Annotated in this window: 97 protein-coding genes and 5 tRNA genes (1 of these 102 only partly in view); 46 read left to right on the top strand and 56 right to left on the bottom strand. The window is 35.8% G+C overall.

Annotated features, from left to right (window positions below):
- Positions 1-84: 84 nt before the first annotated feature.
- The 16 genes from CFE53_RS00765 to CFE53_RS00690 all read right to left on the bottom strand — a co-directional run bounded on the left by CFE53_RS00765 (position 85) and on the right by CFE53_RS00690 (position 11,541).
- Positions 85-1,047, bottom strand: a complete 963-nt coding sequence (locus CFE53_RS00765) for a hypothetical protein (RefSeq protein WP_148119994.1) — start codon at positions 1,045-1,047, stop codon at positions 85-87.
- A gap of 38 nt (positions 1,048-1,085) precedes the next feature.
- Positions 1,086-1,259, bottom strand: a complete 174-nt coding sequence (locus tag CFE53_RS00760) for a DNA-directed RNA polymerase subunit K (protein WP_148119993.1) — start codon at positions 1,257-1,259, stop codon at positions 1,086-1,088.
- A 45-nt stretch (positions 1,260-1,304) separates the two neighbouring features.
- A tRNA-Pro gene (locus tag CFE53_RS00755) sits at positions 1,305-1,382 on the bottom strand.
- Positions 1,383-1,392: 10 nt separating this feature from the next.
- Positions 1,393-1,608, bottom strand: coding sequence for a DNA-directed RNA polymerase subunit N (locus CFE53_RS00750; protein WP_148121106.1), 216 nt, complete (start codon positions 1,606-1,608; stop codon positions 1,393-1,395).
- Between the two features lie 32 nt (positions 1,609-1,640).
- Positions 1,641-2,045, bottom strand: coding sequence for a 30S ribosomal protein S9 (locus CFE53_RS00745; protein ID WP_148119992.1), 405 nt, complete (start codon positions 2,043-2,045; stop codon positions 1,641-1,643).
- 13 nt (positions 2,046-2,058) lie between these two features.
- Entirely contained in the window at positions 2,059-2,472 is a 414-nt protein-coding gene (locus tag CFE53_RS00740) for a 50S ribosomal protein L13 (protein ID WP_148119991.1), read from the bottom strand.
- 20 nt (positions 2,473-2,492) lie between these two features.
- Positions 2,493-2,855, bottom strand: a complete 363-nt coding sequence (locus CFE53_RS00735) for a 50S ribosomal protein L18e (protein WP_148119990.1) — start codon at positions 2,853-2,855, stop codon at positions 2,493-2,495.
- Between the two features lie 10 nt (positions 2,856-2,865).
- Positions 2,866-3,441: a DNA-directed RNA polymerase subunit D gene (locus CFE53_RS00730; RefSeq protein WP_148119989.1), complete on the bottom strand. Its 576-nt coding sequence runs from the start codon at positions 3,439-3,441 to the stop codon at positions 2,866-2,868.
- Between the two features lie 21 nt (positions 3,442-3,462).
- Complete coding sequence (locus tag CFE53_RS00725) at positions 3,463-3,837, bottom strand: 30S ribosomal protein S11 (RefSeq protein ID WP_148119988.1); 375 nt, start codon at positions 3,835-3,837, stop codon at positions 3,463-3,465.
- A gap of 22 nt (positions 3,838-3,859) precedes the next feature.
- Positions 3,860-4,399: a 30S ribosomal protein S4 gene (locus tag CFE53_RS00720; protein WP_148119987.1), complete on the bottom strand. Its 540-nt coding sequence runs from the start codon at positions 4,397-4,399 to the stop codon at positions 3,860-3,862.
- A gap of 15 nt (positions 4,400-4,414) precedes the next feature.
- On the bottom strand, positions 4,415-4,870 hold the full coding sequence (locus CFE53_RS00715; RefSeq protein ID WP_148119986.1) for a 30S ribosomal protein S13: 456 nt from the start codon (positions 4,868-4,870) through the stop codon (positions 4,415-4,417).
- A gap of 58 nt (positions 4,871-4,928) precedes the next feature.
- Positions 4,929-5,016 (bottom strand) — tRNA-Ser (locus tag CFE53_RS00710).
- A 118-nt stretch (positions 5,017-5,134) separates the two neighbouring features.
- Positions 5,135-6,757, bottom strand: coding sequence for a DUF128 domain-containing protein (locus CFE53_RS00705; RefSeq protein WP_148119985.1), 1,623 nt, complete (start codon positions 6,755-6,757; stop codon positions 5,135-5,137).
- Positions 6,758-7,119: 362 nt separating this feature from the next.
- Complete coding sequence (locus tag CFE53_RS00700) at positions 7,120-8,358, bottom strand: FIST signal transduction protein (RefSeq protein ID WP_172456335.1); 1,239 nt, start codon at positions 8,356-8,358, stop codon at positions 7,120-7,122.
- 76 nt (positions 8,359-8,434) lie between these two features.
- Positions 8,435-9,352, bottom strand: a complete 918-nt coding sequence (locus tag CFE53_RS00695; RefSeq protein WP_148119984.1) for a TIGR00269 family protein — start codon at positions 9,350-9,352, stop codon at positions 8,435-8,437.
- Positions 9,353-9,573: 221 nt separating this feature from the next.
- Complete coding sequence (locus CFE53_RS00690) at positions 9,574-11,541, bottom strand: IGHMBP2 family helicase (protein WP_148119983.1); 1,968 nt, start codon at positions 11,539-11,541, stop codon at positions 9,574-9,576.
- Between the two features lie 809 nt (positions 11,542-12,350).
- Between CFE53_RS00690 and CFE53_RS00685 the strand changes: the two genes are divergently transcribed.
- Positions 12,351-13,184 (top strand): TIM barrel protein, encoded by an 834-nt coding sequence (locus CFE53_RS00685; protein WP_148119982.1) that lies wholly within the window; start codon positions 12,351-12,353, stop codon positions 13,182-13,184.
- Positions 13,185-13,949: 765 nt separating this feature from the next.
- Here the strand turns inward: CFE53_RS00685 and glmS are convergent.
- Entirely contained in the window at positions 13,950-15,773 is a 1,824-nt protein-coding gene (gene glmS, locus CFE53_RS00680; RefSeq protein WP_148119981.1) for a glutamine--fructose-6-phosphate transaminase (isomerizing), read from the bottom strand.
- A gap of 88 nt (positions 15,774-15,861) precedes the next feature.
- On the opposite strand from glmS, the gene CFE53_RS00675 reads away from it, so the two are divergent.
- A tRNA-Arg gene (locus tag CFE53_RS00675) sits at positions 15,862-15,939 on the top strand.
- Here CFE53_RS00675 and CFE53_RS00670 read toward each other — a convergent pair.
- On the bottom strand, positions 15,918-16,505 hold the full coding sequence (locus CFE53_RS00670) for an AAA family ATPase (protein ID WP_148119980.1): 588 nt from the start codon (positions 16,503-16,505) through the stop codon (positions 15,918-15,920). The two genes, CFE53_RS00675 and CFE53_RS00670, sit on opposite strands and share 22 nt — an antisense overlap.
- Positions 16,506-16,513: 8 nt before the next feature.
- The gene (locus tag CFE53_RS00665; RefSeq protein ID WP_148119979.1) at positions 16,514-16,714 is read right to left on the bottom strand and encodes a class III signal peptide-containing protein; all 201 of its coding nucleotides are present in this window, start codon (positions 16,712-16,714) and stop codon (positions 16,514-16,516) included.
- Between the two features lie 101 nt (positions 16,715-16,815).
- Here CFE53_RS00665 and rnhB point away from each other — a divergent pair, with 101 nt between their 5' ends.
- The 11 genes from rnhB to CFE53_RS00615 all read left to right on the top strand — a co-directional run bounded on the left by rnhB (position 16,816) and on the right by CFE53_RS00615 (position 29,159).
- Positions 16,816-17,571, top strand: a complete 756-nt coding sequence (gene rnhB, locus CFE53_RS00660; RefSeq protein WP_148119978.1) for a ribonuclease HII — start codon at positions 16,816-16,818, stop codon at positions 17,569-17,571.
- Between the two features lie 296 nt (positions 17,572-17,867).
- Positions 17,868-18,728: a tRNA (adenine-N1)-methyltransferase gene (locus CFE53_RS00655; RefSeq protein WP_148119977.1), complete on the top strand. Its 861-nt coding sequence runs from the start codon at positions 17,868-17,870 to the stop codon at positions 18,726-18,728.
- Positions 18,729-18,960: 232 nt separating this feature from the next.
- Entirely contained in the window at positions 18,961-19,116 is a 156-nt protein-coding gene (locus CFE53_RS06850; protein ID WP_172456334.1) for a hypothetical protein, read from the top strand.
- Between the two features lie 4 nt (positions 19,117-19,120).
- Entirely contained in the window at positions 19,121-19,630 is a 510-nt protein-coding gene (locus CFE53_RS00650; RefSeq protein ID WP_148119976.1) for a nicotinamide-nucleotide adenylyltransferase, read from the top strand.
- Between the two features lie 9 nt (positions 19,631-19,639).
- Complete coding sequence (gene pheT / locus CFE53_RS00645) at positions 19,640-21,322, top strand: phenylalanine--tRNA ligase subunit beta (protein WP_148119975.1); 1,683 nt, start codon at positions 19,640-19,642, stop codon at positions 21,320-21,322.
- A 346-nt stretch (positions 21,323-21,668) separates the two neighbouring features.
- Positions 21,669-24,680: an AAA family ATPase gene (locus tag CFE53_RS00640; RefSeq protein WP_148119974.1), complete on the top strand. Its 3,012-nt coding sequence runs from the start codon at positions 21,669-21,671 to the stop codon at positions 24,678-24,680.
- 49 nt (positions 24,681-24,729) lie between these two features.
- The gene (locus CFE53_RS00635; protein WP_148119973.1) at positions 24,730-25,134 is read left to right on the top strand and encodes a PIN domain-containing protein; all 405 of its coding nucleotides are present in this window, start codon (positions 24,730-24,732) and stop codon (positions 25,132-25,134) included.
- A 9-nt stretch (positions 25,135-25,143) separates the two neighbouring features.
- The gene (locus tag CFE53_RS00630; protein ID WP_148119972.1) at positions 25,144-26,199 is read left to right on the top strand and encodes a M42 family metallopeptidase; all 1,056 of its coding nucleotides are present in this window, start codon (positions 25,144-25,146) and stop codon (positions 26,197-26,199) included.
- A gap of 548 nt (positions 26,200-26,747) precedes the next feature.
- The gene (spcS, locus tag CFE53_RS00625) at positions 26,748-28,067 is read left to right on the top strand and encodes an O-phosphoseryl-tRNA(Sec) selenium transferase (RefSeq protein WP_148119971.1); all 1,320 of its coding nucleotides are present in this window, start codon (positions 26,748-26,750) and stop codon (positions 28,065-28,067) included.
- Positions 28,068-28,075: 8 nt separating this feature from the next.
- Positions 28,076-28,744, top strand: a complete 669-nt coding sequence (gene minD / locus CFE53_RS00620) for a cell division ATPase MinD (protein ID WP_148119970.1) — start codon at positions 28,076-28,078, stop codon at positions 28,742-28,744.
- A 229-nt stretch (positions 28,745-28,973) separates the two neighbouring features.
- Positions 28,974-29,159 carry a hypothetical protein gene (locus CFE53_RS00615; RefSeq protein WP_148119969.1) on the top strand — a complete coding sequence of 62 codons (186 nt, stop codon included), beginning with the start codon at positions 28,974-28,976 and terminating at the stop codon, positions 29,157-29,159.
- A gap of 7 nt (positions 29,160-29,166) precedes the next feature.
- On the opposite strand, the gene dph5 is transcribed toward CFE53_RS00615, so the two are convergent.
- Positions 29,167-29,937, bottom strand: a complete 771-nt coding sequence (gene dph5 / locus CFE53_RS00610; RefSeq protein WP_148119968.1) for a diphthine synthase — start codon at positions 29,935-29,937, stop codon at positions 29,167-29,169.
- 975 nt (positions 29,938-30,912) lie between these two features.
- Positions 30,913-30,989: transfer RNA gene (locus tag CFE53_RS00605), tRNA-Thr, on the bottom strand.
- A 453-nt stretch (positions 30,990-31,442) separates the two neighbouring features.
- Between CFE53_RS00605 and CFE53_RS00600 the strand changes: the two genes are divergently transcribed.
- From CFE53_RS00600 to hypD, 3 genes are all read left to right on the top strand, one after another.
- The gene (locus tag CFE53_RS00600) at positions 31,443-32,822 is read left to right on the top strand and encodes an HD domain-containing protein (RefSeq protein WP_148119967.1); all 1,380 of its coding nucleotides are present in this window, start codon (positions 31,443-31,445) and stop codon (positions 32,820-32,822) included.
- Between the two features lie 9 nt (positions 32,823-32,831).
- Entirely contained in the window at positions 32,832-34,592 is a 1,761-nt protein-coding gene (locus tag CFE53_RS00595; protein ID WP_148119966.1) for a bifunctional N(6)-L-threonylcarbamoyladenine synthase/serine/threonine protein kinase, read from the top strand.
- Between the two features lie 198 nt (positions 34,593-34,790).
- Complete coding sequence (gene hypD / locus CFE53_RS00590) at positions 34,791-35,867, top strand: hydrogenase formation protein HypD (protein ID WP_148119965.1); 1,077 nt, start codon at positions 34,791-34,793, stop codon at positions 35,865-35,867.
- A 506-nt stretch (positions 35,868-36,373) separates the two neighbouring features.
- Here the strand turns inward: hypD and CFE53_RS00585 are convergent.
- The 5 genes from CFE53_RS00585 to CFE53_RS00565 all read right to left on the bottom strand — a co-directional run bounded on the left by CFE53_RS00585 (position 36,374) and on the right by CFE53_RS00565 (position 47,891).
- Positions 36,374-37,672: an amidohydrolase gene (locus CFE53_RS00585; RefSeq protein WP_148119964.1), complete on the bottom strand. Its 1,299-nt coding sequence runs from the start codon at positions 37,670-37,672 to the stop codon at positions 36,374-36,376.
- Between the two features lie 8 nt (positions 37,673-37,680).
- On the bottom strand, positions 37,681-39,051 hold the full coding sequence (locus tag CFE53_RS00580; RefSeq protein WP_148119963.1) for a TldD/PmbA family protein: 1,371 nt from the start codon (positions 39,049-39,051) through the stop codon (positions 37,681-37,683).
- Between the two features lie 223 nt (positions 39,052-39,274).
- Positions 39,275-41,833: an ATP-binding protein gene (locus CFE53_RS00575; RefSeq protein ID WP_148119962.1), complete on the bottom strand. Its 2,559-nt coding sequence runs from the start codon at positions 41,831-41,833 to the stop codon at positions 39,275-39,277.
- 12 nt (positions 41,834-41,845) lie between these two features.
- Entirely contained in the window at positions 41,846-44,548 is a 2,703-nt protein-coding gene (locus tag CFE53_RS00570; protein WP_148119961.1) for a DUF1156 domain-containing protein, read from the bottom strand.
- Between the two features lie 40 nt (positions 44,549-44,588).
- Complete coding sequence (locus CFE53_RS00565) at positions 44,589-47,891, bottom strand: helicase-related protein (RefSeq protein ID WP_148119960.1); 3,303 nt, start codon at positions 47,889-47,891, stop codon at positions 44,589-44,591.
- Between the two features lie 853 nt (positions 47,892-48,744).
- On the opposite strand from CFE53_RS00565, the gene CFE53_RS00560 reads away from it, so the two are divergent.
- A complete protein-coding gene (locus CFE53_RS00560; protein ID WP_148119959.1) occupies positions 48,745-49,116 on the top strand; it encodes a nascent polypeptide-associated complex protein in 372 nt (123 codons plus the stop codon).
- A 3-nt stretch (positions 49,117-49,119) separates the two neighbouring features.
- Here the strand turns inward: CFE53_RS00560 and CFE53_RS00555 are convergent, their stop codons facing one another.
- The gene (locus tag CFE53_RS00555; RefSeq protein WP_148119958.1) at positions 49,120-49,641 is read right to left on the bottom strand and encodes a hypothetical protein; all 522 of its coding nucleotides are present in this window, start codon (positions 49,639-49,641) and stop codon (positions 49,120-49,122) included.
- Positions 49,642-49,940: 299 nt separating this feature from the next.
- Between CFE53_RS00555 and guaB the strand changes: the two genes are divergently transcribed.
- From guaB to CFE53_RS00535, 4 genes are all read left to right on the top strand, one after another.
- A complete protein-coding gene (guaB, locus tag CFE53_RS00550) occupies positions 49,941-51,434 on the top strand; it encodes an IMP dehydrogenase (RefSeq protein WP_148119957.1) in 1,494 nt (497 codons plus the stop codon).
- Between the two features lie 87 nt (positions 51,435-51,521).
- Positions 51,522-51,767 (top strand): PRC-barrel domain-containing protein, encoded by a 246-nt coding sequence (locus tag CFE53_RS00545; RefSeq protein WP_148119956.1) that lies wholly within the window; start codon positions 51,522-51,524, stop codon positions 51,765-51,767.
- Between the two features lie 114 nt (positions 51,768-51,881).
- The gene (locus CFE53_RS00540; RefSeq protein ID WP_148119955.1) at positions 51,882-53,336 is read left to right on the top strand and encodes an N-6 DNA methylase; all 1,455 of its coding nucleotides are present in this window, start codon (positions 51,882-51,884) and stop codon (positions 53,334-53,336) included.
- Between the two features lie 249 nt (positions 53,337-53,585).
- Complete coding sequence (locus CFE53_RS00535) at positions 53,586-54,386, top strand: aspartate dehydrogenase (RefSeq protein ID WP_148119954.1); 801 nt, start codon at positions 53,586-53,588, stop codon at positions 54,384-54,386.
- A 1,150-nt stretch (positions 54,387-55,536) separates the two neighbouring features.
- Here the strand turns inward: CFE53_RS00535 and CFE53_RS00530 are convergent.
- Entirely contained in the window at positions 55,537-56,301 is a 765-nt protein-coding gene (locus tag CFE53_RS00530; RefSeq protein ID WP_256386815.1) for a RimK family alpha-L-glutamate ligase, read from the bottom strand.
- Between the two features lie 982 nt (positions 56,302-57,283).
- Between CFE53_RS00530 and CFE53_RS00525 the strand changes: the two genes are divergently transcribed.
- From CFE53_RS00525 to CFE53_RS00515, 3 genes are all read left to right on the top strand, one after another.
- On the top strand, positions 57,284-58,069 hold the full coding sequence (locus CFE53_RS00525) for a 50S ribosomal protein L11 methyltransferase (protein ID WP_148119952.1): 786 nt from the start codon (positions 57,284-57,286) through the stop codon (positions 58,067-58,069).
- A 197-nt stretch (positions 58,070-58,266) separates the two neighbouring features.
- A complete protein-coding gene (locus CFE53_RS00520) occupies positions 58,267-59,475 on the top strand; it encodes a bis-aminopropyl spermidine synthase family protein (RefSeq protein ID WP_148119951.1) in 1,209 nt (402 codons plus the stop codon).
- Between the two features lie 107 nt (positions 59,476-59,582).
- Positions 59,583-60,551 (top strand): calcium/sodium antiporter, encoded by a 969-nt coding sequence (locus CFE53_RS00515; protein ID WP_253254753.1) that lies wholly within the window; start codon positions 59,583-59,585, stop codon positions 60,549-60,551.
- Positions 60,552-60,560: 9 nt separating this feature from the next.
- Here the strand turns inward: CFE53_RS00515 and CFE53_RS00510 are convergent, their stop codons facing one another.
- The gene (locus CFE53_RS00510; protein ID WP_148119950.1) at positions 60,561-61,343 is read right to left on the bottom strand and encodes a winged helix-turn-helix transcriptional regulator; all 783 of its coding nucleotides are present in this window, start codon (positions 61,341-61,343) and stop codon (positions 60,561-60,563) included.
- Between the two features lie 202 nt (positions 61,344-61,545).
- On the opposite strand from CFE53_RS00510, the gene surE reads away from it, so the two are divergent.
- The 3 genes from surE to flaK all read left to right on the top strand — a co-directional run bounded on the left by surE (position 61,546) and on the right by flaK (position 63,777).
- Positions 61,546-62,343: a 5'/3'-nucleotidase SurE gene (surE, locus tag CFE53_RS00505; RefSeq protein WP_148119949.1), complete on the top strand. Its 798-nt coding sequence runs from the start codon at positions 61,546-61,548 to the stop codon at positions 62,341-62,343.
- Between the two features lie 64 nt (positions 62,344-62,407).
- A complete protein-coding gene (locus CFE53_RS00500) occupies positions 62,408-63,040 on the top strand; it encodes a TIGR00288 family NYN domain-containing protein (protein WP_148119948.1) in 633 nt (210 codons plus the stop codon).
- Between the two features lie 14 nt (positions 63,041-63,054).
- A complete protein-coding gene (flaK, locus tag CFE53_RS00495; RefSeq protein WP_148119947.1) occupies positions 63,055-63,777 on the top strand; it encodes a preflagellin peptidase FlaK in 723 nt (240 codons plus the stop codon).
- On the opposite strand, the gene CFE53_RS00490 is transcribed toward flaK, so the two are convergent.
- The 7 genes from CFE53_RS00490 to CFE53_RS00460 form a co-directional block, all read right to left on the bottom strand.
- Positions 63,745-64,311, bottom strand: a complete 567-nt coding sequence (locus CFE53_RS00490; protein ID WP_148119946.1) for a DUF2096 family protein — start codon at positions 64,309-64,311, stop codon at positions 63,745-63,747. The genes flaK and CFE53_RS00490 overlap by 33 nt on opposite strands.
- 9 nt (positions 64,312-64,320) lie before the next feature.
- Entirely contained in the window at positions 64,321-64,617 is a 297-nt protein-coding gene (locus CFE53_RS00485; RefSeq protein ID WP_148119945.1) for a DUF749 family protein, read from the bottom strand.
- A gap of 1,223 nt (positions 64,618-65,840) precedes the next feature.
- Entirely contained in the window at positions 65,841-66,839 is a 999-nt protein-coding gene (gene trpD / locus CFE53_RS00480) for an anthranilate phosphoribosyltransferase (RefSeq protein ID WP_148119944.1), read from the bottom strand.
- Between the two features lie 106 nt (positions 66,840-66,945).
- On the bottom strand, positions 66,946-67,383 hold the full coding sequence (locus tag CFE53_RS00475; protein ID WP_148119943.1) for a hypothetical protein: 438 nt from the start codon (positions 67,381-67,383) through the stop codon (positions 66,946-66,948).
- A 272-nt stretch (positions 67,384-67,655) separates the two neighbouring features.
- A complete protein-coding gene (gene trpC / locus CFE53_RS00470) occupies positions 67,656-68,348 on the bottom strand; it encodes an indole-3-glycerol phosphate synthase TrpC (RefSeq protein WP_148119942.1) in 693 nt (230 codons plus the stop codon).
- Positions 68,349-68,366: 18 nt separating this feature from the next.
- Positions 68,367-69,140, bottom strand: coding sequence for a methyl-accepting chemotaxis protein (locus CFE53_RS06925; RefSeq protein ID WP_148119941.1), 774 nt, complete (start codon positions 69,138-69,140; stop codon positions 68,367-68,369).
- 4 nt (positions 69,141-69,144) lie between these two features.
- On the bottom strand, positions 69,145-69,915 hold the full coding sequence (locus CFE53_RS00460) for an MBL fold metallo-hydrolase (protein WP_148119940.1): 771 nt from the start codon (positions 69,913-69,915) through the stop codon (positions 69,145-69,147).
- Positions 69,916-70,442: 527 nt separating this feature from the next.
- On the opposite strand from CFE53_RS00460, the gene CFE53_RS00455 reads away from it, so the two are divergent.
- From CFE53_RS00455 to CFE53_RS00440, 4 genes are all read left to right on the top strand, one after another.
- Positions 70,443-71,081, top strand: coding sequence for a DDE-type integrase/transposase/recombinase (locus tag CFE53_RS00455; protein WP_148119920.1), 639 nt, complete (start codon positions 70,443-70,445; stop codon positions 71,079-71,081).
- A gap of 72 nt (positions 71,082-71,153) precedes the next feature.
- Positions 71,154-71,243: transfer RNA gene (locus CFE53_RS00450), tRNA-Ser, on the top strand.
- Positions 71,244-71,404: 161 nt separating this feature from the next.
- Positions 71,405-73,363, top strand: coding sequence for a ferrous iron transport protein B (gene feoB, locus CFE53_RS00445; RefSeq protein WP_148119939.1), 1,959 nt, complete (start codon positions 71,405-71,407; stop codon positions 73,361-73,363).
- 24 nt (positions 73,364-73,387) lie between these two features.
- Entirely contained in the window at positions 73,388-73,591 is a 204-nt protein-coding gene (locus tag CFE53_RS00440; RefSeq protein WP_148119938.1) for a FeoA family protein, read from the top strand.
- A gap of 83 nt (positions 73,592-73,674) precedes the next feature.
- Here the strand turns inward: CFE53_RS00440 and CFE53_RS00435 are convergent, their stop codons facing one another.
- Positions 73,675-74,826, bottom strand: coding sequence for an inositol-3-phosphate synthase (locus tag CFE53_RS00435; RefSeq protein WP_148119937.1), 1,152 nt, complete (start codon positions 74,824-74,826; stop codon positions 73,675-73,677).
- A 145-nt stretch (positions 74,827-74,971) separates the two neighbouring features.
- Here CFE53_RS00435 and CFE53_RS00430 point away from each other — a divergent pair, with 145 nt between their 5' ends.
- Positions 74,972-75,610 (top strand): DDE-type integrase/transposase/recombinase, encoded by a 639-nt coding sequence (locus CFE53_RS00430; protein ID WP_148119920.1) that lies wholly within the window; start codon positions 74,972-74,974, stop codon positions 75,608-75,610.
- A gap of 192 nt (positions 75,611-75,802) precedes the next feature.
- Here CFE53_RS00430 and CFE53_RS00425 read toward each other — a convergent pair whose 3' ends face one another.
- From CFE53_RS00425 to CFE53_RS00365, 10 genes are all read right to left on the bottom strand, one after another.
- The gene (locus CFE53_RS00425; RefSeq protein ID WP_148119936.1) at positions 75,803-77,089 is read right to left on the bottom strand and encodes a bifunctional L-myo-inositol-1-phosphate cytidylyltransferase/CDP-L-myo-inositol myo-inositolphosphotransferase; all 1,287 of its coding nucleotides are present in this window, start codon (positions 77,087-77,089) and stop codon (positions 75,803-75,805) included.
- A gap of 838 nt (positions 77,090-77,927) precedes the next feature.
- Complete coding sequence (locus tag CFE53_RS00420; RefSeq protein ID WP_148119935.1) at positions 77,928-78,977, bottom strand: bis-aminopropyl spermidine synthase family protein; 1,050 nt, start codon at positions 78,975-78,977, stop codon at positions 77,928-77,930.
- Between the two features lie 268 nt (positions 78,978-79,245).
- The gene (locus CFE53_RS00415) at positions 79,246-80,127 is read right to left on the bottom strand and encodes a Stp1/IreP family PP2C-type Ser/Thr phosphatase (RefSeq protein WP_253254775.1); all 882 of its coding nucleotides are present in this window, start codon (positions 80,125-80,127) and stop codon (positions 79,246-79,248) included.
- 10 nt (positions 80,128-80,137) lie between these two features.
- The gene (locus CFE53_RS06885; protein WP_216360698.1) at positions 80,138-82,807 is read right to left on the bottom strand and encodes a PEGA domain-containing protein; all 2,670 of its coding nucleotides are present in this window, start codon (positions 82,805-82,807) and stop codon (positions 80,138-80,140) included.
- A 38-nt stretch (positions 82,808-82,845) separates the two neighbouring features.
- Positions 82,846-84,099: a hypothetical protein gene (locus CFE53_RS00390; protein WP_148119934.1), complete on the bottom strand. Its 1,254-nt coding sequence runs from the start codon at positions 84,097-84,099 to the stop codon at positions 82,846-82,848.
- A gap of 116 nt (positions 84,100-84,215) precedes the next feature.
- Positions 84,216-85,427 (bottom strand): 26S protease regulatory subunit, encoded by a 1,212-nt coding sequence (locus CFE53_RS00385; protein WP_148119933.1) that lies wholly within the window; start codon positions 85,425-85,427, stop codon positions 84,216-84,218.
- A gap of 39 nt (positions 85,428-85,466) precedes the next feature.
- On the bottom strand, positions 85,467-86,108 hold the full coding sequence (locus tag CFE53_RS00380; protein ID WP_148119932.1) for a hypothetical protein: 642 nt from the start codon (positions 86,106-86,108) through the stop codon (positions 85,467-85,469).
- A gap of 55 nt (positions 86,109-86,163) precedes the next feature.
- Positions 86,164-86,799 (bottom strand): chromosome assembly protein, encoded by a 636-nt coding sequence (locus tag CFE53_RS00375; protein WP_148119931.1) that lies wholly within the window; start codon positions 86,797-86,799, stop codon positions 86,164-86,166.
- Positions 86,800-86,811: 12 nt separating this feature from the next.
- Positions 86,812-88,527, bottom strand: coding sequence for a hypothetical protein (locus tag CFE53_RS00370; protein ID WP_148119930.1), 1,716 nt, complete (start codon positions 88,525-88,527; stop codon positions 86,812-86,814).
- Positions 88,524-89,033 (bottom strand): hypothetical protein, encoded by a 510-nt coding sequence (locus CFE53_RS00365; protein WP_148119929.1) that lies wholly within the window; start codon positions 89,031-89,033, stop codon positions 88,524-88,526. Before CFE53_RS00365 ends, CFE53_RS00370 begins: the two co-directional genes overlap by 4 nt.
- Before the next feature lie 1,050 nt (positions 89,034-90,083).
- Between CFE53_RS00365 and CFE53_RS00360 the strand changes: the two genes are divergently transcribed.
- The 5 genes from CFE53_RS00360 (at position 90,084) to CFE53_RS00340 (ending at position 94,060) form a co-directional block, all read left to right on the top strand.
- A complete protein-coding gene (locus tag CFE53_RS00360; protein WP_148119928.1) occupies positions 90,084-90,803 on the top strand; it encodes a hypothetical protein in 720 nt (239 codons plus the stop codon).
- A gap of 12 nt (positions 90,804-90,815) precedes the next feature.
- Positions 90,816-91,610 (top strand): hypothetical protein, encoded by a 795-nt coding sequence (locus tag CFE53_RS00355; protein WP_148119927.1) that lies wholly within the window; start codon positions 90,816-90,818, stop codon positions 91,608-91,610.
- A 101-nt stretch (positions 91,611-91,711) separates the two neighbouring features.
- Positions 91,712-92,500: a 2-oxoacid:ferredoxin oxidoreductase subunit beta gene (locus tag CFE53_RS00350; RefSeq protein WP_148121101.1), complete on the top strand. Its 789-nt coding sequence runs from the start codon at positions 91,712-91,714 to the stop codon at positions 92,498-92,500.
- A gap of 11 nt (positions 92,501-92,511) precedes the next feature.
- A complete protein-coding gene (locus CFE53_RS00345) occupies positions 92,512-93,051 on the top strand; it encodes a 2-oxoacid:ferredoxin oxidoreductase subunit gamma (protein ID WP_148119926.1) in 540 nt (179 codons plus the stop codon).
- A 361-nt stretch (positions 93,052-93,412) separates the two neighbouring features.
- The gene (locus CFE53_RS00340) at positions 93,413-94,060 is read left to right on the top strand and encodes a DUF2258 domain-containing protein (RefSeq protein WP_148119925.1); all 648 of its coding nucleotides are present in this window, start codon (positions 93,413-93,415) and stop codon (positions 94,058-94,060) included.
- Between the two features lie 374 nt (positions 94,061-94,434).
- On the opposite strand, the gene lysS is transcribed toward CFE53_RS00340, so the two are convergent.
- Together lysS and CFE53_RS00330 are read right to left on the bottom strand one after the other, a co-directional pair.
- Positions 94,435-96,042 carry a lysine--tRNA ligase gene (lysS, locus tag CFE53_RS00335; RefSeq protein WP_148119924.1) on the bottom strand — a complete coding sequence of 536 codons (1,608 nt, stop codon included), beginning with the start codon at positions 96,040-96,042 and terminating at the stop codon, positions 94,435-94,437.
- Positions 96,043-96,061: 19 nt separating this feature from the next.
- Entirely contained in the window at positions 96,062-97,075 is a 1,014-nt protein-coding gene (locus CFE53_RS00330) for an adenylosuccinate synthetase (protein WP_148119923.1), read from the bottom strand.
- A 713-nt stretch (positions 97,076-97,788) separates the two neighbouring features.
- Here CFE53_RS00330 and CFE53_RS00325 point away from each other — a divergent pair.
- The 3 genes from CFE53_RS00325 (at position 97,789) to CFE53_RS00315 (ending at position 100,235) form a co-directional block, all read left to right on the top strand.
- The gene (locus CFE53_RS00325) at positions 97,789-97,953 is read left to right on the top strand and encodes a 4Fe-4S binding protein (protein WP_148119922.1); all 165 of its coding nucleotides are present in this window, start codon (positions 97,789-97,791) and stop codon (positions 97,951-97,953) included.
- Position 97,954: 1 nt separating this feature from the next.
- The gene (locus tag CFE53_RS00320; RefSeq protein ID WP_148119921.1) at positions 97,955-99,133 is read left to right on the top strand and encodes an NAD(P)/FAD-dependent oxidoreductase; all 1,179 of its coding nucleotides are present in this window, start codon (positions 97,955-97,957) and stop codon (positions 99,131-99,133) included.
- Positions 99,134-99,596: 463 nt separating this feature from the next.
- Positions 99,597-100,235, top strand: a complete 639-nt coding sequence (locus CFE53_RS00315; RefSeq protein WP_148119920.1) for a DDE-type integrase/transposase/recombinase — start codon at positions 99,597-99,599, stop codon at positions 100,233-100,235.
- 111 nt (positions 100,236-100,346) lie between these two features.
- On the opposite strand, the gene CFE53_RS00310 is transcribed toward CFE53_RS00315, so the two are convergent.
- The 5 genes from CFE53_RS00310 to CFE53_RS00290 form a co-directional block, all read right to left on the bottom strand.
- Complete coding sequence (locus CFE53_RS00310) at positions 100,347-100,913, bottom strand: XTP/dITP diphosphatase (RefSeq protein ID WP_148121100.1); 567 nt, start codon at positions 100,911-100,913, stop codon at positions 100,347-100,349.
- 36 nt (positions 100,914-100,949) lie between these two features.
- A complete protein-coding gene (locus tag CFE53_RS00305; RefSeq protein WP_371678044.1) occupies positions 100,950-102,104 on the bottom strand; it encodes a DUF2117 domain-containing protein in 1,155 nt (384 codons plus the stop codon).
- 27 nt (positions 102,105-102,131) lie between these two features.
- Positions 102,132-103,352, bottom strand: a complete 1,221-nt coding sequence (locus tag CFE53_RS00300; RefSeq protein ID WP_148119919.1) for a SufD family Fe-S cluster assembly protein — start codon at positions 103,350-103,352, stop codon at positions 102,132-102,134.
- Positions 103,322-104,068 (bottom strand): ABC transporter ATP-binding protein, encoded by a 747-nt coding sequence (locus tag CFE53_RS00295; RefSeq protein ID WP_148119918.1) that lies wholly within the window; start codon positions 104,066-104,068, stop codon positions 103,322-103,324. The genes CFE53_RS00300 and CFE53_RS00295 overlap by 31 nt, the downstream gene beginning before the upstream one ends.
- Before the next feature lie 477 nt (positions 104,069-104,545).
- Positions 104,546-105,148 carry a stage II sporulation protein M gene (locus CFE53_RS00290; RefSeq protein WP_148119917.1) on the bottom strand — a complete coding sequence of 201 codons (603 nt, stop codon included), beginning with the start codon at positions 105,146-105,148 and terminating at the stop codon, positions 104,546-104,548.
- Positions 105,149-105,316: 168 nt separating this feature from the next.
- Between CFE53_RS00290 and cdhC the strand changes: the two genes are divergently transcribed.
- The 4 genes from cdhC to CFE53_RS00270 all read left to right on the top strand — a co-directional run bounded on the left by cdhC (position 105,317) and on the right by CFE53_RS00270 (position 111,584).
- Positions 105,317-106,792: a CO dehydrogenase/CO-methylating acetyl-CoA synthase complex subunit beta gene (cdhC, locus tag CFE53_RS00285; protein WP_148119916.1), complete on the top strand. Its 1,476-nt coding sequence runs from the start codon at positions 105,317-105,319 to the stop codon at positions 106,790-106,792.
- A 335-nt stretch (positions 106,793-107,127) separates the two neighbouring features.
- The gene (glyS, locus tag CFE53_RS00280) at positions 107,128-108,867 is read left to right on the top strand and encodes a glycine--tRNA ligase (protein ID WP_148119915.1); all 1,740 of its coding nucleotides are present in this window, start codon (positions 107,128-107,130) and stop codon (positions 108,865-108,867) included.
- A gap of 517 nt (positions 108,868-109,384) precedes the next feature.
- Positions 109,385-110,509, top strand: a complete 1,125-nt coding sequence (gene wecB, locus CFE53_RS00275) for a non-hydrolyzing UDP-N-acetylglucosamine 2-epimerase (RefSeq protein ID WP_148119914.1) — start codon at positions 109,385-109,387, stop codon at positions 110,507-110,509.
- 256 nt (positions 110,510-110,765) lie between these two features.
- Positions 110,766-111,584: a LysR family transcriptional regulator gene (locus CFE53_RS00270; protein WP_148119913.1), complete on the top strand. Its 819-nt coding sequence runs from the start codon at positions 110,766-110,768 to the stop codon at positions 111,582-111,584.
- 1 nt (position 111,585) lies between these two features.
- Here CFE53_RS00270 and nikR read toward each other — a convergent pair whose 3' ends face one another.
- Both nikR and CFE53_RS00260 read right to left on the bottom strand, forming a co-directional pair.
- The gene (nikR, locus tag CFE53_RS00265; protein ID WP_148119912.1) at positions 111,586-112,011 is read right to left on the bottom strand and encodes a nickel-responsive transcriptional regulator NikR; all 426 of its coding nucleotides are present in this window, start codon (positions 112,009-112,011) and stop codon (positions 111,586-111,588) included.
- A 1,131-nt stretch (positions 112,012-113,142) separates the two neighbouring features.
- A complete protein-coding gene (locus tag CFE53_RS00260; protein WP_148119911.1) occupies positions 113,143-114,345 on the bottom strand; it encodes a CBS domain-containing protein in 1,203 nt (400 codons plus the stop codon).
- Positions 114,346-114,453: 108 nt separating this feature from the next.
- Between CFE53_RS00260 and cofC the strand changes: the two genes are divergently transcribed.
- Both cofC and CFE53_RS00250 read left to right on the top strand, forming a co-directional pair.
- Entirely contained in the window at positions 114,454-115,125 is a 672-nt protein-coding gene (gene cofC / locus CFE53_RS00255; RefSeq protein WP_148119910.1) for a 2-phospho-L-lactate guanylyltransferase, read from the top strand.
- 140 nt (positions 115,126-115,265) lie between these two features.
- Positions 115,266-115,343, top strand: partial view of an MBL fold metallo-hydrolase gene (locus tag CFE53_RS00250; protein ID WP_148119909.1) — the start only. 549 nt of this gene lie beyond the right edge of the window; 78 of the gene's 627 nt are visible here — the first part of the coding sequence; its start codon is at positions 115,266-115,268; the stop codon falls past the right edge of the window.

Here is a 115,343-nt window from a genome sequence, read left to right as displayed (position 1 = left end):
TTATAAGTTTTAAAATGTTAATATTACGGCCAGATAAAAAAATAAAATCAAAACAGAGCATGACCCTTTATAGAAAATTTACTACTACAATAGTTTATTTATATAGGGATTATTAAGTATTCTCTCTATATCCCATAGTTCATTTAAAATATTGGAGTTTATACTGCATCTTATAAGGGGTGTCTTTAAACCTACTGCAATATGTGAAAAGGTGGGATTATTACCTGCTATTAGAGGATTTAAACCTCTCTCAAGTATATACTCTATATAGTAGTACAACTCACTTAATGTACTAACTGTATAGGGTTCTACCTTTGAGAAGTCTGCTACATCATCTATATCCTCTGTAGTTAAAATACCGTCAAATTCTACAGTTTTAGGACTTTCTAAATAATCTAGGTCGGATATTTTTTCAAATATCTCATTATCATCTATATTCTCCCTTAGTGAGGTACCTACCAGTATTTTAATATCTTCCTCCTCAGATACTTCAGATACTATCCCTTTAAATCTATCTAACTCCTGAAAGATGTTTTTACACCTATATCTTCCCTCTATATCTACAACTGTATCTTTATATGTAATGGAGAGACTCTCCAATAGTTTTTTGTAGAGGTATACCATCTCCTCTATCGATTCAGTTATAGGTATTACTATAAGATCTCCCTCACCGTCAGAGAGTAGAGGACAGGCTACACTTGGTAACTGAGTGGAGAGGGCACCTCCAATATACTTAAATAAAGGTATCTCTAAGGCATTGGCTGCCGCCTGGGAGACACTTAGAGAGACTCCCATGGTTGTAACTGTATCCTCTATTGGAGTACTACATATTATAGAATCTATTAGGTCCTGATCCGATACAGGGTGTCCAACAAGTTCTGGCGCTATTATATTCTCGATGTCGGATATAACATAGTCAGGGTTTTTCACTGGAATGATGTGATAACCTATTCCTACTGGTGTTAAAGTTGTTATTTTAATACCTATTTTTGAGTTTTTAAAAACCTTTTTTGCAGTTATTCTCTCTATTATAATCTCCCCATCCACAGAGATCTACCTCTAAGAATTTATAATAAAAAAAAGAGTTAGTATCTTTTTTTAGGTTTTGCTATTAGAGGTATTTTTCCCCTCTCAAACTCCTCCCTGGCAATATCTAAGGAGGATTCTTTTTCTGTTTCAACAGTTAAATAGGCTCCATCTGAGATCTGTAAAGATCTCGCTCCAATGAGTCTGGCCTTTTCAAACCTAGTGTATCTCATAAAAAACACCAAGATACTGGTTTAAACATAAATAAAAAATAAAAATGGTGGGACTGCCGAGATTTGAACTCGGGTCGCGCGCCCCCCAGACGCGCAGGATAGACCAGGCTACCCCACAGTCCCACATAAAAACTTAGTAGGAATCATGTTCCATCATATCGTCAAATATTTCTCTACCATCTTCATCTATCCTGTGGGATATAAACATCCTCCTGCAGCAGTACTTTTTAATTCCTAAGTCGTCTAGTATTTCTTTGGGATCCTCCCCCTTCATCAACCGGGAGCGATACTCCTCATATACCTCAGATATTACAGCTCCACAAGAGAAACATCTAATAGGAAACATCACCACAGTTACCACCAAAAAAATAATAGGGAAATTTATCTGTAAGACTTCTGTCTCTTGGCCCTTGGTCCCTTGGTGGACCTACTTGGTTTATGGGGCTCAGTTCTTCTTGCATCACTAACTAACAACGTCCTATCGTACTCTAAGAACTTCTTCTTTATCTCCATACTTCCAGTGAATTCAACGATGGCCTTACCTAAGGCTGTTCTTACTGCATCTATTTGTCCTGAAACCCCTCCCCCTTTAACTGTAATATCAATATCCATGGTGTTTATTACATCTCCAGCCAGTATTATAGGTTCCATCAACCTCATATTTAAATATTTCGGTCCGAAAAGTTCAATAGGCACCTTATTTATCCTAATTCTACCCTTTCCCTCCCTTGCAGTAGCCCTTGCAATGGAGGTTTTCCTTTTACCGACAGTATGTACTACCTTCACCTAACCACCCCTTTTAAAATTTAGCTCCTAGATGTCTACTGATTTCTCCAATAGTTACAAACTTGTGGGTATTTGGCATCTTGTTGTAGGTGATATCTGGAGTTACGCCCTCTGGAGTTCCTACTGTAACCTTAACTCTCTTAAATGCTTCCCTTCCCTTTGCCTTCTTGTATGGTAGCATGCCTCTTATCATTCTTCTAAGAATATCATCGGGCCTTCTTGGATACTTTGGACCCATTCTTCTTGGGTTAGTTATACTTTTTCTATGTCTTTTCTGGAGAAACTGCTTGAAGATATATTCTCTGTTTCCAGTTATTATTGCCTTCTCTGCATTTATTATCAATACCTCTTCTCCTGAGAGGGCTAATTTGGCAGCATAAGATGCCAACCTTCCAGCAACTGCATTTTTAGCGTCTATAACTACCATACCTTTCACCTGTGTTTCAATTATGCCATAATCCTTATTTGGACACCTTTAGGATTTTCCTTAATTAACTCCTCGATAGTTATACACCTTCCCCCTACTTCTTCAATAGCCCTCCTTGCACCTTCGGAGAAGGAGAGTGCAGCAACAGTTACCTTGTGATTCAACTTTCCAGCACCTAACACCTTACCTGGAACAACTACTATCTCCCCTTCTTTTGTATATCTATTTATTTTACTTATATTTACCTCTGCCCTCCTTCTAGCAGGTTTCGATAATCTCCTTGCTAAATCCTTCCAGATCTTTCTCTGAGTTCTGTAGGATTCAAATTTAAGTGTTTCTATCAACTTTAAGATTCTTGGATTAGTTGCCTTAGGTTCTCTCATAGATCCCACCTTATTCCTCTAGTGTTTCCAACTCCTTTAGAAGTTTTTCCCCTTTACCCTTTAATATCTCAATAGATGAAACTAGTATTTCCTCAGGTTCCATATTACCATGAGACTCCACTAAAAATTCAACTTCATTCTCATCAATCTGTTTGTATGTACAATTACAAGGTTGCCACTTTGCATGTACCTTTCCTATACCTACTACAGCCTCACATTCTAACTTTAACTTCTGTCCTTCTTTCAACTTAACAATAGGAATATTTTTAAATGCAACTTCTCCTGTTTCAGATCTTAGATCCCCCGAGTATACAGTACAGGGGCCTTCCTTGTTGAGAACAAATGTTATAACCTCCTCTTTACTAAGGGGCATTCCCTTTATTGGGATAAGGCCTAGTCTATGGGCTATCAACTCATCATACATGGAGGATGTGTTTTCATAGATATAAACGTATTCAATAGCGTATGTAGGTACCTCTGATATCATTATCCTCCTTAGGGCATTGGAAAAGGAAAGGGGTCCCTTTAATTTAAACCTGAGGATATCCCCTATTCGTGTTTTTTCCTTCTGAATATCAGATATCAAGATACCACCAAATTAGATAATTTACCTGTACTTCTTCTTTGGAGTAGTTCCATCATGAGGTATTGGAGTTACATCTTCTATTCTACCGATCTGTATTCCTGCTCTTGCCAAAGCCCTAATTGCAGCCTGGGCTCCAGGTCCTGGGTTTTTTGGCCCACTACCTCCAGGGGCTCTTACCTTTATATGGACCTTATCAATACCTTTTTCTCTTATCATTTCAGCTATTTTAAATGCCCCCTGCATAGCTGCATATGGAGAGGACTCATCTTTCTGGTTCTTTACAATCATACCTCCAGAGATCCTAGCAATAGTCTCTGCTCCTGTTATGTCTGTAACATGTATTATAGTGTTGTTGTAGGAGGCATAGATGTGGACAACCCCCCATCTTCCACCCATCTTATCACCTTACTCAAAATTTTTAATTGCCCTCCTCAGTAGTTACCACTTTCACCCTCTCAGGGTGATCCTTGGAGGCCAATGGAGAGGTTGGAGCATAGGTTATATGATCCTCTTCGTCAACTGGTACTAAATAACTAGGTGCAGTAACTCTCCTACCTTTAATAGCGATATGCCCATGGACTATAAATTGCCTAGCCTGTTTTATAGTTCTTGCCAGCCCTTTTCTAAATACTATAGTCTGTAATCTTCTCTCCAGTATATCCTCTACAGTAAGGGAGAGGACGTCATCCAAAGTTGGATCTTCTTTAACCAATATTCCATATCTTCTTAGGATGCTAAACAACTGCTTAGCCTCCTTTGCTCCCTGTTTGGAGGTATCACTTATCAACTTCCTAGCCTGTCTTCTGAACTTTCTCAATCTAGTCTCCATCTTCCAAAGTTCTCTCTTGTTTACAAGACCGTATTTATTTAAAAGTTCTTTCTCTCTTTTAATTCTCTCCCCAATCCAGGGATGGTTAGGAGTATCGTACTTCTTTTTCAATCGCCTAGGATCTCCCATTACTCTCACCTTATATTACTTTTTCTTCTTCCTACTAACACCAACTGTAGGACCTCTTCTAAATGTACTTCTAGTTCTCTGACCTCTACATGGTAGTCCTAACTCATGCCTAATTCCTCTATAACACCTGATCCTCTTCATAGTTGCTATGTCTTGTTGGACTGCAAGTATCCAGTCACTCTCTATCAGGTGTCTATCTTCTCCTGAGTAAGGATCCCTCTTTCTGTTAAACATCCACGATGGGATTCCGTGTTTCGCAGGATCTCTTAATATATCCTCTATCTTTTTAACATCCTCATCAGTTAGGTAACCTGCAGGTCTTTGTCCATCTAATTTTGCAACTCTAACTATGGCTTTAGCCATGGCTTTACCTATACCTTTAATATCCTGTAGGGCAAACTCTAATGGAGCATTTCCATCTATATCTGTTTTAGAGATCCTCAATCTATGCCTAAATTCCCCCTGACTCAATATAAGCACCTCCAAAAAATAGTCGTGTTTATAAAAAAAAGAAAAATAAATAAAAAAATGGCGCAGAGGGGGGGATTTGAACCCCCGCGGGGCAAAGCCCCATGGGATTTCCAGTCCCACGCCTTACCAGGCTAGACTACCTCTGCACATACCATCTACTTGGCAGTATTTATAATATACAGTTGTGATATATATAACTTTCGATTCTAATTTAATATATTTAAATATTTTTATAATGATTATTTTTTAAATAAATTTTTTAATCTATATTAACTCTTCTATAGGAGTCAACTTACTGTAATCTACAACCCCATGAAGTGCAGAAACCTCTACAGGCACACCTCTACTTTTAAGTACAGCGAAGGGATTCATACCTCCAAAACTTATATATCCAAACATACTCTTATCAACTTTAACACCACATATATCGTTATTAGGTTTCCCTACCTTGTGTATACCTTTCCAGTTTAGAGATTTCAATAACTGGATTAACCTATCCCTTGCAACCATTGGGGCCTTTCTAACTCCAGATAGGACTGTACTTTTACCGTCTATTCTGTTGAGGAATATCTCATGGGGATCCAATGAGGTGCCGTCGTAGGAGATGATCTCTATAAACCTATCCTTTGAAAGTTCCAATATACCCCCGCAGTATGGAATCAGGGGAACGCCGTACCTTATAAGTATTCCATCCACTGTAGAGGAACATATGGTAGTTACCACTAAGTTGTTTCCTTTATATTCAAAACCTACCCTGTCAGATACCATAATTCCCATTTTATAACATCTATTAAGTGCCTCCAACACCTCCTCCTCATATTTTTTATCTATGCAACATCTATTTACTAAGACCTTACCCTCTCCATCTTCGATACAGTAATCTACCTTATGTATCATGGAGAGCATCTTGGAGAATACAGATACTATCTTAACCTTCCCCTTCCTCTTCACAGGCTTTAAATACCTTTTACTTACACTCACTGTTTTTATATTGGAGATATCTACAACATCAGTTGCCGCACTGATCTTAACTGAATACCCCTTTTCCACCAAGGGACATATAGGAGATAATCCACCTACAAGCACTATCCCCACCTCACCCTCATTTAAACTTAGCCCTAATACATTCTCCTCGCCGTAACTTAGTATCCCATTGAGTATATCCTGTTTTATAATGTTTTCAAATCTATCCAACGCTATATTGGGAATAACCCTGAAGTTTGCAGGTAGGTACCCCTCGCCGTTTTCTATAATTCCAAGTACATCAGTTTTTCCCCGAGTAATAAATGCCTCTAAGGGATCTATAGATGACTTACTGAAGTCTATAACACCTTCAAATGCCACAGGTTCGTAATCTTCAAATTTAACTATACCTCCATACTTTATCATAGGATATACGCCCTTCTTCATAAGGTAACTGTCAAAGGTTATGGAACATAGAGTCTCAACTGTGATAAAATCTCCATCCCTCCTTATATTTATAAAATCTCCTATGGAAAAACCACTATCTATAACCTTCAATACCAACTTCTTAACTTCCCTATAATCCCCCTCTACTATCGACCTGTTGATTATAACACTCCTTGGAAAGTCTGATAGATACATCTTTTCCAATATCTTAGAGAATACAAATCCCACCCTGTAGGATATGTTCGCCTTATTTAACTCCTCTAACCCCTTTTCAGTTATAACTCTACCGTGGTATCCTACCTTCTCAGTTAAGCCTTTCTCATCTAGTAGTTGAAGATGATACCTAACTGCCCTCTCCCCTAACTCATAACCCCGTTTCTTAAGTTCATCTGCTATTATCTTGGCACCTACAGGTCTGTCGTACTTGGTTAATATACTTAGTATCTCTATAAGTTTCTCATCTAAATCGTTTTCCAAGGTATCACCGTTGTAATGAATAAAAAACTTGTGAATTACTACCTAGTACAAATAGTTATATACGCTTTTTAAATGCAAAACTTTTTGAACAGATTTTTGAACAAATACTACAATCGAGAACCTCTAAAATAAAAAAATATTAAGAAATTAAAATAAAAATTAAAAATTATTAAAATTAAAGTGGATATATCTCTTATTTCCTGGACTATATCATTATACTCGAGAGGAAAGAAAGATAAAATTTTTAATCTTTTTTCTTAGAGAATTTTTTTAATTTTTTTATTTATTAATTTTTTACTCTAATTATTGTTATTATTTAATTATTATAGTTATTATACAGTTGACTAAAAAGTGTAAAAATCCTACCTAGAGATTACCTCATTACTCAGCAATAACACAGTAGAGGTTTGATTGTAATGGCCTATAGATCCCCCTAAAGTACTCCCCTGCTCTCCATAGGTGTTAAATCCAATTACTGGAACATCACCTACCAACTCCTTTATTATCTTAAGATCGTTTATTCCTTCTCTTTCTGTAAGTAAGTGTCTCAATATACAGTTAAATATGACAATTGCACCTATCTCCTCTGGATCTCCTGCATCTTCTATAGCATTAAGTATAGTTCTTTTAAAAGATTCGATGATGTGTTCTTTATCAGTATCCATGATAGTTAAATAACATCCAGTAGGAACTTCAGAATAGAAAGTTATACTACCATCTGGCTTCACATTTGCAGGGCTTTTTATAATATACTCCCCATAAACATCTGAAGATTTAACACCTACAGGTGTCTGAGAGAATATTTCAGGGGTTAGTTCATCCACTTCAAGTAAATCCCTCATAACTTCAGAGGCAGGTCTACCATCTAACTCATAGACTACTCTTCCCTTAGACTTGGTAATAACAGCACCTGCATCTGTAGGATAGAAGGGATGGCCATATCCAGTACCTATCTTTAGGGCACTGCTCAAGGTAGCCACTACACCTGCATCTGTATATACACCGTTACCAAACTGATAGGTTCTTTTAAATTTTAAGTCATCTCCAGTGGATCCACCTATGATACACTGATTACATCCAACAGCCGATACAATTCCCTTTATAAATTCCTCCTCAACCCCTGCCAAACCATCTGGAAGAATGATATTAACGAAAGGTTTCATCTTCAAGAGATCTAGCCCCTTTTTCTTCATAAAGGCGATGGATATTACTGCAGATGCTGTAGGGTTGTCCTTTAAAGAGGCATAGGCTTTGCTAATTGCCTCCTTTCCACATTCAAAGGGATTCTTGGATATTCCCTCACCTACACCAACACCAACTTTAAGGTAGGGGCTTTTCAGCGTCATCACTGCTACAGTGCCTTTCTGCGGTTTCTCAACTGCACTGGAAAACTCCCCTGCAGTAGTACCTCCTATTATATGGGAATTTCCAACTTTTTCCTTTATCTCCCTGTAAACTTCGTTAGGATCTAAGTCGGAGGATGCAAATACTATGGTTAAATCTGGTTTTCTACAACCCTCTAGAGCCTCCTCAATAGCTTCAGTAGGATCTGTAGATTGTCCTATACCAACCTCCAGTATTTTTCTTCCATCTGTTATCATGTTCAAAACCTTATTTTTTTATTTGCGTAATTTTTATTAATAGTATTTATAAATTCACATTTATTTATCTCTATATTTAAATTATGTTCAACTTCTTTAAAATCTCACATACCTTACATACATCAGATGCAGAAGGATTACCACAGTACTTACATACACCTCTCTCCTTTTCGACAGGTAGATACTTTACCAACCTCTCAAAACCTGCAACAATGGAATACTTCCTCCCTGGATGCCTCTCCTCTAAAAGATCTAAGATATCCGAGATTTCACTCCTGTAGGATAGGGAGGAATATGGACAGGGTTCACTGTGGTATTTAATGCCCAAGAGATCTGCAAAGAGTTTTACTTCATCCTCAGGAATATACTTTAAAGGTTTGATCCTCTTGACAAACTTAGGATGTTCAATATTCCTTCCCAGTATAGCCAATTTCTTAATATCTCCTTCTATGTAATTCATCATTACTGCCTGGGCAACATCATCTAAGTTATGACCTATTGCCAGGTAATTACACCTCCTCTCTAAAGCCATGTTGTTCAATATCCTCCTTCTAATTACGCCACAGAAGGTACAGGGGTTGGCTGTTATATTTTTCTCCTTAGCCCTCTCTACTATGCTATCTAAGGTACATCCTATGTATTCCTCAAAGGTAGCTATATAGTAAGGTATATCGTACTTTTCACAGAACTCTATCGCTATCTCTATTCCCTTTTTTCTAAATCCCTCTATTCCCTCATCCACTATTAGCCCAATAACCTCTGAGTTAGGTATTGGAGCGTAGTACTCCCTCAATAGATAGGCCATTACTAAACTGTCCTTACCTCCACTTATTCCCATTCCAATTTTAACATTCTGTCTTATTATCTTTTTACCTAGTGTTTTCCTAACCTTCTTTTTTATATACTTTATAAAACATTCCCTACAGAACCTTAAACCTGAGTGGCGCTGATAGTAGATAGACTTCTTTTCCTTACAAACGCTACATACTTCCATATATATCCCTACATACACTTCTTTAGTGTTTAGAAGTATCGGAAGAAGAATATAGATAGGAATTCCTTCCCTTTTTATTTTTAACCAATACTAAATTACAACTGTTAAGAATCGCGATAAAAATAATAGTTATAAGTTATAATAAATATTAAAAAAGAAATAATTAAATGGAACAAGATTAGGAATTTTTTACTTTTTTATTATTCTTATTTTTAAAATTTTTATATCTTTTTATTTAAATGTACCAACATACCTCTACTTTTAACGTACTCAATAAACCTCCTGTAAGTTGGATGTAATTTAAGGGTTTCACTATCTCCAACAACTATTAACTTCCTCTTTGCCCTTGTAAGGGAAACGTTCAACCTCCTCATATCTGTTAAGAATCCCAGTTCTCCCTCCCTATTTGAACGGACAAGGGAAAGAATTATCACCTCCTTCTCCCTCCCCTGATATCCATCTACAGTTTTCACCTCCACCCTGTAATTCCCTATTAACGTATCTATCAGATCCCTCTGATCCTCGTAAGGTGTTATAACACCGATAGACTCTGGTGATACACCTATCTCTATAAGTCTCTCCAGGATCTTCTTAACAACCTCTGCCTCTAAGAGGTTCTCCCTTGAGGTGGAACCTCTTCTCTGTCTCTCCCACTTCTCGGGGTGGTTAGATGTGTCAACAAAAATTAAGGGCTCCTTAGGATCTAAGATATACCTCCAGGGCTCTTCAAAGGAGGTCTCCTTAACACCTAGATCTAGGAGGGTTATATCTTTAACTCCTTCATACGCCTTGATCTTTCCATCGTAGAACTCCCTACTTGGAAACTCCATAAGTTTCTCGTTCATCCTGTACTGTATCTCCAGGATCCTACTCTTTGAGGGGTACAACTGGATAAGTTTTTCAAAGAGAGTCTCACTTAGTTCCTGTGCCTCCTCACTTAGGATCGTCGGAGGTAGTTGTTTATGATCTCCCGCTAAGATGAACTTATCACACCTCCCTATAGGAATTAAGACACTTGGAATAGTTGTCTGGGAAGCCTCATCTATAACTGCAACGTCAAATTTAACACCTTCCAAGTACTCAAGTGCCACCGAGGAGTTTGTACTTAGGACAACCTCCGCCTTATCTATCACCTCCCTAATTATCTCCTCCTCAATACCTCTGGCCTCCTCGTACAACCTCTGGATCTCCATATTAACTGTGATCCACTGGGCCATGGATCTTATATTCTTGGAAGATATTCCCCTTACACCGATCCCTCTCTCTGCAAACTTCAGGATCTCCTCATCTGAGAGACCTCTTCGCCACTGAGGTGTGGGTTTCAGATGTTTATCCCTATGTGCTATTAACTTCTCTACTCTCTCCCTCAACCTCTTAACCTCCCTGTACCTCTCATGGGTTTCAACCTGGTAGTATAAGGTAGATTCCTTCAGGTGTTTCGATACCTTGGAGGGATGTCCCACTCGAACCAGTTTAACCTTTCCCCAGAGACGTTCAACTAAGTTATCAACTGCTATATTGCTCTCTGCAGTTGCAAGTACCTTTTTTCCCCTCTTCACCTCCTGGATTATAACCTCTGTGACAGTTCTAGTTTTTCCTGTACCAAAGGGCCCATGGATCAGAAAGAAATCCTCACTCCCAAGGGATAGACACACAGCCTCTCTCTGACTCTCATTTAAATTCCCATCCTCTGGTTCAAATTCAGTTTCCTTACTCTCCTTAGGTTCCTCCAGTTTCAGTATGTATTTTAACACTTTCTTTCCACTTTCACTGAGTTTATCCAAATTCTCTATCTGTCTCCTAAAGGTTATATCGTTGGCGTAGAGATCGATCCTCACGTTCTTTAGAGCCCAGGTAGGAACATTTTCCAAGGCTACTACGATGTAGTGTTTTCCCTTCTCAGTTACAGTACCAACTAGATCACTTCTTAGAGGATTGCCCTTACTTATTACTACGAGATCTCCAACACATATTTCAGTTTTTATCTCTCTATTTCTACCGTATTTCACCAGTTTATATTTAAACTCTTCACCGATAACTTTCCCATTTAATCCCAAGATAGCCCTACCTACCTTCTCCCTCTCCTGACCACTTAATTTTTTCATCTCCTCTTTCATGGCTTCTATCTCTGCCTTCCTTTCAAGTTCCACTAATTTTTTCAGATGGTTGATATACTCCTTAACCTCCATCTTTCCACCATTGTATGAATGAATTGTTGTCTCTAATTCCTTAGGATATGTTAAAATTAAGAAAAAGAGGTTGTAAAACAAAAAAACAATATTCAAATATAATTACTTTCCTTAAAATGTTTCTAAATATTGAGAGAAAGGGATCACCAACTAATAGGAAAATAATACCTATCTTTAACTACCTTCTCACATAATATTAAGAATTTAATAATAATCATATAATCTTTAAGGAACTAACCATTTTTTTTCTTTTATATTGTATTAGGGTATCTAAAACAGTTAAAAAAACGATATATTTAACAAAGCTGGGAAATATCATATATTCAAATATGTTGTTATAGTGTATCATTAACAGGATGGTTGCTAATCAGAATAGAGGATCTCCTATGTAGAAAAATAAAAGATAAATAGAGTATATATTTTTTGAGCATACGGCTCAATGATAATAGAAAGTTTAGTAATATGCGGTTATTTATCTAGAATTTCAGAGATACGAATAAGATTGAAGAAGGAAATTGAAATAGTGTTTATGGGATTTTACTATTGTTGTTAAGGATAGTGATTAAGCAGAAACTTTTAAGAGCAGGGTTAAAATTTTTAAATATTACCATAATTCTGTTATTTATTTTTTTATTTAAATCTTAATTCTTATTATTATTTCAGAAATTTAAGTCTATAAAATAAAAATAATACTTTTTTATACTATCCACTCCAAATGGTAATGTAATGTAAAAAGTCGTTACTTTTATAGATAATATTGTATGATTTACCACCTCAGTACTAATTTAAAATAATTGTTCAGGGATAGTATGTTAAACTTTGGAACTGCAGGTATACCTCTAAATACAAAACCGAGGACTACCAAAAACGCCTTTTACCTCTTAAGGAAAATAAATTTAAATGCCATGGAGTTGGAGTTTGTCCATGGAGTTAATATAAAAGAGAAGGGTGCTAAAGACCTAGTGGAGCATTCAAACAAGATTGTAGTAAGTGCTCATGCACCTTACTACATAAATCTAAATGCCAAAGAGAAAGAGAAAATTGAGAGAAGTATAAACCATATTATAAATACAGGAAAGATAATAAACATCTTCAATAGATACTCTGATGCCAATAAAAACATTGTATTTCATCCAGGATACTACCTTAAGAAAGATAAAAAAGAGGTATATAATACTATAGCAAAGAACATAGGAAAGATACTAGATTACCTAAAGGAGAACAAGATAAATGTAATGTTGAGACCAGAGACCACTGGAAGAACTACCCAGTTTGGAGATTTAGATGAAACCCTCTCCCTCTCCCAGGAACTTGGAATATTGCCCTGTATAGATTTTGCCCATATTTATGCAAGGAGTATGGGAAAGATAAACGACTACAACGCCTTCTACAAGATACTGGAAAAGGTAGAGGATACTCTTGGAAAAAAGGGAATATACGATATGCATATCCATATATCAGGGATTGACTATGGAAAGGGAGGGGAGAAGAATCACTTACCCCTTAAGGAGTCAAAATTTAACTATAGAGATCTTCTAAAGGCGTTGAAGGACTACGGTGTAAGGGGCACTGTTATCTGTGAGAGTCCAAGGTTGGAGTACGATGCTCTTATATTGAAGAGGGAGTACGAGGAGTTAGAGTAATGGCCAATTTCCTATTTTAAAGTTAGTAAATCAATAATAATATTAGGATTATAATATTTATATTATAAAAATAAAAATTTAAAAAAATACAAAATAACAAAAAGAAAAAAGAATTCAACAAGAGTACTATCCTACTTTTCCAGTATTTATAAGATAAAGATTCCTTAAACAGAAGATTTTCCTTTATTTCTTAAAATTAAGAGATAAATAATTTTCTTCTAATATTTTGTTGACACCTAAAATTACCATCATCAAGGACCTCAAATAGAAAAATAATAATGAATAGAATAATTAAAAAAATTAAAAATTCTTTTTTATAAGATTATTCTACTACTTTTTATTAATTTTTTATTATTTTCCCACTAATTATTATTTTTTAAATTATTTTTAATGATTATATTCCAATAATCACAATAAAATTACAATAATAAAAAATTATAATAAACTCTACTTCCCATCAAAAGGATAATTTAAAGAATAATGAAAATAATTATAAAAAATAAAAGTATAAGAAGAAGTATTAAAATCAAAATAAGAGATAATCTTTCTGGGACGCTCTAAGATACCAAATGGAATTGGAGTAGATCCTTTATAACAGGTTGCTATTATTAATTTTTATCATTATAAGTATTATATTTTAATATTTTTCCAGTCTTTTTTATTATTCTTATTTTTATTATTTAAATTATTATTTAGAATGGAAATTAAGGTAATAATAAACCTTGATAGAAAACCAATTTTTTAATAAAATACTTAGAAGGTAAATTATTCCACAGTAACACTCTTAGCAAGCCCCCTTGGTTTGTCTACATCCCTACCAAGTTCCACAGCCTTATAGTATGCCAACAACTGACAAACTGGTGCATAGAGGAAGGGGCTCACCTCCTCCAATACATCAGGTATCTCTATAAGGTGATCCACCACCTCTATCTCCACAGGTGATATGGCAACTACCTTACCGCCTCTGGCCTTTATCTCCTCTATGTTAGATACTACAGATCTGAAGAGATTACTACTGGAGGGTGGCACAAGGGCTACAGTGTCCATATTTTCGTCAATAAGGGATATGGTACCATGTTTTAAAAATCCACTACTCATACCCTCTGCATGGAGGTAGGTGATCTCCTTGAACTTCAGAGCACCCTCTAAGGCATTTGGTAGGTTTATACCTTTGGAGATAAATAGGTAGTTTTTAGCCTTTAAACTCTCTGATACCTTCTTTATAGTATCTCTATTATTTAATATCTCTTTGATATAGCCAGGGATCCTCTCTATCTCCCTCTCAAATACCTCCATATCTTTACCGATTATTTTACCATACTCTATAAAGAGTCTATACAGTATCATAAGTTGTGATAGATAGGTTTTTGTTGCACATACTGCGATCTCGATACCTGCCCCCATCATAACTGTGATATCACTTATCCTCGTTGCAGTGGATCCCAGTACATTCACTATTGTGGCAGTTTTTGCTCCTTTACTCTTTGCATACCTTATAGCCCTTATGGTGTCGTAGGTTTCTCCACTTTGGGTGATCCCTATAACTAAGGTATCTTCATCTACTATCCCCTTTACTAAAAATTCAGAGGCATCACAGGGAATTACTAACTTATTCAACTTGGAAAACCAGTACTCGCCAACCATCCCTGCATGGAGGGAGGTACCCATGGCGACGATATACACCCTACTGTAATCCCTTATACACCTTGCCAACTCCTCAATCTCCTCCTTTGATACCTTTGCAGAGTTCTTTATAACTTCGGGCTCCTCCATAATCTCCTTGAGCATGAAGTGTTCATAACCTCCCTTTTCAGCAGTCTCTATATCCCACTCTATAGTAATCTTCTTTCTGTTGCTACTAACATCTCTATTCTCCCTTAAGTTGTATATACTGTAGGATACTTTATCTCCCTCCCTCTTAAGAACAACCATATCCCCTTCCTCTAGGGGAACAACCTCCTTAGTCCATTCCAAAAAGGCAGATATATCACTACCTAGGAAGCACTCATCTTCCTTTACACCTAAAAGTAGAGGGTTCTCATTCCTCACTCCAAGGAGTAGATCTGGGAAGTTCTTATTCAGTACAAGTAGTGCATAGGTGCCCTCTAACCTCTTTATAGCCCTCTTTACAGCGTTTATGTAATCCTCCTGGGAGATTTGAGGCTTATCCAGTTTTCTTATCTCATTCTCAATTAGATGGGGTATTACCTCAGTATCTGTCTGGGACTTAAAAGTATGTTCCTCTTTGATCAGTTCTTCCTTTAACTCCCTATAATTGGAAATTATCCCATTATGGACAACTGCTATCTCCCCTTTACAGTCTGTATGGGGGTGGGCGTTCTCCTTTGTTATACTTCCATGGGTTGCCCATCTAGAGTGTCCAATACCTACCTTTCCCTCTACTTCGAGGAAGTTCTCCCTTTTGGAAACCTCATCTACCTTACCAGCACCTTTTTTTATTATTAATTTATCTCCATCAACAACTCCGATACCACAACTGTCGTATCCTCTGTATTCCAACCTTTTTAATCCCTTTAATAGGATTTCTGAAACTTTTCTATTTCCAAGATATCCTATTATTCCACACATGATTACACCGTATTAAAAAAATAACAATAATTACTATTACCATAAAAAATATATATAAAATGACCTAAACAATATATCCCTAGAGTATGGGCCCGTAGTTTAGCCTGGATAGAATGCGGGGCTTCGGACCCCGTGGTCGAGGGTTCAAATCCCTCCGGGCCCGCCACTGTTCTCTTTTTCCCAGGAACTGATTATCTTTTTTAACACATTCTCCAAGTTCTTTAGGTAGGTGTTATAATCCTCCTCGTTGACGATCATATAATCGGCTAAGGCTATAACATTACCAAGTGTAAAGCCCAACTCCCTCATATCCCTCTCAACAAAGGCTTCCCATTCCGAGGTATCGTCCTCTCTCTTTCTCTTTTTTAACCTTTTAAATCTAGTTTTAGGGGAGGAGTGGATTGCTACAATAGTAAGAGGGTAGTGTTTTCTAAAGTAATCTACCTCGTACATACTCCTTATACCTTCTATAATAACTATATCCTCATCTTTATACTTCTCCTCTATATACTTAAGACAGAAAACTGCTATGGCCTCTTTTCCATATTTTTTTCTTAACTCTACAGCGGTATTTCCAACATTTTCAGGTGTTAATTCCAATCCTCTCTTTAACGTCTCATGGCGGACAACATCTCCCATAGAGACTACTGGAATGTTGAACTTAGGGGCTATCTCGAATACTGCACTCTTACCAGACCCTGGCATTCCTGTAATACCTATCAACTTTTTCATGTTTTCCCTTATTCCACAGTACTCAATGCATGAAGCACTGCATTAGATGTCCTATTTATAGTGTCTATAGAGGTATTTCTAATATCCATAGCAGCCTCGATCATATAATACCCTGCTACCACTGCTGCAAGGACAACGGTCATCATTAAGATACTGAACTCCAAACTTATCTGTCCCTTTTTAGAGAACAACTTTTTCAGTGATAACATTAGAACCACCAATTTTATAAATAATTATTTTTATAATAATCAGTATTAAAAATATAAAAAAATTACTTTCTTATAAAAAACAAGGAAGTGAGAGGTTTAGAATGGAGGAGAACGACACAATAATACTTGGATTAGATGAGGCTGGAAGGGGACCTGTCTTAGGTCCTATGGTGATTGCACTTGTAAAGGCCAGGGAAAGGGATCTGGAGGAGTTCAATAAGTGGGGCTTGAAAGATAGTAAAAAATTGAATAAAAACAAGAGGAATGAACTCTACAATTTAATAATAAATAAATACGAGGTTAAAACCATCGTCCTTGAGGCTAAGGATATAGATAAGATGATAAAGAGAAGTAATTTAGACAACATAGAAATTGGGATGTTCTCAAAACTGATAAATAAGGTACTTAGAGAGGAGTACAAGATAGAGAATTGGAACGACATTTACACTCACTACGATAAGAAGTTTAAGATATATATAGACGCCTGTAGCAATAACAAAAAGGTGTTCTCAAATAAGATAAAGTCTAAGTTGATAGTCTATAACAGTAATATCGAGATAATCGCTGAACATAAGGCTGATGATAAGTACAAGATCGTTTCTGCAGCATCTATTGTAGCAAAGGTTACCAGGGATAGAATAATAGACAATTACAAGAAGATATACGGAGAAATTGGAAGTGGGTACCCAAGTGATAGGGTTACTATAAACTATCTGAGAAATTACATTAAAGAACATGGAGAATTACCAGAGATAGCCAGAAAATGTTGGAAAACGTCTCAAAACATGTTGAGAAGTGTACTGAAAGATAGGGATGTATCTAAGGAGAAGAGGTATATTCAGAAGAGGTTGGTATAAGGATTTTTTACATGTTTTAGATTGGTTCTAGTTTTTATGTAAAAATTCTTCATGAAAATAATTATTACAAATAAAATAATAATAATTATAATTCATAAATATAAAAATTAAAAGTTTAATTAAAAAGTTTTATAAGGTATGCTCTATACTAAGTACTAGAATTCTGCTAGAGAATAGAATCTCGAGATTTTTAAAATGAGAGGGATACAAAGAATTTTTTATTTATTTTTATTTTTACATTTTTATAATATTATTTTTACCACATTTGTAATAATTATTTTAATAAAAACACCAACATGGTGAAAACCTTGAGGAAGAAACTTCTTGTAGATGAGAGGGGGAAAAAATATCTGCTTAAAAAGGAGGTTGAAAGGTTCGGTAACGATTTGGGAGTAGTTGATCTAAAGGATGTAAAGGAGGGAAGTGCGTTAAAGTCTCATAAGGGCCATACCTTTTACCTATTAGAACCTACTATATACGATATAGTTAAAAAGATGAAGAGGAGAGTAACTACACTATTGCCCAAGGATATAGGTATTATCATCACCTACTGCGGAATTGCAGATGGGGAGACTGTAGTAGAAGCAGGTACTGGATCTGGAGCCCTAACTATCTATCTTGCAAATGCAGTTGGGAAGAGGGGTAAGGTTATAACCTACGAGAAGAGACCTGAATTTGCCAAGGTGGCAAGGGAGAACTTGGCATCTGTTGGGTTGGTAAGAAAAGGGCAGAAGATAATAGGTCTAGATGAAGATGTTGATACCTTAAATGAAGAAGATGAAGACGAAGATGGGTTGTACAACGTTATTCAAAAGATAGGGGATGTTACACAGGGTATAGAGGAGAGGAATGTAGATGTTGTGGTGTTGGATCTGCCAGATCCCTGGAACGTTGTAGAACATGCAAAAAAGGCCCTGAATAAGGCTAAGGGTAGGATTGCCATATACGTGCCCTATATTGAACAGGCTAAGAAGAGTGTAGAATCTTTAAAAGAGCATGGTTTTATGGAGATAAGGACTGTCGAATGTTTAGTAAGGGATATAGAGATATCAGAAAAAGGTGCCAGGCCCTCTCCAAGGATGATAGGTCATACTGGGTATATAGTAATTGCCAGGGTAAAGCCTGAGGATGTTGATGGGGAATGTGAAAAGGAGTAAAATTTTCTTAGTAATAAAAATTTAGAGATACGGTGGTGTTTTTTAATTAATTTTTTTATTTTTTTGTATTATTATTTAAAAATTTGAAATAAATTTTTTATAAAAAAGAGATAAAATAGGTATTCCATACTGTGAAACATTCTAACAATAAATAGATCCCTATAACATGTTTTTAATATTATTTCAACTAGGGTTTTATTTTCCACATAAATAGTAAGGTAGAGGCGTCCCAATGGCATTGAATATAGAGGATATAAATAAATACGTAGTCATCAATTTAAAGGATTTAAAGGTCAAAGACACTAAGTGTGAATGTGGATACAGAATCTACTATGTAGGATCAAAGGTGATCTGTCCAAGGTGTAAAAGGATATTCACTCCAAGGTGAAATTTTGAGAGGGTTTTTAATAGGGAGGTGGCAACCTTTCCACAAGGGACATCTATCTATTATAGAGGAGATATCGAAGGAGGTGGATGAACTTATTATAGGGATAGGGAGTGCCCAGAAGAGTCATACACTTAACGATCCCTTTACAGCGGGAGAGAGGATAATGATGATAACTAAAACCCTTAAGAAGTACCACTTTCCATACTACGTAATCCCTATAAAGGACATAGAGTTTAACGCCATCTGGGTATCGTACGTAGAGGCTCTAACTCCTCCCTTTGATGTGGTGTACTCAGGTAATCCCTTAGTAAGGGAACTATTTATGGAGAGGGGATATACAGTTAAAAGACCTAAGTTGTACAACCGAAGTGAGTACTCTGGCAGGGAGATAAGGAGGAGGATGTTAGAGGGGGAGAGGTGGGAGCACTTAGTACCTGAGGAGGTTGTAGAGGTAATTAGGGAGATAGACGGAGTAAATAGGATAAGGAGGTTAATGGAATCTGACTACTACTAAGGTGATGTTATGCCAACTGTGAAGGTTGTAAAGAGGGATTTAGAGAAGTTAGTTAATATAAGTCTCTCAGATAGGACTGTAGAGGAGAAGTTTCCAATGATGGGCGTAGAGGTTGAAGGAATATTCGAGGAGGTTAAAGATGGTAGAAGAGAGAAGGTAATTCAATTCTCTGTAAATCCCAACAGGCCTGACTATTTAAGTGTTGAGGGACTTGCAAGGGGTTTCAGGGGCTTTATAGGTATTGAGGTAGGTATGCCAAGGTATCAGGTTTATCCATCAGATGTGGAGGTATTTGTTGAAGGTGTAAGTAGTAGGCCCTACTGTGCCTTTGCCATCGTAAAAAACCTCAATATTGACAGTTATCTCTTGGAGAGTTTAATAGATCTCCAGGAGAAACTCCACTGGACAATAGGGAGAGATAGGAAGAAGGTTGCAATAGGTATCCACGATTTAGATAAAGTATCTCCTCCCTTCTACTATAAGGAGGTATCTGGAGACGAGGTGAAGTTTGAGCCCTTGGGATGGGATAGGGAGATGACACCAAGGGAGATCTTGGAGAAACATGAGAAGGGGATAAAATACAGACATCTTATCTCTGGGGATAGGTATCCTCTAATTGTGGATAGGGATGGAAACGTCCTCTCCATGCCACCTATAATAAATGGAAACCTTACAAAGGTAACAACTGAGACGAGGAATCTACTGATAGACGTCACAGGAACTGAGATCCACAGTGTTGAAAGTACTTTAAATATTATTTTATGTGCCCTTGCAGACAGAGGAGGTAATATACACTCGGTTAAACTGAATATAAAGGGAGAGGATGGAAAATATCACTCTAAGGTGTATCCAGATCTTACTCCTCAAACCTACGAGGTTTCTGTAGATCTTGTAAATAAAAGGTTAGGATTGAACCTGAACCCGGGGGAGATAATAAACGCCTTAAGAAAAGGTAGGATGGAGGGAGAGTACAACTACGAGAGGAACAGTATAGCAGTCCAGGTACCTCCCTACAGGGTAGATATACTCCAGGAGGTGGATCTCATAGAGGAGGTTGCAATAAACTACGGATACGACAGATTCACAGGAACACTCCCAGAGGTACTTACAGTGGGAGAGAAACATCCTTTGGAGAAGAAGTTGGAGTATATTAGAAGTATCATGATAGGCCATGGTTTCTACGAGGTTGTTAATCTAACACTCTCAAATGAGGAGGTACTCTTCAAAAGGATGAATATTGAGGTAGGTGAGAGGGATTACGTGGAGGTGTTAAAACCTGCATCTATAGAGCACAGGGTTGTTAGAACCTGGATACTACCACTCCTCTTAGAAACCCTGTATATAAATAAGATAAATGAGTTGCCCCAGAGGATATTTGAGGTAGGGGATGTTGTTGTAGTAGATGGAGAGGGAAGTTGTAGAAACATTACAAAGTTAGCCTTTGTCATAACCCATCCAAGTGCAAACTTCAACGAGGTAAAGAGTTATGGGGAGAGTGTATTGAGGGAGTTAAATATTGAGTATAAACTGGAGAACTACAACCATCCATCATTTATCCCTGGGAGGTGTGCTAAGATAGTGGATTTAAGGGATAATAGAGTTATTGGATACTTTGGGGAGATACATCCTCAGGTGATACTTAACTTCCAGTTGGAGTATCCAGTTGTAGGGTTCGAGATGGAGGTTAGATAGGGGTTTAATTGGGTAATAAAAACCTCTGTTAATCCTTTTTTATTATTTTTATATTAATTTTTATAATTATCATTACAAAAAGTAAAAATTCTTTCAATTCCTCTTTTATATAATCCATAAGTATCGCCCGTTTCCCTTTAGATATCTATAAATAATGTTTACAAAATTAATTGCCAATTTCATCAACTTATATTTATTTTATCTCTCTTATTACACTCTTAATAACGTTTCTAGATATTATCCTTTTTTACATCTCTATATTAATAAGATAAAAATTATTAATAATGATTATTAAAATACTAATTATAATAAAGAGACAAACACCTATTATCTTTGGTGAAAACATATGATGTTAAAGAGTTTAACTTTGGAGAATTTCAGAAGTCATAAATACACACATTTATCTTTTAACAAAGGCATCACAACGATAATAGGTCCTAATGGGAGTGGAAAGTCCTCTATATTCGAGGCTATAAGTTTTGCACTCTATGGAACCTCAAGTTATAAAATAGAGGAGTTGATAAGGAGGGGAGCAGGGAAATTTAGAGTGGAACTTACATTTGAGTTGGATGGTACTATCTATAAGGTAGTTAGAAGTAGGAGTAAGAGGTTCTCTGGAGAGAATATAAACAAGTTATATATAAATGGTAGCCCTGATGCAAGGACTAGTAGGGAAGTTAATAAGAAAATAGAGGAGATCTTAGGTATAGATCATGACGTATTCCTAAATGCCATCTATATAAAACAGGGAGAGATTGACAGTCTTATAAACATCACACCTGCTGAGAGAAAGAAGATTGTTGGGGAGATCTTAGGTATAGATAGGTATGAGAAGGTTTGGAAGGAGATGAGAAATGCTATAAGTAAGTTTGAAAATAAGTTAGAGTATATAAAGGGGCAACTTTTGAGGAGGGAGGGTGTAGAAAAGGATATTGAGGAGATAAAAGAGGAAATAAGTAATAGAGAGATAGAATTGAGAAGGTTAGAAGATGAGCATAGGGAGATAGAGGTTATCTATCTAGAGAAGAGAAAGATCTTAGAGGAGTACAATAAAAAGGAGGAGATTTATAGGGAATTAAACGATAGGATTAGAGATATTGAGAATAATATAGCAACACTTGAAAATGAGAGGGATATCTTAAAGGGAGATCTTAGGAGCATCAGGGATCTTATGGAGGTACTTAGAGATAGAGGGGAAAACTACAGGAGATACTGTGAAATTGAGGAAGAGTTGAGAAAAGTATCTTCTGAGATAGATAGATACAGGGAGTACTATCACCGCTACAATACACTTCTGGGAGTAAAGAGGGAGTTAGAAAAGAACATAGAGGATATTAGTAGGAAAATAGAGGAGGAAGGAGTTGAAGGTATCCTGGTAGAGGATGTAGAGAAGAAGATTGAAAATATAGAGAGGAGATTGAGAGAGTTGGAGGAAATATGGGAAAAACTCTCTGAGTTGGAAAGTTTGAACAGTAGGTTAGAGGAGATAGAGAGATATAGAGAGGAGTTGGAGAGGTGTAGAGAGGGGTATTTGGAGTATAAGGAGATCGAGAAAAAATTAGAGGAGTTGGGAGTTAAAGTTGTAGAACTTGAGAAGTTGAGGGTGAAGAGAAAAAATATAGAAAGTACGATAAAGAAATTGGAAAGGGAAATCCCAGAGTTAGAGAGGGAGTTATTACCTTTAAAGGAGATAGAAGAGAAGATAAAAGAAGAAGAGGAGTTGAGAGGGAAATTAAATGAATACAGAGAAAAGTTCCAACTGTTAAATAGTGATATAACAGAGAGGAAAACTAAGATAAAGGAGTTAAAGGAGGTTATAGAGAAACTTAGTAAGGTAGGTAATAAATGTCCTCTCTGTCAGTCCGATATCGACGACTCTAAGAAGGAGAGTCTTTTAAGTAGATATAGGGAAGATCTTAAAAGGATAGAGAAAGAGTTGGAGGGACTTTACAGGGAACAGGGGAACTGTAGGAAGGAGATTAAGAATTTAGAGAGGTTATTAGAGGAGATAAGTAGTTTAAAGAACAAATACGGAAGGTTGAAGGAGAAGGAGAGAAACCTCCAGGAAAAATACCAGGAATTGGATAGGTACAGTAAGGAACTTCAGAGTGTAAATAGTGAGATAGAGAAGTATATAGATGTAGAAGAGGAAATGAAAAGGTTAATTGAAAAGAAAGAAAGGTTAGAGAAGACATATAGGAGGTATCTATCCTCCGAGGACTATCTGAAAAAAGTAAATAGGGAGGAACTACTAAGGAGGAAAGAGGAACTTTTAAAGATTGTAGGAGATTACAGTAAAGAGAGGGTAAATAAGGAGAGGGAGATTCTTAAAGGTGAGTTAAATAGATGGAGGGATATTAAGGGATGGATAGTAGATAAGGAGGAAAAGGAGAGGAGGTTAAATGAAGTTCTTAACGAGATAGAAAATATAAGAAAATACGTTGATTATTATGAGGATTTAGAGAGAAAGAAAACATCCTTAGAGAGGGAGATAGAAAGGTACAGAGAGGACTATGAGAAATATAAGAATGCCCTTGCAGTGTTGGAGAACTACTCAAAGAGGTATAACGTAGATGTCTCCAAACTGATAGAAACATTGGAGAAGAAGATTAAAGAGATAGAAGAGGAATTATCAACTCTGAGGGATAAAAGGGAGGAGTATATAAGAGAGATAGAATCTCTAAGATACGATAAGGAGCATCACTATAGAATAAAGGAAGAAGTTGAAAAGATATATAACAATTTAGTCTCGATAGAGAAGAAAATAGGGGAATGTAACGCCCGCTTAGAGGCCCTCAGGGAGAATCTACAAAATCTCCTAAAAGAGTTAGAAGATTTAAAGGAAAAGGAGAAGGAAAAAGAGAAGTTAGAGAGGTATATAAAATATCTGGAAGATATCAGAGAGAATGTATTCTCTAAGGACGGATTTCAACAGTATCTTAGAAAGAGATACATACCGCTTATACAGAGGTACACAAACGAGATATTCAGTGAGTTTGAACTACCTTACCATCACATCCAGATAAAGGATGATTACGATATCCTAGTAGACGATTTCTCTGTAAAGAGTTTAAGTGGAGGGGAACAGATAGCAGTCTCATTGGCACTACGTTTAGGTATTGCAAAGGCTCTCTGTGGCAATTTGCAGTTTATCGTATTAGATGAGCCCACCGCCTTCTTAGACGAGGATAGACGTAAGAAACTGTTAAATATATTCAAAAGTATAAAAACTATCTCCCAGATATTTATAATATCTCACCACCAGGAGTTGGAGCAGATAGCAGACAACATTATCTACGTCACTAAGATAGGAGGTATCTCTAAGGTCAAACTTCCAGATAATAGTGGAGAGTATTAGCTACGTCAAATAAGATAAGATGCATCTCTCAGATGTCCCAGGGGATAACGTGATCCTAGTGGTGCCTGACACCAACTTCTTAATATACAGTGCCAAGCATGGTATAAACATAGACTACGAGTTAGAGAGGTTGTTTAACATCTATAAGGTGGTAATACTAAGGTGTGTAAGGGAGGAGTTGGAGAAACTTAGGGATAGGTTAAGGGGTAAGGAGAGGTACTCTGTATCACTTCTCTTGTCTCTTATCAGGAGATATGATGAGGAAAATGAGGATATTCCTGGGAGATACACCGACGAGATAATAGTGAACTACGCCTTAAGATGTAGGGATGAAGGAAAAAAGGTTGTGGTATGTACAAACGACAAGGAGTTGAAGGGAAAACTCCTTGATATAGGTATCCCTGTGGTAGTTGTTAAACAGAAGAAGTACTTTGAACTACAAGGGTATATATAAGGTGATAGGATGGGAGTGTTGGAATATCTTAAAGAGTTATCCATGGCAGATGGTATCTCCGGTAGGGAGGATAATATAAGGAGTATAATGGAGAGGGAACTTAAAAAGTACTGTGAGGAGGTATTCACAGATAGATTTGGAAACCTCATAGGTAGGATGGGAAATAAAGGACCTAAACTTATGTTAGCCGCCCATATGGATGAGATCGGTTTAATGGTAAAGTACATAGATGATAAGGGATTCCTGAAGTTTGTAAAAATTGGAGGTATTAACGATCAGATGCTTCTAAATCAGAAGGTTGTAGTCCATACAAGGGATGGTAAAAGGATTATTGGAGTCTTAGGTTCAAAGCCACCTCACAAGATGAAGGAGGAGGAAAGAAACAAGATGATAAAATCTGAAGATATGTTCATAGACATTGGGGCAAAGGATAGAGAGGATGCGAAGAAGATGGGGGTGGATATTGGAGACTGGATAACCTTAAAATCAGAGTTTGACATCCTTGGAAACAATAGGGTAACATGTAAAGCTTTCGACGACAGGGTTGGTTGTGCTATCCTTTTAGAGGTTGCCAGGAGGTTAAAAGAAGAGGATCTAAAGTGTCAGGTGTACTTCGTAGGTACAGTTCAGGAGGAGGTAGGATTAAAGGGTGCTAGAACCTCTGCCTTCAAGATAAACCCAGATGTGGCAATTGCATTAGATGTAACCATCTGTGGAGATCACCCAGGGATCAGGATGGAGGATGCTCCTGTAGAGTTAGGAAAGGGCCCTGTTGCCTGTATAGTAGATGGTGCTGGAAGGGGGCTTATTGCTCACAGAGATGTATTAAGGATGATAGAGGATATCTCTAAAAGGTACAACATTCCAGTACAGTACGAGGTTGGAGAGGGAGGTACAACAGATGGGACTGCAATACACCTTACAAGGGAGGGAGTACCTACAGGAGTGATCTCTGTACCTGCTAGATATATCCATACTCCAGTTGAGGTTATAGATCTATCTGATTTAGAGAATACTGTTAATTTGATAGTTAAGTGTATTGGGGAGATTGATAAGTACTTCTAAGGGGATACTATTTTTTTCTTTTTTATTCTAAGATATTTAGAGCCAGGTTCATAATATCAAAAATAATTAAATGACTTCAGTGTATATTTGCCTTTATAAAATGCCCATAGATTATTTAAAAAAGGACGAGTTTCTTTGTTAATAAAGATTCTATATTATAAATTTAGAATCCAAAAACGTTTTGAAAGTATCTAGATTTTTTTATAATGATTTTAAAATTTTAAAATAATAATAAAAAACTTAAATTAACAAAGATAGTAAAAAAAGGTTTATAATAATTAACACATCTAATTTATTAGAATCCTATAAGCATATCCATCAGATTATTGTGAGAAATATTAACATCAATCCAATTAGATAAAGTTAGTCTAATAATAACAACCCTCATTAGAGTGGGATTTACTTTACACTCTTTTTAGTATTTAGTAGTATTTAAAAAAGACATTATCTATTTTTTGATTTTAGTAATTTTTTACCTTCTTTTTTATATTTTAATTTTATAAATTTTATAATAATTCTCTAAATCCATACCTCCAAAGAGTGAAACTATGTTCCGAATGAATGTAAGTGGACTAATCCCTAAGAATATGGAAGATAGAGGATTGTTAATATTGAAGGACAACCTTAAGTATATCGAGGACATCTTAGATCATCGAAAGATCCCAAAAGAAGGACTACCTGAAGACCAGATAAGATTACTTTTAAAATTTCTCTCACTTATGGACACCGACAAGGATCCAAAGGTTATAAGGGTTGGGGAGAGGGAAGGTAGATGCGCCTCGAAGATCCAGGAGGAGTTGGTCTCTGGATTCTGCCATGGAATAGGTAGAAGTGGTAATCTTATAGATCCTCAGCCTAAGGCACCAGGTGCAAGTGCAATGTACAACTTAACTAACAGTATATTAACAAGTTTCCTAAGGAATCTTGGTTTAAAGGTTCATGGAATAGGGCTACCAGTGGCGACGGGACTCTCCCTCTCCCTCTGTCTAAATGCTGTAAGAAGGATGTATAACTCCAACGTGGTAATATATCCCTACGCCGCCCATAAGAGCCCAATAAAGGGGATTTACCTTGCAGGGTTTAGGATGAGGTTGGTGGAGACTAAACTTTACGGGGATGCCCTTAAGGTGGATGTAGAAGATATCGAGGATGCTATAGTACATGAGATAGAGGCAGGCAACAATCCCTGTGTATTGAGTACCTTAACATTTTTTCCACCGAGAGAGGGTGACGATATAGAAGAGATAGGAAAGATCTGTGAGGAGTACAACATACCTCATATTGTAAACGGCGCCTATGCACTTCAGAGTAGGTACTACATAGAGAGATTAAGAAAGGCATTTAAGTATCGTGTAGATGCTGTAGTAAGTTCATCAGATAAGAACCTACTAACTCCTATAGGTGGAGGTATTGTATATTCAAAGGATAGGGATTTTTTAAGGGAGATATCTCTCAGTTATCCAGGTAGGGCCTGTGCAACTCCTGTTGTAAATATACTCATCTCTCTACTATCCTTAGGAATGAGAAGGTATCTAGACTTGATGGAGGAGCAGAGAAAATGTAGAGATCTCCTAGAAGAACTCTTAAATAGACTAGTTGAAAAAACAGGGGGTAAAGTTTTAAATATCAATAACCCCATATCCCTCTCTGTAACCGTCGATTCAGATCCTGTTGAGATTGCAGGAAAACTTTACAATTTAAGAGTCACTGGTCCAAGGGGTGTAAGATCCACAGACAAGTTTGGTACCTGTTATTTGAATAAATATCCCTACGATTACATTGTTATAAATGCCGCTATTGGTGTGAAATCTGAGGATATAATCACCGTAGTTGAAAAATTAGAAGACCTCTTATTGAAAGGACAGTAGGTGGAAAGATGGCAATATCTATTGCTATAGCGTCAGGTAAAGGTGGTACAGGTAAAACTACTATTGCAGCAAATTTAGCTGTGGCATTAGCTAAATTTAGAAAGGATGTTATAGTGTTAGATGCAGACATTGCAATGGCTAATTTAGAGTTGGTATTGGGAGTTGAGGGAAAGGGTAAAACATTAAATGACGTTCTTGCAGGAAGGGCCAGTATAGAGGAGGCAATATATGAAGGACCAGCAGGGGTAAAGGTTGTACCTGCAGGTATATCTTTAGATGCATTTAGAAAGGCACGACCAGAGAAATTAGAGGAGGTACTAAGGAAACTACATGAAATGGCTGAGATTATTATCATAGATTGTCCTGCGGGGATTGGAAAGGAGGCGTTAACGGCGATATCTGCTGCAGAACATCTAATACTGGTAGTTAATCCAGAGATATCCTCTATCTCCGATGCATTGAAGGTTATAGCCATTGCCAGAAAATTAGATACGAATGTATTGGGCGCTATAATAAACAGAACTATGAAAGAAGATTCAGAACTAAGTTCAAAGGCTATAGCAACTATTTTAGAGGTCCCAGTATTGGGAGTAGTTCCTGAAGATCCCAACGTAAGGAAATGTGCTGCATGTAATATTATTTATAAAAGTGATTCAATTAAAGATAGAGTTAGATAACGTTAAGCAATCTACCAGGTTAACTAGAGAGGAGTTGGAGAAGATCAATGAGAGGTTGAGGAGACTTAAAACATTGCAGTAATGGATTATAATAGTTATAACAATTATTATAATATTTACATTTAGTATTTTCTTATATATCTATCTCATACTATATTTGTAATAACTTTTCAATTAAAAAGGAGTTGGATCAACTTAAACAGTCTTTAAAATTTTAAATGGGGAGAAAATGACATCCTACAATATGCTAGCTATAGTAATAGCTACTGTCAGTCTTCTCCTAAATGTCATACTATTTATAAAAGTAATCCAGTTAAAGAAAGAGTTAGATCATGTTAAACAATCTACCAGACTAACTAGAGAGGAATTAGAGAAGATCAATGAGAGGTTGAGGAGACTTAAAACGTTGCAATAAATAGGGATTATGGGATATTTTCACATAGATACTTTAAGGCCTCCTCCTCCATAAAGTGCAACTTTCCAGGTATGATAATAGAGTGAAGGGGAGGTCCAAAGTCGTAATCAATAAGATCCCCGATCTTACCGTATACAATTTTTGGTTTTAAACTCCCTGCCCTGGCAAGTACTACAACCTTAGTATCCCTACTTAAAATATTCTCCCTTTTTCTATCCTCTAACTCAAGTAGGATCTTAAGGCCCTCGTTGGCACTCATAAATCTATTTTTATCAGTTTGAATATCTAGGAGACAGAGTGTATGTAATCCCATCTTCAGGTTGTCCCTTATTATGTTGTAAGGAGTCTCTGGAAAGTAGTTAGGTTCAGGGAAAACTATTGAGGCAGTTCTTCCAAATTTGTATATCTGTAATCCTGTAATTCCTACTGCAGAGTATATAGAAGGGGCGTTAATAACCCTTACATCTATACCTCTCTTTTTAGCCTCTATAACAAGATCTATATGGGTCGTAGCCACCATAGGATCTCCCGCTGTTAGGAACATAACTACTTTATCCCTACTCTCCTCAATTAGTTTATTTCCTCTATACTCTACATCCTCTCTACTTAGGAGTATTATCTTTTTTCCAAGGACTTCCTCTATTTTATCTAAAGTTGTACCAGTTAAAACAGCAGTGTAAAACTCTGCATATATCTTATCTGCCTTCTTGGCGTATTCTAGGGTTTTTAGAGTCATATCTTTCTCGTCGTAAAGTCCCAAACCTGCAAGTATCAGCATAATATAATCCCTCTTTATTGTTTTAACATTAAAAATAATAAATAAGGTTTGGTTAGTTTGTTCCCTGGTATGTATTTATTTTTAAGTAAAATATGGGTTATGTATATATTTTGAACTTATAGAGAAGGATAAAAATAAAGATAAAATAATCTTTAATCCCCTATTAAAAATTTCGATAAAAATAATAATTATTAAAATATAAAGATATAAAAAGAAGATTGTTGTAAAGATAAAAAATTCCTTATTTATATTAAAAATAATATTTTTATTTTGAATAAATGTAATGTTGAAATTATAAACAAAAAGATATTTTCTACCTACTTTCGGACATTGAAAGAAATATCCTAAGAGGTTAAATATTATTTAATAGTTTTACCTTTTTTATTTTAATATATTAACCTTAGTTCCCATCTAAGTAGTGATTAAAAGAACAGTGAAAAAATGAAAAATAATAATAATTGTTATAATAAAAATCATGATTAAAATAATCAGTATAAAACTATATAAAAACTATTGAATATCCTAAGTTCTTTCTGAACTCATAGGTAAGATAGGAGATCTTACTCTGAATCCCTGTATTAGAGAGCATTCAGAGGATCATTCTTCTTCAATCTTCTTTTTAAATTTTTTGTATCTAGGATAATAGAAGTTTTATTTTAAAATCTTTTCTTATTTTTTATTTTTATAATTATCCTTATTATTTTTTTAAAATTATTTTTTTAAACTATATTCTTTTGATGGGAATTAGGGTAAATATTATTATTTTTTATCCAGGATTTTTATTAGTTTTTTAATTATTATTTTAATAGGAATTAAGGGATATTAAAAATTAAAAAAGTTAAAAACAAATTAAAAAGGCTAATAAAATTCTAATTTAGACTAAAAATAAAAACAAAGTTTTACTTTTTACGATTTATTTTTTAATCAACACAACCATATATTTAAATAACTCAATATTACAAAATAAATAAAAAATGGAGCCTTGGGCGGGATTTGAACCCGCGACCTTCTGCTTACCAAGCAGACGCTCTGCCAGGCTGAGCCACCAAGGCACGATACCGATATCTATAGATTCACAATCAGGTATATATACTTTTCGGTTATGTAGGATCCAACAAAAGATCATCAACCCAATACACTAAGGTTTTATACTAAACAAAATTTTTTAAACTAACAACAACCATGGAAAACATCAATAAAATAATAATTAGAATTAGAGTAATTAGAGTAAAAAATAGTAAAAGAGCAATAAACTCTTAAAAAGAAGAATTATCAGAGATCCTACCTTACTCCCTCAGTACCCACTGTTAATCTAGGATAATAACCCATTTTATTTTTTTATTTTCATTTTTTTGATTTTAATTATTCTTATTATAATTATTATTTTTTATTGTAGTGCTCTATCGTTGCTATTTAGTAATTATTTTTTCATGACTATAAAAAGTGATAGTTGTTAGACACATCCCAGTTATGTATTTATATATTAAAATATCAAACTACTTAATATGAGTGGAGACAAAATTATTCGGGATCCTATTTACTACGATATACATATCAGAGATAGCGAAATATCTATAATAGACACTCCAGAGTTTCAAAGACTGAGGAATATAAAGCAGACAGGCCTTACCTATATGGTTTATCCCAGTGCAACCCATACCCGTTTTGAACACTCCATAGGTGCCATGCATATTGCTGGAGAGGTATCGAAAGGCTTAGAAGGGGTGGATTGTAATCTCATAAGGATAGCAGCATTACTTCACGATATAGGTCATCCTCCCTTTTCCCACTCTCTAGAGATTAGGGGCTACAACCATGAATATTATACCAGGAAGATAGTAAAGAAAATGGAGATCGAAAATTACTCTCCAAAGGAGGTTATAGATGTACTACAGTATAAGGGACCTGAGGGATCCTTAATAGGTGGGGATATAGATATAGATAGAATAGACTACCTCCTAAGGGATAGTTATCACACTGGAGTGGCGTACGGGTCTATAGACTACAATAGATTAATAAGGTGCATTGTACTATTTGAGGACAACAAACCTAAGTTAGGTATATTAGAGAAGGGAGTAGTTGCAGGTGAATCCCTTCTTATCGCTAGATATCAGATGTACTCCTCTGTATATATGCATCCAACTTCCAGGATCTCTGAAACTATGTTAAAGAATGCTGTCATCCACGGGATAGAAGAGGGACTATTTGATGTGAAAGATCTCTCAAGGATGGACGATATAGACTTAATAAGTACACTGAGAAACTCCGAGGGGGAGGGTAATAAACTAATTAAAATGCTTGACAGAAGGAAGTTATTTAAGAATGTGCTTACAGTTAAATACAGCGAACTGTCTCCCTATGAGAAGTGGATACTGATAAACCTAAGGGAAGAGGAGATCAGATATATAGAGGAAGAACTCTCAGAAAAATTTGGTACAACTGTATTTCTAGATATACCTCCTTATCCCAAGATAAGTGAGCACCGTATTACAGTACTTGCAGGTGAGAGAAGATACAGATTAGATGAGATATCGCCCCTTGCAAAGAATTTAAAATGGGCCTATATGAAATCCTGGGATGTTAGGTTGTACGGTCCTCCAGATAGATATAAGGAGTTGAGGGAAAAGATAGATAGTACCCAGTTGAAAGAAATACTCCTACAATTCAGAGATAGGTATATGGAGAGTCCCATCTTAGATATTCTGAGGAAAGAGGATAGAATAAGAGGTAGAGGAAAACTGTTAAGTATTGTAAAGGGGAGGGGTTTATCAGAGTCGGAGATTTTAAATGAACTACAAAAGTTGATATTCTCAGGTTTAATAAGGGAAGAAGTTGTAAAGGTTAGGGGAATATATAGGTATGACTACTCTGCATTGGAGGGCTAAGGTGATAGGATGATAGTTCTAGGACTGGAGGGTACCGCTGAAAAAACTGGAGTGGGGGTTATAGATTCAGAGGGTAATATACTCTTCAACAAAACTGTAATGTATAAGCCACCTGTACAGGGCATAAATCCAAGGGAAGCTGCAGATCACCATGCAGAAACCTTTCCAAAGTTGATTAAGGAGGCATTTGAGCATGTACCTAAGGAGGAGATAGATCTAGTGGCATTCTCCCAGGGACCAGGATTAGGCCCAAGTCTAAGGGTTACTGCAACTGCTGCAAGGACCTTGGCACTTTCACTGAAGAAACCTATAATAGGTGTCAACCACTGTATAGCACATGTTGAGATTGGAAAGTTGGTGACAGATGCTGAAGATCCCTTAACACTCTATGTAAGTGGTGGAAATACCCAGATACTGGCATACGTTGGAGGTAGGTATAGGATATTTGGGGAAACCTTGGATATTGCCATAGGTAACTGTCTCGATCAGTTTGCAAGGAATTGTGATCTTCCACATCCAGGGGGACCCTACGTGGAGAAACTTGCCAAGGAAGGTAGTAAGTTGTTGGATCTGCCCTATACTATCAAAGGGATGGATATAACATTTTCAGGGCTACTAACTGCGGCTATAAAGAGATATGAACAGGGGGAGAGACTGGAAGATGTATGTTTCTCCCTTCAGGAGGTGGCATTTTCCATGCTAACGGAGATCACAGAGAGGGCGCTGGCACATACAGATAAGGGGGAGGTAATGCTAGTAGGAGGGGTGGCAGTAAATAACAGACTTAGAGAGATGTTAAGGGATATGTGTGAGGAGCAGGGGGTGGATTTCTACGTACCTAGGAGGGATCTCTGTGGTGATAACGGGGTAATGATAGCCTACCTGGGACTGTTGATGTACCTCAGTGGTAGGAGGATGTCCATAGAGGAGACAAAACCTATTCCTAACTACAGAAGTGATACTGTAGAGGTAACCTGGATAGATGAGGAGGAGTACAGTAGGGGGGGAAAGAGAAGAAGAATACCAGAGCATCTCATAGGAAAAGGGGCAGAGGCTGATATAAGGAGGACCTCCTATCTAGGTTGGGAGTGTGTTGTAAAGGAGAGGATTAAAAAGAGATATAGGTTGGAGGAGTTAGATAGAACTATAAGGTTGAGGAGGACTGTAAGGGAGGGGAGATTCTTATATCTCATTAAAGATTACGGTATATTATCTCCCTATATATTTGATGTAGATAAGAAGAATTATACCTTAACTATGAGTTATATCCCTGGAAACCTTGCAAAGGATGAGATAGAGAGGGGCAATTGGGACTGTTGCTATAACATTGGTATTATAGTTGGAAAACTTCACGAGAGAGATATAGTACATAACGACCTTACAACCTCTAACTTTATAGTTGTAAAGGAGGGTGATATAGATGACAGTAGGGAAGTTGTTGAGAGTTATAAAGACGATAGGGTTTATAGTAGTTGTACTCAAGGGACTCTGGAAGGTGTTAAGGACAGTGAGAACGATCTTAAAATTGATAGGGAACTTCTCGAAAAGAATAAGGTCTATATTATAGACTTTGGGTTGGGCAAGTTTTCAAGTATGTTGGAGGATAAGGCTATCGATCTTATAGTTTTGAAGAAGTCTATTATGAGTACTCATTACAGGGTGTTTAATGAGGTGTGGAATAGGATATTAGAGGGTTATAAGGTGTATAGGGAGTGGAAGAGGGTAGTTGATTATATGGGCGAGGTAGAGAAGAGAAGGAGATATTGTTAAAGATAGAAGAGCTAATTCATATCTCTTTTCAGTACTCAGAAATATTTTAAAGGAGAATTTTTCTTTTTCATCCATATTTAATTATTTATTATTATAATAATAATTATAATAATTTTTATCAGAATTTTTAATAGGTTAAGATTAATTTATATAAAAACACTTCAGAACTAACTATATAAAAGTATTTCCAGTGAAAGGATGATAAATATCAACGATAGAAGAGTCATAAAAAGATCCATTGAAGTAATAAAAAAACTTTCCAGTAAATTAGATAGTATTAAAATAATGCACCTCTGTGGATCCCATGAGCATGTTATATGTAGATACGGGATAAGGGAAGTCCTACCTGAAAATATAACTGTTATCCCAGGTCCAGGATGTCCAGTGTGTGTAACTACTCAAAAAGAGATAGACACCGCCATATATCTTGCTGAAGAGGGCTATACAGTGGCAACATTGGGGGATATGTACAGGGTGCCAGGGAGCAAAAAATCCCTTATGGAACTACAATCTGAGGGTGCAGATATAAGGATAGTCTATGGGATAGGGGATGCAGTGAAGATTGCAGAGAAGGAGGGAGAGAAGGTAGTATTCATAGCAATTGGATTTGAAACCACTGCACCAACTACTGCCGCCGAAGTTGTCAGTGTTAGATCGAGGGGGATAGACAACTTCTACATATTAAACTGTCATAGGCAGATACCTCCAGTTGTAGAGTTCCTACTGGAGGAGGGGAGTAATATTCAAGGTTTCATATGTCCAGGTCATGTATCTACCATTACAGGGCTAAAACCTTATCATGAACTCTGTAGGAGATATAAAGTCCCTATGGTGGTGGCAGGTTTTGAGCCTGTGGATGTTTTAGTATCTATAGTGATGATATTGAGGCAGATACTGAACAACAGTTATAAAGTGGAAAACGAATACAGAAGGGCTGTTAGGGAGGAGGGAAACCCCATCGCCCAGAGGTTGATAAATGAGGTATTTGAGCCTTCAGATGTGCCCTGGAGGGGCTTTCCAGTAATAAAAAATGGGGGGTTAAAACTTAGGGAGAAGTACAGGGATCTCGATATATACTGCCATGAGGATATACCTGAGATGGAGGAGGTAGTAAACAGTAACTGCATATGTGGGGAGATACTTAGAGGTGAGAAGTTACCTACTGATTGTAAGTTGTTTGGGAAGTACTGTACTCCCCTTAATCCTGTTGGAAGTTGTATGGTCTCCGAGGAGGGCACCTGTTATATATTTTATAAGTATAGAGGGTTTATTTAAGGTTGAAGTGTATCATAAAAAAATAATATTATAAACCATAGTTTCCCATCAAAAAGGATAGTTTAAAAAAATAATGAAAATAATTATAAAAAATAATAAAATAAAGAAAAGATTTTAAAAAACAGAAAATTCTACTATCCTAGATACAAAAAATTTTAAAAATAATATTGAAGGAGAATGATCCTCTGTATATTTTTTAATACAGGGATTCAGAGTAGGATTTTCTATCTTAACTAAGTGATCAGAAAGATCCTAGAATGTTTAATAGTTTTTATTTTTATATAGATTTTATATTGATTATTTTTTATTATTCTTTTAATCACTACTGATGGGAACTAAGGTTATTATAATAAAAATAAAATTAAAAAGAGAGTAAAAATCCTAAAAAAATCAATAATATCTCTTATGTAGTTCCATAAATAAAAAAGAGATAAAAATAAGAATTTACTTTTTTATATATTTTTTCATTATTTATTTTATAATTTTAATTATTCTTTTTATAAAAATTATTTTTTAATATCTACGTTCTCAACCAACTTACTATAGGCCCTCTCTGCCATCTCATAAACCTTATACTCATCAATATTAACCATCCTCCTATCCCTTAGAACCACATTTCCATCTATTAAAACAGTATCTACAACTCCGTTGAAGGCATAGACTAGATGGGACTTTAAGTTTTCATTTGGTATCAGGTAGGGTTTCTTGAGATCTACAAGTACTATATCTGCCAAGTATCCCTCCTTCAGTACCCCAACCTCTAAGTTTAAAGCCTTACCTCCATTTAACGTGGCGAAGTTAAAGGAAACCTCTCCAGGTACTGATGTGGGATCCAAGGACACTCCCTTATGGATAAGAGATGCCATCTTTATCTCTTCAAAGAGGTTTAAGTTGTTATTACTACCACAGCCGTCTGTTCCCAGGGTTATAAGGATATTCCTCTCCAGGAGTTTTGGAATAGGTGCAATACCTGAACCTAACTTCAAATTACTTATAGGGTTGTGGGATACTACAACACCTTTTTTCTCTATAATATCTATCTCCCTATCTGATAGATGGACACAGTGGGCTGCAACTACCCTAACCCCCTCAAAGAACCCTATGGAGTTAAGGTATTCAAAGGGCCTCATTCCAGTTTTTTCCTTTACTATTTTTATCTCATCTAAGGTCTCATTCATGTGTATATGTACAGGGATATTGTACTCCCTTGCCATCTCATGTGATAATGTTAAAAGTTCCTTGGAGCATGTGTATGGTGCATGGGGTCCTATGGCAGGTTTTATCCTCGGGTTGTCCATCTTTATTATCTTTTTCACTGTTTTTTCACAGTTCTTTATCTCCTTCTCCCTCTTCTCCTCGTCGAATAGATCTATCATCCCGTAAGAGAGGACAGCCCTTATACCACTTTCAAGTACTCCCTTTACTATACCATCTAAGTAGAAGTACATGTCGTTGAATGTAGTTGTACCACTCTTTATCATCTCTACAGTTCCAAGGAGGGTACCTATATAGACTAACTCCTCATTTAACTTAGATTCCATCTTCCAGATGTAGTTGTTCAACCACTCCATAAGGGGAATATCGTCTGCAACTCCTCGGAAGAGTGTCATAGGTATGTGGGTGTGAGTATTTACAAGTCCAGGAATTGCCACCATATTTCTTCCATCTATTATCTCTACATCTCTTTTATCTATACCCTCTTTCTCCAGTAGGTTTCTTCCTATTCTCTTTATCCTGTTTCCCTCTACAAGTATATCCCAGTTGCCATTACCCTCCAGTAGTCTTACATCCCTTATAAGTATCATCCTATCCCTCAACTGATTATCGTTTTAGTTCTTATACTACCTCCTCCATCTCCCACTGGCACACTCTGTCCATTTTTACCACAGTATCCTACACTTAGTTTAAACTCCTCTGTAACACCATCTACGTTGTGAAGTATCTCCATTATCTCTCCACTGAGGCCTGCATCCCTTAATGGTGTTGTAAGTTCTCCCTTTTCAATTAAAAATGCCTCAACTGCGTTGAATTGGAAGAGTCCTTTACCTGTATCTACCTGTCCTCCACGGGAGCCCCTTAGGAAGATGCCGTTTTTTGTATCCTCTATCAACTCCTGGAAGTCCCAATCCCCCGGTTTAATATATGTATTACTCATTCTAACTAAGGGTTTATTTAAGCCCTCTGCCCTCCCATTCCCTGTCACCTCCATATCCAACCGCCCTGCAGTCTCCCTGGTATGGAGATAACTTTTTAATATACCTTCCTCTATTATAACAGTCTCCCTACCTTTAACACCTTCACTGTCGTATTTATAGTATCCAAAGGCGTTCTCTATAAGGGGGTTGTCTATGACAGTCACGTAATCACTACCGACTCTCTCACCTATCTTATCCTTGAATACACTGTCGTTCTGTAGTACTAAGTCGGCCTCTGAGGCATGGCCCACAGCCTCGTGGATAAAGACTCCTGCAAGTTCAGGATCTAACACTACTTTAAACTCTCCCTTAGGACAAGGTTTCGCCCTAAGTAATCTTATAGCCCTCTCTCTGGTACTTTTGGATAACTCCTCTACATCACCCTCCTTTACAACCTCGAAACCGTAACCTCCAATACGTTCTGAGGCGTACTGTATATTGGAGTTATCCTTTGCAACTGCAGTTATCCTCATAAGTACCCTACTAACCTCCTTCCTTATTAAGGCACCTTCACTACTTATAAATAGGGAGTTTCCCAGGACATCAGAGTAAAGTACCGAGGTACTTACTATCTTTCCCTCTTTATCTAACATATTTTTATGAGCCTCTATAATATACTCCTTCTTCTCCTCTATATCTACATCCTTAGGGTTTATCTTTCCTACAGATTCCACATGATCCCTATAAACCTTCACATCCTTAAGTATTACAGTCTTCTTGGAGTTCTCGTTGGAGAGTTTAGCCATCTTGTAGGCTCGCTCTAAAAGTGTTTTAATCTCTTCAAAGTCTGTCCTGTAGGAACTTCCATACCCCCATCCATTCTTGTATAACACCCTAACTGCAACACCAGAGGTGGTACCTGAGGATATCTCTTCTATACTTCCATCCTTCAGTATGATGTTGTTGGATCTACTTTTTATCACCCTTATATCCCAGTAGGCGTCTATAGATAGACTCTCAAGTTTTTCCAGGCAGTATTCTAATTCCATTTTATCACCATAAATTAAAAAATTAAAAATAATTATTTTAAAAATTATTAATATAACAAAATAAAAAAATAATTATTAAACTTAAGTAAATAAATACAGTTAAAAAGTAAACGTTATTGTATCCCTCTCCAACATCTTGAACATTAGAGAAGTGTGGTAAAGTTCTGTTAATTCTTTAATTTTTTCTATTTTTATTATTTTTTACTTTTGTTATAGTTTATTCTTATTTTTTATCAATCGGGATGTTATACTGTTTAAGTGCTTCTACGATAGCATTTTCATATTCTGCTTTACTTATTTCCCCATCCTTTGCCTTGATGGTGACCTCTATCTCACAGTTTTTAAATTTACCTGTTAGATATTTGACTATACGGGGTATGATAAGTATCTTTTCAGGTTCAGGTGGGATTTTAAGTTTCAATGTTATATTTCTATATTTATCTTCTTCTACTTTCTCTTCTACTTTTACCGTAGGTGAATGTTCTACCTTTTGAATACTTTTCTCTACATCCTTTGTCGAATGTTTTTCTGGGAGTTTTTCCCCCTTCTTCTCTTCTATTTTCTCCTCCTTTATACATAGTTCAGGTTTTATTATTATCTCATCGTCAGATAGTTGGACATCTGGGGTTTCTCCAATTGTGATAACTTCTATCTCTCCATCTATTAACTTCCCATATCCAAATATTCCCTCTTTTACACCTTTCTTTATGGATTCTATGAAACCTTCCTTAGATGCTATCCTTGGATTTCCTGGGATCTTTAAAAATGAATCGTAGAGTTTTTTTATCTCTAAATAGTCCCTATCCTTGAGATAGTTATCCTTTATTATTACAGGGGATATTTTCTCCAGGATCTCCCCTTCAGATTTCAACTCCTCATAAACTACATTGTCCAATTTACGTTTTGAGGCTGGATGGGGGTGTCCCAGATCTACTACCTTGAACCCATCCCTAGTTGGAAGGAGTATCTTTCTGTAGAAGTATCTCAGTTCCGAATACAGGAGGTTTTTGATATCTTTAAATTTCTTCTTTACCTCTTCCCTCTGTAATTGTGTCAGTTCATCCATTTTCTTTTCTCTTATTCCCTTTAGAGCCAGATATCTCCTTATAGCCCTCTGGAAGTTTCTTCTGTAATCCTCCTCTGGACATAAGAATATAAGGGTGTTCTTGTATATCCTTGGATTTTCTCCACACTTCTCTACGAACTCCCTCTCTACATTACCACTCTTCATTATAAGGAGTTTTAGGTTGGTATCGTCTGGTATCTCCCTTGGAAACTTTGGATGTATAAATACCTTAAACTTAGGTTTATCTGAGATGTAATTTTCTAACAGTTTAAATTCCTCCTCGTATAACTCCTCCATAGATATGTTGTCCTCGAAGTTCAGGATTATCTTGTTTAGGTTAGGCTGTGTTAAGAAGTAGAGGTCCTCATCTGATAGGTAGAAGAGTTTTTCCCTAAGGCTGGCAAGTACTGTATCTATTACACTCGTTGGGAATATTGGAAGGGAGGCGTAGAGTTTTAACTCCTTCATCGTTATTCCCCTCTCCCCCCTTCCAGAGAATGAGGTCATAAATATAGTGGTGGCTACAACTGTTCCAAGTTTGTAGGGGATATAGGCACTCCCTAAATTTCTATCTACCTTCTTCGCTCCAGATTCTTCGGAGGTTATATCACTGTATATTATACTGTCCCACTGGTTGCCGATATGTTTTATCAACTCCCTCCTTATCTCCTCGTTACTTAGATCGAAGTCTCCAAGTCTTATAAATGGTACCCCTTTGTCTAACATATCGTAGATAACTAGGGATAGGAGTCTTAGGACGCCCCTTGTCCTCTGGAAACTTGGGAAAGATCCCCATCTCTTGTAAAGTATCTCTATTACCTCTGGTTTAAAGGGATAACTCTCTAAGAACTTCTCTCTATAGTGGGTAGCCTCCTCCTTGGAGAGGATTCCCTCATTTTCTATGTAATCTACAAAGTCATCTACAATTTTCTTAGCCTCCTCCCTGTCGATTTTGCTAAAGAGTCTCTTTATCACTACATGGACGATGTCATCATCACTTACTGGCGTATATATTCTTTCGGTCCTTCCTACAATCCTCTGAAGTCTGTTAAGTGCTATCTCTGCATATTCATCGTACTGTTCTAAATTACTTGATGGGAGTGTTAAAACTAACATAGTGTTTCCAAGGGCAGATACTGCTTCAGTTAACTCCTGGATAAAGGCGTATGTCTGAGAGGCTAAATTTGAATCTCCAACCCTTACTCCTGCAGCCTTCGTTACATACTCCAAGAGTTCATCTATCAGTATCAGTACCGGTGCATTTTCTGAAAGGATTTTAATAAGTTTCTCCTTCCCTGGGGAGGTGTTTCCCTTGGTTATCTCAACTTTCCCTGTCAGTTGTCTCTCTAACTCCTCCCATATCCTCGTCTCCTTTGCATCGAAGTTTGTACCTTCAAATACTACAACATTGGCTCCCCACTCTTTTGCCTTGTGGTAGAGTGCAATTAATGTATGGGTCTTACCCCCTCCAAAGGGCGTATGTAGTTGGATAACTGCATCCCCTCCCCTTCCCTTAAGTCTCGATTCTGCAACTTCTAAGATATTTTTTAAACCCTTTGTGATGTGGGTCTTTCTAAAGAAGACATCTGGATCTTGGTAGTCCCTCGGTGCCGTACCTTTTACCACCTGCCAGAGATCGGCAGCGAAGATATCCATCGTTAGCCTTCCTTCCCTTATATCCTCATGGGGTATGGCTATCTGATTGAATGCCTTCATATTAAACACCTTTTAGTAATCAGTTAGTTTCTTCTGCTCTTTAATATCTTCTACCTCTCTTATTAACCTATCTATTCCACTTAGGAATCCGTCCAGTAGTCTTTTCTCTGTACTGTCTATTGGGAGGGTCTCGGAGATAGCCTGTGCCACCTGGTAGAATACCCCATTACTTAGGTATCTACTGTTTTCTAAGAGTTCTAGGAGTTCGTCTTTTCTGTTATGTCTCCAGAGGAGTAGAGCCTTGTGTATCTCGTCTATAAGGTCCCTTACTTTTATTTCGTTTAGTTTTCTATCTTGAGGTCCTAAAACTCTAATGTACTCTTTCTCCCTCTTTATGAATCCTCTGTTCCACTCTCTTTCTAGGGAGAGTCCTACAGATTGGGCTAGTTTTCTGGCGTCATCGTAGTGTACCCTGGACTCTCTATAACTCCATCTCCAGAGTATGTAGAACCTTGTAAGGGGCGACAACTCCTGGGATATACCGTTGTGGAGTATTCTTCTTACTGCATAGTCTGTAACCATATCTCGGAGAATCTCTAGCATCTGGGATATGTCTATCTTATTACCTTCATAGTCTCTGATCTCCTTATATTTTCCGAATACCTCTATTCCAGAGCCTATTGCGGAGATGAAGTAATCTGCCCCCCTGACACCTTCATTCCATAGTCGATCTAGTTTTTTAGGGATATGTTCCCTTAACTCTTTCTTTATTTCCTGTAGCCAGCCGATGTTTTTTCTTTCGATCTTTCTGCATACGATGTAGATGGAGGATCTTAAAGCTGCTGAGTCCTTTGCTATAAGTCTTGCTCTCATCTCTGTATCTATGGGCCAGCACATGGTAACGAGGAGATCCGAGTCTAAGAGTGATTTGATAACAGTCTCCCAGCCCTCTGTGGATTTGTGGGTATATACTATTACTGCTATTCCGTTGGGTTTTAGTACTCTTGATATTTCTTTAAATGCTTTTTTGAGCATCTCCTCGAAGAATTTCTTTGCCTCTTTCTCTCCCTTATGCCTTACAGGATTTACAACTATTTCTTTGGTTTTTGGTGTTAATGGTGTTATAAATAGATCTGGATAGAGATCTCCTACACTCCTCTTTAGCCAAACGTAGAAGAAATCTGATAGTTCAGCATAGTTGATATTATTGTAGTAAGGTGGATCTGTAATTACTGCATCGAAGTAGTTATCTGGATAGGGTATCTCTGTTGCTGATGTTTGGGATATCTTTGGGATAATGGGTTTTTTTTGGCGTTTTACTGGGGGGATTTGGGTTAGGTGGGATAGGACTTTAATAATCCAATCTATTGATGAATTCCAATCTCCAGTAGATTCACTCCATGGGTTTAGTTCAAAATAATCCCATACCATAGGTAATGCCTGCCTTCCAAAGGTATGGGCTATAAACTCCCCTGCAACAGCCCAAACAGTTAAAGAAGAGTTATAGTCGGCTAACCTACTCACTCCCAACGCCAAATAACTCGCCACCGCCTTAGCATACTCTTTCTCATAACCCTCCTCAATCATCTTCTCATAAGCCAGTCTAACCTTCTCTGTAAATGTTATCAGTGCCAACTTCTGCCTAGAATTGAAGAGATCCCCCCATCTCTTAAACCCATACCCTCTCCCTGCAACTGTATTAGGATCCTCCTGATTCATCTCCTCATCAGGCACAGGATCCATCCACCACTTCTCCATCAACCTCTCCCTCTTCTCCTCTAAGTACCTCTTAGCCTCCCTGAACACCTCAATATCCCTCTCCGTCCCTATCCTGTACCTCTTCCCACTCCTCCCAGGTTTATGCAAAACCACTGCAACTAACCTCTCCCTAGCCTTCCCCTCCTGGAACAACCTCCTAGTAGTATTTCCATCTATGGTATAACCACACACTGGACAGGTCACTATAGCCCTTGAAACTGTCCCCTTGGAGGGATCGAAACCTTCGGGCCACTCCTCGTACCCATCTCCAACAATCCTGAACTTAACCTCCCCATCCTCTACATAGGGATACAGTGCCACCTTCTTATTACTCTTCTTCGCCAGCCAGAACTGTCTCATCAGTGGTATCTCCGCCTCACAGAGGGGATTCTGACAGGGTAATATCCTAGCCCAAATATACCCTACAGGGATATAGCCGTCCTCATCTGGAGGGTAGAACTTACCTATCTCCTTCTTAGATTCCTCTAAAACCCAATTACCCCATTTTTCTACATCCCTAACCAGAGGACTTACACTTCTATCTACAAACTCCTCCTTATCCACCTTACTCCCGTACTTCTGGGGATACTCAAGAGTACACTTCAATATCAATGTTGCAACTGGGTTGTAGTCTAAGGTATGAACCTCACAGCCTAGCCTTAAAGCCTCTAAAGGTATAGCACCTCCACCTCCAAAGGGATCCAATACCTTTGGAGGCACCCCGTCATTTGCAGAGAGAATATCCCTCCTCCCCTTGTCAATATAAGTCATGTTGAGCGAATTCTCCCATTTAGCCAGGTCTATAATAAACTGCCTCCTCTTTTCCTCCTCCAAGAGATCCTCTGGAGCAGGAATTAAAGAGGCGTAATTTACAGCTCTGGAGACTGCCAGAGGTCTCCTAGCCCACCATATATGAAGTGTAGATATATGGCCGTGCCTGATGTTCTTCTCCTTTGCAGAGATCTCCCCTACCTCCCTTATGGGAAATGTTTTCTCGATATATCTTTTATCTTCCATAGTATCACTTTAAAATTAAATAATATTTTAATTATTTTTATTATTTTAATATCAAATTTTTCTTCCATACTTTCTCTTTCTTTTTCTTCCATTCCTCTGCAGGTACTATCATCTTAGTACTGATTTCAACCTTTTTCACAGGTTCTATCTTCTTGGCAGGATCCCTTATTATATACAATGTTGGATCTGTCGGGGCATTACTTACAACATAGAGATAGTACCTATCTCCCAACTCCTTAGCCTTAAGCCATTCATTATAAGTTAGAGCAACATCTCCCTCTCCTACTCTTCCTTTGACCTCTATATATCGAACTTCCCCATCTTTACCTACTGAACGTATATCGTAACCTAAATTATCCCGTGAAACATCTTCAGGTTTTCGCCCCTCGAACCTCTCAAATTCTATAGCAATCTTCATCCCTATCTCCTCGATCTCTCTATTCTCTGACATATCTTCTTCTAACACCTCCTCATCATCATCCTCTATATCTTCGTAAGGCACCACTCTGATAACAGTTAAAACCTCTAGTTTAGATATCGAAAGGTTCAACTCTTTCTCTGTCTCCTCATTAAGTTTCTTCCAGGACTCTATATATTTCTCCCATTTATCATTCCCATCTAAACCTGTATATTCATTTTGAAAATGTTCCCAGCCCTTCTCTTTTATCTCTACAACCTTTTTCCTCTCCTCAAGAATATCCTCCCTGAATCTAACCATCACATCTATAGCACTAGATAGTAACCTCTCTTCGTAATAACTTCTAAATTTTAGACTACTACTAGCCCCTACTGGAAGAAGACGCTGAAATACATCAAAATCCACTTCCTCAAACCCTCCACCTTCCTTAGGTATATATATTCCAAAGACCTTCCTACCTACAACCTTTCCCTTACCATTCTCTATCTCCCCTATATAGAACCCAATATATCCATTCAATCTCCCAGAGGGATCTCTAAATACTCCTCCTTCCCCCGCTCCCTTCTTAAATTCTCTCAATGTCCATTCAAGTACAGCCTCAAAGAGAGGGTGTCCAAAGGTTATAAACTCTACATTTTTATCTACTGCAATACCCCTCCTAAATGTTATCTTTGGATAATCCTCTTTCAACTTACCAAACTTCTTCTTAAACTCCTCACTCTCCCCGATCTTCCTTATCTTCTCAGGTATTTTTCCAAATATACTATTATTTATGACTATAATACCCCCATCCTCAGTGAGCCTACCTCCTGCTTTCTCAAAGGCTCTTTTAAAAAACCTCTCTATATCTTCCACATCCAATCTCTTCCTAGCCTTCTCCATCATCTCTTTAATCTCATGAATATCTGTAGGTTTGTTAACTATGTCACCACTTACCACCCTCTTTACCCCCTCACTGCACTTTAACCTCTCAATCTCCTCCTCTACACTCCTTCCCTCAAGTACAGCCTTAAGGATAAGTTCAGGTAGATCTATCTTCTCATGTGCCAGTATCTCTCCTATAACATCAAATACTCTATCTCGCCCAAGTATATCCCTGATCTCCTTAAGTTTCTCCAATAGTCTTATAAGCACCTTCCCCTCCTGAGTATTTCCTGCAACAAAGTTGAATATATACACATCTCTACGTTGTCCATACCTATGTATCCTCCCCATCCTCTGTTCAAGCCTGTTGGGGTTCCAGGGAATGTCGTAGTTTATCATTACATTACAGAACTGTAAGTTAATACCCTCTCCAGCAGCCTCAGTGGCAACCATTATCTCACTCTTCTCCTGAAACTCCCTCATCCTTTCAATTCTCTCCATCATTTTCATTCCACCGTGAATACAAGTAACCTTATAACCCCATCCCTTCAACTTCTCTACAAGATAATCCAAGGTATCCTTTGACTCTGTGAATATGAGAATCTTGGAATTAGTATTCTTTCCATCTAGGCCCCTAAATATTCTACCAATAGTCTTTTTAAGTTCCTTAAGTTTTACCTCCTCCTCTTCTTCTAAGATCTCCTCACATAGTTCAATAAGTTTTTCTAGTGTCTTTATCTCTTCTTTTAACTCCTCTATATTTTCCGCCACAGTTAGAACTTCCCATTTTTCTTCCCTTCTCCACCTCTCTTCATCATCGATATCATCCTCAAAATCCACATCTACATCCCATGCATGCCTATAAGTTGATCCCTCCTTTAACAACTCCTCCAACCTCTTCCTTCTCCTCCTAAGGGATTGTAATAAAGCATAGGTACTTGATGCCATTCTCCTCTGGAGGATCGTAAGGGCAAAGGCTATGTTCCCCCTCCTAGGATATTCTACTCCTATCTTGTTGTATATCTTTAGCACGTACTGAGTAACCTTGTAATAAAGTTCCAACTCCTTATCTGAAAGATTGAACTTTACAGTTATAGGATATCTCTTTGTAAATAGAGGCCTCCCATCACAGTCTCTTAAATCTTCCTTCAACCTCCTTATAAATAGGGCACTATCTCTATTTTTCAGGAAATTCTCCAAACTCTCATAATCTGGAAAGAATCCAGGCATTAATAGATCCATAAGTAACTTAAAGTTTTCAGGATCTCCTTTATGAGGTGTTGCAGTTAAAAATAAGAGATGATCAGAGGTCTTGGATAAAACCTTCCCAAGTTTATAACGGTCCGTCTCCTTCCGCCTTTTACCGTATATATATGCAGCCATCTTATGGGCCTCATCCACCACAACGAGATCCCAGGACACCTCCTCCAAACTCTTAAGAATATCCTCCTGCTTTGCAAAGTCTATAGAGGTTATCACCTGGTTGTACCTCTCCCATGGGTTGTCTCCATCCTCCTCCCTAAAATCCCCTCTATCAATAACCTTAAAGGATTCGTAAAACTTTTCCCACAACTCCCTCCTCCACTGCTCCTTTAAATGTCCCGGTGCAACCACCAATATTCTCTCTACCATCCCTCTCATTTTTAACTCCTTTATAACAAGACCAGCCATTATAGTTTTTCCCGCACCTGCATCATCTGCCAGAAGTGTTCTTATACGAGGCTCTCTAAGAATATACTTATAAACAGCCTCTATCTGATGGGGCAGAGGATCTATGTTAGAGACACATACCGCAAGCAGTGGGTTAAAGAGGTATCCATATCTTATCTTGATAGCCTCCATAAATAGACGAATATTCTCAGGATCCTCTATAAATGTGGAAGTACTCATCCTTTCAATTTTTTCCAAATCATCTGCTGTTAAAAATAATTCTTTCCATATTCTTGAATGGATCTTATATCCTACTATATAAACACCTCTTCCTTTTCCACTTATTTTCACCACCTTAAAAGGTTCATCCCAGAAAAGCCCTTTTACTATATCGCCCTCTTTAATAGGCATACATATTCACCAAAATTGAATTATAGCAATACTTTTGTTTCTGTTAAAGTAAATAACTTAGAGTTATGATAATAAAAAATATAATGGAGAGGATATCCTAATCTCTTAATCAAAATATAAAAATATACTAATGCAATATGATAAATAAAAATATTAAAAAAATTGTTTTTAAAATAAAAAACTCAATCCTACATCGAGAATATAAATTTTAAAATGATTATCAGAATTATTTTTTAGTTTATTTTTATATTATGGTTATAAACAAAAGAATGATACTAAAATAACGACTATTAAAATATTTTAAATAAAAAAATTAATGAAAACAAAAAATAACAATTCTAAATACTTAAAAAGGATGAAATCCCCTTATTATTAAAAACTCTATAATTATGAAAGATATTGGAGGATATTTGGCAGAAATCATTCTTTTCTTTTCAGTATCTCAAGTAGGCTATAGAAATTAATAACAGAAATTTTAATTTTGTCCCATAAGGATTTCGTTATCCATTATAATGATATATTTTTAATCTAGTTCTCACCAAAAAATTTCATAAAAAATAAAATAAGAATTAAAAAATTAAAAGAAGTTGTTAAAAATAAAATTAGGATTAATATGTATCTATTTTTAATTTTGGTTTTTATCACAGCTCTATGGTATAAAAAATAGAATCCAAGAGTTAGAAAAGACCATTCACTTTTTATCAGGTGTTCATGAACATTTATAAGAGATACTTATCTATTTTTATAGTTAACTGTATAATAGTTATTTTTTACTATCCTAAATTAATTTATATTATACTTAATCATATTTATCAACTAACACAATAATGTACTAAAAAATAAGGTGAAAACTATGTTTCCTGGAAGAATGAGTCCAAGAATGTTGAAACAGATGGAGAAGATGATGAAAGAGATGGGAATGGAGACAGAAGAACTAAGGGCTTTGAAGGTAACTATAGAGTTGGAGGATAAGATCTTAGTCTTTGAAAAACCTAAGGTTCAAGTAATGGATATGTTTGGAAACAAGACATACACCATCTCTGGAAAGGCTAAAAAGATAAAAAAAGAGGAAAATATAGAGAATGAAGAAGTAAAATTAGAGATAACTGAAGAAGATATTCAACTGGTTATGAGCCAGTGCAACGTCTCAAGGGATGAAGCCCTCAGGGCACTTAAGGAGTGTAATGGAGATATAGCAGAGGCCATATTAAAATTAAACGAATAAATTTTATTTGTATCCTGTAGGATTAACACCTTTTTCATTCTTTTCAATTGTTTTGTAATATATCTTACAGGCGTACTCCTCTTTTTTAACTTTTACAGCTTTATATTTAAATCCTGCTTCCTTTCCCATAACTTCGAATAAAACTGGAAATGGACACCCTGTAGAGATTAGTTCTGCCCCACCAATATCCACTGGACAGTATTTACAGTGAGCACCTTTTCTACAAAGATGAACAATCAATAGATCCTTCTCAGAGGTAGTACTTACCCCTTCACATATATTCATAGCCCTATTTACATCCTTGATAAGATCCCCAAAATCTGAGTAATTTTCTTTAATTAATCCTCTTTCCTTTAGAATAGTGTATAAATTAGGTCCTATAGATTCTATTATAGAGTCTACAAATAGTTGTGAATCTTCAATAAGTTCTGCTAAGGCACTTAATAATAAACTACAGAAGTACTGTTGAACAGGTATGTCATTGTCTACAAGGTATTTTATCTTATTATTAGTTATCGGTTTCATATTTTCACGATAAGTAGTTATTTCGATAAATTTATATTATAAGATATTTTAATATTTGTAAATTGAACTACACCACTCTTCTCATATCATCTATATATATTTTTTTATTTTGTGATAATAATAATCACCACTTATTACATTGAAGTATATATAGTATATAAATCATTAAGATTGACTTTTTTAATCCTATAATATGAATAATTTTTAACCCCTAAAATGATACTATTATTATCCCCATCCAAAAACAAAGTATATATATCAATTACCATAATATAACCAAAAAGGACATAGGTGAGATCTTGTTCTTAGAGAAGATATACGAGGCGAAAACAGCCTATACTTTTGACGATGTTTTGCTTATACCTAATGCTTCATACGTAGAACCTGGAGATACAGATACATCTACAGATCTTGCAGGTTTAAAGTTGAACATACCTATAGTTTCTGCTGCAATGGACACTGTGACTGAGAAGGAGATGGCTATTGCCTTGGCGAGAAGAGGAGGTCTCGGTGTAATCCACAGAAACATGTCTATAAAGGATCAGGTAAGCCAGGTAATATCAGTTAAAAAGGCTGAAGACATTATTATTAGGGATGTTATTACCATACCCCAAAATAGCAACGTAGGAGATGCTAAGAGAATAATGGAGTTGTACTCTATTGGAGGGCTACCTGTAGTAGATGAAAACAACAGATTGGTAGGAATAATTACTGCAAGGGATATTAAATACATACAGGAGGACAACATCCCAGTTAAGGAGGTAATGACTAAAGACGTCGTCTACAGTCATGAGAATATTACACATGATGAAGCAATGAGCATCATGTATGAGAACAGGATAGAGCGACTACCTATAGTAGATGAAAATAGGAGAATAATAGGAATGATAACCCTAAGGGATATCCTAAAGAGGAAACAGTATCCACAGGCTGCCAGGGATAAGGATGGGAGACTGTTGGTATCTGCAGCCTGTGGACCTCACGATCTAGAGAGGGCAGAGGCCCTTATAGATGCCGAGGTAGACGCCATAACCATAGACTGTGCCCATGCCCATAATATGAGGGTGGTAGAGGCAGTAAGTAAAATTAAAAAACTGATAGAGAAAAAGGATAAAGGCACAGTGCTGATCGTTGGAAATATTGCAACTAAGGAGGCTGCAAAGGATCTAATAGATGCTGGAGCAGATGTTCTCAAGGTAGGTATAGGACCTGGAAGTATATGTACTACAAGGATAGTGGCAGGTGTAGGGGTTCCACAGTTAACTGCAATTGCAGAGGTTGCAGATGTTGCAAAGGACTACCAGGTGCCAGTAATTGCAGATGGAGGTATAAAGTACAGTGGAGATATAGCCAAGGCAATCGCCGCTGGGGCAGATGCTGTAATGTTAGGGAGTTTACTCGCTGGAGCAGAGGAGGCACCTGGACAGTTGATAACTATAAACGGTAGAAAGTACAAACAGTACAGGGGTATGGGATCCTTAGGTGCTATGGTAGGAGGGGTAGGTGCAGGGGCAGATCGATACTTCCAGAGTAAGAGTCATATGAAACATGTAAAGATGGTGCCAGAGGGTGTTGAGGGAGCAGTACCTTACAAGGGACCTGTAAGTGAAATTATATTCCAACTTGTAGGGGGTTTGAAGTCATCCATGGGGTACTGTGGGGCAAGGAACATAAAGGAGTTGAAGGAAAAGGGAAGATTTGTTATAATAACACAGAGTGGCCAGAGGGAGAGTCATCCTCACGATATACTTATAACCAACGAGGCTCCAAACTATCCAATTAACAGGTTCTAAACCTGGATGATGAGAGTTACCCCCACTGATCAAAGAGATGAAGATACCAGCACTGTCTGACAGGTATTAAAAATTAGGGGGATTCCTATGGCAATTAAAGTTAGTGAAATCCTCAATAAAAAGATCTACACTACAAAAGGTTATTACGTTGGAGAGGTTTACGACGCCATGATAGATACTGAGAAGGCTGTAGTAAGTGGTATAGTTGTAAGTGATGTTTATAGGGGGTGTTTGAAGGATAAAATAGACGATCCCACTAAAAAGGTAGTTATACCCTATAGAGTTGTAGAGTCTATAGGAAATATAGTTCTAGTGAAATTACCAAGTAAATAACTTTTTTATTTTTATAATAATTATTATAATTTTTTTAATAAAATTATTATTTTTTTTTAGAAGTGGATAATTATATGGAATACCGACTATTTTAGAGTATTAGGTGGTTTAAATATGGATACAATAGATACCAATATAAAAATTCATAAGACTTTAAATAATAAAAGAAGGATTTATGGAGAGCATCTGACCCCTATTGAGATATTTAAGGAGTTTATTCTACCTGAAATAAAAGATAAATTACATAGATACATCTGGGTTGATCTCTTTGCAGGAAAAGGTAATCTCATACTCCCGATATTGGAGTATATCCCAGAGGAGGAGAGGGTAGATTTTTTTAAAAACCATATTTTTCTCTTTGATATTCAAAAAGAATTAGTAGAACAGGCTATTCAAAACGCTATTAAATACGGAATTCCAGAAGAGGTTGCTAAGGAGAATATCCAACAAAGAGATACCATTAAAGGTTATCCTAGATTTTTACTTAACTTAGAATTACCTGTTTATCACATAACAAATCCACCATATCTATATATAGGCTATATAGTTAAGCACAGGGAAACTCAGAAATACTTGGAATACTTTAAAGGGGAGAATGAAAAGTATCAGGATTTATACCAACTTGCATTGATAAACGACTTGCGCCATGGCATTGAAAAAATGATCTATATTATTCCATCAAATTTTTTATTTGGTTTTTCTGTATCAAACAGGATAAGAACAGATTTTTTAAAGTATTATACCATTAGAAAAGCCATTATCTTTGAAAAAGAGATATTTGAACATACAGGTACAAATGTTATTATCTGCTTTTTTGAAAGAAAGGAGGTACCAAAATATGAGGTTTTTTCATTTGAAGGTATTAAAATCGGTAAAGATATCCAAAAACGAAAATATACACTAGATCCCAAAAATCACTACAGGGCTGGAAACGATTTTGAGGAATTTATAAGTACGTATAGGGCAGATAAACCTTTGAAGGTAAAATACTATCTAACTGTTGAGGAGGTGGAGAAAAATAAAGGTGATCTTGAAATCGAAGTTATAGACGCCAACGCCTATAACGGTAAGGAGTATAAGAGGATAAAGATATACGTAAATGAAAAACTGTATAGGAAAATTAAATCAAATATTTTATTTGTAAGAACCCTAGATACTGGAAGTCCAGATGGAAGGGCAGGACTTTATAAAATTAGAGAGGTTTTTGGAGTAGACGGTATTTTAGTGACTAAAGCTAAATACAGGACTCATCCCATTCATCTATTTATAGAACCGGAGATTTCAACAGAGGAACAGGTTATATTGATGGATTACTTTAATCTGATCTTGGAGTACTTTAGAGAGAAAACAGATAGTGAATTTATGACCACTTACAAATACTCCAGCAGTGAATACACTAGGAAGTACCTTGGATTGCTACAGGTTAAAGGACTGATTCAGACATTCCCCTGGCTAAACTTAAGAGATGAGGAGCGGGAACACCTCAAGGATCTAATCAGAAAGAAAAACGTAGATGAATTGATATCCTTTATCAAGAAGAAAAATGGAAGAGAAAGGTTAGAACTATGAACAGTTAGTTACTGTGTGATAGATGTGTATATTTCAATAATTTTATTTGGGCAGATGATAATATAGATAATAAGATATACCGTCAAAAAAGGACTATTGAGATGTACTTAGATAAAAATGAAAATAATTTCTCTGTAAATACTAAAGGATTTATAACCCTTCTGAAGGATATGGAAGAACAATAAAAATAATAATCATAATAATAAAAATTAAAAAAAAATATTATAAAAAATGATTTTTGGGGTATAGATGCTGAGAATAGGACTGGTTGGTTGTGGAGCCATCGCTACTATAATAGTTAATGCGGTACTAATGGGTATTATAAACCCTAAGGTTGTAGCCCTCTACGACAGACACCTTCACAAGGCGGAGAAACTTGGAAGGTTGGTAGGAGCCCAGGTGTGCCACTCTATAGAGGAGTTAGTACGTAAGGACTTAGATATAGTTATAGAGTGTGCTTCGATCCGAGCGGTAGAGGATGTTGCAACAAAGGCTATAGAAAATGGAAAGGATGTAATAGTGATGAGTGTCGGTGCCTTTAAAGATCCTAACCTCTATAAAAGACTGTACAACCTTGCAAAGAGGCACAACAGGAGGATATACATACCTTCAGGAGCCGTTGCAGGAATAGATGGAATTAAGGCAGCCTCCTTAGGAGAGATATACGAGGTAACGTTGACAACAGTAAAACCTGTAGAGGGATTAAGGGATTCCTTAGAGAAACAGGGGATCGACGTAGATACTATTTCAGAACCAACTACAGTCTTTGAAGGTAGTTTCTTAGAGGCTATAGAGAGATTCCCTCAGAATATAAACGTCTCTCTGGTACTTTACCTGGCATCTAACTACCCTACAAAGGTTAAGATAGTGGCAGATCCAGGGATCTCCGTAAATAGACATGAAGTGATAGTTAGAGGTTCCACAGGCACCATAAGAACAGTTGTTGAAAACATACCATGTAAAGAGAACCCTAAAACCTCAGCATTGGCAGCCTATTCAGTTATAAGACTTATTAAGGATCTCTCAGAGCCTATAGTTATTGGGACGTAGTTTAATGGAGTTAATGGTTTTCTGGATATTTTTAAGAGAGTATAGAGATTTCAATAAATATAGTTAATAATGATAATACCCTAGTTTCCATCAAGACTGTGATTAGAAGAATAATAAAAATATCATAAAAATAAGAATAATAAAAATCTTAAGAGTAATAACAATATAATAATTCTGAAGGGATAGAGATAAAAAGTAAATAACCTTATTCCCATTCTAAGCAATAATTTAAATAATAAAAATAATATAAAAGACTAGGAAAAATATTGAAATATAATACTTATAATAATAAAAATTAATAATAGCGATCTGTTAGGAAGGATCTACTCCAATTCCATTTGGTATCTTAGAGCGTCCTAGAAAGATTATCTCTTATTTTGATTTTAATACCTTCTTTTTATTATTTTTATTATTATAATTATTATTCTTATTAGAATTTTTTTGATGGGAGTAAGGTTCAATATAAAAATATTAAATATCCTTAGGGTCTTTCTGAACACTTAGATAAGATAGGAGATCTTATTTCTGAATCCCTGTATTAGAAGGTATTCAGAGGGTTATTCTCCTCCAATCTTCTTTTTTAAAATTTTATATCTGGGATAATAGAAGTTTTTATTTTAAACATTTTCTTTATTATTTTTATAATAATTTTTACCCTAGTTCCCACCACTGATAATACAAAAATAATAATAAAATAAGAAATAAGAATAAAAACTAAAAAATTAAAAAGTAATCCTACCTGTTTCTTTCAGTGTCCAAAAGGTTATTATATTTTGTTTTTTACATTATTGGAATTTTATTCCTTTTTATTTATCCTCTTAGAAACTTTTATTATTTTTTTATTATGATAATCATTTTTATTATTTATTCTTCTAATCACAATCCTGATGGGAATTGGGGTAATAATTTTTATTTTTATTATTCTCTAAATTATCATTTTGATGGGAAGTAGGATTGATAATAATATTGAAAATTAATTAAGTTAAAAAATTAAAAATTTTTAAATTGTTAAATACTTGCAAATAAGAGCCAAATATAGACAATTACCTTCTGGTTTATACTTAGCACGAAGGAGAGATATAGGAATTTCTGTTTAAACTTTACTTTCTAGGTTTTTACTTCTTTTTTTATTTTATTTTTTTAATTTTCATTATTTATAGAATCTCTCTATAAACTTGAGTATCTCTAAGGGAATATCGGAATACTTCATAATATTTCTAAACTGAGGGGTTATATTCATCTCCAGTATATAGGGATTGTTCTCTCTATCTATCAACACATCTACTCCCACTATATGGGCGCCTACTCTTTTAACACACTTTAAAACGAGATCTTCAACATCACTCTCTAAATAAAATCTCCTAGTCTCCGCTCCAAGGGAGCAGTTTGCCCTCCAGTCATTTTTAGGGATTCTCTCCATGGCACATACTATCCTGTTGCCAATAACGAAAGCCCTTATATCATGCTTATAGGGGATATACTCCTGAATAATAAGGTTGTTAGAGTTCTTCCTATAGTGTCTACTTAAAAGATCCTTTAGATCCTCCTTCTTCTCCACCTTTAAAACTCCATCACCGTATCCTCCATAAGATGGTTTTACCACTACAGGGAATTCCAAACCTACATCCTCCATGAGATAGCCCACATCCTGGAAGTTATCTGGGGATATCAAGATAGATACTGGCATGTATTCCCTTAGAACTCTGTAGGTAAAGTACTTGTTCTGGCATACCTCAATAGATCTCCTAGGATTTATCACTTCTATATCTTTATTCTCCTCGATATATTTCAACGCTTTTAAGCCCTCCCTTAAATAATCTCTCTCAACCCTTGACAGTATTAGATCAACGTCTAAATTTAACTTCTTAGGGTTTATGAAGGTAGTAGGATATTTCCTTGATAGACAGTTGTAAATAAGTGTATTCTCAAGGGATTTTCTACAGCACAGTATACCTATTTTGATGATATCACCTAATTGTTATTAAGAGTGTTTATGTCGATAAAAAGAGTAAATTTACTCTTATTTTTTAGATATTTTGCACACTATGGTCCTTATTGTAAAATTATTTGGATAGAGATTCTTACTAACAGAGAGATATTCTCTAAATTTCTATAAGTGTTTTTATAGCATTCCAATTTTTATATTGTAATATTACCTTAGTTCCCACCAAGTAGTGATTAAAAGAACAATGAAAATGATAATTGTTAAATAAAAACATGATTAAAATAATCAGTATAAAATCATATAAAAACTATTTAAACATTCTAGGGTCTTTCTAATCACTAGGTAAGATAGGAGATCTTACTCTGAATTCCTGTATTAGAAAGGTATTCAGAGGATCATTCCCCTCCAATCTTCTTTGTTAAAATTTCTGTATTTGAGATAAATAGAAGTTTTCTGTTTTTTATTTTTATAATTATTCTTATTATTCTTTAAACTATTCTTTTGATGGGAAGTAGGGTTGTAATATTAATATCCATATCTCAATTTTATCAACAAAATAATAATATTAAAAAATTAAAATTATAACAAATAAAATTTATTTAAAAACGGTAACAAAAAAATGATAAAAAAATTAATGGATATGGGATTTCTATTATTATTAACATTAATAATCATAAAGTTCAATATAAATTAGGAAAGACCCACTTCAATTCTTTAATAATCTTGACTATTCAAGAAGGGCATTTTTATCTGTTTTACGAGTATTTTCTCCATTTAAAGGTTTAAGTTGTCTAATTATTCTGTTTTTATTTTTTTATAATAAAAAAGATTTTATTTAAAATTATTTTAAAATATGTTGATGTACCTATATAAAATGAATAAATAAAAACAAAAAAAGAAGTAAAAAACCCATCTAATATATTTTAACAACTACTAAAAAGAGGTATATCCAATGATACTTAAATTAAACGTCCCTCAGTGGCACTACAGTATGCTACAGGATAGAGAGAGGCTAGGAGTGTTCAAGTGGGCTATAGAGAGGAGTGTTAAACCTGATGATATCCTCTACGATGTAGGTACAGGAAGTGGAATACTGGCTATGATGGCTGCCAGAATTGTAAAAAAGGTTTATGCCATAGAGTTAGACCCTATAACCTACCAGTATGCCTTGGAGAATATACAGATCAACGGGTTTAATAATATAGAACTTATAGAGGGCGATGCAAGAGAGTACGTTCCTAAGGATGAGGTGGATGTAGTTGTTATGGAGATGTTAGACACTGCACTTATTACAGAACCTCAGGTCCCAGTGATAAATGCCATACTTAAGAAAGGGATCTTGAAGGAAGGGGGGAGGATCATACCTCAGAGAGTCTACAATACAGCCCAGGTAGTATTGGCTAGGATGGACCATATCTACTACGACGAGGAGGTGACCTCACAGCCTCTATCTAACGAAGTACTCTATAGTACAGTTGATTTTAACAGGGTGAACAGGGAAGAGGTGTCCTATCATTTAGAGTTTAGGATATCCTGTAATGAAGTTAAGGAGGATAGAATAGGCATAAGGTTAAACACCTATACTCAACTGACAGAGGATACTGTTGCTGGCAGTACTCCTATGTTAAACCCTCCTCTCATTATACCAATTAAGAACCCAAGGATAGAGGGCAATATTTTAAAGGTTAAACTATCCTATAGAATGGGGGGAGATCTAGAGAGTATCAAAGTTGTATAATCGATAAGTAAGAACTGCAGTATTGTTAAATACTTAAAAAGAGAATATTTTCTTTAGTTGGAGGGGTTAATAGGAAATTTTTAGGGGAAATTTTTATTATTTTTTTCATAATTATAATAATTTTTATTTAATAAAAATATCTAAGATGCTGAAGTTTAAATTAATTATTTTTTTAACCAGAAAGTAGAGGTTTCACCATGAAGATAATCGGTCAGATGGGAGGTAAATTAAATAAAAGTACTCTGGATCTCTCCAACAGGGAGAGGTTTAAAACTTTCCTAAAAAGGTTGGCAGAGAAGGTAAAGGTGGCAGAAGGTGTTGATGCTATCGAAAGTATACTAAGGTGTATCTATAGGAATCAGCCAGTATCTACAAAGGGAATAAGTCAGTACACTAAACTACCTTTACCTGTTGTAAGTAAGGTAAGGAGTATCCTAGAGAGGAGCAGAATCTTGAAAAGGGATGAAAGAGGTGCAGTGTATACAGAGTACGGTAGGAATTTAGTAGAGGATAATCTAAAATTTAGAATGAAGAGAGATTTAAAATGTCCCACCTGTAGGGGGAGAGGAATAGTTCTAGATGATGTTTTCAAGGAGATACTTAGGAAACATAAGGAGTATGCAAAACTTAGGCCCACTGTGAATACAAGGATAGATCAGTCTCACGCCACTCCTGAAACAGCAGTGTATAGGGCGGCTATAATGGCTGACAGGGGAGATTTAGAGGGAAAGAGGGTGTTATTTATTGGAGATGATGATTTAACATCCATTCCAAGTGCAATGACAGGATTTCCAGAAGAAGTTGTAGTTATGGATATAGATGAGAGACTGTTAAACCTGATAGATAAGATATCTAAGAGAGAGGGGTTGAATATTGAAACAGTTAAACAGGATTTTAGGGAGGAGTTAGATAAAAAGTACTGGGGACGATTTGATACTGTATTTACAGATCCTCCCTATACATTGGATGGTTTAAAGTTGTTCCTATCAAGGGGTGTTGAAGGATTGGGGGATAAGGGAGTACTTTACTTAGCCTTTTCTCATAAACCAATAGAGGAGTACTTAGAGGTTCAGAGGATTGTAAATAGTATGAATTTTGCAATATATGAACTTATTCCTGGATTCAACATCTACGAAGGTTCTGAGATAATTGGAAATACCACATTTTTAGCAAGGTTGGTGGGAAAGAATTTAAAAAAGTTTAAAAATGAGGAGATAAACTTAAGTAAGTTATATACTGGAGAGGTAAGACCTACTCTGAGATACTACAGATGTTTAAAATGTGGTAAGGTTTACAAGGTAGATGGTAAGAATGTGGTTATAGAGGATTTAGTTTGTGAATGTGGTGGTAAGAAGTTTAAGATGGTTAAAAGAAAGAAGGTAAAGAACGGATCAGGTGATTTATAAAAGATAAAAAAGAAGTATAAATCCACTTATTTTAATTAATTTAATAATTATAATTAATTTTTATAATAAGATTTTTTAATTTCTCACTTAATTCTATCGGTGAAAATGTGGAGATTTCACTAAGTATACTAATGCTCCTTATAGGGTTGGGATTGTTAAACTATGGGAGTGATTGGTTTATTCTGGGAAATACAAGGATAGCCAAGTACTTTAAACTTTCAAACTTTGTTATAGGAGCAACGGTAGTTGCGTTTGGTACTTCTTTTCCTGAGATAGTTACTACTCTATATGCTGTATATAAGGGCCTACCGATGATAGCAGTGGGGAATGCCCTTGGAAGTTGTATAGTAAATATTGGATTTGTACTAGGGTTGTGTGCTATAATATCTCCTCTTATTGTAAAACAGAGTTCTATACTAAAAAACTCTCAAATATATCTCCTTTACTCCATACTACTCTTTTTACTGGGATACGATGGTTTCGACTTTGGAGATGGCGTAGTACTGTTTATCCTATTTCTAGGTTATATGGCATACACCCTAAAAAAGAGAACTGTTATAACAGAAGGGAGTAAGGACGATAAAAAGGACATTCCTATGGTTTTAGCCCTAATATTTACCATCGTTGGGCTGACCAGTATATTTGTAGGAAGTAAGTTATTCATAGATGGTGCCCGTAATATTGCCCTCCTTTTAGGTATACCTAACAAGGTTATAGGATTTACACTGGTGGCCTTTGGAACCTCCCTACCTGAAATTGCAGTATCACTATCTGCCACAAGGAAGAGACTTGGGGAGATAGTTATTGGAAACGTTATAGGTAGCAATATGATAAATATTGGCTGTGTTTTAGCCCTCTCCAGTATGGCTATCCCTATACCTCCAACAAGGTTTGAACTATTCGTTAACTTACTCCTTGTAGTGCTTATGGTCCTCTTTATGAATAAGGGTGTGGTGTTGAGATTCCTCGGTAAATATGACAGTAAATACTTTAAAATTAGTAGGATAGAAGGGACAATATTATTTGTAGTGTATCTGGTGTATGTATTAATTATCACTCAGGTTCTTAGAATATAGATGAATATATCAGTTGCTTTTTGCAGTGTCCAATAGTGTATACTTTATTTTACTGTTATCTAAAACCTTTACAACCTTCTCTGTCATCCTCCCTGTTACTAAACATATTACATCGCAACCTCTCTCACAGGCCTTGACGATACCCTCTAAAACTGCAAATCTTATATCAGGTTTTATGTTCAACTTCTGGGTCACTACATATGAGACAGTTCCCATACTTGCCACTACAGCCTCCCTATTTTTATCTATAACCTCTTTAATGAGATCGTAATTTACATTTTTAGAACCACCGCTGATCCGAGGAGGTATCTTCAAAATTATTACTTTACCCTTCTTTATCTCTATTATACCCTCTATGTTCGTTATGGCTATATCTTCTCCCTTTTTACCTCCCTCTATAACTTCTGCGGTAGATGTAGTTTTAAGAGTTTTTGAGGCGTAAAGTAAACCTCTCCTCATAAATAGATATACTCTGTCTCCATCCTCTATATCCTCATAGGCGATAGCAGGCCATATATCCTTGTATCTATATATCTCCCTGTTAACCTCCTCAAGATAGTTTCTAAATTGAGATATCCAGGTTTTTAGAACCCTTATGCCCTTATCAGTAAGGATGTACTCTCCTCTCCCTCTAGATTTTATATAACCTTTCTTAAGTAAATTCCTTATATGTTCAGAAACTCCCTGGACAGTTATTCCTAAGGCATCTGCAATCTCCTTCTGTTTTATATGGGGCTGTTTTCTTACAATCTCTGAAAGTATCTGAAACTCAGTAATATTCCTTTTTTTCATAAAATCACCATCTATAAAAAGAGTAAAAAACAACAAAAATTTTTATAATATTAATAAGTATACTATTAAAATATAAAAAATTTTAACTGTTATTTTAAGTAATCTTATATTCACTTTTTTAACGAGTCTAATGGAGAGATAGGTTTATCTGATTAAGAAATGCGAGATTTAAGGTATAAATAAAGATAATCACGGTGATCCTATGGACATATTACTAGTTAACGACGATGGTATTTACTCCAACGGTTTACTGGCTTTGAAGTCTGTACTCTCTGAGGAGTTAGGTGCCAAGGTTACTATAGTGGCACCTACAAACCAGCAGAGTGGTGTAGGTAGGGCTATAAGTCTCTTTATACCTTTGAGAATTACCAAAACAAAACTGGCTGATGGAGATTACGGATACGCAGTATCAGGTACTCCTACAGACTGTGTTATCCTAGGTATCTACAAGATACTGAAGAAGGTACCAGATATTGTTATCTCAGGTATAAACGTAGGAGAGAACTTAGGTACAGAGATAACAACTTCAGGAACCTTAGGGGCTGCATTTGAAGGGGCTCATCATGGAGCAAAGGCACTGGCATGTTCCCTTGAGATTACGAAAGATCATTTAAAGTTTAAAGAGGGGGAGATGCCAATAGATTTTATAACTCCCTCTAAGATAGTAGTTAAAGTTGTTAAGAAGTACTTTGACAAGGACTTTCCCTGTGATGTGATCAACCTGAATATTCCAGAGGGGGCTACTGAGGAAACGCCTATTGAGATTACAAGGTTGGGAAGGAGGATGTACACCACCCATATAGAGGAGAGAGAGGACCCTAGAGGTAGAGAGTACTACTGGATAGGGGGAGATCCTGTAGAGGACGATGAAGAAGGTACAGACGTCCATGTTTTAAGGAAGAAAAAACACATATCGTTAACACCTCTTACTTTAGACACTACTATAAAGAACCTAGAGGATTTTAAAAGAAGGTATGAAAAAATATTAAATTCCCCATAATTATAATTTAATTTTATCAATATAAATATAAAAATATATAAATAAAAACATAATATGTGATACTATGTGGGGAAAGTTAAAGAAGATCTGTATCAAAAAAAGTAGTGAAGATGAAGGTAAGGATAGAATAGCACTACTGATAGACGGACCTAATATGTTGAGGAAGGAGTTCAACGTTGATTTAGATAAGATACGGGAGGTTCTAAGTAAGTTTGGTAAAATTATAATAGGTAGAGTATATCTAAACCAGTATGCATCTGATAAGTTGATAGAGGCTATTGCAAATCAAGGTTTTGAACCAAGGGTTACTGCTGGAGATGTAGATGTAGAGATGGCTGTTGAGGGCACAGAGTTAATATTCAACAAGAACGTAGATACTATAGCCTATATGACTAGAGATGCAGATTTCCTCCCTGCTATGAGGAAGGCTAAGGAGCATGGTAAGAAGATCATAGTAATCGGTGCAGAACCTGGTTTCAGTTTAGCGATTCAGAATATTGCAGATCATGTGATCAAGATAGAAGATGATTTTACATTTGACAGGGAGAAGTTGGCGAGAAAAAAAGAGAAAAAGTCGGATAGTGAAAATAATAATTTAGAGGAGAAAAAAGAAGAGGATAGGGAGGAAGTAAAAAAAGATGAAGTTGGTAATAAGGACTCTAAAGAGGGTATAATAGAAAAAATATTTAAAAAATAATAAAGATGAGATCTATGGCAGATATAATGTTCTACAACTATCTCATTGGTTTGATCTGTCTTATAATAGGGGCTGTTCAAGATCTTAGAAGTAGGGAGGTTGAGGATTACCTCTGGATATTTATGTCTATCGTTGGAGTACTGTCTCATCTTTATTTAACTGTGGTTACTGGTGATATAGGTTATATATTACGTTCCCTCTCTGGATTTATTCTCTGTTTTATTCTGGGATATATAATGTTTCTATTTGGAGTAGGAGGAGCAGATGGTAAGTTGTTGGCAGGAATGGGTGCCCTAATACCAAAGTATACTGCACCAACGTACACTCCCTTTGGAATTATTTTAAATATAGGATACCTCCCTTCTTTTCCTATACTGGTCTTTATCAATGGAATGTTTTTTATGATCTTTTTACCTCTAATAGTACTTATAAAAAATCTGATAAGAGGGCATAGACCTAAAAGTATGCGACACTTACTTATACTCTCCTTTGGAGAGAAGGTTAAAGTTAAGGATGTTAGAGATAAAAACAGACTGATAATGGGAAAGGAGGATAGTATAAAACTCTTTCCATCTTCTGAGGATGACGACTTTTCAAAGTACCACGATAACGAGGAGATATACGTAACTCCTATGATACCTTTAATAGTACCTGTCACCATTTCTTATATAATAACTCCCTACATTGGAGACTATATTATATATCTAATACTTTCCTGCTGTGGAGTTCTCCCTTAAAAACCTCCAGACAGTGGCAAAATTTTTCAGTGCATTTTTTACCCTATTTTCCTCTCCCTCGATTACTATACAGTCCTCCAATTCTCTGCTGTATTCGAATATTACGCCGTACCACTCACTAAAGTTGCTTAAAATCTCCGGTTGAAGTTCTCCATCCAATCTTACCCTTATAGAGTGAACATTTCTCCTTTTCTTTACCTCTGCATTAAATAGATTTCTATCGAGAGGAAACTCCACATCTAACTTGTCCATCATAGCCAGGGTAAGTTTTTCCATATACTCCTTTGCTAGATCCTCCTCACAGAGTGTGAAGAGTATAGATTGTACCTTTGAGAGTTCGTTATTTGCCTTCAGAAGTGTGTTGAAAGTGGTATGTTCATCTAACAGGTAGTAAGATATTATATTCTTTGCAGTTCTCAGTCTAGAGAAAACCTCCTCAGGAACTTTTTTACCTTGGTTAACAAGAAGGAAGGCAAGTTCATTTAATACTACCCACTGTTTATCTACACCATGGGCACTCCTTTTATCATCCATAGTATCACTCTATTTTATCTTTCTCTGAATATACCTCTCTAAAATCTTCTCTGAGTCGTAGTTTAGTAGTACGCCCATTTTATCTAACTCTGATTTTATAACATCCAAACTATTCTTATCGTCTATGAAAAAAACCTGATAACTTGTAGTACCTACTATGTTGAATACTGCTACAGTATCTTCATTTTTTAACGATCTCTTTTCTATATTGGCCCTAACTCTTATACTATGGGCTAACTCTGTCTTCAGTCCCTCTTCAACAGAGAGGATAGTTATAAGTCTCGCTGTATGGGTATGGTTATCCATATCCTTACACCTGGTAGTTGTAATTATTTAGACTTATAGTAAAACTATTTGTGTTCTCACATATAAAGTCATTAAGGGTTTAAAAAATGTAATAGGGATATATTGCGGATAATAAAGTCTTAGTTTCCATTATGTAGTAATTAGAAAAATAATAAAAAAGAGTTGTAATTTAGAAAATATCTGAAGAATCATCCTCTCCCGTTCCAATGGCCAGGAGCGAAGAACACCCATTTCTTTATTAATAGTTTAAAATGATAATTTAGAGAAGAAAAAAATTTTTTTATATTTTAAATTCCTTAATTTTTACAATAAATTTTTATAATTTTTTATTTTATAAAGTTATATTTTATTGTTTTTTTTAATTTATTACTTTGATAGGAATTAAGACGGTAATTAAAAAATAGTAAAAACCCTACTTTATAAATATATAATTAAATTTCTAAACACTAAGATAAAGAAAAAGGTATCAAAAGATATTTTAGAGTTTTCCGTTTTCCAGTATTAGGGAGTGAATATCTCGTTTATAACTCTTTTTTACAACCCTTATTTATTTTTTCTGTTTTTAAATTATCTCTTTTGATGAGGTTGATAAATAATAAAAAATTGTATAAAAATGGAAAAAAGTATTTGAAAAATAAAAACACTCTTTTTCCTGTCTCGAATATAAATTTTTAAAAAGTATAAACAATTATAGATATTTTCTATCTAATTTCTAAACATTTGGAGAAAGTAATCCTCTGATATTTTTTGTAATATGTTCATTTTTATCTTTAAAGTTTAATATTTTCTAATTTCTGCTTTTGATGGAGACTAAGTTAAAAATAATAATTAAATAAAATAATAAAAAAACATTTTAAAAATAAGGAGAGAATTTTACCATAATCATTCTAAGAAGGTCGTTATTCCCTCTAAATGTTCAATAGCAGATTAGGAAATCATCTATTGTTTATAACTTTCCAAATTTATCAGAGTATGAGTTTTTATTTTTAATTTCTTATAATAGTTTTAATTTAAAATTTTATCGAGAGTTTTTTGATAAGAAAATGGTACAATCAAATTTGTTCTTTAATACTAAAAAAACATTAAAAAAGTAAACCATGTATGCTGGTTCCACTATAACCAGGGATAAAGTTCTTACCAACAATAAAGGTTTACCTTTTAACTCTTGAGAATATAGAAAGGAATACTAATTAATAGGTTAGGAGTTTTTAAAACAAATTCTCTTATTTCGAACTCTCTGATTTCAACTTTTCTGAATACCTCCTTATATCCTCCAACTTCTCTAACACTTCACCGCTGTCTATGGCATTACTTACCATCTCTACCGCCTCTGAATAATCTGACGCTATCCCACAGGTATAGAGAACTGCAGAGGCATTTAGTACTATAAAGTTTCTATCCTCGTTCCTCTTACCAGAGAATGCCTTAAGTATCCTCTCTGCACTCTCCTCAGGACTACCACATGGCACTATCTTCGTCCTCTCCAATCCAAAATCCTCTGGAGATAGAGTATAGGTCTCAATTTTATTCCCTACAACTTCACATACCTTTGAGGGACCTCTTGGATCCAACTCGTCGAGACCATCCCCATGGACTACAAGGGCCCTCTTAACCCCTAACAACTTCAAAGCCTCTCCAACCTTCTCCACCAGATCTGGAGCGTTGACACCTACCATCTGATACTCTGGATTCGCTGGATTTGTTAGAGGACCTAAGATGTTGAATATAGTTTTTATGCCCAATTCCTTCCTAACAGGCATGATCCTCTTTAGGGCTGGATGATATCTTGGAGCAAAGAGAAATACAAAGTTCGTCTCTTCAATCATCTTCTTTGCCTCTTCAGGTGGAATGTCTATCTCAATACCTAGTGCCCTCAGTACATCTGCAGAACCACTTTTAGAGGTAACAGATACATTTCCATGTTTTGCAACCTTCGTAAAGGTTGAGAGTATTATAGACACTGCTGTACTTACATTTACAGTGGAGGATCTATCTCCTCCAGTTCCACAGGTATCTACTATACCTCTGCCAAGATCCACCTTGATGGCCCTATCTCTCATAGCCTTTGCAAAACCTGCGATCTCTTCAGAGGTGACACCTTTAGTCTGAAGTGCTGTAAGGTAGGCACCTATTCTTACATCGCTCTCCTCAAGTAATTGGTTAAATAGATTATAAGCCTCTTCGAAGGTTAGATCGTATCCTTCTACGATCTTACTCAGCATAAGTTGACCCCCATAAAACTTTTAAATATTGTTCCAATGACTCCAGAGGCTGTCCTTAATGGTTAAAATAAATAAAAATATTATAATAAATAAAAAATTATTATATTTATTTCATTAATTTTCCATACAACATTCCTCCAACAGCTCCAAAGATAGCACCCAATATTATATATAGAGGGATACTTAGTATAGTGAATATCATTAAAGACGTAGGTCCCCCCATCATCATATTCATATACTCAGAGGTGTAGTAATTTGCCATAAAGGGAGCCATTACTCCATATGTGATAAAAGTTATTAGAGTATCTAGTACACAATTGACAAATCCTGCAACACCTCCACTTAACGCTCCAGATATGAGATAGTCCCTATCACTTGGATCAAATTCCTTTGACATTAAATAGGCAGTGATAACACCAGATAGAACGTACAGAAGACAACAACAGCAGTTTAAGCATGCTATTACAGGAACAGACGACAGTACTCCACCAATAACCCCTCCAATTAATATAGGTTTAACCATCTCATCTCTTATATATCCCATAATTTCACCAGACTATACTATATTTATCTTTATCCCCTATCTCTTGAAGATTCCTACACACCTTACAGAACTCTCTACTGTACTGGGATAAATTTTCCTCTCTTCTCAAACTTTATAGTGCCTAAAAAACTTCCCCTTCCAACTCTAACTTTCTATTTATTTTATAAATTTTAAAAGAATAATAAAAATATTAAAAATAATTAATAAATTATAATAAAAAACGATGAAAATCTCTAATAACGAAATATCATCTGTAAATCATCATTTTTTACTTAACATAACTTAGCCTCTACAAAACTTTTAACGAAGTTTAAAGTATCCTCCGCCCTCATAAAACTTGTGCCTATAAGGGCTGCATCTGTATACTTCAGGGCTACCTTTAGATCTTCCAAGGTGGCGATACCACTTTCACTGACAGAGATAATACCCTCTGGTAGGTACCTTGACAACTTTGCTGTAAGGGATACGTTGCCGTCGTCAAGTTCCAACTTAGAGATGTCCCTATTGTTTATCCCTATCATAGTAGTATTAGTCTCCTTGGCTATCTCCATCTCTTCCTTACTATGAACTTCAACTAAAGTATCTAACCCATGCTCCAAGGCATAGTCAACGAACTCCCCAGTTTTCTCCTTTAGGAGTCTCCCTATTAGTAGGATTGCACCCCCTTCTGCCTCTGCAGTCCTTTCTATCTCCTCCTTTGATGTAATAAAGTCCTTCCTCAATACAGGGAGTTCTGTAGATGCACATATCTTTTTAAAAACGTTAAAATCCCCCTTGAAGTACCTTTTATCTGTAATGTAGGATATACCTGCAACCCCTGCCTCCTCATATATCCTAAGGATATCTATCTCATCCCTACCATTAAGTAGATCGCCGTACTTTGGAGAGAAGACTTTTATCTCTGCGATAATTGGGTTCTTACCCTCCCTCTTCTTACTCAATATAGACTTTGCCATCCTGTGCATGAAATCACCAGGTTGAAATTAACCAACTTTTTTGCCACTTTCACTTATAGCCAGTTGAACTAACAGATCTCCTAACTTTCTGTTAAACCTCTCCTGCATCTTATTGAAATTCTCCATTGCTAAAGATATACCACTTAAACTTTTAATATCATGAACGAATCTCTCCTGATCTTTTGTAATCTTATTCAGTTTGTTGTTTATCTCCACGATTTCGTTGATATCCTTTGCCAACATTTTTGTTCCTTCCTTTGTCTTATCTATAACATTTAACACATCCTTCAACACTTCAAGATCTCTCATAACTTCAGAGTTGAATTTTTCAATCTCCTTCGTCAACTTCATAGTTTGATTGGCCATCTCCCTAATTTCATTGGCTACAACTGCAAACCCTCTTCCAGATTCACCAGCCCTTGCAGCCTCGATGGAGGCGTTTAGGGCTATTAAACTGGTATGTTTTGCAACATCGTTTATGGAACTACTCATCTTAGATATGTACTGTAGGTTCTCAACGAGATGATTAAACTCCCTTGCAAATATCTCTAACTTCTGAAAAAATGGTAGAAAATCATCTCTAAATTTTTCTAAATCTTCAATGATCTCAGATAGATTTTCTATATTTTCAACAATCCTTTCGTTATTTTTTACAAAATACTCACTAATATCAGTTACTAAGTTGTATATTATCTTGGAGGTCTCTTTATTTGCAGATTCTATACGAACAGCATCTGCAAAGATATCTGAAACTATATGTAAATTATCATTATCCTTATCTTTGTTATGATTTTTTTTCATCTAATCACCTTAGTAGATCTGTACCACACTTCAAATTACTTAAGAAATTGAAGAACCTATTGACATGTTTCCTTGGGATAATCCCTCCATGTTGAGGGATAATAGCCTCTATATCTAAATTCCTAACCCTGTTAACCCAATGTTTTAGAGCGTGATTATTTGCCATTAATTTCTCATGTAGTGGTTTCATAGCCTCGATATGTTTATCCATATCCTCAATTATCAGAGATGGTTCCTCCAACATAGCTATTCCAATATCTCCAGTAAATAGGAATTTACTCCGTCTATCGTAGATGGTGAAATGTCCAGGACTGTGGAGGTAGTGGGCAGGTATAAACTCTAAGGTTGTTGTACCAAAGGTTATCTCCTCACCTTCATCTGGTAGTGGATGTGCCACACTGTCTACATCTTCAAATCCGAAATGTGGTAAGAACCTAATCCACAACCAACTTGTAACAAGTTTCGCATTTGTTATAGCCCTCCAAAGTGGGACACTTCCCGCCACATCTGGATCCTGATGACACATGTATATGTACTCTATATTCTTAGGATTTATATACTTAGAAACATTAGAGAGAACCTTTGGAAATATCTTGTATCCCCCTGGATCCAGTAAAAATCCTCTCTTCTTATTTACAATTAGATAACTGTTGACGTCTACGTCTCCACTACCTGACATATTTGTTCCAAGGTAGATCACCAAGTGGTCTTCATCCCTATAGAGAACATGGTCTTTCCTTGGATCCAGTCCGTATTTAAGGTTGTACGTTGCCATTTTTTACCCCAAAGTTATTTTAATATAGGGTTTATTATTCTTAAATAGGTTATAATTTATATTAGTTATATTTTATTTTTTTATTATTATTTTTTATTATAATAATATCTAATATATAAATTAATTATAATATTTTATCTAATATTATTCATTTAAATATATACTACTTTCAAACCAGAAAAAAATTATAAAAATTTCTTTTAAATACTAATCTTGTAATAGATCCTATCAAAAACCCTGATAGAGAATATTAAAAAGATAAGTGATAGAGAATATTAAAAAGATAAGTCATACCTCACATTTTTTAAAGATTAGAAAAACAAGGTGTAGGTTCTTTAACAATTCTGATTTATACTAACGGAGAGGACCCTTCTTATTCTTAAATGAACCCCCTAAAAAGAATCTGATTTTAATTATTTTTACCTTAGTTCTATATTAAAATAATGATTTAAAGAATAATAATAAAATTCTGGGTCCTGTCCACATAAAACAAACATCATATATAACAATGTACATAAGATACTATTATGCTAAGAGTAAAAGATATTATAAAGGAATTAAAAATCTTTAAGAGGAACAAAATACCTATAGAAATTAAAACACTCGCCATTGCAACCTACATTCAGACATCTTCAGTAAGAAGAACTGCCAGAATTCTTTCAGAGATTTATCCAGTCTCAAAAACATCAGTTTGGAACTGGATAAATAAGTTTAAAGAAGAATTATCCATTACAACAGAGGAAAGAGAAAGAGATCTAATAGCGGTGGATGAAACTGTTGTTAAAGGTGGCGGGAAGCACTATTACGTTTATTCAGCTGTAGATGTTGAGAGGAATGAATTAATTTTAATGAGAGTCTATACAATAAGGAATCATCTAATTACGAGGTCCTTTGTAAAGAAAGTACTGAAGTACTGTAGGGGTGAGCCTAAATTCCTTATAGATAAAGCCCCATGGCTAATTAGTGCTCTAAAAAGTCTTAATTTAAACTTTGAACATCAGACCTTTGGGCGGGGGAGTTTGATAGAATCGGTGTTTTCTTCTCTGAAGCAGAGGGTAAAGATCTTTTTCTGCTCTATTAATGCTAAAAATCCTGTTAGAAACTGGAACTTCTTTTGTAGGTTATTTGTTCTGTATTATAATAAACTGAGGTGGTGTTTATGTTAAGTGGACAGGTCCTATGTATACAACCGAAAAGTATATATAAGAATTGCTTTATTTATTTATTTTTGGAATAGAGCGGAGGTGGTCGAGCCTGGACTAAGGCGCCGGACTTGAAATCCGGTGGGGCTCTGCCCCGCAAGGGTTCAAATCCCTTCCTCCGCGCCATAATTCTTTTTTATTTAGAAACATTTTTAACTTTAATTAATAAATTTAATATTCATAAAACCGAAAAGTATATATAAGGATATTTTGAGAATTAATTTAGGTTAATAAATTTAAAGAAGATTAATAATATTATTAATTGATAATACTGTTAAGGTGGTATAATGGATGATATAAAAACTGTTGGTTTAGCAGGCCAACCTAACGTTGGAAAGACAACATTATTCAACGAATTAACAGGGATGGTTCAACGGGTAGGTAACTGGCCAGGTGTAACTGTCGAAAAGAAAGAGGGAACAATGGTTTATAAGGGAAGAAAGTTCAACATAGTCGATCTACCAGGAACCTACTCCCTCAAGGCAGACTCCCTAGATCAGAAGATAGCAAGGGATTTCATAATTGAAAATAAGGACGCTATTATTGTAGATGTGATAGATACAAACAATCTCAGTAGAAATCTCTACTTAACACTACAGTTGATAGAACTTGGGAGATCACCGATAGTATGTTTAAACTTCATAGATGAGGCGGAGAAGTACGGTATCTCAGTAGATAGTAAGAAACTCAGTGAGAGGTTAGGAGGACTAACAGTTGTAAAAACCTCTGGTAGGTACAAGATAGGTATAGAGGACCTAAAGGAGGCTATACTGAATTATAAGCCTATATCCTGCGAAATTAGATACTCTGAACTGTTGGAGGGTACAATAGATAAGATAGTTGAAAAGTTAGAGAGGTATCCTCTACCTACAGATGGGAAGTTTAAAGGAGTTCCAAAGAGATGGCTGGCTATATCCTTCCTAGAGAGCGATCCTGAGGTTCTAGAGTTATTTAAAAAGAATGAAGATCTGTTAAATGAGGCAAAGAAAATAAAGGAGGAGTTGGAAAGGGAGTTAAAACATGACGCAGAGAGTTATGTTGCTGAAGAGAGGTACAAAAAGATAGATGAGATACTGAAGGGCATCTGGAAGGAGAATATAATATTCGACGATATAGATAAAATACTCCTCCACCCAGTATATGGAATAATAGTTTTCTTCATTGTTATGTATATAACATACAGTTTTGTTATAGGGTTAGGTGATGTATTTATAGAGTATATTGATACCTTTTTTGGGTATTTAGGAGAGTATGCAAGTGGGATAGTTCCAGAGCCATTTACAGGTGTTGTAGTAGATGGAATAATTGGAGGAGTAGGGACGGTACTTACCTTCTTCCCATATGTGGCCTTTATGATGTTCTCCCTGGCTCTACTGGAGAGTCTTGGATATCTTGCAAGGGTCTCTGCCCTCTTCCACAAGATAATGGCTAGGATAGGTCTCAGTGGAGGTTCCACAATACCTCTACTGATCAGTTTTGGATGTAACGTTCCAGGTTTAATAGCTACTAGGACGATTCCCGATCATGTCAGGCGAATTGCCACACTCCTTGTAGCACCTCTCGTCCCATGTGCTGCCAGATTTGAAGTAATTGCATTCATGGCTGCCATGTTCTTTGAAAAACATAACGCCTTATTTGCAATGGGGATAGTAGGTATAACCCTTCTAATCCTAGGTCTTGTATCCTACGTTATCAGTAAGTACCTAGTAAAGGGCGAACCTGAAGATCCTATCTTTGAACTACCTCCCTTTAGACTACCTGATTGGAGTTACATCTTTAAAAGAACCTGGGCATATACTAAGCACTTCCTAATAAGGGCAGGAACTATAATACTGGTAGGATCTATACTGTTCTACTACCTACTGTACTATCCAAGTGAGGAAAACTGTTACGGTATGATACTGGGGAGAATGGTGGAACCTATAACTCAACTTATGGGCATAGACTGGAGAGGAGCACTTGCACTGATGGCTGGGATCATTGCTAAGGAGTTGGTAGTATCTACTATGGCGCTGGCCTACGGTGGAGAGTCGGCAATAGCAAATGCATTAACACCACTTCAGGCATTTGTCCTAACATTAGTTACTGTACTGTATATCCCATGTTTAGCCACAATAGCAACCTTATTCTTTGAAACTGGAAAGAATACAAAATGGACATTATTTGCAGTAGGGTATAACTTAACGTTGGCTACATTGATAGGTATAGTAGTATACAATATTGGACGACTCTTAGGCTTTGTATAAAAAATATTTTTTTCAGGTGATAGGATGGGTAGCCTTGCAGATAAAAAACCAGGTACATATATAATTAAAGAGATAATTGGTGAATATAAAAAACTCTATGATTTAAGGATCGTACCTGGCACAAGTATAACAGTTATATCAAACGAGAAAGATCCAATGATTGTAAAAATAGGTAATTGTAAGATAGCCATAGGAAAAGATGTGGCAAAATCGATAATTGTGGAATAAAGTATAGAATTTATTATTATTTTAATTATTATTTTTTTAACAATTATTTAATAATTAATTTTCAAAAAATATTTAGACTATTTTTATAACCACTTAGTTTTAAGTCCTGCCCACTGGCGCATCTTTTCATAGGCAATAATTCTTGGTATGTTACCCTTTTCTGCTGGTCCCGGGTTCTTCATATAGAAGGCGTTAACCTCATATACTGTTCCCCACTCTTTTCTCTCAACAGCTATTTTTCCTAGTCTCACTAAATCAACGAGTAATCCAGCCAATGCAGGACTGTCGTTTATTCTTCCATTTATAACAAGTTCATCTAAGGCCCCGTTGAAACTTACATATTCGATATGCATGGATATGAACTTTCTATCTCCCAGAGGTTCAAGGTATCCAGTTGGTCTTATGTAGTGAGGAACTTCATAGCCTAAGATATCCTTTACAACACTGGACTTTGTATATTCCTTACTCTTATTTCTCTCCTTATGTGTTAATGCCAGGAAATCTGTATTTCCACCTATGTTAAACTGGACTATACTTCTAACGTATCTGTTTCTCTGGGCAAGATGGGCCAATATATCTGCAGTTAAAGGTGTTGCACCAGTTGCACCATCGTCTCCAAAGATAACTAGATTACTCTCCTTGGCAAGTTCAAAGAACGCCTTATCGTTTGCTATGAGGGTGGGAATTGCATTTATAAATACAGCTCCCCCTACATCCTGGGCATAGAGTGAAGCGGCGTAGGTGTAAGCCTGTGTTGCAGTTAATCTCTCTCTATCATCATTTTCTATAGCCTTTATTAACTCATCTTTGTTGTTAAATGGTCTAAATGCCTCAGTTGTACAGACGTTGATAATGACATCAGTTTTCATCTTCTTCCATTCGTTGACGATCTTCTCTATAGCCTCAGCAAGGGATCTTTTATCCTCTAAACCTTCTCCCTCAATTGGTAAGTTTCTGAGACTTCTTAGGTGTATTCCCTTCCTTATTACTATGTTTTTAAGACTTTCTGGGATCTTATTTCCATCGTATCTTTTAACAACTTCGTAGAGATTCTTTCCAATTTTATCTGTATCAACATCGTAAGAACCGACTATTTTGATATTTTCTACTTTTATAGGTAGTTCATTTGCTAAAGGAATACCGTAGTATCCTAACTCTCCACTTTTTATCCTCTCAACTCCTATTGCAAATATACTCCCTACATATCCCTGTCCAAGTATAACCACCCTTACCATCTCCCCCACCTCTACCCTCTAATTTTTATTTTTTTATTGTTAATAATTATTATCTAAAAACTAATTAATATATTTTTTGGTTCTTTACATGGTCCTGTCCACATAAAACAAACATCATATATAACAATGTACATAAGATACTATTATGCTAAGAGTAAAAGATATTATAAAGGAATTAAAAATCTTTAAGAGGAACAAAATACCTATAGAAATTAAAACACTCGCCATTGCAACCTACATTCAGACATCTTCAGTAAGAAGAACTGCCAGAATTCTTTCAGAGATTTATCCAGTCTCAAAAACATCAGTTTGGAACTGGATAAATAAGTTTAAAGAAGAATTATCCATTACAACAGAGGAAAGAGAAAGAGATCTAATAGCGGTGGATGAAACTGTTGTTAAAGGTGGCGGGAAGCACTATTACGTTTATTCAGCTGTAGATGTTGAGAGGAATGAATTAATTTTAATGAGAGTCTATACAATAAGGAATCATCTAATTACGAGGTCCTTTGTAAAGAAAGTACTGAAGTACTGTAGGGGTGAGCCTAAATTCCTTATAGATAAAGCCCCATGGCTAATTAGTGCTCTAAAAAGTCTTAATTTAAACTTTGAACATCAGACCTTTGGGCGGGGGAGTTTGATAGAATCGGTGTTTTCTTCTCTGAAGCAGAGGGTAAAGATCTTTTTCTGCTCTATTAATGCTAAAAATCCTGTTAGAAACTGGAACTTCTTTTGTAGGTTATTTGTTCTGTATTATAATAAACTGAGGTGGTGTTTATGTTAAGTGGACAGGTCCATATTAATAATTAGAAAATAATAAAAATGGATAAAAAACAGTAAGTCGTTTTAGAGAAAAATCAGTCAATGATATATATTTCACTCTTTTTGAGTAACTTAAAAAATACCTCATAGATATTAAGATAATTTTCATTAATATAGAAAAAATAAAAAAAGAAAAAATATATTCCGAACACTGTTAACCTCTATTCTTTTTCCACACCAACCACACTGTCAATGCCACCCTAAGATTTGTTAAAACTGCCAGTAGAATAAAAAGAACTTTTATCTGTCCTATTAAACAGAACAACATAGTTAAAAATATTCTCTCATCTCTTTTCCCAATGAGATACCTCATTGTGGGAATCTCTTCGTATATGCTCCTTCCATACACTGCTCTGTAACACTCTGTCGAATAACTTACCATTACAGAGCCGAAGATGGCGATCCCTACTATAGCCCACCAGAGAGGTTCTTTAATTGCGACGTAAGCCAAAGTAAGTAAAAATGTAAAATCCACGTATCTATCGAGGATCGAGTCTACATAACCACCAAATCTACTTGTCTTCATACTGGCACGTGCGATCTCTCCATCAACACCGTCAAGTATAGAACTTATTTGATACATAATCCCTGCTAAAGGGATATTGATAAAATTTAGCAATGCCGAGAAGATTCCAAGGAGGAAGGTTATTACAGTTATCTGATTTGGAGTGATATAGTCAACGAGGAGGGAACTTACCCTTGTGGAGATCTTTCTATTTAAATACCTTGAAATAAAGCCATCTCCAACCCCCTTTACAGAGGTTTTTACTATAAGATTCCTCGCTTTTTTAATATCTTCTGGTACATCAACATCTGTCCAGAAAAGTCCATCTACAAAGGTTACCCTAAGTTTTGCCCTCTTTACAACTTCACTTAATTCCACAGTATCCTTCTCCGAGAGGATCTCTTCAGCGGTATGGAATATCTCTGGTGTAAGTGCAAAAAATCCAGTATCCACTCCATCAAAATCTTTAAGATGTTTTCCAATATCCTCAATATGGCCGTCCTTAACTTTAACCTTTGTAGATTCCTCTATATCTACATACCTTGGATTTCTATCCACTATAAGACCCTCTCCCTTTACAGCCTCCTGGAGGAATGTTCTTCCATAGATATGATCGCTCATTAGAAGGAGGAATTTATCATTAACTACATTTTTCGCTAGATAGAGGGAGTAACCGTTACCTCTTTCAGGGTGTTCATTTATTACTATTTTAGCCTTGAAGTTATTCTTCTCAATAAAATCCCTATATTTATTTTCGTATTTTTTATTTGTAATAATTACAAACTCTTCAACTCCTAACTCCTCTAGGATCTTCATACTTCTATAAAGTATCTCTCTACCGGCAACTTTTAGAAGACCCTTGGGAGTCTCCTCGGTTATATTACCTAACCTCGTCCCAAGACCTGCAGCGAGGATTACAGCCCTCTCTGGAACCATTGAAATCACCTGAAAAATTTTATATTGATATTTATTATAACAGGGGGAACTTCTACTTTAAAAATTTAAATAAAATATTAGAAATTTGTTAAATTAAAATTACTCCTTTGAGATGTTTTTTGAGTATAAGATAGGATAATTATAGAGTCCATACTCTTCCCAGTCTATTTTTTAAATATTTATTTTATCAATTTTAATTTTAATAATGTTATTATGTTTAATTAATGGTTTTTTAGAACTATAAAAATAAAAATATAGAATTCACTATAAAACCGAAGATTATACGTTTCTCTCATATTTAGAAATAGCCTTAAGGGGTAATTTCTTTTTAAATTTGCAGAATTTCTAAGTATTTAAAAGAGGTGGATAGTATAAAAAGAGTAGAAATCTAGTTGTTATCCCTCTTTTATACCTAGTTGGAAAATTTTTACTTTCTTTATTTTTTATATTAAATTTTAATTATTTTAACTCCAATTCCCATCAAAAAATTCTGATAAGAATGACAATAATTATAAAAAGGTATTAATATCAGAATAAAAGATTATCTCCTGGAATGTTCTAAGGTACTATAGAAGTGGAGTAGATCCTTCTTAACAGGTTGCTATTGTTAATGCCCTACTTCCCATCAAAAGTGGTAATTACTTACTTGTTTATCCAGTATCCAATATTATTTTACTCTTTTATCCCATCCCTTCAGGAATTTTATTACATTTTATTATTATTCCTCTTAAGATTTTTATTATTTTTTATTCTAATTAAAATCTTGATGGGAGTCAGGGTTTATTTTACCTTATTTTTAAGTATTTGTAAAAATATTAAGATAAATAAAAAAAAAGAACTAAGTGGTTGAGGCCTCTTCGTCATTGTAGATATCTTCTTCTCTTATCTCTTCCTCATAGCCCTTTGAACCTTCGAGGGTCTGTATTCTAAACATATAACTCTTGTACCAGTTATAAGTTGGCCTAACCTTTACAGGGATCAACCTCCAGGCCCTTGTTTCTTCCTCGTATCCCCAGTTTACATACTCGTTAAAGTTCCTAACTATGTCCGTTATTACAACTTCAAACTCGTTCAAAAGCAGTTTTTGAATATCTCTCCACTTGTTTAAAGAACTCTCCCTTCTTGTTATACCAAAGTAGCCTGCACAACCTGGACCTTTTAAGGTGGCAATACCTCTACCGACGAAGGCCCTAATTGCATCTACAGTCTCTGGAGGATCTGTTATAAAGGTATCAAACTTTCTAAGTGCATAGTCTGGTAAAGGTTTCCTCAGATCGAAGGTAAATATCTCTATATTGTTATAGCCAATTTCCTCTGCAGTTTTCTCTATAAATTTGGTTAATCTATCGTCGATGTCTAAAACCGCTATTCTCTTTGGTAGTCCTGAGAGCATAAGGGCTATACTTGTTAAATCATCGTCTCCAAGAACAAAGACCTCCCTGTTTTCTAAATCACCTCTTGTATGCATGAAGATAATCCTTGCCACAGTAGTCTCGGGAGTTACATAGGCCTGATCAAACTCGTGTTTTGGCTCTGGTCTATTTTTAACGATCTCCTTAAACCTCTCAAGGAGATCTTTAAAAGCCTCCATATCCACAGTTTTTCCTTTACAATGGGGGCATGTATAATCTTCTCTTCTACCTATGCCGTACTTATCAACAAATCTCTTCCCATCCTCTGTTAAAAATACTCCGTCTCTGAACTCTATGTATCCAAGGTTATTGAGTACTTCTAGAACTGTAACAACTAAAGGCAGAGGCTCTTCACTTAGATCTACGATTCTCCATATATCACTACTGCTCTGAACTGCACCTATGATATTCTCTACAGTTCTCTCGTAGACTGGAATATCTGTTTTCTCTCTAACCTTTGCTACAACTTCTTTCACCTTAGCACCTCCTAAGAACTCTAAGGGATAAAGTTTTTTATAAATTTATAATTTAAATTTAACGTATAAACTTCTTAATATTTTTATATGTTGTTAAATAGGACAACATCATTACTATTAACTATTTGTACTAAAAAATAACCATTGAAATTTAAATAAAAAGATAATTATAATATAATAATAAAAATTTAAAAAATTATTTTTATTTTTAAAATAATATTTTTCTCAAATAGGATTTTAATTAAAAGAGCAATATAACATACATGCCTTAAGAAGTCTTTTTGTACACTACGATACTTACATTGTCCTTTGTCTTCTCCAATGCAATATCTAACAGTCTTTTAACGATCTCTTTTGGATCCTTATAACTACTTACAACCTTTAAAATTTCCTTTTTCTCCACGTAATCATGAAGCCCATCGGAACTTAGAAGAAGTGTATCTCCTTTTTTTAGATCCCAGAGGTAGATATCTATCTTAAGCTCATCTAACCCTAATGCCGAGGTGATGATATTTTTCATTGGATGTTCCATGGCTTTCTCCTCTGTAATCTGGCCACTATCTATTAAAGCCTGGACAAAGGAGTGATCCTTAGTTCTGTGAATTATACTTCCATCTCTAATTAAATACGCCCTACTATCACCACAGTTCGCTACAATACATCTGTCTCCCTTTACTATTGCAGTTGTCAGTGTTGTTCCCATTCCTTCCTTATCTCCGATAGCATTTTCCCTTATCTTACGATGGGCTAAATTGTAGGCTTCTTCCAATATTTCTTTAATCTCTTCAATGGATAGATCCTCTCTGTATCTCTCTGTTATAAAGTTCTCTAGAGTTTCCACTGCCATTTTAGATGCAACCTCTCCTGCGTTATGTCCTCCAATACCATCTGCAACTGCTAAGAGATAGATATCCTTGATCTTCTTAACTAGGATGTAGTCCTCGTTATGTGTCCTGTTGCCCTTATGAGATATGCCATAAACTTTATCCTCCTCGAAGATAATGTAGTCGCGATTTGGTGTTTCAATGTCCCTAGTTTTCTCCCTTTCAACTTTTTCTATTTCTTTTCTCTTTTTCTCAATTATATGACATAGAGCCATTCCAATTACAACTGATCCTATGAAGAGGAGTAATAACAAAAATATATACATTCTTTTCACCTTAACTCCATTCTCTCTTGATTCTATTTAACAATACCTTAAGTCTCTCGATAGTATCTTCTCCAATAGGTATCCCTTCTTTTATAAGATACTCAATGTGAGATATTACTTTTTCAAGATCTTTCCTGTTCTCCTCAGATTTCACATAGTCCCTTAACAACTCCAAGGTATCTAAGAGACCCACTTTATCATTTACCCTGGCGCAGTTCAGGGCTAGTTTTACTGTAGTTTCAATTAGATCCCTCGTTAATTTCTCTATTTCTTTCTTATCTGTTGAGATTTTTAATCTTTGAGTGGTTTTAGTTAGAGTATCTTTAAATTTCTCTTTCTCCCTAGTTAGTTCTTCTATAGAATCCAGTGCTTTTAGAAACTCATCTACGGATTGATATCTATCTTCCTTTCTCTTTGCTAAGAGTTTCTCGAAGATACCATCATACTTCGCCAACTCTTTATTGAAGTAACTTGGTGGTTTTGGTTTCACTGCAGGGTTTATCACCTTAGCCACGACAACTGTTGGAGTAATTCCCTCGTAGGGCAGTTTTCCAGTTAGTAGTTCGTAGAATATCAAACCAAGTTGATATATATCTGTTCTATGATCTGTATGTCCGTAGGTTTCCTCGTCTAACTGTTCTGGGGCGGCGTAGAGTAGGGTTAATCCCTTTGTAGTTGTAGCAGAGGTTGAGATGGCACCGATCTTTGCCAATCCCCAGTCTGTTATCTTAGGTGTTAGATCGGGAGTTATGAGGATATTCTGAGGTTTTAAGTCACGGTGATATATCTGTTTAGAGTGGGCATGTTTTAATCCTTTTGCAATACCTCTGATGAGATCTAAAGTTTTCTTCTCATCTACTGGTTTCGGATATTTACCTAAGTCTCGAATAACTTTGCCGTTGAGGGTTATTCCTTCGATATACTCCATCTCGATATGGGGTATGGGCTCTTCATAGGCGTTATAAAGTTTGACTATGTTAGGGTGGTTGAGGAGTCTCCAGGCTCTGATCTCCTTGAGGAAGAACTTTCTGGCTTTCTCGTCGAGATTTGGGATCTTTAAGGCTATGATTTTTCCGTCACTTCTTCTCTTGACTTTGAAGACTTTGGCGAAACCACCTTCACCTAAGAATTCTAAGGGTTTGTATTTGGGGAGTAATTCCTTTGGGAAGGCTTGGAGTTTTTCGTCTAGTTTCTCTGGTGTATCTGGTGAGGTTTCTGTAGGTTGTTTTGATGTCTCTGAGGGTTTTCTGCTTCTTGTAAGAATAATGAGGAGTAGTAATCCTATGATTAAGAGAGCTCCTATCCCTATATTCCCTAGCAGTGCTGTTATAGAAGTATTACTTTTAACAGTTTTTTCAGATTTAGTGTTAAGAGCTGTTATAATATTCGAACTATTCCAGTTATTTTCATCTGATGAGGATATTCCTGTATTCGTGTTTAAATCTGCTGAAATTTTTGTAATTTCTCCAGCCTTTACAACTACAGTTTTTTCATAAACTTTTTCTCCAAATATGGTTTTTATCTCCACATTATAACTACCTGGACTAAGGTTTAATTCTAAGGGTGTAATACCTACATATTTTCCATTGATATATACGTATGCTCTTGATGGATTGGAAGAGATTTTTAAGGTACCATAGAGTTTTAAGACTGCATTGATCTTTGTAGTTTTTCCAGATCTTAAAATTATATATGCTATATAATCTTCATATCCATCCTTGGATATCTTGACAGTGTAAAATCCTGGATCGAGTTTTAACTCTAAAGGAGTTTTACCTTTGTATTCACCGTTAATGTATACCTTAGCACCTGATGGATCGGACCTGATGTAGAGGGTAGCCTTCTTGGAGGTTAATTTGGCGTTGATGGTTTTTGAGTCTCCTGAGGAGACATAGACAGTATCAGAGTAGTCTTTGTAGCCGTCCTTCTTTATCTTGATAGTATGTGTCCCTGGTGATACCTCCACTGTAAGTGGAGTAGTTCCCTTGTAGTATCCATCTATGTATACCTTAGCACCTGATGGATCGGACCTGATGTAGAGGGTAGCCTTCTTGGAGGTTAATTTGGCGTTGATGGTTTTTGAGTCTCCTGAGGAGACATAGACAGTATCAGAGTAGTCTTTGTAGCCGTCCTTCTTTATCTTGATAGTATGTGTCCCTGGTGATACCTCCACTGTAAGTGGAGTAGTTCCCTTGTAGTATCCATCTATGTATACCTTAGCACCTGATGGAGTAGAGTAGATTTTTAAGATACCATAGGGCTTTAAAACAGCGTTAACTTCTGTAGTTTTTCCAGTTTTTATCTCTATCTTTGTTTCATAATTTTCATATCCATCTTTTGTGACTTTTACACTATAATTCCCTGGATCGAGTTTTAACTCTAAAGGTGTATTACCTCTGTATTCACCATTGATATAAACCTCTGCATCTGATGGATCGGAAGAGATTTTTAAGATACCATAGGGCTTTAAAAATACATTAATTTCAGCGATTTTTCCAGTTTCTATCTCTACTATTTCTGTCTCATAGCCTTCATATCCATCTTTTGTGACTTTTACACTATAATTCCCTGGATCGAGTTTTAACACTAGAGGAGTTTTACCTTTGTATTCATCATTGATATAGGCCTCTGCATCTGATGGTGTGGAAAAGATTTTCAGGAAGCCTTTTGGAGGGTACATCCAAAGGTATTTTCCTTCATAATTTACGTTTTTAATTATCACATAATAGAGGTATTAATAATTGCATTTGATATTCCAGTTTTGATAATATTTTGGTATTTTACGACAGCACTAGAATTTTTAACTATAGCGTTTGAATCTCCCCAACCATTACCCTTGCAAAGTGAAATATTATCAATGTTAAACTTAATTACATACTTATCTCCACCAACAATACAATTTCCATTTGGTGCAATAGTTATTGCATAAGCCTCATCCCAATAACTGCCACCGTAGGTTTTTTCCCATTTTACATTACCATTTTCATCTAATCGGAGGATCCAGAAGTCACTACCACCGGCACCGAAACTTCCAGTTCTTCCAGCAACTACTACATCCCCATTAGGAGCAATAGCAACTGCATAAGCCTCATCATCATCACTACCACCATAGGTTTTTTCCCATTTTACATTACCATTTTTATCTAATCGGAGGATCCAAATATCCTTTCCACCAGTACCGAAACTATTAGTATATCCAGCAACTATTATATCTTCATTTGATGCGATAGTTATTGCATAAGCCTCATCGCCTCTATTACCTCCATAGGTTTTTCTCCATTTTACATTACCATTTTTATCTAATCGGAGGATCCAAATATCCTTTCCACCAGTACCGAAACTATTAGTATATCCAGCAACTATTATATCTTCATTTGATGCAATGGCGATTGCTCTAGCTATATCATCGTCACTACCTCCATAGGTTCTTTGCCATTTTACATTCCCATTTTCATCTAATCGGAGGATCCAAAAATCTCCTTCACCGGCACCGAAACTATAAGTATATCCAGCAACTATTATATCCCCATTAGGAGCAATAGCAACTGCATCAGCCCCATCCCAATTACTCCCCCCATAAGTTCTTTTCCATTTTACATTACCATTTTCATCTAATCGGAGGATCCAGAAGTCACCCCCACCGGCACCGAAACTATAAGTATATCCAGCAACTATTATATCCCCATTAGGAGCAATAGCAACTGCATCAGCCCAATCCCTATAACTGCCACCGTAGGTTTTTTGCCATTTTACATTACCATTTTCATCTAATCGGAGGATCCAGATATCGTATCCACCGGCACCGAAACTTTTAGTTCTTCCAGCAACTATTATATCCCCATTAGGAGCAATATCAACTCCATAAGCTTTACCTTTAAACTCCTTCACCCAATAGATCTCCTCCCCCACTACAATATTCAAAAAACCCATAATTACCAAAAATAAAACCACAACTACAGAAAATCTCCTCATCCTCTCACCTTATTTATTGATACCCTCCAACACCAGTTATTTTATATCATAATTATTTTTAAAAATTATAATTATTAATATCAATTACGAATAAGTAAAATAGAAAATAGTTATTTTTACCCCCCAAACTCCTCCGCCCATTTCTCATACCTCTCAATATCCCTCTTAGTTAAAGGACTCTTTATCTTCTTAAAAGCCTCCTCGAAGTCCTCTTCAGTTAAGGGCCTTACTTTCAACTTCCTCTTTCTCAACTCCTTATAAGAAAGATTAGCCATCTTGTAGAGATCCCTATTAACATCCCTTATCATGTTCCATATAGCACCTTGGCAGAGGTTCTTCAGATCCCTACCTGAATAATATCTCTCTACGCACCTCTCTGCGATCCCATCTAAATCAACATTCAACTCAAGTCCCCTTGTATTGATCTTTATGATCTCCTTTGTAGCCTCCTTATCTGGTAGTGGTATGTATATCCTCCTTGGGAACCTGGAGAGGATAGCCTCATCTAAATCCCATGGTGTATTAGTCGCCGCAAGGGTTAATATCAACCTATCACTTCCCTTATCCTGGAAACCGTCCAACTCTGTTAATAACGTAGATAGCATCCTCCTGGAAGCCTCACTGACCCCCTCACTTCTCTTAGTAGTCAAAGCATCTATCTCGTCTATGAACACTATACTTGGATGAAGTTCCCTTGCAACCTCATACAGTGCAGTTATGATCTTTGAGGATTCACCGAAGTACTTACTTGTTACAGAAGATGCCTTTACGTTAAAGAATGTTGCATCTAAACTCCCAGCACATGCAGAGGCAAGTAGTGTTTTCCCAGTACCAGGAGGACCGAATAGCAATATACCCTTCCAGGGTTGAATGGAGGCAGGTCTCTGAAGTGCAGAGATCACTATAGTCTCCATCATAAGTTGTTTTACCTCCTTCAACCCCCCTATATCGTCCCACTTTATGGTGGATTTCTGTATCAGGTTGTTCTTTACATAGTTTTTAAACTTGTCAATTTCGTTCTCCCTATCCTCCTCGGTCTTTGAATCAGATGTGCTGGATGACGATGTTTTTATAGGTTTAGATCTAATAACTTTCGAGGGGTTGAGTATCTCCCCTATACTATCTGCCACTAACTCCCACTTTTTAGCCATTTCCAAATACTTTTTTTCGTTGTATCGATTATACTTAGCCATCTCCCTCAGTAATTTAGCACATTCCAATGCCTTCTTTTTGGCAACTACCTCGTTTTTCTCCTTCTTTGCTATCTCGTACTCTCTTTTAGCCTTTTTAAACTGACTTAGGAGAACTCCAGATAGATCGACCTCCAATATATACCCCCTCCAAATTATTGTATTAACGATTAAACCTTAATCTATCATCCTATCCAACTTCTTAAACTTCCTTTCAAAATCATCATCTTCTCTTTCTCTCTCTTCCCTGGATATTAGCCCCTTAGCATCTTCAACATCTAACTCCCCCTCTTTAACAGCCTGTATCGTACTTAGTATATCCGTGATATCCTCATCATGCTCCTCCGATGCAGAATCTAATATATTGTCTGTAATACCTAAGGCGCTATTCAACGTCTCAACTATATTTTCACTGTTTATCCTCATATCGATTAAATATCTCTCCAACTCCTGAGGTGACATGGACCTTAAGGTGTTCCATAGAGGTGTAGATTTTAAGATCTCCTCGTTCTCCTTTATAATTAGGATATTGTCAATGAACCGCACCTGTTTATTTAAGAGAGCATGGGAGTTCTGCAGTTGTTTTTTCCTCTGACTAAGGGTTTTTATCTTTGTAGCTATTGTTAACTCTTCACTTTTACTCTTCGCCCCTTTCGCCCTTTCAAATAGCATAGTAATCTGATTATCTATCTGTACTATCTCCTCCTCCAACTTTTTAATTTTAACATCTAACTTTATCTTAGACTCCCTTATTTTATCTAGGGGCATGTCTAACGGATTTTTACTTTTAAAAAATAGACTTTTTAACTTACTTAACATATTTATCCCTAAATTGTTATTTTAATAATAATTTATAAAAAATTAAAATAAATAATTATTTAACTTCCTTCTCTAATCTCTTAAACAGTTCTTCATCCTCCTCATCCTCATTTACATCTAGATCTAAGTTGTTTACAATATCCTCACTATCCATCTCTCCACTTTCAACCTGTCCCCATGCCTCAAAGAGTTTCTTCTCTACTCCATCTACTTCCTCGTCGAATTCATCGATTCTCATCTCAAAGACCCTATTTAAACTTTCAACAGTCTCATCGAACTCCTTACCATCTAATATTATATTACTTAGTTTTGCCTCTAAGATTTCAGGTTGGATGTTCTTGATCTTGTTCCACATCCCTATATTCTTCAACTCCTTCTCGTACTTCTTAACAATTAGAAGGTTATTTACAAAGTTGAACTGCTTTTGATAGGTCAGAAAACTCTTATACTTCAACCTCATCTCCATCTCAATACTTTTTATATCCTGTGCGAGCATCTTCTTTGTAAGGGTGTCGGCACCCACTCCCTCTTTGAACAGCTGTTTTTTCTGCCTATCTAAGGATTTTATCTCTTTTTTTATCCTATCTAACTTACTCTTTAATCTTATCCTTTCTCCCTCTAAATCCCTTATTGACAGTTTATCTAAAGGATTTCCTTTAAATTTACCTATTAACTTATTCAAAAAATCCATAATCTCACCTTGTTATTTTTTGATTAGGACATAACCAACGTCTTTGATGTAGTTAGTTTCCCCCTTTCCAGATCTCCTGTACTCCTCAAATACTCTATTTACTATCCTCTCATCTCCAACTACCTTTACAGATTCCTCCCATGGGATATACCCCTTTGTAAGTAGTACCTCATCAACGTACCTCTTTAACCTTTCAATCTTCTCTCTCTCAAACTCCAAATTCATCAAGGGCCCAAATACCCGAGCGTACTCATCCACCTCGTTGTAGTATACTTCTCCAGTTCCAACATCTAAGAGTATAAGGGCAATTTTTTTAGATAGATATCTCCTTTTAAAGTCCTGAGAGTTAACAAATTTGATCACCTCATCCTCAAAACCAGTTGGTGAGGCTATTAGAAGTATAACCTTATCAAAATCCTCCTTCTTCCCCTCCTCCATCACCTCGATGATCCTACCTAGGGATATTGGATATACATCAAAGTTCATTCTCTCGAAGTTCTTCCTGTTTGCTAAGAACATCCCTTTTAACATTATCCTTACCCTCCTACCTATAGGAAGGAACTTTTTCTCACATAAAATCGCCCTTATCTCCCTGTTCTTAGGGACACCTGTAGTTATCCCGGAGTAGGGCACCTCCTCAATGGACTCTACCTTAAAGGTTTTATTCCCTATAACGATTCCCTTTTTCTTTATCTCATCTAACCTCTTCTCCAACCTCCCAATAAACCACTCCTCGTAAGATAGTGCACTCTCACTCTTTACAAACCTTGTACCCTCTTTCTTGGCATTTTTTATCTTACTTAAAATATCACTTAACTCCCTTTTCTCCGATTCCAGTGTCTCTACCTTCTTATTTAACTTCTCAATAAGTTCCCTGTACTCCTTCTCTATGGATTCCATCTCCCTTTTTAATTTCTCCTGGAGTTCTCTATTTTTCTCCATTTCGATTTCCATCCTTATCCTTTCCTTCTCCCTTTCAAACTTCCTCTTCAGTTCTTCCCTCATCTCCTCAATTTTTGATAGTTCCAACTCCTTCTCCTTTTTCAGTTCTTCCTCTAACCTCTCCCTCTCCATTCTTAAAAAGTCGTGGAGTTTGTTTACATCATCCTTAAGTTTTTGGATCTTACTATCTACACCAGTTATAAAGTCCCTAAACCAGTCTATCTCCCTCATACCTCGGAATATAGCCTCGTCCATCTTACCCTTGTACTCCATCCACTTTGTCTTTGCGTAATCCCTCAGTGGAAGTCTTACTGTATGATCCTTTATGATCTCCTCTATTCTATCCCCTATGCCGTTGTAGTACTCCTTAAGGAGATTCAAAATCTCATCTGCACCCTCTCTGTTTGCCCTATTTATCTCCCTTAGTATGTCCTCTACCGTCCAGATCTCAAATACGTTGTACCTTAAAATATACTCCACAAGTTGAAGTTCCTTAGGTTTGTACCTATTGACACCTGGAAAGGACTCCCCGTTGTGATGGAAACTAAATGCCAATATAGCCAGAGCCCATTCAAAATCTCTCCTAACTGCATTGTCTATGTCCCTTAGGAACCTCCCACACTCCCCATCTTTGTACCTCTCATAGTTCTCCTTTACCCTATTCCACAACTCCACCCTTTTCTCGTAGGGCTCGTATATTATGTCGTACCCATCTCCCAGTACCCTACTTACCACCTGCCTTAACTCATCTAACTTTCTATGGTCACCTTCTGGAAAGAGACTCATAACGACCCCTCGATAAACAACTTCATATCACTATCTATTCTATTTTTTATTGTATCTACACCTTCACCGTATCCTTCGATTTCAAAAGTTAGTATATCCCTGTAGAACCCCACTGAGATGGTGCATTTCCCTTTTTTTGTATATAGACTATACCTCTTTACATCCCCTATGGAGTACTCATAACTTGCACCTAATTTTGCCATCAGGTAGTTTAAAAAACCCTCTATACTTTCTTTATTGGGGATTCTGTATTTTAAGGTAATCTTTTTTAAAGGCACCGATTTCTTTACCTCCTTAACTTCATAGACTCTAACCTTCTCTTCTGGATCTCCTTCTAAACGGGAGATAATGCCACTTATAAGTTCATTTATATCCTCTGTTTCTATTAGTATTGCCATCTTTCTTATTTTCTCTATATTTGCCCTTTGAGACCACTTTTCAATTAAATAGTCTATCCTCTTTCTTTCAGTGTCCTTTTCATAATCTACCACTATTAGATATCTCATACTTTCACATAATATTATTTCCACTTAATAGTATATAATGTTTTAGGCTTTTTGGAAAATTGTTATTTTCATCATTTTGGATAAACCTGACTAAAAAAGATATGGTGGTCATAGCCCCGTCAAAAATCGGATAAAAAAATAATCATTTAAAAATAAGAATAAAAAAATAAACAATTTAAAACCTTAATTCCCATCAAAGTAACGATTTAAATAATAAAAATAAGAATAATAAAAAGGACTAGAAAAAAATGTTATAATATCTTTAATAAAATTAATAATAGCAACTGTTAGGAAGGATCTACTCCACTTCCATAGCATCTTAGAACATTCTAGGAGATTATCTTTTATTTATTCTGATTTTATATCATCCTTTTATACTTTTTATAATTATTGTTATCCTTATCAGAGTTTTTTGATGGGAATTGGGGTATAATTTAAAAATAAAATAATCTTTAAAACCGTTAAACACTGAAAAATGAATAAATCACTCTCTTCTCAGTGTTGTTTTTATTATTTTATTTATTTTATTAATTATAAACTATTATTTTCTAAAAAGTAAAAAACCTCGCTATTGTTCTTGGAATCTCTTAAATACTTAGAGAAAGTAGATAGGTTCTCTGCTAAACTTCTCTTCTTAGAGGTATAGTTACTTATTCCTTAACATATCTCTTAACAATAAATTAATAAGCCAGTTGTAGATAGATACCACTCTCCAAGATAAACAGGAAAATCATCTCTCTACATGATATAATAACCTCAAGATTTTCACCATCTACACTTACAGGTTTATAAAACATATTTACAACCACTTCATTAAATATTTTAAACTCTTCTTGAGATTAAAAAATATATTAAAGATACATGAAAAAATAGAAGCTTTAATGGTAACGTCTTCTTCCATTCGAAGAGAATAATAACTTAATTTAATACTCTTTTTTATATGTTAGAGAATGTTATATTTTTTTATTGCTTCGATGAATTAATTGGTACAAAATTATAATTATAAATTCTGCTATAAATTAACTCTATAAAAAGCATGAGGACTATACTATGACCTGGTACATTGTTTCCATAGGTGTAGATATCTCATCTACAGATGTAGATGTAGATCCCACTATACCAGAGAAGATATCAAGGGAGTTATCGCTGATCCTACCTAAAGGCGTAAAATCTGCTATATCTAATATAACAGGAGATGATATAGTAATTACATCCTTTACACCTGAGGAGTTGATAGAGGAGATAAATATATCTGTAGTAAACCTACTTAAAAAGCATGCTATGGGTTTTGACGATCTAAATGGAGTATCTGAAAATCCTGAAGAGGCCAAAGAGGGTATATCCTATGCTGTTGCTAAGGCAGGTTCTCCCTATGGAGACTCCATAGTTGTGTCCTTTGATACCTATGGGGGAGAGGATATAGTAAATGAGATGGCACTCTTTGTGGAGGATATAGGGAGGAATTACGGATTTGATGTTGGTGTCAGTGTAAGTGAAACTTCCAAGAAGATACCTGGAGTGGGTTATACGGGAAAGGAGACAGATGATCCTGTAGTAATAATAACTTTTGAAGATCTACAGAGTCTACCTAAGTTGGCAGGTTTGATATTCGGAGGATTGTTAAGTTTTGACAATCTCTACTTTGTTAGAAATGGATCACCTGTGGAGATAATACCTCCAGGGGTAATATACACCATGAGCGCCTTTTTAAATGGGAATGTTATAGACCTCTATCCTGGTATTATAAAGAGACTTAAAAAGATCCTATAGTTGGTGAAGAAGATGATTGAAATTATATCCTATCAAGAGGTTAAGGGAAGGGATAAGGAGTTAGCAAAAAAAGAGTTTGAAAACCTACTGGAAAAGATAAAGAGGGAGTACAAATGCGAGGTACTTTCTGTTGAAGAGGAGTGGGAGGAGAAAGAAGGTTTCTACACATTTATTGCAGAGTTGAAGGTGGAATTTGATACATTTTTAGACTATATAAAGTTCTCCATAAATTACGCTGCAGATGTGGATGTACTGGAACCTCCAAAGTTAGTATTGGATCCCAAGGAGTTTGGAGAGGCACTGGCTTATATAATAGACTTTTTTAAGAGATTTTACAAAAAATACAACGTTGCATTTAATGTACAAACTCAGGATAAGGTGGAAATAGATATAGAAAAGTACAAAAAAGGTATATATGACGAGGAAGATATATACAACTTTGAGGAGGAGGGATTTATAAGAGTAAAGGCTGTATTTGAAGGGTATGGGGTGTCTGAAGAGGAAGTTGTTAAGAGGGTATTGTTCTCCCTTAAGGATAATATCATTGTAAATAAGGTTATAACTAAGGAGTTGGAAAGGGAGGAGCCCTATAAAGATCTAGGATTCTATGGGTTAATAGGTGTGGAGATACTCTGTAGACCTGTAGATATTGTAGAGATCGCCTATAAATTTATACCTGTTGTTATATCTATACAGAGTAAAAAGATAGAGATCAGTTGTTTAGAACTTCAAGATATAGGTAATGAGTTGGGAGGTGCCATCTTTGAACTCTCCCATGCGGTGGTAATGAGGGGTTTATCCAAATAAATAAAAATATATTAATAATAAAATTTATAATTAATGATAATTAACTTTTTTACATTTTTATTAAAAGAGGTGAGATTGTGGTTCATCCAAGTATAAAGTACATGAGGAAGGATAGATTACCTCATATCTTCTGTTCAGGTTGTGGAATTGGAACTGTAATAAACTGTTTTACAAATGCCTTGGATAAGTTGAACATCAAACCTGAAGACTATATAGCACTCTCTGGAATTGGGTGTTCCTCCAGGATACCTGGATATCTATACTGTGACTCCCTCCATACAACCCATGGAAGGCCTATAGCCTATGCAACTGGAGTGAAGTTGGCACTTCCAGATAAGAAGGTTGTTGTATTCACAGGGGATGGGGATCTGGCAGCTATAGGTGGAAATCACTTTATACATGGTTGTAGGAGGAACATAGATATAACTGTCATCTGTGTAAATAACCACATATACGGTATGACTGGGGGGCAGGTTTCTCCAACTACTCCCTCTGGGAAGAGGGCAACTACAGCACCTTATGGAAACGTGGAGAACAGTATGGATCTCTGTAAGTTGGCCATGGCAGCAGGTGCAACCTACGTGGCTAGATGGACTACAACCCATCCAATACAACTGTCCAACAGTATAAAGAAGGGTTTGACTAAGAAGGGCTTCTCCTTCATCGAGGTTATAGCCCAGTGTCCTACATACTACGGTAGGTTCAACATCTCGAGGAGTGCTGTAGAGATACTGAAGTACATCAAGGAACACTCTATACATATAAGAAAGGCTGAAAATCTACCTGAAGAGGAATTAAGAGATAAAATAGTAGTTGGAGAGTTCTTAGATATTGAGAAACCAGAATTCGCAGAAGGTATGATCAATCTTATCAAAGAGCATAGAAATTAAAGGTGGAAAAGATGAGAAAGGAGGTTAGAATATCTGGTTTTGGAGGACAGGGAATTGTATTGGCAGGTGTGATACTGGGGAGAAGTGCAGCACTCTACGACGGTAAGAATGCAGTACAGACACAATCCTACGGGCCTGAGGCGAGGGGAGGTGCCAGTAAGTCAGAGGTTGTAATATCCGAGGAGGAGATCGACTATCCTAAGGTTATAAAACCTGATATATTGGTGTGTATGTCTCAACAGGCATTTGATAAGTACGGGAGGGATATAAAGGATGGAGGTACAGTTATCGTAGATAGGGACTTAGTTACAGTACCTGAGAACTTCTACAACGGGAATGTAAAATTATACAAGATTCCATTTACAGATATAGCCTATAAGGATATAGGTTTAAAGATAGTGGCAAATATAGTAATGCTCGGAGCACTAGTTAGAATAACAGGAGTAGTTTCAAAGGAATCTATGAAAAAGGCGATATTGGACAGTGTGCCAAAGGGTACTGAGGAGAAGAACTTAATGGCCTTTGAAAGGGGATATAACTATATGGGATAAATAAAAAAATTTTTATGCCTTAGTTCCCATCAAAAGGATAATTTAAAGAATAATAAAAATAATTATAAAAATTAATAAAAATAAAAAATAAAGAATAACGTTTAAAATAAAAACTTCTATAATCTCAGATATACCATTTTAAAAAGAAGATTAGAGAGGATAGTCCTCTGAATACCTTCTAATATAGTGGATACCAGAATAGGATTTTCTATCTTTATCTAAGGATTTGGAAAGATCCTAAGGATATTTAATGATTTTTTATTATTCTTTTAATTATCACTTTGATGGGAACTAAGGTAATTTTATATAATAATAAAAATAATTATTATAATATTAAAAAATACAAAAAAGGTGTTATAAAATGAAACTAAGTTCTGGATATATAATAGTGGGGGCCTATGCAGATAAGATAAGACGTACCCTCTTTGCCCAGTTGAAGGATCACATAAAGAACAAAGAAATAGATCCAAAGATGGTTGCTAAGGCCTCTGGGGAGTTAAATAAATTACTCTATGAAATACTTGTAAATAAACTTAAACTTGATAAAGGAGATGTAGTTAGAGTGATGGTTGAGTACGAGTTAGTTGATGGTGAAGTTCTTTGGAAGTTAGATACTCTAAAGGTAGAGGCCTTTAAGAGGATGCCAGAGGAGGAGATTAAGCCAGTTGTAGAGGATGCTATCAGTAGGATGGAGGAACTTGAGGAGATCGAAGAGATGAAGTTTGAGATTGAAAAGGCTGGCGAAACAGATTTAGGGGATATCGTCTATTTTGTTAAGGCAGATGGTGAGTTCGCTGGAGTTTTGATGTTGACACCTCTAAATGGAGAGGGGTTAGTTAGAGGTGCTTTAATAAAACCTAACCCTGTTGTTATTGAGAAGATGAAAATAGATACAGGAGAGGATCTTAAACAGGTACTTGTTGAGGTTGTGGAGCAGAAGGGAAGGGAGATTGACGAGGGGACTGCTGAGAAGATCGTGAATGAGATCAAAGAGTTGATAGTCAAATAAACTCTCTTTTTATTATTTAAAATTTTTTAATAACAACTTTTTAAGTATTTCGATAAAAAAATGTTATTATTTTTATAATTAATAATTAATTTTTAAATGGCTTTTTTGATAGAAACTAAGGATAAAAATTAAAAATTATCGAAGTAAGATAAATAACAGTTAGAGAGTTAAACTTCTTAAAAAGAAAGATTAACAAAAACCTACCTTGTTCCCAGTGTCCAGTAATAAACAGAGATAACTATGAGATTTAAATTTTTACTACATTTATCTTTCTTATTATAATATATTTCTGACATTAAGATAAAAAATAAAGAGGGTTTTAAAATAAAAAACTTCTAGATTCTCTGAATATTTATAATAGTTATCCTCCTTTATTACTCCAACAATGAGTACCTCCTAATTACAAACTCCCTATCTAAGGATGATAGGAAACTTCCCAACTTAGGGCCATAGTTTTTACCTAAAAGTATCCTGTAGGATGCTAAAAATGCCTCCCTTGGATTTAGTCCTATCTCCTTTGCAGTACTGTATATAAGTTCATGTATAAGTAGTCCTTGAAACTCTATATCCTTCAGTCTATCTCTGAATACACTTATCCACTCCTTCTGTTTTTCACTTAATTTGTTGTACTCCTTTATAGCCTCCTCAAGAGGAATTATATCTAGTACCTCTCCATATTTTAATGCCCAATTTCTAGCCATGTAGAGCCTACTTTTCAACCTTTCAAAGTCGTACTCATCCATGTCATCTACAGGGTAGTTGTTTCTCCTTAGAATATCCAATACTCTCTCCATGTCTATTTCTTCTCTATCCTCCCTGTAGGCTATCTGGGATATAACTGCACAGAATCTGTAGGGCACCTGGAGAGGTAGTTTCTCTGGTATCTTTGGAGTGGACAGTTGGTATATTCTTATCTTATCCATTTCATCCTCCTTTAACTCCTCGCCATCTTCCAATCTTTTTATTAATTCAAAATAATTTCTCTCCAACTGGTCGTAGTCATCTGTAAGGTTGGGGATAGATTTTAGATCGAAGTCTATATGCTTTGAAGGTTTACTTCTAAGTATAAGATACCTTAAAACCTCTGGATGGCATATACTTAGCCAGTCCTTAACTGCAAATACCACTCCAGAGGAGGAGGACATAGGTACAGCCTTCTCACCTATCTTCAACTGTATCCACTCGTAGATCACCTTCTCAGGAGGTTGATAGTTGTATACTATCCTGGCTATCTTTACCCCTGTATCGTAGGATCCTCCAGAGGTTCCATGGTCTTTACCCATGGGCTCCACAGTAACCTTGAATATACTCCACCTTGCAGGCCAGTCTACCCTCCAAGGTAGTTTCGCCCTACCTCTAAATGGTTCCACTGCACTTCTGTGTCCACAGGTACAGAGGTATTCGACAGTTTTCTCCTCTTGGTTGTAGTCTATTACCTTGGTGGTACTTAACTTACCACAGTTCTCACATACAACACTTAGGGGGTACCAGTCTTCAGGTAGGGGATCACTTCTATATCTGTTAAGTACCTCCCTTATCTTATCCCTGTTCTCCAACGCTAAAACTATGGCGTCGTCGTAGATTCCCTCCTTGTAGCACCTGTCTGCACAGTAAACTGTCATCTCTATGCCTAAGTCGTCTAAACTCTCCAAAAAGGGCTTTAGAAAGTGTTGAGCGTAACTTTCACAACATCCCTCGGGACAGGGTATCTCACTTAGGGGCATACCTACATATCTCTCATAACTCTCAGGTAGGAAGGGATATACCTTTCTAAGGGGGTCGTAGGTATCCCCTATAAATATAAGTTCTCCTTCTACGCCTTGATTTAGAAGTCCTTTGTAGAGGGCATCTGCAGTGATTACCTCCCTTGCATTCCCTATGTGAATATGCCCCGAAGGAGTTATACCACAGGCTACAACGTACCTCTCAAGGTCCTTCCTCTTCTTAATTACCTTCTTTGCAGTTACATCTGCCCAGTGCAAAGGATCCACCTTTCCTATTTTATTCCCTTCTATCTATGGTCTGGTGTAATTCAGGTCCTGTAGAGATGATGGTCACAGGGACGCCAGTCTCCTCTTCTACCTTTTCTATGAAACTCTTTCCCTTCTCAGTTAAGTCTTCGTACCTTGTAATTCCGTAGCATCTCCTGTCGTACTTGTCTAAGCAGGTGATTGCTATCTGGGTAGCACCGTTTAACCTACAGGCTTTCCTGGCTAGTTTATAGTCAAAGTAGCCCACCCTCCTTCTACGTCCAGTAACTGTCCCGTACTCTACAAGGCCTAACCTCTCCGCCTCTTCAGGAGGTATCTCTGTAGGAAATGGACCTTCTCCTACCCTTGTTGGATAGGATTTAAAGACAACTATAACCTCATCTATCCTTGTAGGCCCTACACCAACATCTGCTGCAAAGGAGGATGCCGTTGTATCCTTGGAGGTCACGTAGGGATAGGTTCCATGGTATAGGGAAAGTAAGGTACCTTGGGTACCTTCTATTAGGACGTTTTCTCCCCTATCTAAGGTTTCATTTATCCTTTCAGAAACGTCTCCTAGGTAGGGTTTTAAGGACTCTATATCTTTAGCAAGTTTCAACACTCTCATAACTCTATCTACATTTGCAGGACCACAACCTGTTCCAGTGGTACCTATCTCCTTAGCCAGGTGATCGTTGGATCTATCAATTTTTTTATGTTTCTCCTCTATAATACCACAGTTGTAATCAACTATTAATCTCTCCCCTACTTTAAACTCATGGAGCATCTCTATCTCTTTTAGGAGCACCTCAGGATCTACCAACACCCCGGCTCCAATGGCCAGTATGGAGTTTCTGTTGGGAAATCCTGTGGGGATCATCCTTATACCATACTTTTTACCGTCGATCTCTACAGTATGCCCCGCATTTGGACCTACTCCTCCTCTTGCTACAATGGAGGGATTATCCTTACTACATATATAACTGATAATTTTACCTTTACCTTCATCTCCCCATTGGCCACCTACAACTATTGTGCATGTCATCCACTGACCTCCTTAAATTTACCCTTACCTAATTGGTAGATAAATTTATTTAAAGATTACTGTTATATAAATTAGTATCTAGATGGAAATTAGGATAAAAAATATTGTATAAAAGAGTCAGTCTTGTTCTTATTCTTTGGGTTTTCTAGGACTTAGGAAATAAGATATAAGTAATTGTTAATTCTTTCTTTTTAAATAATAAATTATATTATAATAATTACCCTAGTTCCCATCAAAAGGATAGTTTAAAAGATTAATAAAGATAATAATTATAAAAATAAAAAATAAGAAAAGATTTTAAAATAAAACTTCTATTATCCTAGATATAGCATTTTAAAAATAAGATTGGAGGAGAATTTCGGAAAGATCTTGGATATTTAATGATTTTTATATTGATTGTTTTCATTGTCCTTTTAATCACCACTTGGTGGGAACTAAGGTATAATAATTATATTTTATATCTAATAATCTAATCATTGAATGTTACAGGTGTATTGCTTAGTAGATAACATATCTTGGACTTTTTATTAGGAGTAAATAATATTAGAATAAAAATAATTAAGATAAATATAGTATAAAACCTAGAACAGTTAAAATCCTAAATACGAGAGATTAAATAAATCTCTGTTAATACGAATTTGATATATTTTTCAATATTAATTAAGTATTTAGTACTTTTAAAATTAATGCTATATATTCATATGTGTGATAGTATGAGAATAAACTACGAAAGGTGTGGATACTGTGGAGCCTGTGTAGGGGTATGTAAGAGTATGGCTATAGAGTTGATAGAGAATAGAGTTGTTATATACGAGGACAGATGTAAAAAGTGTAAGGCATGTATGATAGTCTGTCCATTAAAGGCCTTGGAGGAATAGCATGAGGAGGATATTAAAGGATGAGTACGATGTTGTAGTCGTAGGTGCAGGACCTGGAGGAAGTATGGCATCCTACTACGCCTCTAAAAATGGAGCAAAAACCTTACTTGTGGAGAAATCCCAGGAGATAGGGGAACCTGTAAGGTGTGCAGAGGCTGTGCCGAAGTTGGAGGAGTTCAACATACCTCCCAGTGAGGAGTTTGTAAGGAGTCATATAAAGGGAGGTTATCTCATAGCACCTAACGGGAAAAGGATAGAGGTTAGTGGAGGTAAGACAGAGGGGTATGTTGTAGAGAGAAAGATATTCGACAAGTATCTGGCTATAAGGAGTGCAAAGGTTGGAACTAAGATAGCAGTTAAAAGTAGGGTGGTGGATCTCTATCCATACGAAGATGGGTTTAAAGTTAAGGTTATCCATCTGGGAGAGGAATATACTGTAAAGACTAAGATAGTTATTGCTGCAGATGGTGTAGAGAGTTCTGTGGCGGAGATGGCAGGTTTAAAGTGTAAGAAAAGTCCCATAGAGGTATGCTCCTGTGCAGAGTACGAGATGACAGGGGTTAAACTCCTAGATAAACATATGATGGAGTTCTACTTTGGAGATCTAAGTCCAAAGGGGTACGCCTGGATATTTCCAAAGGGAGACACTGCAAATGTAGGTTTAGGTGTAATCGATAAAAAGAAGAAGGCTATAGATTATCTAAACGAGTTTTTAGAACATCCTATACTCGAGGGTAGGTTGAAGGATGCAACACCTGTAGAGTTTAAATTTGGTGGTGTTCCAGTTGGAGGGCCTATAGAGAGAACTGTGGATGACAACATCATGGTAGTTGGAGACGCCGCTGGACAGGTGAGTCCTCTAACAGGTGGAGGTATATATTTAGCCATGAGTTGTGGTTCCATAGCAGGAGAGGTTGCAGGTAAATCTGTTAAAAAGGGCGATTACTCTAAGGAGACTCTTATGGAGTACGAGAGGAGATGGAAGGAGAGGTTCTACAACACCCTTATGACAGAACTTAAGTATAAAAATATTTTACAGAGGTTAAGTGAAAAGGAGTTAAATGCCATTGCCGAGGCTATAGATGGTAAGTTAGAGGAAGTAGACGTAAAGAAGATAGTGTTTAAGGTTATAAAGAAGGCTCCTTCACTTTTAAAGTACTTCAAGGATATAATAAAATAATATAATCTATTTTCTAATTTTCCATAAAAATCTGACAAAAAACAGAATGATTTTAATAAAATAAGATTTAAAAACAGAGTATTTCTCTTTTTAGTCTAGTCTTACTGTAATGATGGGATATAGTTTATAGAATTTCGATAAACAAATGTTAATTTAATATCTTATTTAACTGTTTTTTATTATTTTTTGGATGGAATTTTTTTAATTTTTTATAATATTTATCCTCAGATAATGGGTAAAAAATTAATTAAAAATTATAAAAATAATAAGGATAAAAAAATAAGGAAAAAGTCTTTAAATAAAAATCTTTCTACTATTATCTTAAATTTATCTTCCAGTGTTCAGAAAGAATCCTAAAAAATGTATTTATTTTTATTGGTTATTTTTCCTTAAAAATTTTTGGTCCTGGGTCCTGTCCACATAAAACAAACATCATATATAACAATGTACATAAGATACTATTATGCTAAGAGTAAAAGATATTATAAAGGAATTAAAAATCTTTAAGAGGAACAAAATACCTATAGAAATTAAAACACTCGCCATTGCAACCTACATTCAGACATCTTCAGTAAGAAGAACTGCCAGAATTCTTTCAGAGATTTATCCAGTCTCAAAAACATCAGTTTGGAACTGGATAAATAAGTTTAAAGAAGAATTATCCATTACAACAGAGGAAAGAGAAAGAGATCTAATAGCGGTGGATGAAACTGTTGTTAAAGGTGGCGGGAAGCACTATTACGTTTATTCAGCTGTAGATGTTGAGAGGAATGAATTAATTTTAATGAGAGTCTATACAATAAGGAATCATCTAATTACGAGGTCCTTTGTAAAGAAAGTACTGAAGTACTGTAGGGGTGAGCCTAAATTCCTTATAGATAAAGCCCCATGGCTAATTAGTGCTCTAAAAAGTCTTAATTTAAACTTTGAACATCAGACCTTTGGGCGGGGGAGTTTGATAGAATCGGTGTTTTCTTCTCTGAAGCAGAGGGTAAAGATCTTTTTCTGCTCTATTAATGCTAAAAATCCTGTTAGAAACTGGAACTTCTTTTGTAGGTTATTTGTTCTGTATTATAATAAACTGAGGTGGTGTTTATGTTAAGTGGACAGGTCCAATATTTTTATCAAAAAATTATTGTTTAAATTATAGGTAGCCTTGTTCATTACTATTTTTTACTTTTTTACTATTTTTAATTATTATTATTTTTAATCATTATTTCAATTTCTTTTTTAAATACTCTTTAAATTCCTCTAAGGCTCTCTTCCTATGAGATATCCTACTTTTCTCCTCTCTTGTCATCTCTGCAAAGGTTCTATTTTCTCCCTCTGGGATAAATATACTGTCGTATGCGAAACCATATCCCTTACTCCTTATCTCCTGAGATACCCAACCTCTTACAACACCTTTAAACAACTTTACACCATCTTCATCACAGTAACCTACTACACTTTTAAAGTAAGCCCTCCTCTCCTCCCCCTTAAAATCCTCCATAAGTTTCAATATACCTTCATTTCCTATGGTCTCCTGGACGTATCTTGAGTAGGTACCTGGAAAGCCCTTCAAAACCTCTATAAAGAATCCACTGTCCTCTACAAATACAGGCTTCTTTATCTTACTGTAGAGGTACTTTATACCAAACTCTGCAACCTCCTCTAAGGTTCCCTGGATTTCTGGGTATGGGAGGTTTATCGCCTCTATTTTTATACCCTCTAAATCTTTTAAGATAATTTCTGCCTCTTTTACCTTGTTGGGATTTCCAGTGGCGAAGTATATCTTCATCATGTTTTATCCTTTTATATTTTTATGATTTTAGATTTAAAAGTTTAGAATCTCATAAATAACTTTATGCTTCTCCAATAAATCACTTACATATCTTAAAGTATCCTCATACCTTAATCTCTTACCTTTTAAATGTTCCATCAACAGATTTCCAACTTGATAACACTCACAGTTTTTCAATAGAAAGATCCTTGAACCCTCAGTTACCTTAAGGTCCTCCACTACTTTGTATCTGTATATATCTTCATCTACGATCCCTACCACTTTAACATTGAATCTCCCAAGAACATTACCTAGGATCAGAGTAGTATCACTACCGATGGTAATCACAGTGGAAATATTTCTATTTCTCAACTCCCTTAGAACATCCCTTTCCCCCCTATCTACAATCAACACATCTCCTAGAGAGTCATTTAATGTGGATCTACAATTCTCTGTAATCTTTAGATTTTTAAAAGAACCTTTCCTTAAAACTCCAGTTTTTACAATAGCATTTTTTAAATCTACAGATCCTAACCTCTCTACTCCATCCTTCTTTATTTCTCCGTTGATAATCTCAACGATTTTACCCCTTTCAGATATTAACACTACAGGACTCCCCAGGGCCTTTCCCACTATAATCCCATTTACCAAGATACTCTCGCCAGGATCAACTGTATCTATTCTTCTAAAAACCCTACCTTCCTCCTCCCATACTGATAACCTACTTCCAATACACTCTTCAACCTTTAATCCTAACCTCTCAGATATATAAGATACTAAAGTGTCTAAAATTTTCTTAATATTTCCACTACACCTTTCCCTGTTCCATACTAAGACACTTCCATCATCCTCTCCTGGTCTCTCTATCTGTATTACAGGTTTATCTAACTCTGCTCTCTCTACAACTATTCTCCCAAAGGTATGTCCTGTCTCTTTAGACTTACCATAGTTTAAGAGAAAAAGTATATCCTTATCCTTTAATCTTTTTAAACATTGAGATGGGTAGAGCCTCTCTGATATATCGATGATGTCCTCTAATTTTCTGTCGATAACTGCAACTCTCCCCATATTTCCTCCAACTTTAGCAGTTACCCTAATATCTATATTGCAAATCTCTGAAAACTCTCTAAGTATATCAAGGATCTTCTCTGCGTAGCCACTGTCCACTATCCCTGGCCCATGAATAACTACGCCAATGTCTATATCCATAGAGATCCCTTAATAATACACTCTACTTTACAGTCCTTCAAGTGTCATATCCATTATTCTCTCCACAGCCTTTGCAAGTGTTGGAGGAAGTCCAGAGAGATCCATACTTAGGAACCCTTTGATAATAAGAGATACCGCCTCCTCTTCAGTAAGACCTCGTGACATGAGGTATATCAACTGTTCCTCTGCAATCTTCCCAACTGCTGCCTCATGGGAGAGATCTATATTAGATCTCCTAGCATCTAACTCAGGAACTGCATAGAGACGGGCATTGTCTGATATTATCAACCCCTTACACTCGAGATGTCCCTTTATATTTTCTCCCTCTCCAACTAACCTTCCTCTGGCTACAACTTCGGAGGTGTCATCTGCTATAGATCTAGATATGATATCTGCCCTACTCTCATTTCCAGAGAGTATTACCTTGGAACCAAGATCTATCCTTGATTCTTTCCTCCCATAGACCACAGTTTGAAGTGTAGCCTTCGAGTTCTTTCCAGCACAGTATACAGTTGGATAACTCTGTATAGATTTTACAGGAGTAATTACAACGTAGTTGTTTATAAACACTCCATTATCTTCAATGTAGATTCCAGTTCTTGGCCTTACATGGACATTCTCTCCCCAGTCATGTATCATGGTATATGTCAATTTCCCATTTTTCTTTATATAGAATTCAGAAACTGCAATATGTAGTCCAGATTTTACATGAGGAGAGGTTGCACAGCCTGTGACGATATTTAACTCTGCATCCTCCTCAACTATCACTATATTATGAACATTCTGAGACGCATTCTCCTTACCGATCAATAAACAAGTCTGAAGAGGTAGAGTCTCCTTAACCCCCTTAGGAACTCTTATGAAGAACCCCCCTGTCCTCTCCAGAGCCACTCTGGCTGTATATTTATCCTTTATTTCTACTAAATTCCAAAAGTAATCATCTAAGTTATACTTTTTCAGAGCCTCTGAGATAGGTATGATCTCTATCTTAGACTTTGCCCTTGTATAGACAACATCGTTGTTTATCTGTAGATAGGAACCTGAAGTACTCTCCTCCCTGGTATCAATACCTATACTTTCCAACTTAGATTTCTCTTCCTCACTAAGATCTTCTAACGAGTTTATATCTATCCTGCTCTCCTCTATCCTATATTTACTAAGATCTATATCCTCGCCGTGAGGTGCAGGAACATCTCTATACTTTTCAGCAATTCTCTTTATTCGCTCTGCCTTCTCTTTTGATAGCATGCTATACACCTCTCGTAACCATACTTTATTATAGTGTTAAGTATCTCCTCTGGACCACCTGAACAGGCGACTACTCCATTGTAGAGTATATGGGCTCTATCTACATTTATAAACTTCAATATATGTCCCATATGGGTAATTATTAAACCTGATTTCTTCCTATCTGCAGGCTTTTTGTCCTTGTGGAGAAGATGGTTTATAATCCTCCCTAAGAGTTTGACCTTCTCCACATCTACCCCACTATCAGGCTCATCAAACATTATGAAATCTGGATTTTGGGCAAATATCTGCAACAGTTCAGACCTTTTAACCTCCCCTCCTGAAAAGCCTACATTAACATCCCTATCTAAGAAATCCTTAAAGTTTAATACTTCTGCCATCTTCTCTATCTCTTCCCAATCTACCTTCGAGATTATCTTTAAAAGATCTCTCAATTTTACTCCAGGTACCGCCGGTGGATTTTGATAGGCCAATCCTATCCCAAGTTTTGCCCTCTCGTATATAGGCATATCAGTTATATCTTTACCTTTAAAGTATATACTTCCCTCTACCACTTTATACCTTGGATTCCCTATAATAGTATTTATCAATGTAGATTTTCCTGCCCCATTTGGACCAAAGAGTACATGAACCTCTCCAACGTTTATGTTTAAGTTAATGTTCTTCAGTATAACCTTATTTTCCACCTGTACAGATAGATTTTCAATGGATAACATGGATCCACCCTGGTTAATTGATTACTATTTTTTAGTTTTTTCATCTAATTTCTATTAATTAAGTACCTATAGGTAAATATAGGGAAGTTATAATTTTGATTACACTGTTATAAATAAGTTAATATATAATTAACAATGAGTAAAAATTATAAAAACACTATTTAAAACAACTATAAAATCATTGTTTAATAAAAATTTTAATAAGAACCTAATTCTTGTCTAGGGATAATTAAAAATCTTAATTCCAATCAAAAACAATAATAATTAATAATGTTATTAATAAGGTTTAGGTAGTTCCTTCTTTAGTTTTCATGAAAATTCGAGATGGACGGTATTTAAATATTTTCTGTTTTTAATTTAATTAATTTTTACATCTATAATCATTTTTATCATGGGAAGAGATCTAAAAATATTGTTAATAAAGATTTTAGTTTTATTTTATTATAATTATTATTTATTTTTAATACAGTTTTTATTTTAAGAAATATATTGTAAAAGTAAAGATTTGATTCCAAAGGTGATAAAACTTTCAATAAATGCTGCCACTGTAAATAGTACTATTGAAACAAAGAGCAATCTTAGAGAATCCCAAAACTGATCATTAGCCTCAAATTTATTACCCTTCAACCTATTTACAAAGGACATAAAGAGGACAACACCTGCACTACTTCCTAATATCAAAGCAGGGATTTCTACGATGCCATGGGGACATATAAGGAGTATAAATATCAATGGATTACTTATCGATAGGACGTATGCCAAGATGAAGGCGTTGAATACTATAATTAACGTTGAAAATATATTGAGAATATAGTTTAATATATTTACGAAGATATTATTTATAATTATTAAAAAGAAAAGTTCTCCTACCTCCATATTTTCAATATTCTTTAAATTGAGAGAGGTTAAAAACTTTGTCAACATCTCATTTCCAAAATTTTGAATTCCAGGACTATTTAAAATCAGTATATAGGAGACTACAAAGGATATTAAGAACAATATACTTATGCTGTATATTACGGTCTTCTGTCTTTTAATGGCGTATGCCAACTCTAAGATTTCATAGGTTATTCTACTCATATTTCCACATTTTTTTATTTGTTATAATTTTTTGCTATTTTTTACATAAATATATCGTTATTACGATATTTCATATTTTTCACAATAAGATATAAATAGGGTAAAATTTAGATATACCTCTAATTTAATTATAATGATTGATAATGATAAATATATTAGGTGAAAGAGATGGACGTTCCTGTGTCAGTAGGTCCAATGAATGAGGGGGAGAGGATAAGAAAACCTGATATGTATGTAGAATTGGCGGGACCTAAATCCTACGGTTTTGAACTGGTTAAGGTTGTAGATGGCGCCTCTGATAAGGTGGAGGTTATAGGGGATGACTTAGACAAGATAGAGGAGGGAAGTAGAGTACCTTTTGCAGTGATAGTAAATGTCAGTGGGGATGGACTGGAGGAGGACTTAGAGGGGGTATTGGAGAGAAGGGTCCATGAGTTCTTCAACTACATAGAGGGGGTTATGCATCTAAACCAGAGGGATAACATCTGGATTAGGATTAGTAAGGATGCCTTCGAGAAGGGATTGAGATTGAAACACATAGGAGAGGTTTTAAAGGAGATGTTCAAGGGGGAGTTTCCCTTTATTAAACATGTTGATGTTAAGATTATAACAGATCCAGAGAAGGTTAAGGAGGAGTTGGAGAGGGCTAGGGAAATATACGCCAAAAGGGATGAGAGGACGAGGAGCCTCCACGAGGAGGATGTAGATGTATTCTACGGATGTATAATGTGCCAGAGTTTCGCACCTACCCACGTATGTGTTATAACTCCAGATAGACCTGCACTCTGTGGAGGTATAAACTACTTAGATGCAAGGGCTGCCGCCAAGATAGATCCAGAGGGGCCTATATTCGAGATATCTAAAGGGGAGTGTCTCGACGATGTAAAGGGTATTTACGAGGGAGTTAATGAGACAGTGTATAGCAGATCCCAGGGGGCTATAGAATCTGTTGCCCTACACAGTGCCTTAGATAAACCTTGTACCTCCTGTGGTTGCTTCGAGGCTATAGCCTTTTACATCCCAGAGGTTAATGGTTTTGGTATAGTACATAGGTCCTACAAGGGAGAGACTCCAATAGGGGTTCCATTCTCAGGATTGGCAGGACAGTGTAGTGGAGGGCAACAGGTTGAGGGCTTCTGTGGTATAAGTATAGCCTATATGAAATCTCCTAAGTTCCTCCAGGCAGATGGAGGATGGAAGAGGGTGGTGTGGCTACCTAAGGATCTCAAGGAGAAGGTAGTTGATGCCATACCTGAAGATCTAAGGGACAAGATAGCAACTGAGGAGGATATATCCAATATAGATGAACTCCAGAAGTTTTTGAAGGAGAAGAACCACCCTGTAGTGGAGAACTGGGGGGCAATTTCAGAGGAGGTTGTAGAAGAGGAGGAAGTCAGAGTAGAGGAAGCCACAGGGGTAGAATTAGAGAGACCTGTAGAGGCTAGTATGGAGGAATCTGAAGGGATAGGAGTGGAATACGTAACACCTATGCCATCTGAAGGAGAGATAACAGTTCCTACTATATCCCTCCCAGGCGGATTTATGGGGTTGCCCTCCAATGTAAGAATAATACTCAAGAACGTTATCATACAGGTAGAGGAGTTAGTTATTATAAGGGAAGACAAGGATAAAAAGAGGGAATAACTCTCCTTTTTTATTTTATCTTTGTTTATTTATAATCCTGGATAAAAATATTTATTAGAACAGTATAGAAGGACCTCGATAAAAAATAATAGATAATAATAATTATAATCTAATAAAAAAATAAAAATCTTAGATTGTCGATATTTTTGATATTATAGGATTAAATATCCAATCGAGAAAGTGTAGGATTTTGTCAACTCTTTTTTTAGGACTTTTTTATTTATTATTATCTATTATTTTTATTAAAAGTTTAAAATGTATTTTCGACAATTGATAGTGTAGATTAATATATTTGATTCATCTAAAACTCAAAAGATCAATACCTAGGTGATGCCATGAAGAGAGACAAGTATGAGAAGGTAATGGATCTAGCTAAAAGAAGAGGTTATCTCTGGAGTTCCTTTGAGATATACGGGGGAATTGCAGGTTTTGTAGATTACGGTCCTTTAGGTACTATGCTTAAAAATAATATTATAAACATCTGGAGGGAGTACTACGTTGTAAGGGAGGAGTTCTACGAGATAGACTCTCCAACTATAACACCTTACGAGGTTTTAAAGGCGTCAGGGCATGTGGATAACTTCACAGATCCAATTGTGGAGTGTAAGGAGTGTTTAGAGTCGTACAGGGCAGATCATCTTATTGAGGAGTGTGTATCTGTAGATACAGAGGGAAGATCTCTAAAGGAGTTGGAGGAACTTATAAAGAAATATAATGTAAGGTGTCCAAAATGTGGTGGTGAGTTGGGGGAGGTAAAGAGGTACAACCTTATGTTTGTAACATCTATAGGGCCAGGGGGCAAGAGAACTGGGTATATGAGGCCAGAAACTGCCCAGGGAATATTCATACAGTTTAGGAGGTTGGCAGGGTTCTTTAGGAATAAACTACCCTTTGGAGTGGCACAGATCGGGAGGGCGTATAGAAACGAGATATCACCGAGGCAGGGAGTTATAAGGTTGAGGGAGTTTAACCAGGCTGAGGGGGAGTTCTTCGTCCACCCTAAGGAGAAGACCCATGAGAGATTTAAAGAGGTGGAGGATGAGGTTATTCCACTACTTCCGGCAGATAGGCAGATGGATAGATCTATAGATCCAGAGGAGAAGGTAATAAAGATAACCATAGGGGAGGCTGTTAGGAGGGGGATAGTTAGACATGAGGCTATAGGGTACTTTATAGTTCTTACCAAGAAGTTTCTTATAGATATAGGGATAGACGAAGATAAGTTGAGATTTAGACAACACCTACCAGATGAGATGGCCCACTATGCAATTGACTGTTGGGATGCAGAGATATATACAGAGAGATTTGGATGGATAGAGTGCGTAGGTATTGCAGATAGGACAGATTACGATCTAAGGGCTCATATGAACCACAGTGGTGTAGATCTTAGAATATTCGTTGAATACGATGAACCTAAGGAGGTTGAAACCTACGAGGTAGAGTTGAACTATAAGGAGGTTGGAAGGATATTTAAGAGGGATTTAAAACTTGTAGAGGAGAGATTGAAGGAGATGGATATCGAAGAGATGGAGAGGATGGTAGAGGAGTTAAAGGAGAAGGGGAAATATATATTGAGGGTAGAAAAAGATGGAGAGGTTAAGGAGTTTGAGATACTGGAGAGTTATGTAAAGGTAAAAAAGGTTGTTAAAAAGATAAGGGGGGAGAAGATCCTGCCCCATGTAATTGAACCATCTTACGGTATAGATAGGATACTCTACTGTCTCCTCGAGCACTCTTATAGAGAAGAGGAAGATAGAGTATATTTAGATCTGAAACCTAAGGTAGCACCTGTTAAGGTTGGAGTATTCCCACTGGTAAATAGGGATAGACTACCTGAGATCGCCAAGAGTATAAAGGAGATTCTTAGAAAAGAAGGTATAGTTGCCCAGTACGACGACAAGGGAGCAATTGGTAGAAGATATATGAGGATGGATGAGATAGGAACACCATTCTGTATTACAGTTGACGGTCAAACCTTAGAGGATGGAACAGTTACAGTTAGGTATAGAAACAGTAGGGAACAGGAGAGGGTTAAGATAGAGGAGGTGGTGGATTATATAAAAAGTAAATTATAATTATAATAATCTTAATTCCCATCAAAAGAAATTCTGATAAGAATAATAACTATAATAAAAATAATAAAAGAAGGTATTAAAATAGAATAAAAGATAATCTCCTGAGATGTTCTAAGGTACTAGGGAAGTGGAGGAGATCCTTCTTAACAGTCTGCTATCATTAATTTTATTATGAAGATTTTTCTCCTTCAATCTTCTTTTTAAAATGTTATATCTGGGTTATAGAAGTTTTATTTTAAACATTTTTTTATTTTTTATTTTTATAATTATTTTTATTATTCTTTAAACTATCCTTTTGATGGGACCTAAGGTTTATAATAATATTTTTTAACATTAATATAAATTAAATTAAAATAAAAATAATGATTAAAAATTTATCAATAACCTCAGTTTAGGTAAAAATAAGGAAATAGGAAAAAATAGATCCAACTCCCAACATAGAGATTCCTTCTCCTTTATATGCTAGTTATTTTATAAGTTTAATATAAAATTTGTAATACCCTTATTGGTGTTCTAAATGAAAGTTGGGATAGTCCTTGGAACCCGTCCCGAGATAATAAAATTATCTCCTATAATAAGAAAGTTAGAGGAATTTAAAAACAACGATATCGAATACTTTATTATACACACCAATCAACACTACTCTGAAAACTTAGATCGTATCTTTTTTAAGGAGTTAAACCTTCCAGAACCTAAGTACAACTTAGGAGTAGGATCTGCCTCCCATGGGAAACAGACAGGGAGGATGCTTGAAGGGATAGAAAGGGTTTTAATAAGAGAAAAACCTGATATAGTAGTTGTCCAGGGAGATACAAATTCCACCCTTGCGGGAGCCCTTGCATCTTCGAAGTTGGGAATAAAAGTTGCCCATGTTGAGGCAGGACTGAGGAGTTACGACAGAGGTATGCCAGAGGAGATAAACAGGGTTTTAACAGATCATATATCTAACTACCTCTTTGTACCTACAAAGGTTGCAGAGGAGAATCTTAGAAGAGAAGGTATAAGGGAGAATGTTTTTCTCGTTGGGAACACCATAGTAGATGCTACACTTCAGAATATTGAAATTGCAGAAAGGAGAAAGGAGGAGATCTTTGAGGAAGAGATGTTAGATATAGTTAGAGATAGGGATTACTTTTTACTTACCATCCATAGGGCGGAGAATACAGATAACAGGAGGAGGTTGAAGAGTATAGTAGAGGGGATACTTAAAGTGGCAGAGTACTACGACAAGACTGTTGTATTTCCAGCCCATCCAAGGACAGAAAATAAGTTAAAGAAATACTGCCTTTGGGATAAGTTAAAAAATAGTAATATAAAGATACTTGAACCAATAGGGTACTTTAAATTCCTCATCCTGGAGAAGTACGCCAAGTTGATATTAACAGACAGTGGAGGGGTACAGGAGGAGGCATGTATATTGAAGGTTCCCTGTATCACCTTAAGGAAGAATACAGAGCGCCCAGAAACCTTGGAAGTTGGAAGTAATATATTGGTAGATGTGGAGAAGGGAGACATTTTAGAGGCAGTAGATACTATGCTTAGGAGAAGTAGGAACTGGAGAAATCCCTTTGGAGATGGTAAAAGTGGAGAGCGTATTGTTAAAATACTGGTAGAGGGATACGACTCATCCATGGAAAGGTAGGGCATATAAGAATGATATTTAAAAAAACTATTATTACTAATTAAAAAATAATAAAAAACGATGTTATATCCAGAGAGATTCTTTGGATACTTACCTAAAAAAATGAAAAAATAAATCGGAAAAACTCCTCTAAGAATCATTCTTTTTAGTGTTAAAATAATTTTTTTGATAATAATACTTTTTATTATATTTTTTATTTTTAACTATTACTTTAATAAAAACCAGGCTATAGCAAATAATCGAACTTAAAGATAACATGGATCTCTCCAGTAAGATAAACATAAAATACAGAGGAAAGGAGATAACTGAAAATCAGATAAAAATAATAGAACTACTCCTAAAAACAAAATCCCAGAACAAAGTTGCCAAAATACTCAATATACCTACCTCTTCAGTGAATATCCAGATAAAAAGACTTGAGAAGAAGTTAGGAATAAAGATTATCCAATCTTCAACCTCTGGAACTGTTGTTACTGAGGAGGGACAGGAGATCCTTGAGTACTATCAGAGAATAAAGAGAAGGATGGGAGAAACCTCCTTTATAGCCTGCGGGTTTATATCTAGTGAGATAGGTAGGATGCTGTTCGACAATATAATAATATCCTCATTTGACAACATCCTAAAACTCTACAGGATGGGAATGGTAAAAATCCTCGGTATAGACGATCCCTACTGGAGTTATAGGTTAGGAGATCCTATACCTGTGGTATACGACTATATGGTAATGGTGTACAGAGATAAATTCGATGTAAAGAACTTAATAGGGGTAAGGTACTCTCCTCAGAGGATCCTGTGGAATGTGTTGAAAAGTAGAGGTATATATTTTAGGGTAAGGAAAGTTGTCAAGGATCCCATTCAAGGTATAGAGTTAGTTAAAAAGGGATACAGTTTATTTTTAAATGAATCTCTTGTAAAGTACGTAGATGGGAATCTAAATATTGAGAAACCTCCCTTCTATAGGGATACAAAACATACCTTGAACTTTATAGCGATAGAGGATGAGGAGAAGGTTGTAAAAACTATAAAGAAAAAGAGAAAAGAGTTAGAAAGTAGAGGTTTTGAGGTTGTGGAATAATTTACTCAGGGATTTTGCCACCAGGCGCCATTACTGTCAATTTAACATATTTAACTCCCTTTTGAGATGCCAATTTGTCTGTAAGTTCCTTTATTCTCTTTGCATCCCCCCTTACAAGGATTACCTCCATACAGTGTTCATGATCTAAATGCATATGGAGGGTTGCTATAATTAGATCTGTATAGGAATGCTGGATAGTTGTTAATTTCTTCATCAATTCAGGAGAGTGATGGCTATATATAATAGATATATTGCCTATCCTTTCCCCCTCTAAACTACGTATCCACTTATGCTTAACAATGTAATCCCTTATGGCGTCTCTTATTGCCTCACTTCTACATGCGTAGCCCCTTTCAGATATTACCTTATCGAACTCTTCCAGTAGTTTTGTAGGTAGAGATACACTAATTCTATCCATATCGACCATGTTATTACCCTTCCAAAATAAGTGATATCAGTATTATTAAATTTTTATAATTATTTAATTTTATATAGTTTTTGTTGCTAAATATGTGTGGATGTCAGAAGAGTTATAATAAAAAATTTAATAATTAAAATTAATGGTAAATGATAAGAGGTAAAATTAAAAAATAAAAACCCTGATGAGAATAAATAGATCAAAATAAATAATAATATAATTACCTTAGTTCCCATCAGTAGTGATTAAAAGAACAATGAAAAAATGAAAAATAATAATAATTGTTATAATAATAAAAATCATGATTAAAATAATCAGTATAAAATCTATATAAAAATAAAAACTATTAAATACCCTTAGGATCTTTCCGAATCTTTAGATAAGATAGGAGATCTTACTCTGAATTCTTGTATTAAAAGATATACAGAGGATCATTCTCCTTTAATATTATTTTTAAAATGTTATATCTAGGATAATAGAAGTTTTTATTTTAAATTCTTTTTATTATTTTTATAATATATTTACCCTAATTCCCATCAAAAAAATTCTGATAAGAATAATAATTATAATAAAAGTATAAAAAGATGGTATTAAAATCAAAATAAGAGATAAATAATCTCCTCCTGGGACGCTCTAAGACACTATGGAGAAGTGGAGCAGATCCTTCTTAACAGTTGCTATTATTAATTTTGTTAAAAGTATTATATTTTAATAATATTTTAATATTTTTTCAGTTTTTATTATTTTTTATTATTTAAATCATTACTTTGATGGGAATTAAGGTATATATTTTTTATTATCCTTTAAACTATTCTTATGATGGGAACTAGAGTAATATAATTATATTTAGAAAATCGCCCCTTTCCTTCAATATTCAGAAGTAGAAGATAAATATATTTGTATATTTTTTGTTTTTTAAATCTACTTTTTAACTATTTTACTATTTTTTATCGTTATTATTTTTATAATAATATATGATAATAGAAGTATGAAATATTTTTTCAGAGACTTAAGTAGTGATTTAATAAGAGATCCCAGCCATGGATGTTTCATAAAACATACACGTTGTTAAATATCTTAGAATTTTTATGACCAAGACTTAAGTAGAATTAATAAATCTATTAAAAAATAAAAAATAATTTATTCTTCTATAATCCTTTTCGCATGTTTAGGATGTTCTCTCTCCTTATCTATCTCTATCTGTTTCAGAACTGAATCTAAGGCATCCTTCAATACTTCGATAAAGTCCCATCTCTGTTTTTCCGTTACTAATATGATATCCTCTTCCTCCATCTCCATTCTCTTACTGGTGGACAACTTGGGACGTCCCTCTCCTACATAGAGTTTTCTAGGAGTCTTAACGTATACCTTAACATGATAGTAGGGCACTCCTCCTTTGTCATGCTCCTTCTTTACTGCTATCTTTATCCAGTGAAGTTTTCCAGAGTACTTAACTATCTTCTTAACCTCTGTCATCAGTATTCTCTCTGCCAGTTCCTTCATATCCTCATCAAATTCACCGTAGATCTCCACCTCTACAACCCTCTCCTTTCTCAGTTCCCTGATATATTTCATTATGTCTACTCTTGTAACTATCCCCTTCAATATTCCCTTTTTCATGATGGGAACTCCCCTTATATCGTACTTCTCCATGATTCTGGCAACCTCTGGGATGGTGGAGTCAATATCTGCAGTTATTAGAGGAGTACTCATAATAAGGGAAACAGGCTGAGACATTCTTGGAATCTTCTCTCCCACTACCTCCCCTAGTGTCATTCTCCTTTTAGGTTTGTATATCTTCCTCAGTATATCGTCCTCTGTAACCATCCCTACAGGCTTACCGTCTCTATCCAGTACTATCAACCTACCTATGTTATGTTTCCTCATTAAACTCCTAGCCTTACCTATACTCTCATACTCATATATAGTTATAGGATCTCTAGTCATTACCTTGGTTATTTTAACATCTTTTAAGAGTTCAGATCTACCTACCCTACTCATTATATCGTAATCTGTAACGATACCCACCAATTTTTCTTCGTCATCTACCACTGGTGCCGCTCTTTGACCACTGTCTATTATCTCACATATAGCATCTATTACAGGAGTGTTCTGATTTACACAGTGTGGTTTGAACATTAGGGTCTCTACATTTTCGTTTATAGATGATGCTAACAGTAGATCGTGCATAGTGACTAGGTATATATTTCCTTCTTCATCTAATACTATCAGATTGTGGAAGTGGTGCTTTTCCATTATCCCTATGGCCTTGGATATTGGAGTATCTGGAGTAATTGTAACTGGATCCTTTGTGGCTATCTCTATTATTGGTTCATTTAACATCCTTCTCACCTCAATGTTGTCAAAAGAAGTTTATATTTTATTTAGAATATTTAAAGTTTTTTAACATAATACACCTTTCTAATTACCAACAGTAGGTAATGTGAGAAGATGTCTTCAGTAGTAATCCCTGTCTCACCTTTAAAATCTGCAAAATCACGATTAAAGGATATTTTAACACCTGATGAGAGAGAAAATCTTATAAAAAACATGCTCTTGGATGTTTACACTGGGTTGAAAAATGCCTGTAATAGTATCTACGTTGTAAGTAAAGATAAGGATATACTCTCATTTTCAAGGGAGTTGGGAATTATACCGATATTAGAAAATGATACCAAAGACCTCAACGATGCTCTCCAATACGCCATTGGGAGGATAGAAGATGATACAGTAGCGATAGTACCTGCAGATGTGCCTCTTATTAGGAAAGAGGATATTAGTAGATTGATAGAAAAGGTGGAGAATAGGAAGAGATCTGTACTTATATGTCCATCAAGAGGAGGAGGAACAAATCTACTAATTTTAAACCCTAAAGATGTTATAAAACCATCTTATGAAGGTTTTAGTTTTTTAAAACATTGTGAACTATGTAGAAGAAATAAGGTAAAATTATACATCTATTCTTCTTTTTACATCTCAATAGATATAAACACTCCAGAGGATTTAGGAGAGGTTTTTATCCATGGAAGGGATACCTATACCTATAAGTATCTAAAAGAATTAGGGATATCTGCACATCCCAGGCACTCCTCAGCGGGAAGGTTTGTAATTGTTAGGGATTAAGTAAATACATATTTTTAAACCCTTTTATAATCGTTAGAGAATTCCGGAGTCAATAATAATTTTTATTTATCATATTTTTATTATTATAATTATTATTTTTATCTATAAATCTACTAATTAAAAATAATAAAAGAGATAACATGAAAATATACAAAATAGAGGGAAAAGGATACGAGTGCAACAAATACCTTATAGTAGGTAAAAGAAATATTCTCGTA

The sequence above is a fragment of the Methanofervidicoccus sp. A16 genome, assembly GCF_003351865.1.
Lineage (GTDB): Archaea > AGJL01 > Methanococci > Methanococcales > Methanococcaceae > Methanofervidicoccus.
This window is presented reverse-complemented; position numbering and strand designations above follow the sequence as displayed.

Bases quoted from the DNA above. Each gene is read 5' to 3' on its own strand.
- CFE53_RS00390 (WP_148119934.1), bottom strand. From the start codon at position 84,099: ATGAGGAGATTTTCTGTAGTTGTGGTTTTATTTTTGGTAATTATGGGT.
- CFE53_RS00475 (WP_148119943.1), bottom strand. From the start codon at position 67,383: ATGGGATATATAAGAGATGAGATGGTTAAACCTATATTAATTGGAGGG.
- CFE53_RS00760 (WP_148119993.1), bottom strand. From the start codon at position 1,259: ATGAGATACACTAGGTTTGAAAAGGCCAGACTCATTGGAGCGAGATCT.
- CFE53_RS00560 (WP_148119959.1), top strand. From the start codon at position 48,745: ATGTTTCCTGGAAGAATGAGTCCAAGAATGTTGAAACAGATGGAGAAG.
- CFE53_RS00525 (WP_148119952.1), top strand. From the start codon at position 57,284: ATGATACTTAAATTAAACGTCCCTCAGTGGCACTACAGTATGCTACAG.
- CFE53_RS00640 (WP_148119974.1), top strand. From the start codon at position 21,669: ATGATGTTAAAGAGTTTAACTTTGGAGAATTTCAGAAGTCATAAATAC.
- CFE53_RS00325 (WP_148119922.1), top strand. From the start codon at position 97,789: ATGAGAATAAACTACGAAAGGTGTGGATACTGTGGAGCCTGTGTAGGG.
- CFE53_RS00510 (WP_148119950.1), bottom strand. From the start codon at position 61,343: ATGAAAAAAAGGAATATTACTGAGTTTCAGATACTTTCAGAGATTGTA.
- CFE53_RS00350 (WP_148121101.1), top strand. From the start codon at position 91,712: ATGAGGAAGGATAGATTACCTCATATCTTCTGTTCAGGTTGTGGAATT.
- CFE53_RS06885 (WP_216360698.1), bottom strand. From the start codon at position 82,807: ATGTACCCTCCAAAAGGCTTCCTGAAAATCTTTTCCACACCATCAGAT.
- CFE53_RS00565 (WP_148119960.1), bottom strand. From the start codon at position 47,891: ATGCCTATTAAAGAGGGCGATATAGTAAAAGGGCTTTTCTGGGATGAA.
- CFE53_RS00575 (WP_148119962.1), bottom strand. From the start codon at position 41,833: ATGAAGGCATTCAATCAGATAGCCATACCCCATGAGGATATAAGGGAA.
- nikR (WP_148119912.1), bottom strand. From the start codon at position 112,011: ATGGTCGATATGGATAGAATTAGTGTATCTCTACCTACAAAACTACTG.
- CFE53_RS00345 (WP_148119926.1), top strand. From the start codon at position 92,512: ATGAGAAAGGAGGTTAGAATATCTGGTTTTGGAGGACAGGGAATTGTA.
- CFE53_RS06925 (WP_148119941.1), bottom strand. From the start codon at position 69,140: ATGAAAAAAAATCATAACAAAGATAAGGATAATGATAATTTACATATA.
- CFE53_RS00585 (WP_148119964.1), bottom strand. From the start codon at position 37,672: ATGATACTTATAAGGGATGTAAGACTACTGGAGGGTAATGGCAACTGG.
- CFE53_RS00320 (WP_148119921.1), top strand. From the start codon at position 97,955: ATGAGGAGGATATTAAAGGATGAGTACGATGTTGTAGTCGTAGGTGCA.
- CFE53_RS00310 (WP_148121100.1), bottom strand. From the start codon at position 100,913: ATGAAGATATACTTCGCCACTGGAAATCCCAACAAGGTAAAAGAGGCA.
- CFE53_RS06850 (WP_172456334.1), top strand. From the start codon at position 18,961: ATGGCATTGAATATAGAGGATATAAATAAATACGTAGTCATCAATTTA.
- CFE53_RS00685 (WP_148119982.1), top strand. From the start codon at position 12,351: ATGTTAAACTTTGGAACTGCAGGTATACCTCTAAATACAAAACCGAGG.
- CFE53_RS00290 (WP_148119917.1), bottom strand. From the start codon at position 105,148: ATGAGTAGAATAACCTATGAAATCTTAGAGTTGGCATACGCCATTAAA.
- CFE53_RS00365 (WP_148119929.1), bottom strand. From the start codon at position 89,033: ATGAGATATCTAATAGTGGTAGATTATGAAAAGGACACTGAAAGAAAG.
- trpD (WP_148119944.1), bottom strand. From the start codon at position 66,839: ATGCTGAGTAAGATCGTAGAAGGATACGATCTAACCTTCGAAGAGGCT.
- pheT (WP_148119975.1), top strand. From the start codon at position 19,640: ATGCCAACTGTGAAGGTTGTAAAGAGGGATTTAGAGAAGTTAGTTAAT.
- CFE53_RS00700 (WP_172456335.1), bottom strand. From the start codon at position 8,358: ATGATAACAGATGGAAGAAAAATACTGGAGGTTGGTATAGGACAATCT.
- CFE53_RS00490 (WP_148119946.1), bottom strand. From the start codon at position 64,311: ATGGATGATAAAAGGAGTGCCCATGGTGTAGATAAACAGTGGGTAGTA.
- CFE53_RS00300 (WP_148119919.1), bottom strand. From the start codon at position 103,352: ATGCTATCAAAAGAGAAGGCAGAGCGAATAAAGAGAATTGCTGAAAAG.
- surE (WP_148119949.1), top strand. From the start codon at position 61,546: ATGGACATATTACTAGTTAACGACGATGGTATTTACTCCAACGGTTTA.
- rnhB (WP_148119978.1), top strand. From the start codon at position 16,816: ATGGAGGAGAACGACACAATAATACTTGGATTAGATGAGGCTGGAAGG.
- CFE53_RS00545 (WP_148119956.1), top strand. From the start codon at position 51,522: ATGGCAATTAAAGTTAGTGAAATCCTCAATAAAAAGATCTACACTACA.
- CFE53_RS00740 (WP_148119991.1), bottom strand. From the start codon at position 2,472: ATGGTAGTTATAGACGCTAAAAATGCAGTTGCTGGAAGGTTGGCATCT.
- CFE53_RS00665 (WP_148119979.1), bottom strand. From the start codon at position 16,714: ATGTTATCACTGAAAAAGTTGTTCTCTAAAAAGGGACAGATAAGTTTG.
- glyS (WP_148119915.1), top strand. From the start codon at position 107,128: ATGAAGAGAGACAAGTATGAGAAGGTAATGGATCTAGCTAAAAGAAGA.
- CFE53_RS00535 (WP_148119954.1), top strand. From the start codon at position 53,586: ATGCTGAGAATAGGACTGGTTGGTTGTGGAGCCATCGCTACTATAATA.
- CFE53_RS00440 (WP_148119938.1), top strand. From the start codon at position 73,388: ATGGGTAGCCTTGCAGATAAAAAACCAGGTACATATATAATTAAAGAG.
- CFE53_RS00570 (WP_148119961.1), bottom strand. From the start codon at position 44,548: ATGGAAGATAAAAGATATATCGAGAAAACATTTCCCATAAGGGAGGTA.
- CFE53_RS00540 (WP_148119955.1), top strand. From the start codon at position 51,882: ATGGATACAATAGATACCAATATAAAAATTCATAAGACTTTAAATAAT.
- spcS (WP_148119971.1), top strand. From the start codon at position 26,748: ATGTTCCGAATGAATGTAAGTGGACTAATCCCTAAGAATATGGAAGAT.
- CFE53_RS00270 (WP_148119913.1), top strand. From the start codon at position 110,766: ATGGATCTCTCCAGTAAGATAAACATAAAATACAGAGGAAAGGAGATA.
- trpC (WP_148119942.1), bottom strand. From the start codon at position 68,348: ATGCACAGGATGGCAAAGTCTATATTGAGTAAGAAGAGGGAGGGTAAG.
- CFE53_RS00670 (WP_148119980.1), bottom strand. From the start codon at position 16,505: ATGAAAAAGTTGATAGGTATTACAGGAATGCCAGGGTCTGGTAAGAGT.
- CFE53_RS00340 (WP_148119925.1), top strand. From the start codon at position 93,413: ATGAAACTAAGTTCTGGATATATAATAGTGGGGGCCTATGCAGATAAG.
- CFE53_RS00595 (WP_148119966.1), top strand. From the start codon at position 32,832: ATGATAGTTCTAGGACTGGAGGGTACCGCTGAAAAAACTGGAGTGGGG.
- CFE53_RS00435 (WP_148119937.1), bottom strand. From the start codon at position 74,826: ATGGTAAGGGTGGTTATACTTGGACAGGGATATGTAGGGAGTATATTT.
- CFE53_RS00580 (WP_148119963.1), bottom strand. From the start codon at position 39,051: ATGGAATTAGAATACTGCCTGGAAAAACTTGAGAGTCTATCTATAGAC.
- CFE53_RS00500 (WP_148119948.1), top strand. From the start codon at position 62,408: ATGTGGGGAAAGTTAAAGAAGATCTGTATCAAAAAAAGTAGTGAAGAT.
- glmS (WP_148119981.1), bottom strand. From the start codon at position 15,773: ATGTGTGGAATAATAGGATATCTTGGAAATAGAAAAGTTTCAGAAATC.
- cofC (WP_148119910.1), top strand. From the start codon at position 114,454: ATGTCTTCAGTAGTAATCCCTGTCTCACCTTTAAAATCTGCAAAATCA.
- wecB (WP_148119914.1), top strand. From the start codon at position 109,385: ATGAAAGTTGGGATAGTCCTTGGAACCCGTCCCGAGATAATAAAATTA.
- CFE53_RS00630 (WP_148119972.1), top strand. From the start codon at position 25,144: ATGGGAGTGTTGGAATATCTTAAAGAGTTATCCATGGCAGATGGTATC.
- CFE53_RS00315 (WP_148119920.1), top strand. From the start codon at position 99,597: ATGCTAAGAGTAAAAGATATTATAAAGGAATTAAAAATCTTTAAGAGG.
- CFE53_RS00655 (WP_148119977.1), top strand. From the start codon at position 17,868: ATGGTGAAAACCTTGAGGAAGAAACTTCTTGTAGATGAGAGGGGGAAA.
- CFE53_RS00260 (WP_148119911.1), bottom strand. From the start codon at position 114,345: ATGTTAAATGAACCAATAATAGAGATAGCCACAAAGGATCCAGTTACA.
- hypD (WP_148119965.1), top strand. From the start codon at position 34,791: ATGATAAATATCAACGATAGAAGAGTCATAAAAAGATCCATTGAAGTA.
- CFE53_RS00375 (WP_148119931.1), bottom strand. From the start codon at position 86,799: ATGGATTTTTTGAATAAGTTAATAGGTAAATTTAAAGGAAATCCTTTA.
- CFE53_RS00370 (WP_148119930.1), bottom strand. From the start codon at position 88,527: ATGAGTCTCTTTCCAGAAGGTGACCATAGAAAGTTAGATGAGTTAAGG.
- CFE53_RS00430 (WP_148119920.1), top strand. From the start codon at position 74,972: ATGCTAAGAGTAAAAGATATTATAAAGGAATTAAAAATCTTTAAGAGG.
- CFE53_RS00380 (WP_148119932.1), bottom strand. From the start codon at position 86,108: ATGTTAAGTAAGTTAAAAAGTCTATTTTTTAAAAGTAAAAATCCGTTA.
- CFE53_RS00305 (WP_371678044.1), bottom strand. From the start codon at position 102,104: ATGGATATAGACATTGGCGTAGTTATTCATGGGCCAGGGATAGTGGAC.
- CFE53_RS00695 (WP_148119984.1), bottom strand. From the start codon at position 9,352: ATGGAAGTATGTAGCGTTTGTAAGGAAAAGAAGTCTATCTACTATCAG.
- CFE53_RS00615 (WP_148119969.1), top strand. From the start codon at position 28,974: ATGACATCCTACAATATGCTAGCTATAGTAATAGCTACTGTCAGTCTT.
- CFE53_RS00690 (WP_148119983.1), bottom strand. From the start codon at position 11,541: ATGGAGGTTAAGGAGTATATCAACCATCTGAAAAAATTAGTGGAACTT.
- feoB (WP_148119939.1), top strand. From the start codon at position 71,405: ATGGATGATATAAAAACTGTTGGTTTAGCAGGCCAACCTAACGTTGGA.
- CFE53_RS00485 (WP_148119945.1), bottom strand. From the start codon at position 64,617: ATGGATAACCATACCCATACAGCGAGACTTATAACTATCCTCTCTGTT.
- minD (WP_148119970.1), top strand. From the start codon at position 28,076: ATGGCAATATCTATTGCTATAGCGTCAGGTAAAGGTGGTACAGGTAAA.
- dph5 (WP_148119968.1), bottom strand. From the start codon at position 29,937: ATGCTGATACTTGCAGGTTTGGGACTTTACGACGAGAAAGATATGACT.
- CFE53_RS00455 (WP_148119920.1), top strand. From the start codon at position 70,443: ATGCTAAGAGTAAAAGATATTATAAAGGAATTAAAAATCTTTAAGAGG.
- CFE53_RS00295 (WP_148119918.1), bottom strand. From the start codon at position 104,068: ATGTTATCCATTGAAAATCTATCTGTACAGGTGGAAAATAAGGTTATA.
- CFE53_RS00735 (WP_148119990.1), bottom strand. From the start codon at position 2,855: ATGAGAGAACCTAAGGCAACTAATCCAAGAATCTTAAAGTTGATAGAA.
- CFE53_RS00425 (WP_148119936.1), bottom strand. From the start codon at position 77,089: ATGGTTCCAGAGAGGGCTGTAATCCTCGCTGCAGGTCTTGGGACGAGG.
- CFE53_RS00415 (WP_253254775.1), bottom strand. From the start codon at position 80,127: ATGTATATATTTTTGTTATTACTCCTCTTCATAGGATCAGTTGTAATT.
- CFE53_RS00555 (WP_148119958.1), bottom strand. From the start codon at position 49,641: ATGAAACCGATAACTAATAATAAGATAAAATACCTTGTAGACAATGAC.
- CFE53_RS00725 (WP_148119988.1), bottom strand. From the start codon at position 3,837: ATGGGTGGAAGATGGGGGGTTGTCCACATCTATGCCTCCTACAACAAC.
- CFE53_RS00600 (WP_148119967.1), top strand. From the start codon at position 31,443: ATGAGTGGAGACAAAATTATTCGGGATCCTATTTACTACGATATACAT.
- flaK (WP_148119947.1), top strand. From the start codon at position 63,055: ATGGCAGATATAATGTTCTACAACTATCTCATTGGTTTGATCTGTCTT.
- CFE53_RS00360 (WP_148119928.1), top strand. From the start codon at position 90,084: ATGACCTGGTACATTGTTTCCATAGGTGTAGATATCTCATCTACAGAT.
- cdhC (WP_148119916.1), top strand. From the start codon at position 105,317: ATGGACGTTCCTGTGTCAGTAGGTCCAATGAATGAGGGGGAGAGGATA.
- CFE53_RS00460 (WP_148119940.1), bottom strand. From the start codon at position 69,915: ATGGCAACGTACAACCTTAAATACGGACTGGATCCAAGGAAAGACCAT.
- CFE53_RS00330 (WP_148119923.1), bottom strand. From the start codon at position 97,075: ATGACATGCACAATAGTTGTAGGTGGCCAATGGGGAGATGAAGGTAAA.
- CFE53_RS00520 (WP_148119951.1), top strand. From the start codon at position 58,267: ATGAAGATAATCGGTCAGATGGGAGGTAAATTAAATAAAAGTACTCTG.
- CFE53_RS00720 (WP_148119987.1), bottom strand. From the start codon at position 4,399: ATGGGAGATCCTAGGCGATTGAAAAAGAAGTACGATACTCCTAACCAT.
- CFE53_RS00355 (WP_148119927.1), top strand. From the start codon at position 90,816: ATGATTGAAATTATATCCTATCAAGAGGTTAAGGGAAGGGATAAGGAG.